This window comes from Pseudomonas sp. TWR1-1-3, assembly GCF_049896805.1.
Lineage (GTDB): Bacteria > Pseudomonadota > Gammaproteobacteria > Pseudomonadales > Pseudomonadaceae > Aquipseudomonas > Aquipseudomonas bubulae.
In genome coordinates this window covers 565717-681059 of sequence record NZ_JAFCUZ010000002.1, presented here as the reverse complement: position 1 = coordinate 681059, position 115343 = coordinate 565717, and the positions used below count along the sequence as shown (strand labels likewise).

Sequence of the window (115343 nt, the reverse complement as noted above, 5' to 3'; positions counted from 1 at the left end):
CATCGATCAAGGAGAAGCCCATGACCACGATTCACCGGCGCCGACCTGCCAGCGAAGGCGGCTATACGTGTGGGGATGAAACCAGTGCGCGGATTATCGAAGCGGCCCTCAACCTGTTTGGCGAGCGTGGCTACGAGGGCGCTTCGACCCGCGATATCGCCGAATTGGCGGGGGTTAATGCACCGGCGCTCAATTACTACTTCAAGAACAAGGAAGGGGTGTATAGCGCCTGCACCGAGTACATGGTGGAGCGGATCTGGGATTACCTGGCGCCGACCATCGAAGCGGCCCAGGCGCTGCTGGGCACGCGGCCGGACACCGAACAACTGATCGACACCTTCTGCGCCATCCAGAGCAAGATTGCCGAATTCATGCTGGTGTCCAACCGTACCAACAGCTGGCGCAAGTTCTATGCGCGGGAGCAGGCGGGGCTGGGCCCCAGCGCCGGTGAAGAAATGATCAGCCAGCGTATAGGCCAGCGCATTATCGGCGTGACCAGTGGAATCATTTCGCGGCTGATGGGCCCGGATGCCAGTGATGAAGAATGCATCCTGCGCTCCATGACCCTGACCGGGCAGTTACTGCCGTTTCACCTGACCCGCACCAGCTCGCTGAAGTCACTGGGCTGGGACACACTGACGGCCGAGCGTTACGCCATGCTGATGGGCATTGTGCGCGAGCAGACCGTGACCCTGTTGCGCGGATTGGTGCGCTAAGACCTGCAACTGTGGGAGCGAGCCTGCTCGCGAACGCCCTTCGCGAGCAGGCTCGCTCCCACTGGGCCGGCTACGGGTTTTCATTTATCCCCGGCCCTTCCACGGCACCAGTTTGCGCTCCAGCCAGCGCATGCCCAGATCGAACAGCAGGGCCAGCGCTCCGATCACCAGAATGCCCATGATCACCACATCAGTGGCCATGAACTTGGACGCCGTCAGCACCATAAAGCCCAGCCCGGCCGTGGCCGCGACCATTTCGGCGGCCACCAGGGTGGTCCAGCCAAAGCCGATGGCGATGCGCATGCCGGTCAGAATTTCCGGCAGGGCTGCAGGCATGATCACCTGCCTGAGCACTTGCCCGCGGCTGGCGCCCATCGAATAGGCCGCGTGGATCTGCTCAATGGCCACCGACTTGACCCCGGCGCGGGCACTGAGTGCCAGCGGGGCAAACATCGCCAGGTAGATCAGGAGGATTTTTGAGCCTTCACCGATACCCATCCAGATCACCACCAACGGCAGATACGCCAGCGGCGGCAGCGGGCGGTAAAACTCCACCAGCGGGTCGAACACGCCTCGGGCCACCCGATTGACGCCCATCAAAATACCCACCGGGATTGCCGTCAGCACCGCCAGCGCAAACGCGCCAAACACCCGCAGGGCACTCCAGCCGATATGTGTCCACAAGCTGGCATCGGCAAACCCGTCGCGGCTGACATCCACGATCTGCGCCCATACCGCCTGGGGCGAGGGCAAAAACAGCGGCTTGATCCAACCGCCATTGGTGGCGAAAAACCACAAGGCGAACACGACACAAATCGTGCCCAGGCTCAGCCCCATACTGGAGCCGTTGCCCGGTGCGCCATATTGCTCGCCCGGCTTTGCCGGCGCGGCGCGGCGCAGTTCATGGAGGGTGCGCAGCACGGCATTGCGTTGTTTTTCGTCCAAAAGGCTCATTACGCTGCCTCCTCGTCACCGTGGATGATGCTCAGGATCTGCTCGCGCAGGGCGATGAAATCGGGACTGGATTTTACGGCGCGAGCGTCGCGGCACTTGAGAAAGCGCTGGCCGAAATCCACCGAAAACTCGTGGGTGATACGCCCCGGGCGTGGCGACATGATGATCAGTCGGGTGGCCATAAACAGCGCTTCTTCGACGTCATGGGTGATAAAAAACATCATCTTTTGCGTGCGCTGCCAGATCTCCAGGATCAGTTCCTGCAAGCGTTCGCGGGTCAGGGCGTCCAGTGCGCCGAGGGGCTCGTCGAGCAGCAGCATCTTCGGGTCATTGGTCAGGGCGCGGGCAATCCCGACACGTTGCTGCATGCCGCCCGACAGCTGATAAGTGGCGTGATCGCGAAACTCCGCTAACCCGGTCAACTGCAAAAAATGCAGGGCACGTTCTTCGCGTTCGACCTTGGGGATACCGCGCAACTTGAGACCGAAGGCCACGTTGTCGATCACATTCAGCCACGGCAGTAGCGCATGTTTCTGGAACACCACACCGCGTTCTGCGCCGGGGCCGGTGACCTGGTCACGCAGCTCGGCGCCGTCGATGCGCTCGGGCACCTGGCCGTGATAGTCGCCCAGGGTAATTACCCCGCTGCTGGGCTGGATAAACCCGGCCATCAGGTTGAGCAGTGTGGTCTTGCCGCACCCTGAAGCACCCAGGGCGACGACAAAATCACCGGCGGCAATGTCCAGATTGACCCCGGACAGAGCCCTTACCGGCTGACCCTTTTGCTGCCCGGGGTAGAGCACCGACACATCATGAATTTTTAGGCTGAGGGGCATGGCGTGTTCCTCGTCAATTAACTTGATGCCCTATGGGAGCGGGTTATTGGGCGTTTTGCACAAACGTCGGGTTGATCGCCGCGCTGTAGTCAGGCAGCAAGGCCGGGATTTTCTTTTGAGCTTTCAAGAACTCGGCGGTGGCGGCCAGTGCCTTGGCAGCGCCACCGCCCAGCCACGTCGGGCCGGCCTGTTCGCTGGCCAGCGGGAACTGGTACAGCGCCAGCACCGGTGGTACTTCTTCAGGTTTGGCCCCGGACTGCTTGGCCACGTTGATGACCTGCGGCGAGTCGGCGGTCCAGGATTTTGGCGCCTTGACGTAACCCGCGGTGCTGTCTTGCAGCACCTGGGTGAACGCCTGCATGCCGGGGCCGTTGGCGGCAGCGAATTGTTTATCTACCACCAGGCCGTCGAAGGTGGCCTTGCCCCAGTCGGTCAGTTGGCCTGAGGTCAACAGCACATGGCCGCTTTGCTTGAGACGGCCCAGGGCCGGATCCCAGATAAACGCCGCGTCGATATCACCGCGCTCCCAGGCTGCGGGGATATCCGAAGGTTGCAGGTTGATAACCTTGACCTTGCCGGTCAGGCCGAACTGCTCAAGGGCAAACAACGCGTGAAAGTGGGTGGTGGAGACAAAGGGTACGGCGAGGGTTTTGCCGGCCAGGTCCTGTGGCGCGACGATACCGCTGCCATTGCGTACCACCAGCGCCTCGGCATCGGCAATGTTGTCCAGAATCCAGAACAATTGCGCATCCACACCGCGGCTCACGGCGGCGGCAATCGGGCTGCTGCCGGCGACCCCGATCTGCACATCGCCCGAGGCCATGGCCATCATCACGTCGCCGCCGCTGTCGAAGTTGCGCCACTGGATATCCCAGCCGGTGGCTTGCTCGAACTGCTTTTGCGCGATGGCGTCTTTCCAGGGCGCAAACATGCTTTGCACGCCGATGGTCACGGTCTGAGCGTGGGCAGTGGCTACCAGGCTCAGAGCGATAAGGGGCAACAAGACGGTGCGACGGATCCATTTGTTCAGAGGCTTGAGCATGGTGAGACTCCGGGCTGGGGGATGTCTGTGTTTTTGTCAGCCCGATCTTAGGCGCTGGCTCGGCGCTTGCTTTAGATCCAGTTGCTGCAAGCTGTGGTGCCAGAGGTCGTTGCAGGCCTTGTGTGGCAAGGGCTGTAGCGCATCGGGTGCGCCATGACGGGGCGCCGGGCCAGGAGCTTGAACCATGTTGGAGCGTTATTTTCGACCCTTCGAAGCTGGCCGGGGCTTACAGGAGCAACTGCGCGAGAGCTTGCTCAGCGCGATTCTGGACGGTGCCATGCCGCCCGGTGAGCCGATGCCGTCATCGCGCAAGCTATGTGAGCTGCTCAACGTGTCGCGTAATACTGTGGTGCTGGTGTATGAGCAGTTGGTGCAGGATGGTTATCTGATCCCATCGGACCGGCGCGGTTTCTTTATCAACGAGAAGTACCTGCGCCAGCAGCTCAATGTCAGCCTCAAACCCGCCACGCAAAAAATCTTCGAGCGCCCCGACCATGCACCGGACTGGGAGGCGCGCCTGCAAAGCAGTTCGTCGCAGTTGCGGGCCATCGTCAAGCCGCGCAACTGGCGTGAGTATCGCTACCCGTTCATCTATGGTCAGGTCGAGGCGGATGAGCAAACCGCTGCCCGCTGGCGCGACTGTTCGCGCATCGCCAGCACTGGCGCACATATGCGCAGTTGGGTCGATGATCAAGTGATGCTCGACGATCCGTTGTTGGTCGAACAGATTGTCCAGCGTGTGTTGCCCAAACGCGGGATCAGCGTGTCGACGCAGGAAGTGATGATCACCATCGGCACGCAGAATTCGCTGTATATGCTCGCCAGGCTGCTGGGCCGCCCGGGGCTGGTGATGGGGCTGGAGGATCCGGGCTATGTGGACGCGCGCAATATTTTCAGTCTGAGTGGCTGCGCGTTGAAACCGCTGCGCATTGATCGCCAGGGGCTGGTGGTCAATGAGCAACTGGCCGACTGCGAGATGGTGTTTTGCACGCCCAGCCATCAGTCGCCCACTGGCGTGACCATGCCGCTGTACCGACGCCTGGAGCTGATGGCCAGTGCCCGTGAAAATGACTTGTTGATCATTGAGGACGATTACGAAAACGAACAGAATTTTTTGGGCAGCAACCATCCGGCTTTGAAGAGTTTTGATGACAGTGGACGGGTGATCTATCTGGGCAGCTTGACCAAAAGCCTGCTGCCGGGGGTACGGTTGGGATTTATTGCCGCGGATGCCGAGCTGATCCATGAACTGCGGGCGCTGCGCCGTTACATCTACCGGCATCCGCCGTCGAACAACCAGCGTACGTTGGCGCTGTTTTTATCGATGGGCCATTACGATGCCCATGCCCGGCGGTTGCGCGATCGGCTGGCGCGCAAGTGGCGAGTGATCAGCCGGGCCATGGCCGAGCATTTGCCGCAACTCAATGCCAGCGGCATGGCGGGGGGCTCGTCGCTGTGGGTCAGTTGCCCGCCGGATGTGGATGCCTGGGTGTTGCAGCGGCTGGTGGCCAGGCGTGGTGTGTTGATTGAACCGGGGGATATTCATTACTTGAGCGAGCAGCGGCCGCTCAACTGCTTTCGGCTGGGCTTCGGGGCGATTGCCGAAGATCTGATCGAGCCGGGGATTGCGGCGCTGGGTGAAGCGTGGCGCGAGCTGAAAGCCCCTCACCCCAGCCCTCTCCCAGAGGGAGAGGGCGCTTGATGGGGGGTGATCTCGCAGCCGCGTGCGGTCAGTTCTGCCTTTGCTTTTAGTCCCCTCTCCCTCTGGGAGAGGGCTAGGGTGAGGGACTTGCTTTAGCCTTACAAAACCTCCCGCCCCAACGTCTCTCTCAACACTTCAAACATCGCATCCAAATCCGCCCGGCCAGTCACCAGCGCCGGGGCAAAAATAATCGCATCCCCGGTCGTTTTAACATGCAGCCCGGCGTCATACAGCGCCCTCTGCACCCGCGCACCTTTGGCTCCCGGCGCATCCCCCGGCGTCAGCTGTATTCCGCTGAGCAACCCATACCCGCGCAAATCACTGACCTGTGCCAACCCCCTCAAACCGCTCAAGGACTCCAGAAAATACGGCGCCAGTTGCGCGCCCTTGGCAAACAAATCCTCATCCCGGTAAATATCCAGCGAAGCCAGCGCTGCCGCACAGGCCACCGGGTGCCCGGAGTAGGTATAACCGTGGAACAGCTCCGGGCCGCCACCTTTGCTGGCATTGATCACTGTGTCGTAAATCGCCTCGTCCACCGCCACGGCACCCATCGGGATTGCGCCATTGGTCAGGGCCTTGGCCAGGGTGATGAGGTCCGGCTTCACCTCAAAGCTCTGTGCTGCAAACGCCTGGCCGGTGCGGCCAAAACCTGTGATGACTTCATCGAACACCAGCAAAATCCCATGTTTGTCACAAATGTCGCGCAGGCGCTTGAGGTAGCCCACAGGCGGCACATACACGCCGATGGAGCCGGCAATCGGCTCCACAAAGCAGGCAGCAATGCTGTCGCCGCCATGCATGGCGATGATCCGCTCCAGGTCGCTGGCCAGGTCGGCGCCCTGCTGCGGTTCGCCCAACTGAAAGCGCTGGTCCTCTTGCCAGGTGTGACGCATATGGCTGACGTGGGGCAGGCCGCCGGTGGCGAAGGCCTGGCGGTTGCGCATCATCCCCGACAGGGCCACGCCGCCAAAGTTGACGCCGTGATAAGCCCACTCGCGGGACACAAACCGGGTGCGCTGGGCTTCGCCGCGGGCACGGTGATAGGCCAGGGCAATTTTCATCGCGCTGTCCACCGACTCGGAGCCGGAGTTGGTGAAAAACAGTTTGTTCAGGCCAGCAGGCAACAAGTCGCTCAAGCGTTCCGCCAGCTCGAAAGACAACGGCGAAGCCCGTTGAAAGTGCGGGGTGAAATCCAGGGTCAGCAATTGCTTGCACACCGCCTCGGCGATCTCGGTACGGCCATGGCCGGCAGCGCTGCAAAACAACCCGGAGCTGCCATCGAGCAGTTCGCGGCCCTCGGCATTCCAGTAACGAACGCCCTCGGCGCGGACGAACAACTGCGGTGCGCGGTGAAACTCACGGTTGTCGGTAAAAGGCATCCATTGGTGGTTCAGATTCGTCGCCATGCATGTCACTCCTGAGGGTCGGTCCGGTGCGGCCAGTTGCTCGCAGACTAGTCACGGCCGGGGGCAATCCTTAGATCCAGATGGGGTTTTCGATAGGGCCAGTTCTGGCCCCATCGAAAGCCCCGACTGGATCTAAGCCCCGGGGCGCGCGGCTGACTACAGTGGCGCCATTGAGCACCCTGGAGCAGCGTATGAACCCTGAAGCAAGTTGGGCCCTGAGTGCGCTGTGCGTACTGGTGGCGGCTGTGGTGCGCGGGCTCACGGGGTTTGGTTTTGCGGCCATTGCCGTGGTCGGGCTGGCGATGCTCGGGTCGCTGCAACAGGCGGTGCCGCTGGTGCTGATTCTGGAAGTGGCGTCCAGCGTGATGCTGTTGCGCAGTGCCTGGCGCGAGGCGCATTACCCGCTGCTCAAACGCCTGCTGCTGGCGGCCGCGTGTGGAGTGCCGTGCGGTATCTGGTTGCTGACGGGTATCGACAGCGGTGGGCTGACAGTGGGGGTCTACCTGTTGGTGGGGCTACTGGCGATTCTGGGTCTGGCGCGTATTCGCCTGCCGATGGGCGAGGGTCGCGTCGGTGCCTGGCTGGTGGGGGGCAGCAGCGGGGCGTTGATCGCCGCATTCAGTATTGGCGGGCCGCTGGTAGTGGCGTGGCTCAGCCATTGCGGGCTGCGGGCCCGGGCGTTGCGAGCGACGCTGATCATGTTCTTTTTTGCCGTCGATCTTGCCGCGCTGGCCGGGCTTGCGGTGGCTTTGGCCATCCCCCCCGGCACAGGCCGGCAGGCATTGCTGATGCTGCCTGCGCTGCTGTTGGGGCTGTGGCTGGGGCAACAATTGTTCGCGCGTATCCAGGCCGAACAGGCCGCCCGTTTTACCCAATGGCTATTGCTGGTGCTGGCAGGCGTTGGTCTGCTGGGCCGGTCGTGGTCCTGATCGATCCCAAGGAGCTGTCTATGATGCCGACTGTTTTTATTACGGGTGCCACGTCCGGTTTTGGCGAAGCCTGTGCCCGCCGTTTTGCTGCTGCAGGCTGGTCGCTGGTGCTTACCGGTCGCCGGGCCGAGCGCCTGCATGCACTGGCTGACGAGCTGTGTGCGCAAGCCAGAATCTTGCCGCTGGTGGTGGACGTGCGTGACCGTGTCGCGATGGAGCAGGCCATTGAACATCTGCCTGCGGAATTCAGCAGTTTACGCGGGCTGATCAATAATGCCGGGCTGGCATTAGGCACCGCGCCAGCCCCCGAGTGCTCGCTGGATGACTGGGAGACCATGGTCGACACCAATATCAAGGGCCTGCTGTACAGCACACGCTTGCTGCTGCCACGGTTGATCGCTCACGGTGCCGGGGCAGGCATCGTCAATCTGGGGTCTATTGCCGGTAACTGGCCGTACCCTGGCAGTCATGTGTATGGCGCGAGCAAAGCCTTTGTGCGGCAGTTCTCATTGAACCTGCGCTGTGACCTGCAGGGTACCGGCGTGCGCGTCACCAACCTTGAACCTGGCCTGTGCGAGAGCGAGTTTTCGCTGGTGCGCTTTGCCGGGGACAAGGCCAAATATGATTCGGTCTACGCCGGAGCCCAGGCGATTCAGCCTGCGGACATAGCCGAAACGATTTTCTGGATTCTCAACCAGCCGGCGCACATCAATATCAACAGCCTTGAGTTGATGCCTGTGAGCCAGTCGTGGAACAACTTTGCGATTGAGCGGGCTTGAGCCCGGCTTTCCAAGGCGTGTACTCGACGCGATAAAAAGCGCTGCTCATGCCCTGGGTGTTGGGCACAAAGCCCGGCATGGCGCTCAAGTCCAGTTGCTTGCAGCGCTGAACCAGTCCTGCAAGCAACCCATCGTCCTGCCTGAACTCAGAAGGGCGCATGGCGTGCGGATCAAGGCTGGCGGTACATTCGCGCACCTGGCCGGTGCTGTCAGTCATCATCATCAGCGTGGCGACACCAATGCTGTCGATGGGCATCGGCGCGAGCAGTTGCTTGAACAAAAAGTCGTTTTGCGCCTTGTCCTGCAAGGCCGCATCGCGCCGTGCCCGGGTCTCGGGGGAAAGCCCAACCAATGGATACACCAGAACCGGCGCCACGACACTTGCCGTCTTGCTCTTGGGGTCGATCAGTGACGAGGGCAGCTCGGGGAACACCGCTGTCCAGCAGATCGACCGCAGGTCCAGGGCCAGCTTGCGATTGTAGGGGTAAACCCTGGCATCCACTTTCTTGTTGGGTTGAGTGCCGCAGCCAATGATGCGGTTCTTGTCATCGAGGGTCAGCATCAGATTGAAACTGCCATCGCGCCCTTGGGCATTAGCCAGGTCGCCCTCACGGGCGAGCACACTGCTGATCAGTTTTTCATACACACCGCGTTGTACCGCCTGCTCCTTTTCCTGGGCTTGGGTGAGCTTGGGCGGGCTATCGGGGTCAATGGTCGCTGACTGGCAACCTGCAAGCAGCACCGCTGTCAGGGCGAGGGGGAAAGAGGGTTTGAACATGACGATCCTTGTGCGAGAGGCTAACCGGTGGAGTCCTTGCCGTTTTTTAAACGGCGGGCAGTTTATCGCATTCAAGGTGTTTATTGCAGTTGGGTTGTATTCGCGTTAACAAGATGGGGCTGTAATGCGTGCTGGGTTGATTTTGGGGTCAAGGAGTAGCCGATTCCCAAGGCGGAAGCGGCGCCCATTGGCCTTTCAGGAAATCAATGAATGTACGCGTTTTTACGGGCAAGTAGCGACCGGGCATATGGATCAAATACAAGGAATTGCCTGTCGAGCCAGTGATTGTGTAATCGGGCAAAACACGCTCCAGGGTTTTGCATGCAAGATCTTTTGCGACCGCAAAAGTTGGCAGCAAGGCAATGCCAGCTCCGCTCAAAACCAGGTCTCGCAAGGCCTCGCTATTGTTGACTGAAAATGAGTTGCAGACATCAACTGGGTAATGCACACCGTTTCTGATCAAGTTCCATGTCGTCTTCCTGTTATGGAAACCGTAAAAAAGACAATTGTAGCGCACCAAGTCTTCAGGGTGCCTGACGGGATGACCTGTATTCAATAAGTCAGCCGTTGCTACAAGCTCATAGGTAAGGCGGCAAATGAATTTTGCAGAGAGGTTGGCAGGAGGCTCATTACAAAGTCGGAGGAGCAGGTCGTAACCTTCCTCTATCAGGTTGACATGCCGATCCAGCAAACAGAGTTCGATTGAAATAAGAGGATGATTTTTCGTGAAATTAACCAGCATTGGCAGGACATACAACCTACCGAAAGCAACAGAGGTACTGATTTTCAATACGCCTGATGGCAGCCCTGTAAATAGTTCTGCATCTGCACGTAGACCCTCAAGTTCCTGAGCTATTTTTACTGCGCGCTCGTGAATTACTGCCCCCATGTCAGTCAGGCTGAGGTGTCGCGTATTACGATTCAATAGCCGAATGCCCATGCTGTCTTCCAGATCGCGTAATTGCCGGCTGGTGACAGCTTTATCTTGAGCCAGTGCTCGGGAGGCTTTCGAAATGCTTCCGCACTCAACAATCTTCGCAAACGTCAACATCCAACGAGCCGTATTAATACCTCTTGAAGAGGTCATCGTTGCACTCCTGTCAACTTACTGTTGATCTAATGAGGTCTATTGGCGGACTGGTATTCAAGTCACTATGTCCGCATGTTGTTTCTGAATAAAGCTGGCTATAGAAAGGAACCTGTACGATGACTAATGCAGTGCCTGCGACTGACAAAGCTTATCACCGTTTAGGGTGGCCGACTGTATTCATTTTAATGTGGAGTTCAGGTTATGTGGCAGGCAAAGTTGCATTGCCATTTGCGGGTCCTTTTGCATTGATTTTTATGAGGTTTTCAAGTGCAGCTGTGGTGCTTTTTATCGTGGCTCTTGTTGCGCGTGCTGCATGGCCGAAATCTCCTGCAATATATATGCATCTGTGTATTGTGGGAATACTCGTACAAGCACTTCAATTTTCAGGGCTCTATGTTGGCTTGAGTCTTGGCGTTTCAGCGGGTATCTCTGCGCTAATTGTTGGCTTGATGCCAATACTGACCGCGCTGGGAGCTGTAGTTCTGTTTGGCGAGCGAGTCACTAAAAAACAGGTCTCAGGGCTTATTGTGGGATTCTCCGGTGTTGTTGTAGTTATGCTCGACAAGATAGGCCTCGGGCAGTTTAGCTGGGAAGGATGTCTGGCTGTAGTGTTTGCACTTTTTGGGATCAGTGCAGGCGCTATCTATCAGAAGAAATTTGTCACGCATGTTGATTTGCGTACGGGAGGATGCATCCAGCTTGCTGTCGCGAGTGTGGTTGTTGCTCCGTTGGCGTTTTTTTATGAACACTTTGAGGTCTCTTGGAATGCAACGGTGCTAATTGCAACTGGCTGGCTGAGTCTGGTTAATTCAATTGGTGCTGTGAGTGTTCTTTTTTTGATGATGCGCCGTGGTGAGGCGTCAAAGGTGGCCAGCTTGTTTTATTTGATTCCTTCGACGACCGCTGTCATGGGCTTTCTGGTGCTTGGAGAGGGACTTAGCGGGTTGCAGTTGTCAGGTTTTATCCTGTCTGCGGTCGGTGTTTATCTTGCGGCGCAATCTTCAGGTAAATGAAGGTTGTTGTAGGGGTGTGTTTGATAAATGGCAGTTTAATGCTTGGAGATTTTATATGGTTGTCAATAAGGGTCGTGTTGGGTCCGTTATTTATCGGCTGTTTGACAAGCGGTGGCGCGATCAGAACTTGCGGTGGGAGCCTTACTCATATGACGGGCGTAAGCACGTGGAAATTTCTCGGCTCTATGACGATAGAGATAATGGTGTTGGGCCTTGTGCAGCTATATTGCGTTACGCTCCAGGGGCGTTTGCTCCGGCCCACCTTCATACGGGGACAGAGTTGATTCTGGTGTTAGAAGGCGAACTGAGTAATGACTCGGGATGTCACTCTGCAGGTACATTGGAAATCTGTCCAGCGGGTAGCATCCACGCACTGTCCTCAAAGCTGGGTTGTGTCTTTCTTGTCATTTGGGAGCAACCAGTGCAGTTGCTGAGTGACCTTATATGAACATTGCAACTGCAGATCAAGTGGCCGGATTGATAAGAGATGGTTGGGTTCTAACCATTGGAGGTTTTGGGCATTGCGGGGCTCCCGAGGCACTAATTTGTGCACTTGAACGGCGATTCATCAATCACGGAAGCCCAATGTCACTTAGTGTGATTTTCTCATCTGGCGTTGGGGATCAAGAAAAAAGAGGTCTCAATCGTCTTGCACACAAAGGACTGATTTCCAACCTCATCGGTGGTTTTTGGGCTCTTGCGCCACGCATTGGTGAGATGGTCAGGAGAAACGAAATTGAGGCCTATAACTGGCCGCAAGGTGTCATCAGCCATCTGTATAGAGCAATAGCCGGTGGGCTGCCGGGTGTAATAACTACGGTAGGGTTGAGCACTTTCGTGGAACCTCGGTTTGGAGGTGGGCGGTTAAATAGTATCTCCAATCGTAAACTGATTGATGTGCTCGATATTAATGGAAAAGAATACTTGTTGTATAAAGCGATGCCTATTCATTGTGCCCTGCTGAGGGGGACAAAATCGGACGCTGCAGGTAATATAACTATGGAAAAGGAAGCAGGAAAATATGACGTTCTTGCGCAAGCTCAGGCGGCCAAGAAATCATGTGGTATTGTCATCTTTCAGGTGGAAAGGATTGTTGATGACAGTGAGGTGGATTCGCGATTAGTTGTTATTCCCGGTATTTTTGTCGATTTTGTTGTTGTGTCTGAAAGTGCTCAGCATTGGCAGACGTATGGTGAGTTTTTTAATGTGGCTTACTGTTGTCGCCAATCTGAAATTAAGGGATTTAAAGCTGAGCTTGAAAATAAAGCCAAAAACATTATTGTTCGGCGTGCGTTTTTTGAGCTGTTGATGTATGCGGAATCACTCAAACGCTCGACGCCACTCGTTATTAATCTCGGTATCGGTGTTCCTGAAGGTATTGCACAAGAAGTCAGGCGTGGAAAGTGCGAGAGTAATGGGGTTGTCCTAACTGTTGAGTCTGGTGCCATTGGCGGTTATCCCGCTGGAGGGCGATCATTTGGTGCAACTGAGTCACCGCAGGCTTTTTTAAATCAAGCGCAGCTGTTTGACTTTTACAATGGCGGCGGCATTGATATTGCTTTTCTTGGTTTCGGGAAAATAGACCGGCAGGGCAGAGTTGATGTGTGTGGATTTGGCGAAAGGATCAACGGGGTAGGTGGGTTTATAAATATATCAAAAGCGGCGCAGAATTTGGTGTTTTGTGGAACGTTTACAGCGTCTGGGCTGAAGGTCTCTTACGATGATGATAGAGGGTTTGAGGTTGTAAGAGAAGGAAGGGCGAGGAAGTTTGTTACTGCGGTGAGTCATGTGTGTTATGACCCAGGAGGGGCTGTTCGTTGTCGTACACCCTTGTTGATTACAGAGCGCGCCGTATTTAAAATTCGTAAGTGCTATTTTGAAATGATTGAACTTGCGCCCGGCTGTATTTTTTTTAGGGATATAATGCCGTACATGGATGTCCCCGTCGTTGTCAGTCGCACACTCAGGGTGATGCCAGAGATTGTTTTTGGCCCCGGACCGATTACGCGATCTTCCGTTATGAACGTGGTTTGAAATATTTTAAGCGAGTGGGCGTTACCGTGTGGCTGATCTTTATCGTCTGTGCGAATGGGTAGATAAAGTGAGTGAGTTATGTTTGTTAATGATGATAAAAAAATATTGGCAATCGTTGGTGGTGGGTCTGTTAGTGTCTCTGTCGTGTGTCAGTTGGTTGATGAGATCATTGGCGCGGGAGGTTGCGATATTGGCTGCGTTCACATATTTGAACCTTGTTCGAGAATCGGCGCTGGGCTTGCCTATCAGCTTGATGGCCCGTCCAACTTATTGAATACAAGGGCGGCTGCTATGTCCCCCATTCACTCAAAGCCTGACCATTTCATAAAATGGTTAAGGGCCAATGAGGATAAATGGGAAGCATTTTTTCCTCAGGTTGTTATTTCTGATGAGGTTTTTTTACCGAGAGGGCTATTTGGTCTCTATTTGGAGAATATTTTTCAGGACGCAAAGCAAGCTCTGCACGCTCTTGGGATACCTGTGCATCATGTTCGGTCAATGGTGACTGGCATGGTGGTTATGAACTCGGGCTATTTGCTGCGGACATGTGATGAGCGTTTTTTTGCCGATAATGTTGTATTGGCACTGGGTAATCTTCAGTCTTCAGATTGGAAACATCTGCTTCTGGAACCCGGTTTTTTCACCTCGCCTTATCCATGCTCTACGTTGGTGAAGAATGTTCATGATTTACAGTCTGTTTGTGTTTTGGGCTCTGGTTTGAGTGCTATTGATGCCGTGGTAGCTCTTGCAGACGCTGGGCATCAAGGGAAGCTTATAATGGCGTCCAGAGGCGGGAGGTTGCCGAGTGTCCGCGGTAACCAAAGTGCACGATGTTCTTCCAGAACGTTTACACGTGAAAATATAAGGGCGCTGATTAAGCGCAGTCACTATCATTTGTCCTTGGCGCAGGTTTATCAATTACTTGTTGATGAGGTTTTTCAGCTTCAGGGTTTTAAAGTAGATATAGACAGTATTTTGCATAAGGACGCCGGTCCGCATCACTATTTGGATATTGAAGTTCGTGATGCCAAAGGCCAGGAGCGCGTGTGGCAATCGGTACTGTATAGCCTCAATGAAAGTATCGATTTAATCTGGCATTACCTTGATGATGTTGATAAGGCGCGCTTCGAAGCTGAGTTCAAGAGTCAGTGGTTAGCGTATCGAGTTTCATTTCCCATGCAAAATGCAATAAAGCTTCAAACGCTTATTCACAATGATCAGCTTACAGTTTTTGGTGGCGTAAGACGTACATGGCGTGACAGGTCTTCCTCACAATTTGCAACCTGCATCAACGACCCTAGGCGAAGTTTCAGGGCCACTATTTACAGTGATGTACTTATTAACAGTGCTGTGTTTACGACCGATGTAACCCGTTGTTCATCAGCCCTCGTCAGGCAGATGCTCGATTCTGGTCTTGCTGCTGCTCATCCTTTTGGTGGGATAGATGTAAATTTCCATACCAATGAGCTTCGTACGTGCACGGGGGCGCTGCTACCAGGTGTTTATGCCTTGGGAGCTCTAACGTCAGGTACGCATTTTTGGACCAATGCGATGAATGTAAACGCAAGGCTGGCGAGTAATATTGTTCGACTGCTTGTGCAGCCAGCGAGAGTGGAATCACATGGTTTGTTATTGTTGCCAAACACAGCCTCAACACAAGTGTCTAGTAAGTTGACCGTGCAAGCGGCTAGGCCTGATAAAGGCGATCAGGCCTGACAGCACTCTAATTTGAGCTTGCTTTGAATGCTCAAGTTGATAATTCGTTCTTGAGGCTCAAGTTACAGCCGTGTGGCTGAGGTGGCTTGCGCCATAGCAATCCTCTCCTATGAATGCCAGCCCAACTGACTTGAAACCTGCTGCGAGGCTTCCATCAGTTGTTTGACGTAGTCCTGTTTCAGTTCCTCACGAAAGCGAAAGCACGGGAAGGATACGCTCATGCCGCCAATCACATGGCCGAAACGGTCGCGGATGGGGGCTGATAAACAACGCATGTTGTCTTCAAATTCTTCATGGTCTTCGCCATAACCCTGCTGGCGTACCACAGCCAGTTCCTGCAGGTATTCGTCGATGCTGGTGAGGGTGTTGGCGGTACGCCGCTCGAAGCTCTCTTCGCGCAAATGTGCCAGCAACTCATCCTCTTTCAGCCAGGCCATCAGCACCTTTCCGATGCCGGTGCAGTACAGCGGCGCCCGACGGCCGATACGCGAATACATGCGCAGGTTGTATTTGGAGTCGATCTTGTGCACGTAGACGATGCTGCCTTCGTCGAGGATGCCCAGGTGCACGGTTTCCCCGGTCAGTTCGTTGATCCGGCGCATCCCCGGCTCGGCTTCGCGCACGATATCCAGATGGGGCAGGGCCTGGGCACCCAGTTCGAACAACCGCACGCTCAGGCGGTAGCGGTCTTCAGCATCCTGAACCACATAACCACGGGCCTTGAGCGACTGCAAAAAGCGATAGACCGTACTTTTTGACATATCCAGTTTTTGCGCGATTTCGGACACGCCACTCTCTTCCGGGTGCTCGGCCAGCGCTTCAAGCACGGCCATGGTGCGGCCGACTGCAGAGACCAGTTCATTGTTCTGGGTGGTGCTGTTGTCCATGAAGGCTCCAACGCAAATGAAAAAAACAAGGATATACCGTAGGGAAACGAAACGCTGTTTCATTTTTCTTGACGGTGCGGGGATTTTGATTAAACTCGCCCTCAAGCAATGAAATGAAACGCCGTTCCGAAAATAATAATCAGCTCGATGCAAGGACACGATCCGTGCCTGTATCGACGCCAAGCGACCCATAAAAACAAGGCGCGAAGTGATGACGGTAACCCTCGGGCATTGCCCACAGGCCGATTTGCCCCACCCTCGACGAGTCGCTCTGGTGGGCGAGTGCATGATTGAGATGCGCGGTCTGCCAGGAGCGCTTTTCAGCCAGACCTTTGGCGGCGATACGCTCAATGCAGCGGTCTATCTGTCACGTCTGGGTGCTGGCAACGGTATTGTTGCCGACTATGTAACCGCCATCGGCGCAGACGCTTTCAGCGTTGCCATGCGCCAGCTCTGGCGTGATGAGGGTGTCGGCGATCAGCATGTGCGAGTGATCAAGGACGCGCTGCCCGGTTTGTATTTCATCCAGACCGATGACCAGGGTGAACGCCGCTTTGCCTACTGGCGCGGAGAAGCCGCCGCCCGACGGGTTTTCGACGGTCCAGAAGCCGACGACGTACTGCGCGCCCTGGCCGACTACGACTATGTGTACCTGAGCGGCATCAGCCTGGCGATCCTCACCGCCGGCGGCCGCGAGCGCCTGATGCAGGCCCTGGGCCAAGCGCGCCAGAGCGGCACGCGCATTGTCTTTGACAACAACTACCGCCCACACCTGTGGCCAGATGCGTCTTCTGCACGCAAGGCGTACAGCGACATGCTGCGCCTGACCGATCTGGCGCTGATCACCTGGGAAGACGATGCTGCGTTGTTCGGCTATGCCGATCCCGAAGCCCTGTTTGGCGCCTATGCCCGGTTTGGTGTGGGCGAAGTGGCTCTCAAGCGTGGCCCGGCTTCGTGCCTTATCCAGTGCCCGACCGGGCGTTTCGAGGTGCCCGCCGAACAGGTACGGCAGATCGTCGATACCACGGCGGCAGGCGACTCTTTCAGTGCTGCGTACCTTGCCTGCCGCTTGCAAGGCGGTGAGCCGCAACAGGCTGCGCGCTGGGGGCACACGCTGGCCGCAGAAGTGGTGCAGCATCCCGGCGCGCTGATTCCCGCAGCGGCCATGCCAAGCCTGAACATGCCTGTATTTTCTTCTGTCGCCGAGGCCTGAACCGATGAAAATTGTTGAAGCACGCGTGATTGTCACCTGTCCGGGTCGCAACCTGATCACCCTGAAAATCGTCACTGACGAGGGGGTCTACGGCATTGGCGATGCGACTTTGAACGGCCGCGAAATGGCGGTTGTCGCCTATCTCGAAGAACACGTGCTGCCCGCGTTGATCGGACGTGATGCCCGACGTATCGAAGACATCTGGCAGTACCTTTACCGCGGTGCCTACTGGCGTCGAGGCCCTGTGACCATGACCGCCATTGCCGCCGTTGACGTGGCACTGTGGGACATCAAGGCCAAGGCAGCCAACATGCCCCTGTACCAGCTGCTCGGCGGCAAAAGCCGCGAGCGGGTAATGGTGTACGGGCATGCCACGGGCAAGGACATCGAAGGCTGCCTGGCCGAAGTGGCCCGTCATGTGGAACTGGGCTACAAGGCGGTGCGTGTGCAATGCGGCATTCCGGGCATTGCCACCACCTATGGCGTGGCCAAGCGCAGTGGCGAACGCTATGAACCGGCCGACAGCGACCTGCCAGCAGAGCATGTCTGGGACACCGCCAAGTACCTCAATCATGTACCCAAGCTGTTTGCCGCCGTGCGCGAGCGCTTTGGCGATGACCTGCACATCCTGCATGACGTTCACCACCGCCTGACACCGATCGAAGCAGGGCGCCTGGGCAAGGCTGTGGAGCCTTTCAACCTGTTCTGGCTGGAAGACTGCACCCCGGCAGAAAACCAGGAGGCATTTCGACTTATCCGCCAGCACACCACAACCCCGCTGGCGGTGGGTGAAGTGTTCAACTCGATTCACGACTGCCGCGAGCTGATTCAGGAACAACTGATCGACTATATCCGCGCCACCCTGGTTCACGCGGGCGGTATTACCCATGTACGGCGGATCGCCGACTTTGCCGCGTTGTACCAGGTGCGCACCGGCTTTCATGGCGCCACCGACCTGTCGCCGGTGACCATGGGCGCGGCGCTGCATTTCGATACCTGGGTGCCCAACTTCGGCATTCAGGAGCACATGCCCCACGACCCGCTGACTGATGACGTCTTCCCCCATGCCTATCGCTTTGAGGACGGCCATTTCACCCCGGGTGAAACCCCGGGCCATGGCGTCGACATCAACGAAGAACTGGCTGCCAGGTACCCCTACAAGCGCGCCAGCCTGCCGGTCAACCGCCTGGAAGATGGCACGCTCTGGCACTGGTAATACCGCTTAAAGCTGATTGCTCGACTGTTTAATAACTATAAAAAACGGGGCGTCATGTCCTGGCAGGAGTTACCCGATGAAAGCGTTTCAAGTAAGAGCTCCCTTTGAATTCGGCCTGGCCCAGGTCGATGTCCCGCAACTGTCTCGCAGTGAAGTCAGGGTCGACGTCGCCTATGCCGGAATCTGCGGTTCGGACCTGCACATCATTCACGGGCAAAACGCCTTTGTGCGCTTCCCTCGGATTACCGGCCATGAGTTTTCCGGAGTGGTCAGCGAAGTGGGTGCAGACGTTGCGCAGATCAAGGTCGGCGACCGTGTGTGCATCGACCCGGTGATCAGCTGCGGTACCTGCTACCCGTGCCGCATCAATCGGCCCAATGTGTGCACCCAACTGCAAGTGATCGGTGTGCACCGTGACGGTGGTTTCAGTGAGCAAGTCTGCGTGCCTGCGAGCAATGTTTATCGCCTGCCGGACACTATTTCGCTGAGCCATGCCGCGCTGGTGGAACCGTACTCCATTGCCCTTAACGTGCTGGATCGCATGCAGCCGCACCCCGGCGACAGCCTGCTGATCTACGGCGCCGGGGTGATCGGCCTGACCCTGGTGCAAATGGCCCGGGCATTGGGGCTGACCGACATTACCGTGACTGACGTGATTGACGAGCGCCTGCAAACCGCCCGCGCCCTGGGCGCCAGCCGCACCCTCAACGGCAAGGAGGTGGATGTCGAGGCGACGATGCGCGAGTTGACCCATGGCGAAGGCGTGCCACTGATTGTCGATGCTGCCTGCATCCCGGCGCTGATGCCGCAAATGGTGCGTATTGCCTCACCGGCCGGCCGTATCGGCCTGCTGGGTTTCAGCACCACGCCCACCGATCTGGTGCAGCTGGAAATGATCAAGAAAGAACTGACCCTGGTGGGATCGCGGCTCAACAACCGCAAGTTCGCGCGGGTGATTGAACTGATTGCCAGCGGCAAGTTGCAGGTTCAGGAAATGATCAGCCACCGCATCCAGTTCGATGAAATGCCGGAAGCGATTGCCCTGATCGAAAACCACCCCGAGCAGACCCGCAAGGTGCTGGTGCAACTCAACAGCGCCCTGTAGCCGTTCAGAAGCGCAGCCGCGCTGCGCTTCCGGCGGCTACAGGTCAGGCGTTACGGCTTTCGGCGTCAAGGATTCAACCGATACACGTGCCCCCAGCGGGCACCCTCACCGAATACAAAAACAAGCGGGAGGTTCCAATGTTTGGTCAAGGTCGTACCTTAGTCATCATCATGCTGTTCCTGGCAGGCGTTATTAACTACCTGGATCGCTCGGCATTGTCTGTGGCCGCCCCCTTCATCCAGAAAGACTACGGTCTGACCACGGGTGAGATGGGCATGATTTTCAGCAGTTTTTTCGTCGGCTATGCGGCATTCAACTTTATCGGCGGCTGGGCCGCTGACCGCTACGGGGCGAAAACCACACTGCTGCTGGCCATGGTGCTGTGGTCGTTGTTCAGCGGTCTGACGGTATTGACCGTCGGCTTTATGTCGCTGGTGTTTATCCGCATCCTGTTCGGCATGGGTGAAGGCCCGTTGAGCGTGACCACCAGCAAGATGGTCAACAACTGGTACACCCCCAAGCAACGGGCGCGGGCGCTGGGTTCCTCCATGTCCGGCACCCCGTTGGGGGGGGCGATTTCCGGGCCGGTAGTGGGCTTTATCGCCATCAGCTACGGCTGGAAGGTGTCGTTCATCATCATCATGCTGATTGGCCTGGTGTGGGCGGCGGTCTGGTACAAATTCGTCAAGGACAAGCCCACCGGCAAGGTTGCCGAAGAGATTGCGCAAGGCGAAGGCCAGAGCGAGATGGCGGCGCAGCCGGTGCACCCGCTGCGTTACTACCTCAAGCAGCCGACCGTGCTGTTCACCTCGCTGGCGTTCTTTTCGTACAACTACACACTGTTCTTCTTTCTGACCTGGTTCCCCAGCTACCTGACGATGGCCCACGGCCTCAACGTTAAAGAGATGAGTATCGCCACGGTCATTCCATGGTTGCTGGGCTTCCTCGGTTTGGCACTGGGCGGTTTCATTTCCGACTTCGTGTTCAAGAAAACCGGGCGGATGATGTTTTCACGCAAAGTGGTACTGGTGACCTGTCTGCTGGCCTGTGCCGTGTGCATCGGCCTTGCCGGGCTCGTCACCACCCTGTACCCGGCCGTGATTCTGGTGGCCCTGGCGGTGTTCTTTCTGTACCTCACCGGTGCCATTTACTGGGCAATCATCCAGGACACGGTACCTGCTGCCCGCGTCGGCGGAGTCAGTGGCTTCATGCATTTTCTGGCCAACACCTCGGGCATTATCGGTCCGACCCTGACCGGCTTCCTGGTGCAGTTCACTGGTTCGTTCACCAGCGCCTTCCTGTTGGCCGGTGTGCTGACCATCATCGGTGCAGTATGTGTAGCGCGCTATGTCAAACCACTGCCGGTGATCGATGAAGCCGTACCACCAGCAGGCAGCGTCTTGCCGGCTGCCGCCCTGAGCCATCCTTGAGGAGCCTGTCGATGCCTGTGATTCAACCAGTACCCGCAGTGGCCGCAGCAGCTGAAATCGGGATCGTGCATCTGGGCCTGGGGGCGTTTCATCGTGCTCACCAGGCGGTCTATCTGCAACGCCATCACAACCGTCACGGTGAGGGTCCGTGGGGGTTGTGCAGCGCCAACCTGCGTTCCAACCGGACCCTGGTAGAGCAGTTGCGCGAGCAGCAATGCCGTTACTCGGTGGCCGAGTATCGTGACCGCGAGCAGGTGACGTTGCGCGAGATCACGGTATTGCGTGAGGCCCTGTACGCCGGTGATGGCGGCGCGGAACTGGAGCAGCTGTTGCAGCGCATGGCCGATCCGCAGACACGGATTGTGACCCTGACGGTTACCGAAAAAGGTTATTGCCTGAGTCCGGCCACTGGCCAGTTACGCCTGCAAGACCCGGGCGTTATCCACGACCTTGCCCACCCGCAAGCACCACGTACGGCACCGGGGATTGTGCTGGAGGCCCTGCGCCGCCGGTTCCAGGCGGGTGTCCCGGCCTTTACCGTGCTGTGCTGCGACAACATGCCGGACAACGGCCAGCGCACCCGTCAGGCGGTCATGGGGTTGGCGGTTAAAGGCAGTGAGCTGGCGCTTTGGATCGGGCAGCACGTGGCATTCCCCGGTTGCATGGTCGACCGCATTGTTCCGGCCATGGATGCGCAGGCGTTCAGCGACCTGCAGCAGCTTGGCTGCCAGGACCCCGCGGCAGTGGTGTGTGAAAGCTTCAGCCAGTGGGTGATCGAGGATCACTTCCCCCAGGGGCGCCCGGACTGGGAGCTGGACGGCGTGCAGATGGTCGCGGATGTACGGCCGTTCGAGACCATGAAGCTGCGCATGCTCAACGGCAGCCATTCGCTGCTGGCCTATATCGGTTTGCTGGCGGGCCACGAGACAGTATTCGAGGCCATCAGCGATCCTGATTTGCTGTTGTTTATCCAGCGCTATATGGCCCAAGAGGCCGCACCGACGCTGGATATGCCGGCGCAGATCGACGTAACGAGTTATGGCCGTGACCTGTGCGCGCGGTTTGCCAATGACAGCCTGCAACACCGGTTGCGCCAGATCGCCATGGATGGTTCGCAAAAACTGCCGCAGCGCTGGCTCCAGGGTGCACAGGCACTGCTTGAAGCGGGGCGCGACGTTGACTGTATCGCGCTGGGGGTTGCAGCCTGGATTCACTACTGCACCCGGCCTTTGCCGGGCCGTGAAGCCCATGTGGTCGATGATCCGCTAAGCGCCACGTTTGCCGATCTGGCGGGCAGCCTTGACGGGGCACAGCGCGTCGATGCCTTTCTCGATCTGGAGCAGGTATTCCCGCTCACGCTGTCGGCGCGGCCGGCCTTTCGCGATGCGGTGCAGCGCGCTTACAGCGCCATTGAGCAGGCCGGTATGACGGCTCAGCTAAAAACTTTTGCAGCACATAACTAACAAGAAGGGAGATAGACATGGAACAGACTTGGCGCTGGTTTGGCCCCCAGGATCCGATTTCACTGGCAGATGTGCGCCAGACCGGAGCCACCGGGATTGTCACTGCCTTGCACGACATCCCCAATGGCCAGGTATGGCCGGTGGCAGCGATTGCGGCACGCAAGCAGATGATCGAAGACGCTGGCCTGACCTGGTCGGTGGTGGAAAGCATCCCGGTGCACGAAGACATCAAGCGCGGCTGTGGTCGCCGTGACGAGTACATCGCCAACTATCAGCAAAGCGTGCGCAATCTGGCGAGTTGCGGCATCGATATCGTCTGCTACAACTTTATGCCGGTGCTGGACTGGACCCGCACCGACCTGGCTTGGGAGATGGATGACGGTGGCTGGGCCCTGCGTTTTGACCAGACCGCCTTTGCCGCATTTGACCTGTTTATCCTCCAGCGCCCGGAGGCGCAGGCCGAGTACAGTGCCGAGGATATCGCGCAAGCCAGGGCCTACTTTGAAAAGCTGACCCCCGAGCAAAATACCAGCCTGGTCAACACGCTGATTGCCGGTCTGCCTGGCGCAGAAGAGCACTACAGCCTGGAAGATTTCCGCGCCTTGCTGCGCACCTACGCCGAGATCGACGAGGCGAAGTTGCGTGAGCACCTGGGGCATTTCTTGCGTGAAGTGATTCCGGTCGCAGAGGAAGTGGGTGTGCGCATGGCCATCCACCCGGACGATCCGCCGCGGGCGTTGCTGGGCCTGCCGCGTATCCTGTCGACTGCCGCAGATGCGCAATGGTTGCTGGATGCCGCGCCAAGCCCGGCCAATGGCCTGACTTTTTGCACCGGGTCTTATGGCGTGCGTGAAGACAATGATCTGGTGGCGATGGCCAAACAGTTTGCGCCCTTCATCTACTTCACCCACCTGCGCTCGACCCGCCGCGAGGCCGATCCGCGCAGCTTCCACGAAGCCCATCACCTGGGAGGTGATGTGGACATGGTCGGGGTGATCGGTGCACTGGTGGCCGAGGATCTGCGCCGTGAACGTGAGGGCGGCCCGCGCTTGCCGCTGCGCCCGGACCACGGTCACCAGTTGCTCGATGACCAGCACCGCAAGAGCAACCCGGGTTATTCGCTGATCGGTCGCCTCAAAGGCCTGGCCGAGATTCGCGGGGTGGAAATGGCGATGCGCGAGCAACTGGCGTGACACCGTTTGCCTTGCACAGCTGACCTGTAGCCGCTGCCGCAGGCTGCGCGCCCCATCGCAGCCTGTGGCAGCGGCGACAGGGATGAATCAATAGGCAAACACCTTGCGGTGCTTTTGCACGAAGTCTTCCCAGCGCACCGGCTGGCGCCCGGTGATCTGGCTGAAATTGTCGAAGGTTTCTTCAACCCCGGGAATTTGCCCGGCGGCCATGCGCGTGAAATTGTCCTGTACGCAGGTCATATAAGCCATTTCTGCACCTGCCGCGCGCATGTTCTGCACAAATACGTCCGGTGACTGTGCGTCATAACGAAATGGCTGGCCCAGCAGGCGGGTCATGATCGCGGCGATATCGCCATAGGACTGTACGTCGTAGCCCAGTCGATAGGTCTGACCTGCATGCTTTTGCGGGTGCAACAAAGCTTGTGCGGCCACCCGGGCCACATCTTCGCCGTCAACCCAGCTGAACCGCGTATCACCGGTGTACTGCTCGATCACTCCGTTGATGACTGCGCGGGTGCCATCGTAGCTGAGCAGGTTTTGCATAAAGCACTCGGGACGCAAATGGGTAAACGAGAAACCGGACCACTCGATATAACGTTCTACAAACTGGTGCCAGGCCCAGTGGCCGATGGTGGTGTCGTCCCGCCCGCAGGCACCCAGATGCACCAAATGCTGCACGCCGGATTTTTTCGCCTGGTCGATGAATGCCTTGCTCTGGCGCAGCATGTCCACGGTGTAGCCGGTGACCAGTAGGGCGCGGTCGATACCCTCCAGCGCCGGGGCCAGGGTGTGTTCCTGGTCGAAATCCATGATCACGGTGCGAATGCCCTGTGCAGTAAATGGCTGGGCCTTGGCGTGGGAGCGCACGGCCGCGACCAGGGTAATGGTCTTGTCAGCCAGCAGGTTGCGCAGGGTGTCGCCGCCGATCTGGCCGGTGGCGCCGGTGATTAAAACGGTGGGTTTGTGCGAAGTCATAAATACGCCTGATGCTTGAGTAAGTTCGTGGTGTAAAAGCTTACTGGGGAACTGCTGGCGTATTTAGGATGCCTTTTATCTAATAAGATGAACTGAATTCACTAATGAGGGCCGTGCATGTTTGCTTCCGAGCGCCTGAAAGGTATCGATGTATTTGTCTGTGTCGCCGACTCGGGCAGCTTCAGGGCTGCTGCCGAGCGTTTGAACCTGACGGCCTCGGCGATCAGCAAGGGCATAGCCCGGCTGGAAGGCAGGCTTGGGGTGCGCTTGTTCCAGCGCACCACGCGGCGCTTGGCATTGACCGATGCCGGAGCGGCTTTTTACCGGACCTGTACCGGGGTTCTGGCCGAACTGGAGGAGGCCGAACTGGCCATGCAGGCCGACAATGCCGAGCCGCAGGGCAGGATCCGCATTGACTTGCCGGCGGCCTTCGGGCGTTTGCAGGCGTTGCCGGTGATTTTGCAGTTTGTGCAAAAACACGCACTGCTGCTGCCGCATATTTCGTTCTCCGACCGCTTTATCGACCCGGTCGAAGAGGGCGTGGATATTGTCGTGCGGGTCGGTGGGGCAGATATCTGGCCAGCGGCGCTGGAGCATCGTTTTCTGGGGCGTGAGCGGCATGTGTTCTGTGCTGCGCCGGCTTATCTGAACATTCACGGCACGCCTGTGACCGACCGCGATCTGGAGCATCACCAGTGTGTGGCCTATGGGCGGGCCGACGGCACGGTCAGCCCCTGGAACTTCGCAGGCAGCCGCCCCGGAGAGATAGAGCGCCGGGTGATGCCCGCCAGGTACATCGTAGGAGATGGTGAAGGGCAAGTGATGACGGTGCTGGCGGGATGCGGCATCGCCCAACTGCCTACCTGGCTGATCAAGCAGCATCTGGCTGATGGTTCACTGGTGCAGGTGCTGCCGCATCTGGCGAGCGAGGGGCTGGCGATCAACCTGGTGTGGCCAAAAAGCCGCAAGGCCCTGCCCAAGATCAGTGCTTTGCTTGATGCCCTGACCGTCGGGCTGATGCCGTTGGCGGATTAATTGGCGGGTTGCACTCGTCCTGTGGGAGCGGGCTTGCTCGCGATTGGATCACTGCGGTTTTACAGTGACAGCGCATCGCCTGCATCGCAGGCAAGCCAGCTCCCATCTGTTTTTATGCCGCCTCACAACGGCAGCATCCGGTCCTGAATAACCCGCTTCATTACCAGCGTGGACGTCAGGCGTTGCACGTTGGGTAGTGAGGTCAGGCGCTCATCGTAGAGCTGCTGGAACGCCGGCAGGTCGGCGGCGACCACATGCAGCAGGTAGTCCGGGTCACCAAACAGCCTTTGTGCGTCGACGATCTGCGAGGTCTCGATCACTGCCGCTTCAAAATCGGCAATCGCCTGACGGGTCACTTCGCGCAGGGTGACAAACACCATGGCGGAAAAGTTAAGTCCCAGCTCACTCGGCGCCAGCAGGGCGCGATAACCAAGGATCACGCCTGAGTCTTCCAGCGCCCGAACCCGCCGATGGCAAGGGGAGAGGCTCAAACCCACCCGATCTGCCAGTTCAGTGAGGGAAAGTCGGCCATCGGCTTGCAGTTGCGCAAGAATATTTCTGTCAATGCGATCCATATGGAAGAACCTTCCTGGGTTTTGGCTTTTTATTAGGATAAACGAAAGATAATCCTGGCGGCATTTGCTTATTCTTCTTTTGCCCGCTGACACATTTTCAGGTGGCGGCGGCGAGGGGGCTTGTGGCCCATCTCTCATCATCAAAGTTCCAGTGTAGAAAGGAAATGTCCCGTGACTCTCAGCGTCCTGGCCGCGTTTTGGGCGGTATCGTTCTTGTTTATCATCACCCCCGGCGCAGACTGGGCCTATGCGATTTCAGCGGGCATGCGCGGGCGGCTGGTGACGCCAGCGGTGGCGGGTATGCTCTCGGGGCATTTGCTGGCAACGGTGATTGTGGCGGCGGGCGTGGGCGGGCTGGTGGCGCGCAATCCGATGATCCTCAGCGTGCTGACGGTTGCGGGGGCGCTGTATTTGCTCTGGCTGGGTGTGTGCATGCTCAGGGATCCCGCAACCCCCCAGTCCGGGCAGGGGCAGGCGTCTGATTCATGGTCGCGCTGGGCGTGGAAGGGGTTGTGTGTCAGCGGCCTCAACCCCAAGGTGCTGCTGTTGTTTCTGGCGCTTTTGCCGCAGTTCACCGACCCGCTGTCGAATTGGTCGATACCGACACAGATCATTGCCCTGGGCGGGCTGCATGCGGTCAGTTGTGCGCTGGTGTATCTGGCGGTGGGTTTCAGTGCCCACGCCGTGTTGCGCACCCGGCCAGGTGCTGCAAAGAATGTCAGCCGGGTATCGGGGGCGATAATGATCCTGATTGCGGTGGTGCTGCTGGCGGAGCAGGCCTACAGTTGAGGCTTGGCCAACAACCTGAGGAATAAACTGTGGCAGCGACCGGGAAGGATCAGCAAATAACACCGCAGGCGGTAATCGAGTTCTGGAAACAGGCTGGCCCCAGGCACTGGTTTGCCAAGGATGAAGCCTTCGATACCTTGTTTCGCGACACTTTCTACAGCGCCCACTTCCTGGCGGCCAGTCGCAAGTTGGAGCACTGGCTGGCGCAACCTGAAGGCGCCCTGGCGTTGCTGTTGCTGCTGGACCAGTACCCGCGCAATGCCTTTCGTGGAACCGCACATATGTTTGCCACCGACTCGCTGGCGCGCTTTTATGCCCGGGAGATGATCAATGGCGGTATGGACAAGGCGTTCGAGGCCGACTTGCGAGTGTTCTGTTATTTGCCGTTCGAGCATTCCGAAGACAGTGCCGACCAACAGCTGTCCCTGCAACTGCACCACAGTCTTGGGCCGCAAGCCAGCGTCTGGGCTGAAGAACACGCCGTGATCATCCAGCGTTTTGGGCGTTTCCCCCATCGCAATCATGTGCTGGGGCGCGATACCAGCGTGGAGGAACGTACGTTTCTGGATGAAGGCGGGTTTGCCGGGTAAGCCCTGTCTTGACCACCAGCAAGGTGTAACCGCTGGCGGGCAGGCATAATTGCCGCCTGAGCCTGAACACCCTTACCTGATGGAGTGACCGATGAAGTACCCAGCCTTGTTGATCCTTAGCCTTTGTGCCGCGCTGTTGAGTCACGGCGCGATAGCTGCAGGGGATGCCGAAGCGGGGGGCAGGCTGTTCACCAAAACCTGTGGCGGCTGCCACAGCATCGGCGAAAACGCCCGCAATGGTTTTGGTCCGCAACTCAATGGTGTGATCGGACGGCTGGCCGGCACCAGCGAGGGCTACCAGTATTCCGACGCCATGAAAAACTCAGGTGTTGTATGGACGCGGGAAAAACTGGCGGCCTATATAGAAGCACCGAAAAAAGTGGTGAGCGGCACGCGGATGATCTTTTGGGGCATCAGCGATCAAGAGAAGATCGACAATCTGCTGGCCTATATCGAGTCCGTCCAGGGGCAGTGATTACTGCACGTCCTTGAGGTAATCCTTGAGCGTCAGCAGCGCCGGGTGCATTTGCTCCGGGGTCTGCGCACTGCTGAAACCGGCGGCCAGCTTTTGCAGTTCGCGGCCCATGACCGTTTGCGCGCCGCCCAGGGCGTCCAGCGCCAGTGCCACACAGCGCTCGATTTTATCCTGGATGGCGTCGATATCGCCCTTGCGCAGGTCAAAGGCAAAGACATCGCGTTGATAGTCGCTCATGGCCGGGTCGTCGCGCAAAATCGGGCTCGAACCTTCGGACTCGTACGCCAGCTTGAGTGCATAAAGGGCGACTGATTCCAGTGGCAATTCCATCGACAAGATCCTCTACGTTGATGCCGGGCGGCGATCATCGCTTTTCTGCTGGCGAAAAAAAAGGCCAAGGGGCAGCACAAGAGGCTTGCGGTGATACCCTCCGGTTTTTTCAGGGAAGGAAGATGAACATGCGCAAGACAGCGTCAGCCCTGGTAGCTGCAATGGGCTTGCTCGCAGCGGGCGGAGCCGGGGCCTGGACCATGAAGGACGGCGTTATCCAGTTCAGTAACGGCGAAGTGTCTTATTGCGACGGCTGGGCACTTGATGCGGCCTCAATCATGTTGAGTCGACAGGAGGGCAGGCCCGTAGATTATGTCTACGATGCCTACCATGAGCCTTCAGACATCACCAGGAAGATGCGCGTGCTGTTTGTGCGCGATGCCCAGGCATACCCGATAGAAGATACAAAAGAAAAAAAATGGGCTGCTGCAGAAAAGTTCAGCAACAAGGTGAAGGGGCAGTGCTTCAAATCCTATATCGAGCGCGTTCCGCAATCTTGAGCGCCATAACCTGTGGGTGATGGGGGTACGGGCTGAGGGCAAGCAGGTCAGCCCGGGCGGGACAAATCGCAGGCACAAAAAAACCGGCGCGGTGGCCGGTTTCTCTGTGTATCCAGGGTGCATTGAGCGGCACCTTGAATCTATGTTTGGTGCCCCGAGGGAGAATCGAACTCCCACTTCTTTCGAAAACGGATTTTGAATCCGCCGCGTCTACCAATTCCGCCATCAGGGCTCAATGGCGGCGAAGTATAGAGATGAGGTTTAGGTCGGTCAACAACTTATTGGTCTATTTTTGCCAAGTCCGTTAAACTCCCCGGCCCTGCTAGACGAAACCTATCATGCGCGTTGCTGACTTTACTTTCGAACTCCCTGATTCGCTCATCGCACGCCATCCTTTGGCGGAGCGCCGCAACAGTCGCCTGCTGACCCTGGACGGGGAGAGCGGCGTACTGGCACATCGTCAATTCACTGATTTGCTTGAACATTTGCGTCCAGGCGATTTGATGGTGTTTAACAATACCCGGGTGATTCCGGCCCGTCTGTTTGGCCAGAAGGCCTCGGGCGGCAAGCTGGAAATTCTGGTTGAGCGGGTGCTCGACAGCCACCGCGTGCTGGCCCATGTGCGTTCCAGCAAGTCGCCAAAACCCGGGTCGAAGATCCTGATTGATGGCGGTGGCGAAGCCGAGATGCTGGCGCGTCACGATGCGCTGTTCGAGCTGGGCTTTGCCGAAGAGGTATTGCCGCTGCTGGATCGTGTCGGGCATATGCCATTGCCGCCCTATATCGACCGCCCGGACGAAGGTTCAGACCGCGAGCGCTATCAAACGGTCTACGCCCAGCGCCTGGGTGCCGTCGCGGCGCCAACGGCAGGGCTGCACTTTGATGAGCCGCTGATGCAGGCCATCGCCGCCAAAGGCGTCGAGACGGCATTCGTGACCTTGCACGTGGGCGCGGGTACATTCCAGCCGGTGCGGGTCGAGCGTCTTGAAGATCACCATATGCACACCGAATGGCTCGAAGTGGGCCAGGATGTGGTCGATGCCGTGGCTGCATGCCGTGCGCGCGGCGGACGGGTGATCGCCGTGGGTACCACCAGCGTGCGTTCGCTGGAAAGTGCCGCGCGTGATGGCGTGCTCAAGCCGTTCAGTGGCGATACCGATATCTTTATCTTCCCCGGTCGACCCTTTCATGTGGTTGACGCGCTGGTGACCAATTTCCATCTGCCGGAATCCACGCTGCTGATGCTGGTTTCGGCATTCGCCGGTTATCCCGAAACCATGGCGGCCTACAAGGCTGCGGTTGAGCATGGGTACCGCTTCTTTAGTTACGGTGATGCAATGTTCATCACCCGCAATCCTGCGCCGACGGCTCCAGCCCCGGCCCCAGAGGATCAAGCATGAGCAACTGTCGTATGTCCTTCGAGCTGCTGGCCACTGATGGCAAGGCTCGTCGCGGTCGTTTGACCTTCCCCCGTGGTGTGGTTGAAACCCCAGCGTTCATGCCGGTCGGTACTTACGGTACGGTCAAGGGCATGCTGCCCCGCGATATCGAAGCGATCGGCGCGCAGATGATTTTGGGCAATACCTTCCACCTGTGGCTGCGCCCAGGCACTGAAGTCATCAAAAAACACGGCGACCTGCACGATTTCATGAAGTGGCAGGGCCCGATCCTGACCGACTCCGGCGGTTTCCAGGTGTTCAGCCTGGGCGCCATGCGCAAGATCAAGGAAGAAGGTGTGACCTTCGCTTCGCCGGTAGATGGTGCCAAGGTGTTCATGGGCCCCGAAGAGTCGATGCAGGTCCAGCGCGATCTGGGCTCTGACGTGGTGATGATTTTCGACGAATGCACCCCGTACCCGGCCGATGAAGACACTGCCCGTGTCTCCATGGAGCTGTCGTTGCGCTGGGCGCAGCGCTCCAAGAATGCCCATGGCGACAACACGGCGGCACTGTTCGGTATCGTTCAGGGCGGCATGCACCAGAACCTGCGCGAGCGCTCGCTCGAAGGCCTGAACAAGATCGGCTTCGACGGCCTGGCCATCGGCGGTTTGTCGGTAGGCGAGCCCAAGCACGAAATGATCAAGGTGCTGGATTACCTGCCGGCGATGATGCCTGCTGACAAACCTCGTTACCTTATGGGGGTTGGCAAGCCGGAAGATCTCGTTGAGGGTGTGCGCCGCGGTGTGGACATGTTCGATTGCGTGATGCCAACCCGCAATGCCCGCAATGGGCATCTGTTTATCGACACGGGTGTCATCAAGATCCGCAACGCGTTCCATCGCCATGATGATTCGCCGCTGGATCCGACCTGCGATTGCTACACCTGCCAGAACTTCTCCCGCGCTTATCTGCATCACCTGGACAAGTGCGGCGAAATGCTGGGTAGCATGCTCAATACCATCCATAATTTGCGCCACTATCAGGTGCTCATGGCTGGTTTGCGCGAGGCTATTCAACAGGGTACATTGGCCACCTTTGTCGACGCCTTCTATGCCAAGCGCGGGCTGCCTGTGCCGCCCTTGGACTGAGTTTCGGACCTTTAAGAAACAACATTGCAACTGGAGTGCTTAATGAGCTTTTTCATCTCTTCCGCTTTCGCGGACGCTGCTGCACCTGCTGCTGCCCCAATGGGTGGCGGTTTTGAATGGATCTTCCTGGTCGGCTTCCTGGTCATCTTCTACCTGATGATCTGGCGTCCACAGGCCAAGCGCGCTAAAGAGCAGAAAGCCCTGTTGGGTAACCTGCAAAAAGGCGACGAAATCGTGACCACTGGCGGCATCGCCGGCAAAATCGTCAAGGTTTCCGATGCTTTTGTTGTCATCGAAGTGTCTGACACTGTCGAGCTGAAAATTCAGAAAGGCTCGGTTGCAGCCACGTTGCCTAAAGGCACGCTGAAAGCGATCTAAGTTTCAACTTTCAACAATCGACGGGGCGCGCAAGGCGCCCCGCGTTTTAAGCGGGCGGCGTGATTGATGCTGAACAAATACCCTCTGTGGAAATACATACTGATCCTGGCAGTGCTGGCGATCGGTTTTATTTATTCCGCTCCCAATCTGTACCCTGATGATCCGGCCATTCAAGTGTCGGGTGCGAGCACGGCCCTGCAGGTCACTCAAGCTGATCTGGATCGCGCAAGCAAGGCGCTGAAGGATGCAGGCATTGAAGTCAAGGGTGCTTCCCTGGCCCAGAACGGCAAAGGTGGTTTGCTGCGCCTGGTCAAGAAAGACGACCAGTTGCCAGCCAAGGATGTTGTACGCAAGGCTCTGGGTGACGATTATGTCGTAGCGCTCAACCTGGCACAGACCACGCCACAATGGTTGCGCAGTCTGGGTGCTCACCCGATGAAACTGGGTCTGGACTTGTCGGGCGGTGTGCACTTCCTGCTGGAAGTGGACATGGACAAAGCTGTCGATGCACGCATGAAAGTGTACGAGAGCGATGTCAAAAGCCTGTTGCGTAAAGAAAAAGTGCGTTATCGCAGCCTGCCGCAACTCAACGGTGCCATTCAGTTGGGCTTCACTGATGAAGCTGTCCGTGAGCAAGCGCGTAGCCTGATCCGTAAAAGCTTCAATGATTTCGACATTACCGCTGCAGACCTGAACGGTCAGCCGGTTCTGCGTCTGGCGATGACCCCGGCCAAGCTGGCGGAAATCCGTGAATATTCCATCAAGCAAAACCTGACAACCGTCCGTAACCGGGTCAACGAGTTGGGTGTTGCCGAGCCTCTGGTTCAGCGTCAGGGTGCCAACCGCATCGTGGTTGAGCTGCCGGGCGTGCAAGACACCGCCGAAGCCAAGCGTATCCTGGGCAAGACGGCCAACCTTGAGTTCCGTCTGGCGGCCGAGCCGGGCGCTTCCAAAGCGACGTCCGAAACTTTCGAGTTCCGTGAAGGTAACCGTCCTGGCGCGCAAATCGAGCGTGGTCTGATCATCACCGGTGACCAGGTGACCGATGCTCAGGCAGGCTTTGATGAGCACGGCCGTCCACAGGTGAACATCAAGCTAGATGGTCACGGTGGCGAGCTGATGAGTCGTTCGACGCGCAGCAACGTTGGTCGCAGCATGGCGGTAATCTTCATCGAGCAGAAGCCGGTGACGACTTACACCAAGCAAGTGGTTGACGGTGTCGAGAAGGACGTACCGGTTCAGTCGTTCAAAGAAGAGAAGAAGATCATCAGCCTGGCGACCATCCAGTCGCCGCTGGGCAGTCAGTTCCGGATTACCGGTCTGAATGGCCAGGGTGAGGCTTCCGAGCTGGCACTGCTGTTGCGTGCCGGTGGTCTGGCCGCGCCAATGTACTTCGCTGAAGAGCGCACCATTGGCCCGAGCCTGGGTGCTGACAACATTACCAAGGGTGTCGATGCATCGCTGTGGGGCATGTTGTTCGTGTCGATCTTCATTATCGCCATCTACCGTTTCTTCGGTGTGATCGCGACGGTGGCACTGGCGGGCAACATGGTCTTGCTGCTGGCGCTGATGTCGGTGCTGGGTGCAACCCTGACCCTGCCGGGCATTGCCGGTATCGTGTTGACGATGGGTATGGCGGTCGATGCCAACGTACTGATCTTCTCGCGTATACGTGAAGAGCTGGCCAATGGCATGACACCGCAGCGGGCGATCAACGAAGGTTTCAACCGTGCCTTTACCGCCATCGTTGACTCCAACCTGACAACCCTGCTGGTCGGCGGGATCCTCTTCGCCATGGGTACCGGGCCGGTTAAAGGCTTCGCGGTGACCATGTCGCTGGGTATCTTTACCTCGATGTTCACGGCCATTATGGTCACCCGCGCACTGGTCAACCTGGTGTATGGCGGTCGGGACTTCAAGAAGTTGTGGATTTAAGGGGCTGCCATGTTACGTACAATCAACTTCATGGGCGTTCGCAACGTAGCGTTCGGCGTCACTGTACTGCTTACCGTGCTGGCCTTGTTCAGCATGTTCCACAAGGGCATGAACTACGGCCTGGACTTCACCGGCGGTACGCTTATCGAGCTGACCTACGAGAAGCCGGCTGATCTGACCAAGGTGCGTAACGAGCTGGTTTCGGCCGGCTTCCACGATGCCGTGGTGCAGAGCTTTGGTGCCACCACCGACTTGCTGGTGCGTATGCCCGGCGATGATCCGTTGCTGGGCAACAAGGTAGCGGCTGCGCTGGGTCAGGCAGATACCAGCAATCCGGCGGTGATCAAGCGCGTCGAGTTCGTTGGCCCGCAGGTGGGTGAAGAGCTGCGCGACCAGGGTGGCCTCGGCATGCTGATGGCGCTGGGCGGCATCATGCTTTACCTGGCCTTCCGCTTTCAGTGGAAGTTCGCTGTCGGCGCGATCGTGTCCCTGGTTCACGACGTGATCGTGACCATGGGCGTGCTGTCGTGGTTCCAGATCACCTTCGACCTGACGGTATTGGCGGCGGTGCTGGCGATCATCGGTTACTCGCTCAACGACACCATTGTGGTATTTGACCGGGTGCGCGAGAACTTCCGGGTTCTGCGCAAGGCCAGCCTGATCGACAACATCAATATCTCGACCACGCAAACCTTGCTGCGCACCATGGCGACATCGATCTCCACCTTGCTGGCCATTGCCGCATTGCTGATTTTCGGTGGCGACAACCTGTGGGGCTTCTCGATTGCCCTGTTCGTGGGTGTTCTGGCGGGTACTTATTCGTCGATCTACATCGCCAACGTGGTGCTGATCTGGCTGAATCTCAGTGCAGAGGATCTGATCCCGCCTGCGGCGAGTGAGAAGGAAGTCGATGATCGTCCATAACCAATAGTTATCGACGACTGTCACCTAAAAGGCGCGAGTTATTGAACTCGCGCCTTTTTTTGTGCTCCAACTCCAGGATTGGTGTGGGACTGTTCCCACTTAAGATGGTCTGGAGGTTCACGTGAACAAGTCATTGCTGGTGGGTGCTGTACTGGGTGCTGTCGGTGTTACAGCCGGTGGTGCTTTTGCCACTTACAGCTTGGTGAAAGGCCCTGAGTCTGCGCAGGTGCTGGCCGTTGTGCCGGTCAACCAGCAGATCAAAACGCCGCGTGAGGTGTGCAAGGATGTGACTGTGACGCGTCAGGCGCCGGTCAAGGATCAGCATCAGATTGTCGGCAGCGTGATTGGTGCTGTCGCCGGCGGCTTGCTGGGTAATCAGGTGGGCGGCGGTAACGGCAAAAAGATCGCGACGGTTGCCGGTGCGGTGGGTGGCGGTTATGCCGGTAACAAGGTGCAGGAAGGCATGCAGGAGCGTGATACCTACACCACGACCCAGACGCGTTGCAACACGGTCAATGACATCAGCAGCAAGGTCGTCGGCTATGACGTGCGCTATTCGCTCAATGGCAAGGAAGGCAAGGTGCGTATGGATCACGAACCGGGCAATGAAATTGCCGTGGACAAGGAAGGCAAGCTGATCCTGAATTAAATTCTTGTGGGAGCGGGCTTGCTCGCGATGCAGGCAGCTCGGTCTGTCAGGCAAATCGCGGTGATGCTATCGCGGGCAAGCCCGCTCCCACAGGGTGGGGTAATTGCAAGGCCAAAAAAAAGCACCCCGAAGGGTGCTTTTTTTGTCTGCGGTATTCGCTTAGCGTTTCAGCGAGGTTGGCAGGTGAGGCTGGATTGCAGTCAGGACAGCTTTGAAGCACTTGGTGTTACCGGCAACGATATGACCTTTTTCAAGGAAATCGTGGCTACCGGTAAAGTCGCTGACCAGGCCGCCTGCTTCTTGAATCAGCAGTGCGCCTGCAGCCATGTCCCACTCGGACAGGCCCGACTCCCAGAATGCATCGAAACGACCTGCAGCCACGTAGGCCAGATCCAGGCTGGCAGCGCCTGCGCGACGGATGCCGGCAGTCTGGCCAACCAGGCTGCGGAACATGCCCAGGTAGTTGTCCAGGTTGTCCATCTGGTTGTCACGGAACGGGAACCCGGTACCCAGCAGGGCGCCTTCCAGGCTGGTACGACCGCTAACACGCAGGCGGCGACCGTTCAGTTGGGCGCCACGGCCACGGCTGGCGGTGAATTCTTCCTGGCGAACCGGGTCAAGAACCACTGCGTGCTCAAGGCGGCCGCGGTATTTGCAGGCGATGCTGACGGCGAAGTGTGGAACGCCGCGCAGGAAGTTGGTGGTGCCATCCAGTGGGTCAATGATCCACAGGTAGTCTTCACCTTCACCGCTGCCTGGGTGCATGCCGGTTTCTTCACCGAGGATGCCGTGCGTCGGGTAAGCCTTGCGCAGGGCGTCGATGATTTTCTGTTCAGCAGCACGATCGACTTCAGAGACGTAATCCTTGGCGTCTTTTTCGTCAACCTTGATGGTATCCAGGCGCTCGATGGAGCGGAAAATCAATTCACTGGCGCTGCGGGCGGCGCGCAGCGCGATATTCAGCATGGGCTGCATGGACGTTTCACCTAAGGTTGTTAAAGAAAGCCGAATATTCTATCAGAAAACTTTGGTAGATGAAGGTTTGCGTTAGCTTTCGTAGCTTATGACGTTTTGCTTAGGTAAGATTTGCTCCCTTTTGCTGGTCTGTGAGCGCTTCCTTTGCTGCCTAATATTCGTGTCGTTCTGGTCAATACCAGCCATCCCGGGAACATCGGCGGTGCTGCGCGTGCCATGAAAAACATGGGGTTGTCGCGGCTGGTTCTGGTTGAGCCGAGGGTGTTCCCGCACCATGAGGCCGATGCGCGCGCCTCGGGCGCCGGTGACATTCTGGAAAATGCACAGGTTGTCGCGACCCTTGAAGATGCCCTGGTGGGCTGCAATCTGGTGCTGGGTACCAGTGCCCGCGACCGTCGTATCCCCTGGCCGCTGCTGGATCCGCGCGAGTGCGGGCAGAAAGTGGTTGCAGAGGCGGCCCAGGGTGCGGAAATCGCGCTGGTGTTCGGTCGTGAAGACTCCGGTCTGACCAATGACGAGTTGCAGCGTTGTCACTTCCATGTGCATATCCCCTCTGATCCCGAATTCAGTTCCCTGAACCTCGGCGCGGCCGTGCAGGTGCTCAGCTACGAGATCCGCATGGCCTGGCTGGCGGCCCAGGGGCAGCCGAGCAAGATCGAGAAAGAAGAGGTGGCGTCCACCAAGAGTGGCGAGCTGGCCACCATGGATGAGCTGGAGCGCTTTTATGAGCATCTGGAGCAAACCCTGGTAGCTATCGAGTTCATGGATCCGGAAAAGCCGCGCCACCTCATGGCGCGTCTGCGTCGGCTCTACGGTCGCAGTGCTGTCAGTCGTGCCGAGATGAATATTTTGCGTGGCATTCTCACCGAAACCCAAAAAGCAGCCCGTGGCGAGCTGCTCAAGCGCAAGGATTAATGATGTTCGAGCGTCTGCGTGAAGATATCCAAAGTGTGTTTCACCGTGATCCTGCAGCCCGTAATGCTTTTGAAGTGCTGACGTGCTACCCGGGGATGCATGCGATCTGGATTCACCGCTTGTCGGCGCTGTTGTGGCAGGCTGGCTGGAAGTGGCTGGCTCGTCTGGTGTCCAACTTCGGGCGCTGGCTGACCGGGATTGAAATTCACCCGGGGGCCAAGGTCGGGCGTCGTTTCTTTATTGATCACGGGATGGGTATCGTGATTGGTGAAACCGCCGAAATCGGGGATGACGTGACCCTGTATCAGGGTGTGACCCTGGGGGGTACGAGCTGGAACAAGGGCAAGCGCCACCCCACTCTGGAAAATGGTGTCGTGGTAGGGGCGGGCGCCAAGGTGTTGGGGCCGTTCACTGTCGGGGCGGGGGCCAAGGTCGGTTCCAATGCGGTTGTGACCAAGGCTGTGCCGCCGGGCGCGACCGTAGTGGGTATTCCGGGGCGCATCATTATCAAGAATGACGATGAAACCGAGGCCAAGCGCAAGGCAATGGCTGAGAAAATCGGTTTTGACGCATACGGTGTCAGTGAAGATATGCCGGATCCGGTGGCGCGGGCCATTGGCCAGTTGCTGGATCATCTGCAGGCGGTCGATGGCAAGCTGGATGGTATGTGTGGCGCGCTCAAGGATTTGGGCAGCCCTTACTGTGCGAAAGAACTACCTGAGCTGCGCGAAGAAGACTTCGCCTGCGTCAAGGGCAAGGATGAAAGCGCGGCGGTGTGAGGCTCGTGGTCTGAATTAACTGTGGGAGCGGGCTTGCTCGCGATGGCGCCATCGCGAGCAAACCCGCTCCCACAAGATGTGTGTCATGTGCCATTACGCCGCAGACCCTGCTACAATGCGCGCGCTCTTTTGCGGGTAATCCCGACTAAAGTACTAGGTCTAATAGTTGACTTAAATAGTCGGGAATAGCATACTCGCTTCCATTCCGAATTCCGTGGTACCTGTCCATGAGACTGACTACAAAAGGCCGTTACGCCGTAACTGCAATGCTCGATTTGGCGTTGCACGCACAGCACGGGCCGGTGTCCCTGGCCGATATTTCCGAGCGCCAAGGCATCTCGCTTTCCTACCTTGAGCAACTGTTTGCCAAATTGCGCCGCAGCAGTCTGGTTTCCAGTGTGCGTGGCCCGGGTGGCGGCTATCAGCTGTCACGCGACATGCAGGGCATCCAGGTAGCTCAGGTGATCGATGCCGTGAACGAGTCCGTCGATGCCACGCGTTGCCAGGGCCTTGGCGACTGCCATGCCGGCGACACCTGCCTGACCCACCACCTGTGGTGCGACCTCAGCCTGCAAATACACGATTTTCTCAGCGGTATCAGCTTGGCTGACCTTGTCACTCGCCGTGAGGTACAAGAAGTAGCCCAGCGTCAGGATCAGCGCCGCTGTAATGGCAAGGCGCCGCACCTGGATAAGATCGAAGCGTCCGCCGTCGAGTGATTGCATAAAAACGACGGTGCGCCAGCCAGCCTGATTTAGGAGATAGTCCATGAAGTTGCCAATTTACCTCGATTACTCAGCCACTACCCCGGTTGATCCGCGTGTTGCTCAAAAAATGAGCGACTGCTTGCTGGTTGACGGGAACTTCGGTAACCCGGCTTCGCGCTCTCACGTGTTCGGCTGGAAAGCTGAAGAAGCGGTTGAGAACGGGCGTCGTCAGGTTGCTGACCTGGTTAACGCTGACCCCCGTGAAATTGTCTGGACCTCCGGTGCGACCGAGGCCAACAACCTGGCAATCAAAGGTGCAGCGCACTTCTATGCCACCAAGGGCAAGCACCTGATCACCGACAAGATCGAGCACAAGGCCGTTCTCGACACCATGCGTCAGCTTGAGCGTGAAGGCTTTGAAGTGACCTATATCGAGCCGGGCACCGATGGCCTGGTAACGCCGGCCATGGTTGAGGCCGCGATGCGCGACGACACCATCCTGGTTTCGATCATGCACGTGAACAACGAAATCGGCACCATCAACGATATCGCTGCCATTGGTGAGCTGACTCGCTCGCGCGGCGTGTTGTTCCATGTCGATGCGGCACAGTCCACCGGCAAGGTTGAAATCGACCTGGCCAAGCTGAAGGTCGACATGATGTCGTTCTCGGCGCACAAAACCTACGGCCCTAAAGGCATCGGCGCACTGTACGTAAGCCGCAAGCCTCGGGTGCGTATTGAAGCAGCCATGCACGGCGGCGGTCACGAGCGCGGCATGCGTTCGGGTACCCTGGCCACCCACCAGATCGTGGGCATGGGCGAAGCGTTCCAGATCGCCAAAGAAGAAATGGCTGCAGAGAACATCCGTATCAAGGCGTTGAGCGACCGTTTCTTCAAGCAGGTTGAACACCTTGAAGAACTGTACGTCAACGGCAGCATGGTCCACCGCGTTCCGCACAACCTGAACCTGAGCTTCAACTACGTTGAAGGCGAGTCGCTGATCATGGCGCTCAAGGATCTGGCTGTGTCGTCCGGTTCGGCCTGTACTTCTGCTTCCCTCGAGCCGTCCTACGTATTGCGCGCCCTGGGCCGCAATGACGAGCTGGCTCACAGCTCCATCCGCTTTACCTTCGGCCGTTTCACCACCGAAGAAGAAATCGATTACGCCGCGCAGAAGGTTTGCGAGGCTGTTACCAAGCTGCGCGCCCTGTCGCCGCTGTGGGACATGTACAAAGACGGCATCGACATCTCGAAAATCGAATGGGCGGCGCACTAACAATTTAAGTCGCCGTAAGTAGACGCTGTAAGCGCAGCGAACAGCAGCTTTTACAGCGTCTCAAGAGCGACTCTCTGATGAGTGAGGATTAGTACCATGGCTTACAGCGAAAAGGTCATCGACCACTACGAAAACCCGCGCAACGTCGGCAAGATGAACGCGGAAGACCCGGATGTCGGCACCGGCATGGTCGGCGCCCCTGCGTGCGGCGACGTAATGCGCCTGCAAATCAAGGTCAACGAACAGGGCATCATTGAAGATGCCAAGTTCAAGACCTATGGTTGCGGTTCGGCAATCGCTTCCAGCTCCCTGGCGACCGAGTGGATGAAAGGCAAGACTCTGGATGAAGCAGAGACCATCAAGAACACTCAGCTGGCTGAAGAACTGGCTTTGCCGCCGGTAAAAATTCACTGCTCGGTACTCGCTGAAGACGCCATCAAGGCTGCTGTTCGCGATTACAAGCAGAAGAAAGGTTTGATCTGATCCGTACTGCTTGCGCCCGCAAGTGGCGCAGGCAAGGTGAAGAAACTGGCAAAAGGTAAGGAGTCACGATGGCTATCAGCATGACAGAAGCGGCTGCGCGACACATTCGCCGCTCCCTTGATGGGCGCGGCAAAGGTGAGGGGATTCGTCTGGGTGTTCGCACCACGGGCTGTTCCGGTCTTGCCTATGTGCTGGAGTTTGTCGATGAAGTAGGTGAAGAAGACCAGGTCTTCGAAACCCATGGCGAAAAAGTGATCATTGATCCGAAAAGCCTGACCTATCTTGACGGCACCGAACTGGATTTCGTCAAGGAAGGCCTCAATGAGGGCTTCAAGTTCAATAACCCTAACGTGCGCGGTGAATGTGGCTGCGGCGAAAGCTTCAATATCTGAGGCTGATCGTGGGTACTCCTTGTCATTTTGCTTTGTTTGAGCTGCAACCGGGTTTCAATCTGGACCTCGATCAGCTGGCTGTGCGCTATCGAGAGCTGGCGCGTGGTGTTCACCCGGATCGGTTTGCCGATGCTTCCGAGCGCGAGCAGCGCCTGGCGCTGGAGCAGTCCGCCAGCCTCAATGAGGCCTACCAGACGCTCAAAAGCCCTGCCAAGCGTGCGCGTTACCTGCTTGCGCTGAAGGGGAGCGAGTTGCCGCTGGAAGTCACGGTGCACGATCCCGAGTTCCTGATGCAGCAGATGCAGTGGCGCGAAGAACTTGAAGATTTGCATGACAGCGCCGATATGGCCGGTATTGCAGCATTCAAGCGTCGACTGAAAGTCGCTCAGGAACACCTGAACGACAGCTTCGCAGCGTGTTGGGATGATGCTGCGCAGCGTGAGCAGGCTGAACGCCTGATGCGCCGCATGCAGTTCCTCGACAAGCTAACTTACGAAGTGCGCCAGCTAGAAGAGCGCCTCGACGATTAACTCCGTGCTTCCCTGATGGCACGCCTGATTACAGATAAGTCCTGATTACGATGGCCCTACTGCAGATCGCCGAACCCGGCCAAAGTCCTCAACCGCACCAGCGACGTCTGGCTGTGGGGATCGACTTGGGCACTACCAATTCGCTGGTCGCTGCTTTACGCAGCGGCCTTTCCGAGCCTCTGGCCGACGCCAATGGCAATGTCATTTTGCCGTCTGCCGTGCGCTATCACGCTGATCGCGTCGAGGTAGGCGAGTCGGCACGTCTGGCAGCCTCCAGCGACCCGTTCAATACCGTGCTGTCGGTCAAACGCTTGATGGGACGTGGTCTGTCCGACGTCAAGCAGTTGGGCGAGCAGTTGCCTTACCGCTTTGTCGGCGGTGAGTCGCACATGCCGTTTATTGACACGGTGCAAGGCCCTAAAAGCCCGGTTGAAGTGTCTGCCGAAATCTTGAAGGTGCTGCGTGAGCGCGCCGAAAAGACCCTGGGTGGTGAATTGGTGGGGGCGGTGATTACGGTCCCGGCCTATTTCGATGACGCTCAGCGCCAGGCCACTAAAGACGCGGCCAAACTGGCTGGTCTGAATGTGCTGCGCCTGCTCAATGAGCCGACAGCGGCCGCCGTGGCCTATGGCCTGGACCAGTCGGCTGAAGGCGTGGTGGCTATCTATGATCTGGGTGGGGGTACGTTCGATATCTCGATCCTGCGCCTGACCGGCGGTGTGTTTGAAGTCTTGGCTACCGGCGGCGACAGCGCGCTGGGTGGCGATGACTTCGATCATGCGATTGCCAGCTGGATGGTCGAGCAGGCCGGATTGTCTGCCGACCTTGATCCAGGCACGCAGCGCACCTTGCTGCAGGCTGCCTGCGCTGCAAAAGAAGCGCTGACCGATGCGTCCTCGGTGACGGTTGCCTTTGGTGGCTGGCAGTCCGAGCTGACCCGTGAAGCCTTCGACGCCATGATCGAGCCAATGGTTGCGCGCAGCCTCAAGGCTTGTCGCCGTGCTGTGCGCGACGCCAATATCGAGATTGAAGACGTCCAGGCCGTCGTCATGGTGGGTGGTTCGACCCGTGTACCTCGTGTGCGTGAAGCGGTGGCTCAGATGTTTGGTCGCGAGCCCCTGACCGATATCGACCCGGATCAAGTGGTTGCCATTGGTGCTGCGATCCAGGCCGATACCCTGGCCGGCAACAAGCGCGATGGCGGCGAACTGCTCCTGCTTGATGTGATTCCGTTGTCCCTTGGTCTGGAGACCATGGGTGGCTTGATGGAAAAGGTTATTCCGCGCAACACCACGATTCCGGTGGCGCGAGCGCAGGACTTCACCACCTATAAAGATGGTCAGACGGCCATGATGATTCATGTGCTGCAGGGTGAGCGCGAGCTGATCAGCGATTGCCGCTCCCTGGCGCGCTTTGAATTGCGTGGCATCCCGCCGATGGTGGCCGGTGCCGCAAAAATTCGCGTGACCTTCCAGGTCGATGCCGACGGTTTGCTCAGCGTGTCGGCCCGCGAGCTGGGTTCAGGTGTTGAAGCCAATATCCAGGTCAAGCCTTCCTACGGCCTGACCGACGGCGAAATCGCCAAAATGCTCAAGGATTCGTTCCAGTACGCCAGCGACGACAAGGTCGCCCGCGTATTGCGTGAACAGCAGGTGGATGCCCAGCGTCTGATCGAGGCCGTGCAAGCAGCCCTTGAAGTCGATGGCGAGCGTTTGCTGGATGCCGAAGAGCGCATGGTGATCGAGCTGCAGATGCAGGAACTGTCCGAATTGTTGAAAGGCACCGATGGTTACGCCATCGAGCAGCAGACCAAGCGTCTGTCGCAAGTGACCGATGCCTTTGCAGCCCGTCGCATGGACTTGACCGTCAAGGCCGCTTTGTCGGGTCGCAACCTGAATGAAATCGAGGAATAACTGATGCCGCAGATCATTTTTCTGCCACACGCCGAGCACTGCCCGGACGGTATGGTTGTAGAGGCTGAGACCGGCAAGACCATTCTCGAAGTGGCCCACGACAACCACATTGAAATCGAAAGTGCCTGCGGTGGTGTTTGTGCCTGCACCACTTGTCATTGCGTGATTCGCGAGGGTTTCGACTCGTTGAACGAAGCTGACGAGCTGGAAGAGGACTATCTTGATAGAGCATGGGGTCTGGAAGCGACTTCGCGCCTGAGCTGTCAGGCCCGCGTTGGCACTGAAGACATCACCGTCGAGATTCCGAAATACTCGCTCAACCATGCTGCCGAAGCGCCGCACTGATAAGGAATTGGCATGAGCCTTAAATGGGTTGATGTACAGGAAATCGCGATCCAGCTGGCTGAAGCTCACCCGGATGTCGATCCGCTCTCGGTGAATTTCGTCACGCTGCGCAATCTGGTCATGGCGCTGCCGGAGTTCGACGATATCCCTGATCGCGGCGGAGAGAAGGTGCTCGAAGCCATTCAGGGTTTGTGGATCGAAGAAGCCGACTAAGCTTGCAACGCACGTAATTATGCAATACCCAAGAACCCGCGTATAATTCGCGGGTTTAATTTTTCGCTTAAATCACTGTTTCTGGAGTTACACCATGGCTGTTCAACGTACTTTCTCCATCATCAAGCCTGACGCCGTTGCTAAAAACGTTATCGGCAAGATCGTTACCCGTTTCGAAGACGCTGGCCTGAAGGTTGTAGCTTCCAAACTGAAGCAACTGTCCAAAGCTGAAGCTGAAGGCTTCTACGCTGAGCACAGCGAGCGCGGCTTCTTCGGCGACCTGGTTGCTTTCATGATCTCCGGTCCTGTTGTTGTTCAGGTTCTGGAAGGCGAAAACGCTATCGCTCTGAACCGCGAGCTGATGGGCGCTACCAACCCTAAAGAAGCAGCTGCCGGCACTATCCGTGCTGATTTCGCTGAATCCATCGACGCAAACGCTGTTCACGGTTCCGACTCTGAAGCCGCTGCTGCTCGTGAAATCTCGTACTTTTTCGCAGCTACTGAAGTAACCACTCGCTAAGTATTGGCTTGTGAGTGAGGGTGAAGACATGATTGCAACGACTGGCAAAACCAACCTGTTGGGTTTGACTCAACCGGAAATGGAGAAATTCTTCGACTCAATCGGGGAGAAGCGTTTCCGTGCCGGTCAGGTCATGAAGTGGATTCACCACTTTGGCGTCGATGATTTCGACGCCATGACTAACGTCAGCAAGGCCTTGCGCGACAAGCTCAAGGCCATTGCTGAGGTTCGTGGACCCGAAGTCGTCAGCGAGGACATCTCCAGCGATGGCACCCGTAAGTGGGTGGTACGCGTAGAGTCCGGCAGCTGCGTCGAGACCGTTTATATTCCCTCGGGCAAACGTGGCACCCTGTGCGTTTCGTCCCAGGCTGGCTGTGCCCTGGACTGCAGTTTCTGCTCCACCGGCAAGCAAGGCTTCAACAGCAACCTCACCGCCGCCGAAGTGATCGGCCAGGTGTGGATTGCCAACAAATCCTTTGGCAGCGTTCCGGCAACCATCGACCGCGCCATCACCAACGTGGTGATGATGGGCATGGGCGAACCGCTGCTGAACTTCGACAATGTCATTTCTGCCATGCACCTGATGATGGATGACCTGGGCTACGGCATCTCCAAGCGCCGTGTCACCCTGTCTACCTCCGGCGTGGTGCCGATGATCGATGAGCTGGCCAAGCACATTGACGTTTCGCTGGCATTGTCGCTGCACGCACCTAACGACGAACTGCGTAGTCAATTGGTGCCGATCAACAAGAAGTACCCGCTGGCCATGCTGCTTGATTCCTGCCGTCGCTATATGGCGACCCTGGGCGAAAAGCGCGTGCTGACCGTTGAGTACACCTTGCTCAAGGATGTGAACGACCATGTCGATCACGCCCGCGAAATGATCGAGCTGCTTAAAGACACACCGTGCAAGATCAACCTGATCCCGTTCAATCCGTTCCCGCATTCTGGCTATGAGCGCCCGAGCAACAATGCCATTCGCCGTTTCCAGGAGCTGTTGCAGCAGGCTGGCTACAACGTGACCGTGCGCACCACCCGTGGTGAAGACATCGATGCGGCGTGCGGGCAGCTGGTAGGTCAGGTCAATGACCGTACCCGCCGCAGTTCGCGCCTGATCGCGGCGCGTGAGCTGAGTGCTGACGCCGATACAGCGCAAAACGCTGCCTCTGCGCCCTGAGAGAGGACATCCATGATCCTGCGCGCTGCGCTCCCGGTCGTTTTGGTCAGCTTTTTGGCTGGCTGCGTGTCATCGGGCGATTCAAGCCCGATGGCTGGCGACAAAGGGCGTAACGAGGCGCGTCAGGCGTATGTTCAGCTGGGTCTGGGCTATTTGCAGCAAGGGATGACCGAGCAGGCCAAAGTCCCTTTGCGCAAGGCCCTTGAGCTCGACAAGACCGACCCGGACACCAACGCCGCACTGGCCTTGGTGTTTCAGGCCGAAATGGAGTTTGCCCTGGCCGAGCAGGCATTCCGTACCGCGTTGAACGGTCGGCCTGCTGATGCCCGGATCCTCAATAATTACGGCAGTTTCCTGTTTGAGCGTCAGCGCTATCAGGAGGCCAGCATGCAGTTTCAAAAGGCGGCAGCAGACAACCTTTATCCGGAACGCTCCCGCATCTACGAAAATCTGGGTATAACGTCACTTGAGTTGGGGCAACCTGAAGCGGGGCGCCAGCAGCTTGAAAAAGCACTGCGCCTGAACCCTCGACAACCCCGTGCGTTGCTTGAAATGGCCGAGATGGCTTATCAGGACAAACAATATGTAACGGCGCGTGACTTTTACGATCGTTTTAGCCTGCTTAGCGGGCAAAATGCACGTAGTCTATTGCTCGGTGCGCGACTGGCGAGTGTTTTCGATGACCGCACCCCAACTGCCAACCATGGCCAGCAACTAAAACGACTCTATCCCGGCACGCCGGAATATCAGCAATACCTGTCGGAGCAATGATGAAAGCGGCGCAACCCGAAGTTCTAGCAGCGACTCGTGTCAATCCCGGTGAGACTCTGCGTCAGGCCCGTGAAAACAATGGCTGGACGCTGGCTGAAGTCGCCTTGAAACTCAACCTCACGGCCAGCTCCCTGAGCAACCTTGAAACGGGCGCGTTCGACAAACTGCCTGGGCATACCTTTGCCCGGGGCTATATCCGGGCCTATGCCAAATTGCTGGGTATGGACCAGGCCGCCCTTGTGCGTGAATTTGACCTGTACACCGGCACTGATGCCAACGGCAGCAACGTGCACAGCCTGGGTCGCATAGAAGAGCCGGTGCGCGTGTCGCATACCATTTTGCGTATCGTCAGCCTGTTGCTGTTGATCGCCGTGGTCGGAGGCGGTTTTATCTGGTGGCAAGACCAGACGTCCATGCGCGCCAAGGACCTGATTGGTCTTGCTCCGGAACACGTCGAAGTCGAAGGGGCTGACGGCACAACCCGCATCCACCCGCTGGACGAACCTGAAGATCAGGCAGTAGCCGAGGCCAAGGCCGAAGGCGAAACACCTCTGGCGGCCGAATCGGCGCCGGAGCAGGGCGCGACCACGGCACTGGCACTGCCGGGTGCTCCCGCTGCCGAGCCCCAGGCACCCGTTGCCGTTCCGGTACAGCCAGTACCTGCTGCTGTTGCGCCAGTTGCGCCAGTAGTGGCACCTGTTACGTCCACCGCGCCTGCGCCCGACACTGCCGCCCCGGTTGCCGGTGCTGGCAAAGTGAGCGTGCAATACACCGCTGATTGCTGGACTCAAGTGACCGACGGCACGGGCAAAGTGCTGTTTGGTGGCTTGAAGCGCAAGGGCGAAAATCTAGAAGTGAGCGGCAAGCCACCCCTGAGCTTGCGCCTGGGCTATGCCCGCGGTGCCCAGGTCAGCTATAACGGCCAGCCTGTGGATGTCGCTCCTTTCACCAGTGGCGAGACTGCTCGTCTGAAGTTGGGTCAATAAGTCATGCACGGCGAATCACCAATCAAACGTCGCGAATCGCGCAAAATCTGGGTCGGTAATGTACCTGTAGGTGGCGATGCCCCTATTGCTGTGCAGAGCATGACCAACAGTGACACCAATGACGTCGCTGCAACCGTTGCGCAAATCAACCGCCTGGAAGCCGCGGGTGTCGATATCGTGCGGGTTTCCGTGCCGGATATGGACGCAGCCGAGGCTTTTGGCCGGATCAAGCAACTGGTCAAGGTGCCATTGGTCGCCGACATTCACTTCGATTACCGCATCGCCCTGCGCGTTGCAGAGTTGGGTGTGGACTGCCTGCGCATCAACCCGGGCAACATCGGTCGCGAAGACCGTGTGCGGGCGGTGGTTGATGCAGCCCGCGATCGCGGTATTCCGATCCGAATCGGCGTCAACGCCGGTTCCCTGGAAAAAGACCTGCAAAAAAAATACGGCGAACCGACGCCTGCCGCCCTGGTCGAATCGGCACTGCGCCACGTTGAGCACCTTGAACGCCTGAATTTCAAGGACTTCAAGGTCAGCGTAAAGGCCTCCGACGTGTTTATGGCGGTTGAAGCCTACCGTCTGCTGGCCAAGGAAATCGTCCAGCCGCTGCATCTGGGCATTACCGAAGCCGGTGGTTTGCGTTCAGGCACAGTGAAATCTGCCGTGGGCCTAGGTATGCTGCTCGCCGAAGGAATTGGCGATACCATCCGCATCTCCCTGGCAGCAGACCCGGTTGAGGAAGTAAAAGTCGGTTACGACATCCTCAAGTCCTTGCACCTGCGCTCGCGCGGCATCAACTTTATCGCGTGCCCGAGCTGCTCGCGGCAGAACTTCGACGTGGTGAAAACCATGAACGAACTTGAAGTTCGCCTCGAAGACCTGCTGGTGCCGCTGGATGTTGCCGTGATCGGTTGTGTGGTCAATGGCCCTGGCGAAGCCAAGGAAGCCCATGTGGGGCTCACCGGTGGTACACCCAACCTGATCTACATCGACGGCAAGCCGTCGCAGAAACTGACGAATGACAATCTGGTGGATGAGCTCGAAAGACTGATCCGGCAGAAGGCGGCCGAAAAGGTCGAAGCTGACGCAGCCGTTATCGCGCGCGGCTAACCAGACGAATAAAGGATTTATTGTGAGCAAGTCTTTGCAAGCCATTCGTGGCATGAACGACATCCTGCCGGAGCAGACGCCTCTGTGGCGCTACTTCGAGAGCAAGGTTTCGCGTTTGCTGGATAACTACGGTTACAAGCAGATCCGCATGCCAATCGTCGAATTCACCGAGCTGTTCAAACGCTCGATCGGTGAAGTGACCGATATCGTCGAAAAAGAGATGTACACCTTCGAGGACCGCAACGGCGATTCGCTGACGCTGCGTCCTGAGGGAACTGCGGCGTGCGTGCGTGCGGTGCTTGAGCACGGCATCACCGGTGGTGGCCAGGTGCAAAAACTCTGGTACATCGGCCCGATGTTCCGTCACGAGCGCCCGCAAAAAGGCCGTTATCGCCAGTTCCACCAGATTGGCGTCGAGGTGTTCAACCTCGATGGTCCGGACATCGATGCCGAACTGATCGTGCTGACCTGGCGCCTGTGGGGCGAGCTGGGTATCCGCGATGCGGTCAAGCTCGAACTCAACAGCCTGGGCACCAGCGAAGCCCGTGCGCGCTATCGTGCGGCCCTGGTCGAGTATTTGTCCTCGCGTCTGAGCGAACTTGACGAAGACAGCCAGCGTCGCCTCAAGTCCAACCCGTTGCGTGTGCTCGACACCAAGAACGCCGATACCCAGGCGGTTCTGGTGGATGCACCGAAACTGGTGGACTACCTGGACGAAGAGTCCCGCGTGCATTTCGAGGGCCTCAAGGCTCGCCTCGATGCCGCCGGCATCCCGTACACGATAAACCCGAAGCTGGTTCGTGGCCTGGATTATTACAGCAAGACCGTATTTGAATGGGTAACCGACAAACTGGGCGCCCAGGGCACCGTGTGTGCGGGCGGTCGTTATGATGGCCTGGTCGAGCAGATGGGCGGCAAGCCTACTGCCGGTGTCGGTTTTGCCATGGGCATCGAGCGCCTGATCCTGCTGCTCGAAACCCTTGAGCAGATCCCCGAAGAAATCGCACGTCAGGTCGATGTTTACCTGTGTGCTTTCGGCGAAGCCGCCGAACTGGCAGCCCTGGCTTTGAGCGAACGCGTTCGTGATCAACTGCCAAACCTGCGCCTGCAGATCAATGCCGGTGCGGGCAGCTTCAAAAGCCAGTTCAAAAAGGCTGACAAGAGCGGTGCACTGTTTGCGCTGATCCTGGGTGACGACGAATTGGCCCAGCAAGTGGTAGGTGTAAAACCCCTGCGTGGCCAGGGCGAACAACAAACGATTGCCTGGGATGCTCTAGCCGAGCACTTGGCCACCTGCATCGTGCAGGGTTGAAGCTGCAAAACAGCCGATTTAGCGAATAAGGAGTGTTGGGGTGTCGAGTAACGAAGATGATCAGCTGGGCGAGTTGAAAGACTGGTGGCAGCGCAACGGCAAACCCCTGCTGACTGGCGGCTTGCTTGCGCTGGTAGTGGTGTCCGGCTGGCAGCTCTGGCACAAATATCAGGCGAATCAGTCGCAAGGTGCGTCGGTTCTCTACCAACAATTGCTTGAAACCACGCTAACCCCTGACGGCAAGCCGGATGTGGCCCGCGTGGCGGATCTGGCCAACAAGCTGAAAAGTGAATACGCAGGCACTGCCTATTCGCAATTTGGCGGCCTGTTTGTGGCCAAGGTGGCGGTGGACAACGGCAAGCTTGATGACGCGGCTACCGAGCTGAAAGTCATTGTCGACAAGCCGGCCAATGCCACTCTGGGCGAAGTGGCGCGTCAGCGTCTGGCTCAGGTACTGGCCGCACAGGGCAAGGTTGACGATGCCCTGAAGCTGCTGGAAGGCGACTCGGACAAGGCATTCCTGGCCAGCCGTGAAGAACTCAAGGGCGACCTGCTGGTGCAGCAGGGCCGTACTGACGATGCGCGTGCAGCCTACGAGAAGGCCAAGGCCGGATTGTCGGATGAAGCAGCAGTAGGCGGCTTGCAAATCAAGCTCGATGACCTGGCCAAAGGGGATGCGTGACGTGATGCGATGGAAACATGCAGCATTGCTGGCTCTGGTCGTTTTGGCCGCGGGTTGCAGCAGCAACAGCAAAAAAGAATTGCCACCGGCGGAGCTGACCGACTTCAAAGAAGAAGTCGTGCTGCAAAAGCAGTGGAGCCGCTCGATCGGTGACGGTCAGGGCAAAACCTACAACATGCTGGTTCCGGCTGTTGAAGGCAATAATATCTACGCTGCTGACGTAACGGGCGTGGTGATGTCTCTGGACCGCATGAACGGCGACGTTGAGTGGAAAAAAGACCTCGATCTGCCTGTTTCCGGCGCAGTTGGCCTGGGCTATGGCCTGGTCATGCTTGGCACCTTGCAAGGTGACGTGATTGCCCTGGATTCCAGCACAGGCGAAGAAAAATGGCGCTCTCGCGTTAACAGCGAAGTGCTTGCACCTCCTGCGACCAACGGTGATGTGGTGGTGGTACAGACTCAGGACGATCGTCTGATCGGTCTGGATGCTGACACCGGCAATCAGCGCTGGACGTATGACAGCACGCCGGGCGTGCTGACCCTGCGTGGTACGGGGGCGCCACTGGTGACCAATCACCTGGCCATCGGCGGTTTGTCGACCGGTAAAGTGGTCGCCCTGGATACCCGCAACGGCGTGCCTGTGTGGGAGCAACGTGTTGCCATCCCGCAGGGTCGCTCCGAGCTTGAACGCATTGTCGATATCGACGGTGGCCTGCTGTTGTCTGGCGGTACACTGTACGTCGCCAGCTACCAGGGCCGCATGGCGGCACTGGACATGGAATCGGGTCGCGTGCTCTGGCAGCGTGATGCTTCCAGCTATGCAGGTGTCGCCCAAGGTTTCGGCAGCGTCTACGTCAGCCTGGCGTCGGGCACTGTAGAAGGCGTTGACGAGCGTTCGACCACCTCGCTGTGGAGCAATGATGCTCTGGCACGCCGCCAATTGTCGGCTCCAGAGGTCTTCTCCAGCTATGTGGCAGTCGGTGACATGGAAGGCTATCTGCACCTGCTCAGCCAGGTCGATGGTCGTTTCGTGGGCCGTACCCGCGTTGACAGTGATGGCCTTCGGGCACGTCCGCTGGTGGTCGGTGACATGATTTACGTGTTTGGTAACAGCGGCAAACTGGAAGCCCTGACCATTCGCTAAGGCGTCTATGCTTGAGGCTCTAGGGCCTCGGGCAGCCTTGCTCTGGCAAGGTTTGCGGCACATTTGTGCTGTTCCGAACTCTGGCCGCTGCCTTGCAGCGGCTTTTGTATTTTCTGAAATAACGAAGTGGAGAGCCGCATGGTTCCCGTAATCGCCCTGGTGGGCCGACCAAACGTCGGCAAGTCCACCTTGTTCAACCGCCTGACCAGGACTCGTGACGCCATCGTCGGCGACTTGTCCGGTCTGACCCGTGATCGCCAATACGGTGAGGCCAAGTGGCAAGGGCGTTCCTACATTCTGGTCGACACCGGCGGTATCTCCGGTGACGAGCACGGTATGGACGAAAAAATGGCCGAGCAGTCGCTGCTGGCCATCGAAGAAGCTGACGTCGTTCTGTTCCTGGTAGATGCAAAGGCGGGTTTCACTGCCGCTGACCAGATGATCGGCGAACACCTTCGCAAACGTAACAAGCGCTCCTACGTGGTGGCCAACAAGGTCGACAACATCGACCCGGACATGGCTCGCGCCGAGTTCGCGCCGCTGGGTATGGGCGATGCAATCCCGATCGCCGGTGCCCATGGCCGTGGTATCACGCAGATGCTGGAAATTGCCCTGAGCAACTTCCCGCGTGACGAAGAAGAGCCGGAAGACGGCGAAGAAGAAGTTGTTCTCGAAGGTGAGGAAGCCAAGCGCATTCCGGGCCCTAGCGAAAAAGACGGCATCAAGATCGCAATCATCGGTCGCCCGAACGTCGGTAAATCGACCCTGGTTAACCGCATGCTTGGTGAAGACCGGGTAATCGTCTATGACCAACCGGGTACCACTCGCGACAGTATCTACATCCCGTTCGAGCGTAACGACGAGAAGTACACGCTGATCGACACCGCCGGTGTGCGCAAGCGCGGCAAGATCCACGAAGAAGTTGAAAAATTCTCCGTGGTCAAAACCCTGCAAGCGATCAAAGACGCCAACGTGGTGATCTTTGTGATGGACGCCCGTGAAGGCGTGGTTGACCACGACCTAAACCTGTTGGGCTTTGCCCTGGAGGCCGGTCGGGCTCTGGTTATCGCGATCAACAAGTGGGACGGCATGACCCCTAGCGAGCGCGAGTTCGTCAAGGTCGAGTTGACCCGTCGCCTGTTCTTCGTCGACTTCGCCGATATCCACTTTATCTCGGCGCTGCACGGCACTGGCGTGGGTAACCTGTACCAATCGGTGCAAAACTCATTCAAGTCGGCGGTTACCCGCTGGCCGACCAACCGCCTGACCCAGATTCTGGAAGATGCGGTTAGCGAGCACGCGCCACCGATGGTCAACAGCCGCCGGATCAAGCTGCGTTATGCCCACTTGGGTGGTGCCAACCCGCCGATTATCGTGATTCACGGTAACCAGGTTGAGAAGGTGCCGAAGTCTTACGTCCGTTATCTCGAAAACACCTACCGTCGCGTCTTGAAGCTGGTCGGTACGCCGATCCGCATCGAGTTCAAAGGTGGCGAGAACCCGTACGAAGGCAACAAGAACTCGCTGACCGACCGTCAGGTCAACAAGAAACGTCGCATGATGTCGCACCACAAGAAAGCCGAGAAAAATCGCAAAGACAAGCGCTAACCGCGCAAGCTCAAAGCGTAATGAGAAAGGGTCCGAAAGGACCCTTTTTCGTGTCAGGCGTTTGGGCTATCCTCGGTGGGTCCTGTGCCGCAGTCAGTGCCGGGAACTCAACAGGGAACGGCCATGATCACCAGCAAGTTGCCGAACGTCGGCACCACCATCTTCACGCGCATGTCGCAGCTCGCGGCAGAAACCGGCGCACTCAACCTGTCTCAGGGGTTCCCTGACTTCGATGGCCCGCAGGCGTTGCGTGATGCAGTTGGCCAGCACATTGCCAGTGGCCATAACCAGTACTCCCCAATGACCGGCCTGCCTGCGTTGCGTCAGCAAGTGGCGGCCAAGATCGCCCGTAGCTATGGCGCACAGGTGGATGCTGACACTGAAGTGACCATCACCCCCGGCGCTACCCAGGCTATTTTCTGCGCCATTCAGGCCGTGATTCATGCTGGTGATGAAGTCATTGTGTTTGATCCGTGCTACGACAGCTACGAGCCTTCGGTCGAACTGGCGGGTGGCCGTTGTGTGCATGTGCAGTTGGGGCTGGATGACTTTTCGATAGACTGGCAAAAGCTTGAAGATGCGCTGAGCCCGCGCACGCGCATGATCATTCTCAACAGCCCGCACAACCCCAGTGGTGCCTTGATCAGCCGTGCCGAGCTTGACCAGTTGGCCCGCCTGATTGCTGATCGGGATATCTACCTCATCAGCGATGAGGTGTACGAACACCTGGTGTTCGATGGCGTGCCCCATGTCAGTGTTTTGTCCCATCCTGAACTGTACGATCGTGCATTCGTGGTCAGCTCTTTCGGCAAGACGTATCACGTTACGGGCTGGAAAACCGGTTATGTCGTGGCACCGCCGGCTCTGACCGCCGAATTGCGCAAGGTTCACCAGTACGTCAGTTTTTGCGGGGTCACTCCCCTGCAATATGCATTGGCTGACTTTATGAGTGCCCACCCCGAGCACGTTGAAGAGTTGCCCGGGTTTTATCAGGCCAAGCGAGACCTGTTTTGTGATTTGCTGAACCCATCGCGTTTTACTTTCAAACCGGTGGCAGGGACGTATTTCCAGTTGGTGGATTACTCCCGAATTCGTCCGGACCTCAATGATGTCGACATGGCGGTGTGGCTGACCCGTGAGCATGGTGTAGCCACCATTCCGGTGTCGGTGTTCTACCAGGCCCCGCCCGCAGGGCAACGGCTGGTTCGACTGTGTTTTGCCAAACGCGAAGAGACGCTGCGTGAAGCAGCAGAGAAACTATGCGTGATCTAAAGGGATTACCCGATTTAAACGTAGCGCTGGTGCAAACCACGCTGGCCTGGCATGACCGTCAGGCCAACTTCGATCATTTCGACGAGCTGCTCGAGCAGGCTGTTGGCGCTGACCTGGTGGTCTTGCCTGAGATGTTCACCACCGGCTTCAGCATGGAGTCCAGTACCCTTGCTGAGCCCGAAAGCGGCCCGACCACCGAGTGGCTGCGCAAGCAGGCACAAAGGCTCAATGCCGTGGTGACGGGCAGCGTGATTGTGCTCGCGGCGGATGGCAGCCACCGTAACCGCCTGTTGTGGGCGCGTCCGGATGGCGAAGTGCTGCATTATGACAAACGCCACCTGTTCCGAATGGCCGGTGAGCATGAGCATTTCACTCCGGGTGAGCGTCAGGTCCAGTTTGAGGTCAAGGGCTGGCGTGTTCGCCCGCTGATTTGCTATGACCTGCGCTTCCCGGTGTGGAGCTGCGACCCCCATGATACCGACCTGTTGCTGTACACCGCCAACTGGCCGGGTGCGCGGCGGTTGCACTGGAACCGTTTGCTGCCGGCGCGGGCCATCGAAAACCTGTGTTATGTCGCGGCGGTGAACCGGGTGGGCACGGACGGCAAAGGTCTGGTGTATACCGGGGACAGTCATATCCTCGATTTTCAGGGCGAGTCGCTGCTCAGTGCAGGGGAGGCGGATGGCGTATTTACCATGAGCCTGAATGCGGGCGAATTGGGTGCTTACCGCGAGCGCTTCCCGGCCAACCTGGATGCGGACAGTTTTGATCTGCGCTGATTTGTAGAAGCAGTTATCAGCTTGTGTGTACGACGTAAACCTGTGGGAGCGTGGCTTGCCCGCGATGGCATCACCGCGGCCTGCCTGCCAAATCGCGCCGCCTGAATCGCGAGCAAGCCCGCTCCCACAGGGGCTGGTGAATGCCGGTCATGATGCAATAAAAAGCCCCCAGGGTTCTCACCTTGGGGGCTTTTGCGTTTCATAACAACGTTTACGCGGCTTTCGCCTCGGCTTCGCTCAGGGAACGGTTCAGAGCGCTGAACAATGCCTTGAAGCTTGCCGTGGTGATGTTTTCATCAATGCCCACGCCATGCACGGCTCGGCCGCCATTGACCCGCAACTCTATATAAGCCGCAGCCTTGGCGTTGGTACCAGCGCCAATCGCATGTTCGTTGTAGTCCATTATTTCCGCATTGACCGGCAGGCCGGCTACCAGTGCTTCCAGCGCGCCGTTGCCTTTGCCGCTCCAGCGCAGATTGGTCTCGCCGTCACCTTTGGCCGAGACTTCGACTTCGACCGCACTGTGACCGTTCTCTTCCTGCAAGCGATGGCTGACCAGCGCGTAAGGAGTGTTGGCCTGCAAGTACTCGGTGCGCAGCAAGCTGTGAATCTGCTGAGCAGTCATTTCCAGGCCCAGACGGTCAGTTTCGCGTTGTACCACCTGGCTGAACTCGATCTGCATCCGACGTGGCAGGCTGATGCCATATTCCTGTTCCAGCAGGTAAGCGATCCCGCCTTTGCCCGACTGGCTGTTAACCCGAATCACGGCTTCGTAGCTGCGACCGATATCCGCCGGGTCGATCGGCAAGTACGGCACTTCCCACAGGGCGTCCGGTTTCTGCTGGGCGAAGCCTTTGCGAATGGCGTCCTGGTGCGAACCGGAGAACGCGGTGTGCACCAGGTCGCCCACATACGGGTGACGCGGGTGCACCGGGATCTGGTTGCACTCTTCGACAACCTTGCGCACGCCATCGATATCGGAGAAGTCCAGCTGCGGATCCAGGCCCTGGGTGTACATGTTCAGGGCCACGGTCACCAGGTCGACGTTACCGGTCCGTTCGCCGTTACCGAACAGGCAGCCTTCGACACGATCGGCGCCAGCCATCAGGCCCAGCTCGGTGGCGGCTACACCGGTGCCACGGTCGTTGTGGGTGTGCAGGCTGATCAGCACGCTGTCACGGCGATTGATATTGCGGCCGAACCATTCGATCTGGTCGGCGTAGATATTCGGCGTCGCGCACTCAACGGTGGCAGGCAAGTTGAGGATCATCTTGTGCTCAGGCGTCGGGTTCCACACTTCGATTACCGCGTCACACACTTCCTTGGCGAACTCCAGTTCGGTGGCGCTGAAGGTCTCTGGCGAGTATTCGAACGTCCAGTGGGTTTCGGGCTGCTGAGCGGCGTATTTGACGAACAGCTTCGCCGCGCTGACCGCGATTTCCTTGATGCCGTCCTTGTCCTGGTTGAACACGATGCGGCGGAAAGCAGGGCAAGTGGCGTTGTACAGGTGGACGATGGCCTTTTTCGCGCCGCGCAGCGATTCGAAGGTGCGGGCGATCAAGTCTTCGCGGCCCTGGGTCAGCACCTGGATAGTGGTGTCGTCCGGTATATGGCCGTCTTCGATCAGGGTGCGGACAAAGTCAAAGTCGGTTTGCGATGCCGCCGGGAACGATGCCTCGATTTCTTTAACGCCTACGCTGACCAGGGTTTTCCAGAATCGCAGCTTCTTTACCGCATCCATCGGCTCGATCAGCGACTGGTTACCGTCGCGCAAATCGGAACTGCACCAGATCGGCGCCTGGGTGATGGTTTTCGACGGCCAGGTACGGTCGGGCAAGTCAATGACCGGGAAGGCGCGGTACTTGGAAGATGGGTTCTTGAGCATGGTCATCAGGCTATCCTTAATATGCAGGCCTGCGATTCAGACGCGGCGAGCCGGAAAAAAACAAAGCAGAAGGCGAGGCACCGCAACTAGCTTTGCAGTCGTGCACTGACGAGGCAAAGGCTGCGATGTTGGCGAAGCAGAATGAGGACGTGAGGTGTGTTCATAGGCTCAACCCTAACCATTGGCGGGAAAGATGGCAAGCCTATAAAAAATATTGAGATAAATGCTCAATAAGACGAGAGATGCGCGTTTTTATAGCGCATATTGATAAATGTCTTGCTCGATATTGCGTGATTTAAAGGGAGGGCTTGCCTCGCGTGCCGCGAGGCATTTTCCCTTTTTGAGCGCTTCTCAGGGAGTGAAGGCACCAATGAAAATCGCCGGATCAACCCGCGCATCATTGAGGCTGACGTTCCAGTGCATATGCGGGCCCGTGGCCCGACCTGTCGCGCCAACCTTGCCCACCACATCGCCACGGGCCAGTTGCTGGCCGACCTTGGTGTCGATCTTCGACATATGGCAGAACATGCTGATAAAGCCCTGGCCGTGATCCACAAACACCGTATTGCCATTGAAGAAGTAATTGCCGATCAGGATTACCTTGCCCGCTGCCGGGGTCTTGATCGGTGTACCAGCAGGTACGGCGAAGTCGAGCCCGGCGTGAGGGTTGCGCTCTTCGCCATTGAAGAAGCGGCGCACGCCGAACTTGCTCGACAGCGGACCATTGACCGGTTTGTCCAGCAACAGGTTGCTCGGCGTGTTGGGGCTGAAGGTGCGGTAGGCCTTGATCTGGATCGCCAGCTCGTTGTCGATGCGCTTGATATCGGCCGGGTCGGGATTGACCTGACGCTTGTTTTTCAAGGTGATGTGTTGCTCGGGGTATTTTTTGCTGCCCACCGCAAAGCTCAGGTTGCGCCCGCCGGAGGTGATCTGCTGGCTACCGGGTTTGACCGTCAACGGGATGCCGACAATCGCCCGCCAGGTGTCCTGTTCCTTGATCACCATGACCGGCTTGCCGTCATAGCTGGCCTTGGGCGCCTGGGCGCCGCTGCCCAGCTCAATCACGGCCACCCCTCCGGGCACCGGTTTGTTCAGCAGGCGGGTGATATAGCTGTCAGCCGCCTGAGCATTGAAAGTCAGGCACAGCAACAGCACGACAGAGAAAAAACGTGGCATTGGTTAATCCAGTAAAGAAAGGGTGACAGGCGTGAGGTGATTGTCCTCAACGCGCACTTGCAGTTCGCCTTCGCCCAGCCTGGCGGTCAAGCGCTGACCGTTTTGCGTTTGCGCGGCCCGGCGAACGGCATTGCCCTTTTCATCGAGCAGGATACTGTAGCCACGGCCCAGGGTCGCCAGCGGACTGACCACATGCAGGGTTTGCATCTGGTTTTGCAGCTGCATGCGGCGCGCCTTGAGGCCTTCGCGCATGGCCCGGGGCAAGCGCTCGGCCAGGCTGTCCAGACGCTGGCGCAACATGGCCAGCTGACGCCCCGGATGTTGTGCGGCCAGACGGGTTTCGAGGCGGATCAGGCGTTCGCGGCGAGTATTCAGGCTGCGCTCGAAAGCCCGGCGCATGCGCATGTCCAGATCATCCAGGCGTTGGGCTTGCTGACGCAGACGTTCGCCGGGGTGACGCAGGCGTCGCGCCAGGCCGTCGAGGCGCAAGCGGTCGCGCATCAGGCGATCACGAATGCGCATCACCAGGCGCCGATGCAGGCTGTCGATGCGCCGTTGCAGGTCGCTTGAGTCCGGTGCCAGCAGCTCGGCCGCGGCCGAAGGCGTGGGCGCGCGCACGTCTGCCACGAAGTCGGCGATCGAGACATCGGTTTCGTGACCCACGGCACTGACGACAGGGGTAACGCAGGCATCGATGGCGCGAGCCACGGCTTCTTCGTTGAAACACCACAGGTCTTCCAGCGAGCCGCCGCCGCGGGCCAGGATCAGTGCGTCAAAGCCCCGTGCATCGGCCAGCTTGAGGGCCCGGACGATTTGCGCCGTGGCTTCGCGGCCTTGAACGGCGGTGGGGATCAGGGTCAGTTCGACTTGTGGCGCACGGCGGCGGAACACGCTGATGATGTCGCGAATCACCGCGCCGGTGGGCGAGCTGACAATACCGATGCGCTGCGGGTGAGCGGGCAGGGCGACCTTGCGTTCGGGGCTGAACAGGCCTTCGGCGCCGAGCTTTTCTTTGAGTGCATCGAAGGCCAGGCGCAGTGCGCCGTCGCCGGCAGGTTCTACGGTGTCGAGGATCAACTGGTAATCGCCACGGCCTTCAAACAGCGAGACCTTGCCGCGCACCTTGACCGCCAGGCCATCCTTGAGCGCCTGACGAACCCGCGCAGCGTTGTTGCGAAAGAGTGCACAGCGCACTTGGGCGCCGCTGTCCTTGAGGGTGAAATATACGTGGCCAGAGGCCGGGCGGGCGAGGTTGGAGATTTCGCCTTCTACCCAGATATTGCTGAACACGTCTTCGAGCAGCACCCGCGCCCGGCCATTGAGCTGGCTGACGGTCAGGACTTCCCGGTCGAGATTGAGTCTTGCAAAGGGGTCTTTAATCATGCGGGTCATCATAAGGGCGGATTGTTATCACTGCACCTGTCTGATAGAAGTCTGCGCACTAAAAACAAGGAAGCAGAGCAATGGATTTGCCGTTTAGTGGTGGTGAGTGGGTGCTGCTGGAGCTGGCCATTGCCCTGGCCTATATCGTCTTTGGTGTAGCCGGGTTCGGCACGGCGCTGGTGGCCGGGCCGATCCTGATTCTGTGCCTGCCGCTATCGAAAATCATCCCGCTGCTGGTGCTGCTGGATTTTGTGGCGGCCTTTGGTAACTGGCTGCCGTCGCGCCGGGACGTGGTGCGATCCGAGTTGCTGCGCTTGCTGCCGTGCATGGCGATCGGCTGTGTGGTGGGCGTGGTGTTTTTGCTGAACCTTAAATCCGACCTGTTGTTGCTGTTGATGGGGGTTTTTATCACCGCTTACGCCTTGTACAGTTTGGCGGTGAAGGTGAAGCCGGCACGGCTCGCTGCCGGTTGGGCCATCCCCACGGGTATCACCGGCGGGTTGTTTGGTGCGCTGTTTGGCAGTGGCGGTTTTTTGTATGCGCTTTATCTGAATGCCCGCTTGCCCAAAGACGCTGCCCGCGCCACCCAGAGTGCGTTGATCAGTTGCAGCACCGTGGTGCGTCTTACGTTGTTCGTACTTGCCGGTGTGTATGCCGATGGCGAGCTGTTGTTGCTTGGCGCCTGCCTGTTGCCGGCGATGGCAATGGGACTGTGGGTTGGCCGCCGGCTGACGCGCAAATTGTCCCGCGAGGCGTTTGTGCGGCTGGTAACGTGGCTGGTGCTGGCCAGCGGCATTGCGCTGATTGCGCGTTACCTGAGTTAAACTGCGTGGCTGAACCCTGTAGTCGCTCTTATCCATATGTGCCGTACCCCATGAACTCGCAAAGCATCATCGTTCCAAAAATCTCCACCTTGCCGGTGCATGAGCCGCGTGCCCGGGCCATCGTGCGCTGGCTGGTGCGCAAGAACATCATCGAAGAAGAGCTCACCACCTGCGGCCGTACTGGCAATGGCATGGCCTACGCCATCGCCCCCGGTGCCCGTGAAGTGGTGCTGCACCCCGAGGCGCTGCCTTTCGGGCAGCCGGTCAATGGCCTGGAGATCATCACCAAGCGCTGCATCTACACACCGGCCAAAGGTTTTCTTGAAGAAGCCGGTTGCGCCGAGTGCCGCAAGGAAGTGGGCGAGGCACTGTTTGAAAGCCTCGAAGACTGGATGCCGGGGCGTACCGACAACTTCATCTGTCCGCTGTGCGCCCACGAAGACGACATCAACGGTTTTCTGTTTTTACAGCCGTGTGCGTTTTCCAACCTTGGGTTTATTTTCAACAACTGGGCCGAGGCTGGATTCAAGCAAAGCTTTCTCGACGAGTTCGCCGACTGGCTCGACCAGCCGGTGGCGTGGGTGAAAGTCGAACTCTGAGGTGAAAATTCCGTAGCAGCTGCCGAAGGAACGAGGCTGCGTTCGATTGCGAAGCGATCGTAAGTCCGGGGCACGCGGTTCAGCTGAAAAAACGCGTGCTATGGATTTACGACGGCTACGCCGCCGGACGCAGCTGCTACGGTTCAATTTCTGCCTTCAAAGTCAGCTAATCATTGGCCCTTAGCGCAAAACTCTCTAAAGGTTTCCGTTGAGAGATCCAGGGGTTTTGAGTACAATGGCGCGCTTCCATTTTCCCGCTCGGGAGCCCCAGCGATGCTGCGTATCAGCCAAGAAGCACTCACATTCGATGACATCCTTCTCGTCCCCGGTTATTCCGAGGTTCTCCCGAACGAAGTCAATTTAAAGACTCGTTTGACCCGTGGCATTGAACTGAATATTCCGCTGGTTTCCGCTGCAATGGACACCGTAACTGAAGCCCGTCTGGCAATCGCCATGGCTCAGGAAGGCGGTATCGGTATCATCCACAAGAACATGACCATCGAGCAGCAAGCTCACGAAGTTCGCAAGGTCAAGCGTTTCGAAGCCGGCGTGGTTAAAGAGCCGATCACTATCGAGGCTGATGCCACGGTACGTGAGCTGCTTGAGCTGACCCGCCAGCACAATATCTCCGGCGTTCCGGTACTGCACAATGGCGACCTGGTCGGCATCGTGACATCCCGTGACGTACGCTTTGAAAACCGTCTGGAAGCTACCGTTCGTGACGTGATGACGCCTAAAGAGCGTCTGGTTACGGTCAAGGAAGGCGCCGACAAGGAAGAAGCCCGCGAGCTGTTGCACAAGCACCGTATCGAGCGCGTGCTGATCGTCGACGACAACTTTGCCCTCAAGGGCATGATGACCGTTAACGACATCGAAAAAGCCAAGGCTTACCCGTTGGCCAGCAAGGACGACCAAGGTCGTCTGCGCGTAGGCGCTGCGGTCGGTACCGGCAAGGACACCGCTGATCGCGTGGCCGCCCTCGTGGCTGCCGGCGTTGACGTGGTGGTAGTCGACACCGCCCACGGTCACTCCAAAGGCGTGATCGACCGCGTTCGCTGGGTCAAGCAGAACTTCCCTGAAGTTCAGGTCATTGGCGGCAACATCGCCACTGGCGCTGCTGCCCTGGCCCTGGCTGAAGCCGGCGCTGACGCAGTTAAAGTCGGTATAGGCCCGGGCTCGATCTGCACCACCCGTATCGTTGCCGGTGTTGGCGTTCCGCAAATCAGCGCGATTGCCAATGTGGCCGCTGCCCTTGAAGGCACTGGCGTACCTCTGATCGCCGACGGCGGCATCCGTTTTTCGGGTGACCTGTCCAAGGCCATCGTTGCCGGTGCTTCCTGCGTGATGATGGGTTCGATGTTTGCCGGTACTGAAGAAGCACCAGGCGAAATCGAGCTGTACCAGGGCCGTTCGTACAAGGCTTACCGCGGCATGGGTTCGCTGGGTGCGATGTCGCAATCCCAGGGCTCCTCTGACCGTTACTTCCAGGACTCCTCCGCGGGTGCCGAGAAGCTGGTACCGGAAGGTATCGAAGGTCGCGTGGCGTACAAAGGCTCGCTGACGGCGATCATTCACCAACTGATGGGCGGTCTGCGTTCCTCGATGGGTTACACCGGCTGTGCCGACATCGAACAAATGCGTACCAAGCCCGAGTTCGTGCGTATCACCGGCGCTGGCATGGCTGAATCCCACGTCCACGACGTGCAGATCACCAAGGAAGCACCCAACTATCGCGTAGGTTGATAGTGGTCGCACCCGGGTTCACACCCGGGTGCGATACGAATTAAGTCACCGGGGCTGTTTGATTCAGCCCCGTGTCGTTTCTGAAATTAATCGAGATTTTGTCATGGCCCTCGACATTCACGCTCACCGCATCCTGATCCTGGACTTCGGTTCCCAGTACACCCAGCTGATCGCCCGCCGCGTGCGCGAAATCGGCGTTTACTGCGAACTGCACCCGTTCGACATGGACGACGCAGCGATCCGCGAATTCGCCCCTAAAGGCATCATCCTGGCCGGTGGCCCGGAGTCGGTACACGAAGCCGGCAGCCCGCGCGCCCCACAAGCTGTATTTGACCTGGGCGTACCGGTTTTCGGTATCTGCTACGGCATGCAGACCATGGCCGAGCAACTGGGCGGCAAGGTTGAAGGTTCCGAGCTGCGCGAGTTTGGTTATGCCCGTGTAGACGTGGTCGGCAAAAGCCGCCTGCTGGACGGCATCGAAGACCATATCGACGCCGACGGCCTGTTCGGTCTGGACGTGTGGATGAGCCACGGTGACAAGGTCACCAAAATGCCGTCCGACTTCCACATTCTGGCCAGCACTCCAAGCTGCCCGATTGCCGGCATGTTCAGCGACGAGCGCGGCTACTACGGCGTGCAGTTCCACCCGGAAGTGACCCACACCAAACAGGGTGGCCGCATCCTGTCGCGCTTTATCCTCGACATCTGCGGCTGCGAAGCCCTGTGGACGCCGTCGAAAATCGCCGAAGACGCGATTGCCAACATCCGTGCCCAGGTCGGTACCGACAACGTATTGCTGGGCTTGTCCGGCGGCGTTGACTCCTCGGTAGTAGCAGCTTTGCTGCACAAGGCCATCGGCGACCAGTTGACCTGCGTATTCGTGGACAACGGCCTGCTGCGCCTGCACGAAGGTGAGCAAGTGATGGCCATGTTCGCCGAGAACATGGGCGTCAAGGTGATCCGCGCCAACGCTGCCGACCAGTTCCTGAACAACCTGGCTGGCGAAAGCGACCCGGAGAAAAAGCGCAAGATCATCGGCCGTACCTTTATCGACGTGTTCGATGCCGAATCCTGCAAGCTGGAAAACATCAAGTACCTGGCCCAGGGCACCATCTACCCGGACGTGATCGAGTCGGCTGGCGCCAAGAGCGGCAAGGCTCACGTCATCAAGTCGCACCACAACGTGGGTGGCCTGCCGGACGAAATGAACCTCAAGCTGGTTGAACCGCTGCGTGAGCTGTTCAAGGACGAAGTCCGTCGTCTGGGTCTGGAGCTGGGCCTGCCGTACGACATGGTCTACCGTCACCCGTTCCCGGGCCCGGGTCTGGGCGTGCGCATCCTGGGTGAAGTGAAAAAGGAATACGCCGACATCCTGCGTCGTGCTGACCACATCTTTATCGAAGAGCTGCGCAAGGCTGACTGGTACCACAAAGTGAGCCAGGCATTTGTAGTGTTCCAGCCGGTTAAATCGGTTGGTGTTGTAGGCGATGGCCGTCGTTACGCCTGGGTAGTTGCCCTGCGTGCCGTAGAAACCATCGACTTCATGACCGCGCGTTGGGCTCACCTGCCTTACGAACTGCTGGAAACCGTCAGCGGCCGGATCATCAACGAAATCGAAGGCATCTCCCGCGTAACTTATGACGTGTCGAGCAAGCCGCCGGCAACGATTGAGTGGGAATAATCGGTAGGCCGGCATAGTCCGGCACCCGTGAGCAAGAACACCCTGAAGCCCGCTTAATTGCGGGCTTTTGGCTTTTTGGGTCTGGCAAATTCTGGCAGCTTTGTGCATCGCCAGGCGCCGTGTTTAGGTGGCTTGGTATGGAGTCGCGCTGATTACGGGCTAGAAGTTATCCATCGCGTGACACATCGACACCTTGCCATCAGGCTTCGGCTCGACAGCTACCCATTGCTTGCCGTCAGCTGAAAGCTCATCCAGCAGGAATGAACAGTCTGCCGACATCGATGCCTGCACCCGGTAATCCACCCCGGGCCGAGGTACGAAGGTCATGGTCCTGGCACACTGCCGGGCATATTGCAGGCGCCCCAGGTAATGGAACGCGATCGGCTTGTTCGCCGGCACTACCAGCTCTGACGAGACCGAACCTGCCAACGAATAGATCGGCCCGGCAATGCCGAGGTTTTCACCGTTATGGTCGGGGAAGCCGGATTTCGCCGACGCCATCACCCCCGCGCCGGGCACATTCCAGTCGAGGCAGTCACGCCCCGGCACGGCGCGCACCAGGCCGTCGGTGAGCAGGCGAATACGGGCAGTCTCGCCGCTCTGTGGCGGGATGTAGCCGGTGGACAGCGAACGCACGTTTGCCACCTGGCCGCAGCCGCTGAGCGCTAGCAGAACGGCGGGGATTACAGTGAACAGTCTCATCAGGCAATCGACTCGCAGGGGCAGGTTAAGGCTGGCGGCAGTTCTGGCTGACTGACAGATGCGGCGCAGGTTCATAGGTCACGCGCTGCAAACCATCGCCGTCCTGGAACAGGAAGTACTTGGTGCGACAGTCCTTGAACATCGCTGAGTAACCCTCGGCCCGGAAGCCTTGGCCATCGACCTGTTTGGTCACGGTATTGTTGCGGCTGACCACTTCAAGCACCTTTTGATAGCTGTCGCCCATGTTTACCCCAGGCTCGCCAGTGATGGCGGCCGAGGAGGCGCAACCACCCATTGCTGCTGCCGCCAACACCAGTACGGTGCCGTACAGTCCGTTGCGTAGATCGTTCATTCCCTGTTTTCCTTTTGGTAATGGTTTACCGGCGGCCTTCGCATACGGGTGATTCGCCAATACGGCCTTGCTTGCACAGATCGAGTTTATCCCTGCGCTTGAACCCGGCGTCCTTCATGCAGTAGAACCGCGTCAGCACAACATCGATCGGCGAGGTGTCTCCCACGCCATCAAGATTGGTATACCCGCAAGCACGCATGGCGTTGTCGACGCCTGATTGGGTGACCCCCTTTTTGTACCACTGTGTGTAGTCCCCGGGTGGTGGTTGAAAAGGGGTACAGCCCCCAACTGCTAGCAGAAGGGTCAGGCCCAACAACTGATTTCGAGTCAGCAACATCACATTCTCCATGTTCATGAGCGCCCGGACTGTGCCCGATTATAGGCGTCCGTCACACACTGCAGACTCACCAGTGCGCCCGAGCTGTATATGCCCAGATTATCTTTGTGCTGAAGCCTGCGTCTTTCGCGCAACAGACATTCGTCAGTATCACATTGATTGGGGACCTGTCTCTCGTGGTTTCTGAGAATTAAAACTGTCGCTATGGACTGCCCCGGCACTGACCGGCACCCACTAGGTGTACGGTTCCGGAATGAGGTGGTGCGTTTTAATTCCTCGACAAGTTCTGCATTTATAGACATTGGTTGGCTGTGGGTAACCCTCGTGTCTGTTTTTGCAGTCTCTCGCGTTTTTGGCTAATTGGGATACAGGGTTAAAAAGCGCGCCGGTAGTGGCGCGTTTTATCATTCTGCTATCCATGTTGGCCGTATTTTAGATCTGTGCGGCAGCAGTGTTCAGCCTTCGCGGGTGTCAGTTGTGCCCTATAGAGCGTTCGAATGATAGTGCAGGGGTGTAAAAGGCTGGAGGTGTGATGGGTAGGTGGGAGTGATGTTTTTTTTCTGTGAGATGGCTTTTTAGGTTGTCTGTGGGATGAGTGTTTTGTAATGCTGGATGACATGCAAATAGATAGAGTTAGTTGCTGGTTTAGAGTATGACTGTAATTAAATGTGTTTGATGCTGGTTCGGTGTTGGGTATATAGTCAAAAGATATAACAATTAACAAATCACTAACTACCGTTAAATGTAGGCACCGGCCTATTCTCTTCGAAGTTGTTTTTGTTTTGTACAAGGCTTCAGCGATCTTGCGGGTGTAGTTGTTTATGGCGGTGTTCTGCGCTTTGCACTCTCTTCAGTGGTGTGCCGGATGCGTGGCAGGCTTGTACTATTAACACAGGGGGGCTGGGGGCGGATTGTGGGTAGGTGTTAATGACCCCCCTTATGGTTAGTCCGATGTTTTGCATGTCAAGTAGTTCTGGATGGCGCCTGTTATAGGTGTGGCACCTCTTTGCGTAAGTTTTTTATAACGACTAATAAGATTCAACTTGGTGGCTTTATGTTTTTTCTAAGGGCTCTGCTCTGGCAGGCCTATCTATGTCCTGTACCAAGCGTTTGTGACAAGGCTGGCGACTTTTTAAGTGTTTTCGATATGGAAAAATATCGAGTGCAGAAAGTTAAGCGTGGAGCAAAGGGAGTTGTTCGTTGTTCACGATTCGGGCGCGTGCGGTGGATTTATGCTGCTCTTATATTGATAAATAGCTATAGGGGTTGAATCAAAGTGAACAAGATTTTATATCCTGAAGTTTTTAACTCATTAGCGGCCCACGCTCCGGGCAAAAAAAATAAAGGTTCGAAAGAGTGCCTGTTGCGAACATCATGTTTGACGACTGTTTCTGCTCTCGCTTTGATGGTGGCAGGCGGTTTTCAAGTGGCCAGTGCCACTACTTACCCTCCCCCCGGATCTTGTCTTACAGGCGGGGCAGCCGTGTTAATAGGTCAAGTAGTGGCTGCTCCGCCCACAATGGGGCCTACGGATGGCTCAGGTACTTTTTCATCTGTCCTGGGCTGTAACGCCAGCGGCGGCGGTCAGCATGCTGTTTCGGTGTTTGGCACTTATGCGAGTGCAGTTGGCGAGGCTGGTTCTGCGTTTGGTTTTTACTCGTTGGCGGGCAAGTGGGCATCAGGCTTTGGCCTTTCAAGCACGGCGACAGGTATTGGTAGCACCGCATTGGGGTTCGGAGCCCGGGCAATAAGTACCAATGCTGTCGCAATTGGTGGAGCCGGTGGTAATGGAGTTACTGCGTTAACCGTAGCAAATTCTACTACCGCTTCGGGCGCTGGATCGATTGCAATCGGTAGTAATACTTTACGAGGGGCTCAGGCTGCTGGCACCGATGCCATCGCAATAGGAGGGCAGTCCACAGCATCATTCAGCTCAGGCATTGCCATTGGGCGTGGCAGTACTTCAGCCGGGGCCTTTGGGCTGGCTGCGGGTGATGGTGCCAGTGCCAGCACCAACGGCATAGCTATCGGCACAGGGGCTATCGCAACGGGCACCTCCAGTATCAGTATTGGCCTCGGGAATAATGTTTCTGGCAATAACTCCGGTGCAATTGGTGACCCCAGCACCGTAACCGGTGCAAACTCCTACTCTCTGGGTAATAACAACTCGGTTGCATCTAACAACGCTTTTGCATTGGGCAACAACATTACAATACCTACAGGTCTTGATGGTTCTGTTGTATTGGGCAACGACTCTACAGTGTCTGCCTCGGTACCTACGGCGGGTGACACAATCAATGGTGTAACGTATAACTATGCTGGCGCTACACCAGTCGTTGGAGGGGTCGTCAGTGTAGGTTCGGCGGGCGGTGAGCGGCAGATCACTAACGTAGCCGCGGGGCAGGTTTCAAGTGCCAGCACCGATGCGGTCAACGGCAGCCAGTTGTTTGCCACCAACACGTCCGTCAATAGCCTGGGCACTACGGTTAACAACATTGTTAACAACGGGGCGGGGATCAAGTATTTCCATTCCAGTTCGATCCTGGCTGACAGCCTGGCATCGGGCACCGACAGCGTGGCCGTAGGCCCTGCTGCGACTGCATCGGCAAGCAATGCCATGGCGCTGGGTAACGGTGCCACGGCAACCATCGCCGACTCGGTGGCTCTGGGCAGCGGCGCGACGACTGCGGCAGCGGTTGCCAGCACCGGTGACACCATCAACGGCACGGCTTACACCTATGCCGGTGGTGCGCCGATTGGTGTCCTCAGTTTAGGTTCGGCGGGCAGTGAACGGCAGATCACCAATGTGGCCGCGGGGCAGGTTTCAAGTGCCAGCACCGATGCGGTCAATGGAAGCCAGTTGTTTGCCACCAACACGTCCGTCAATGGCCTGGGCACTACGGTTAACAACATTGTTAACAACGGGGCGGGGATCAAGTATTTCCATACCAGTTCGATCCTGGCTGACAGCCTGGCATCGGGCACCGACAGCGTAGCCGTAGGCCCTGCTGCGACTGCATCGGCAAGCAATGCCATGGCGCTGGGTAACGGTGCCACGGCAACCATCGCCGACTCGGTGGCTCTGGGCAGCGGCGCGACGACTGCGGCAGCGGTTGCCAGCACCGGCGACACCATCAACGGCACGGCTTACACCTATGCCGGTGGTGCGCCGATTGGTGTCCTCAGTTTAGGTTCGGTGGGCAGTGAACGGCAGATCACCAATGTGGCAGCAGGGCAGGTTTCAAGTGCCAGCACCGATGCGGTCAATGGAAGCCAGTTGTTTGCCACCAACACGTCCGTCAATGGCCTGGGCACTACGGTTAACAACATTGTTAACAACGGGACGGGGATCAAGTATTTCCATACCAGTTCGATCCTGGCTGACAGCCTGGCATCGGGCACCGACAGCGTAGCCGTAGGCCCTGCTGCGACTGCATCGGCAAGCAATGCCATGGCGCTGGGTAACGGTGCCACGGCAACCATCGCCGACTCGGTGGCTCTAGGCAGCGGCGCGACGACTACAGCTGCAATTGCCAACCTCGGTAACACCATCAACGGCACGGTTTACACCTATGCCGGTGGTGCGCCGATTGGTGTCCTCAGTGTAGGTTCGGTGGGCAGTGAACGGCAGATCACCAACGTAGCAGCAGGGCAAGTCTCGAGCACAAGCACTGATGCGGTTAATGGCAGTCAGCTATTTGCCACTAACACGGCCGTCGATGTGCTTGGTGTGTCTGTCAATAACATCGTCAACAACGGAGCGGGGATCAAATATTTCCACTCTAACTCATCCTTGGCCGATAGCACTGCGACGGGTATCGATAGCGTGGCCATTGGCCCTCAAGCGGTGGCAGTTGGTGCGCAATCTGTAGCCTTAGGTACCGGGGCGGCAGCCAATCACGATGGCAGCGTCGCGCTGGGTTCGAGCGCGGTAACCACAGTTGGTGCTCAGAGCGGTTATACAGCTTATGGCCTCAGTGCTGCGCAGAACTCGGTGGGGGAAGTGGGTGTTGGTACTGCGTTGGGTGATCGCAAGATTACCGGGGTGGCAGCAGGCTCGGCACTTAATGATGCGGTCAACGTGGAGCAACTGACAGCAGTGGGTAATCAGGTGGCGCAAAACACCACCAATATCAGCAATCTTGACGGCCGGGTCACTAATCTGGAAGGGGATATCCTAAATGTATCTGGCGGCATTACGTCCGTGGTCAACCGTGTCACTCAAGTGGAAAGCAATGTAACCAATCTGCAGAGTGGTAAGGACGGCATGTTTCAGGTGAATAATACCAGTGCTGCTTCGAAACCTTCGGTGACGGGTACCAATGCGATCGCAGCCGGTCCTGGTGCTGTGGCTTCCGGCAACAACAGCGCCGCTATAGGCACCAATGCCAAAGCCTCCGGTACCAATTCGGTAGCCGTGGGTCATGATGCCAGTGCTACAGGAAACAACAGCGTCGCACTCGGTGCCAACTCGGTCGGGACTCGTGACAACAGCGTCTCGGTTGGTGCAGTAGGCAGTGAACGACAAATCACCAATGTGGCCGCTGCCACAGAGGGCACTGATGCCGTCAACTTCGATCAGCTCAACAAGAGTGTTACGAATATCACCAATAATACGACTGCCTATACAGATCAGCGTTTTTCCGAACTCAAGCGCGACCTGAAAAAGCAGGACAACACCTTGAGCGCGGGTATTGCTGGTGCGATGGCTATGGCCAGTCTGCCACAGCCGTACTCACCTGGAGCTAGCATGACGTCGATCGCTGTAGCTAACTATCGTGGGCAATCAGCACTGTCGTTTGGCATATCGAGAATCTCCGATAATGGTCGCTGGGTTGGCAAACTTCAGGCCTCTACCAGTACACAGGGTGATACTGGTGTGGGGCTTGGTATCGGCTACCAGTGGTAAGTGAGCGGAGCGCCCACGTGACGGTGGGGGGTTGTTGAGTACCTTACAGCCAGGCAGCGTTAGCGCCGCCTGGCTTTTTTCGGTCAACACAAGGCTAATACCTATGTCAGTGTCCACTCTATCCAGCTGGATCCTTGCCCTGATGTTGCTGGTTGCCTGTGATAACAGCACTCGTGCCAATGTCGCCAATGTCGCCAAGGACTCCCAGGTCGTATCACTGCCGGCTCTTCCGGTGATTCAGAGCGCTGTCATGGTGCTCGTGCCGATGCATGACGGTCAGCGCAATGAATTGTTGATGTCCGAGGTGTGCGCCTTGGCGCGGGGTGAGAGTACCCCGCTGCAAGTGGCTCAAAAGCTCATGCACCAAGGCATTGACCTAAGTACGGTGCCTCCACAAGGGCACCCGCTTTCATTACTGGTTGACCCGGATAAATCCCGACGTATCACCGCGTGTGCTGCTTACATTGCCAGCTCAGTGATGATGTTGCCAAAAACTGATGTGTTCATGGTGCAAGTCCCTGCTGGATCCTCTACCAGAAAACGAAAACTGCAGATTGACCCGAAGAAGCTTTCTTCTTTCATGCGCATACAATTGGCGGTCGCCAATACGAATGCTGATGTCTTTGCGTTGATTGCGACGCGACTGGAGAAAACCCACGGGCTGACACTTGAGCAATATCACCAGCAGGCCAAAACCCTCTTCGTAGAGCTCGCCCCTTTGTATTTGCAGCGGATCAAAAGCCTTTTTGTGCTGGGGCAGAGTGCCCAATATGCGCTGCTTGAGTATTCCGATAGCAGTTTCAAATTTACGAGCAGCAGCGGGTATCTTTTTGAATACGGCTACGATGGCCTGAACTTGAGCTTCAACCGAACGCCTTGGTATGGGGGGGGCAAGTTGTTGGGTAAAACCTATATGCTGGACGTTGACTACCTTGCCAACCTGCGGGGTCAATAAACAACGCAGTACCCTGCGTGACAGCCGACAGATTCACCCTGGGTCTTTCAGGTCGCCGAGCTTCAAAAATAAGCCCCCCACCCCAGCCCTCGGGGGGGAGGGCCAGGGTGAGAGGCTTTTTTACTTGGCCGCAAACTTCGACCCACGCCCCCCATCAAGCTGCGCCTGCAACATCCCCCATTCGCGGGCAACAATCGAATACGGGATAAAAATGCTCACTCTCTGCGCGCTCTTCAACTCGGGCAACGTAATTGCACTGTTCAGGCTGGTCGAATAAAAACCGGCATTGATCCCCACCACGCAACCGTCACTGGCGATCACCGGCCCACCCGACATGCCCTTGACCAGCGGGGCATCGTGAATGGCATACAGGTCACCGCTGTGATCTTCTGTATTGCTGAAGGGGGTTTTATACACTTTGCCCTTACCCGTAGTGGTCACAAGGTAAGGGCTCACGCCCACGGCCGTGATGCTCTCTCCCACCTGCGGCGCTCGCCATGCCGGGAAGTGACCATTGGCTTTATGCTTGATAAAGACCAGGTCGCAGCGTGTGCTGCAACGGTATGCAACGTTGGGGATAAACGGGGTATGCCCAGTGGTGACGGCGTAGTCCTCATTCCATTGCACGGCCGAGGCCATGTACATATACGGCATGGGAAAGCCTGAAAAGACGGGAAAGTAAGCTTCATTGACCGGCCCCGACAAGTCGGGCTTCACGAATCCGTTGCATCCTGCAGTGACAACTCCTATTAACAAGAAGGCCATGATTTTGATCATGATAAATCACCGACTTATAGGGAGGATGCGACTGGCTTTGATTGTCAGTATTTTGACTACAGCAAAAACAGCACGCCTAACCAATTGTTTTGGTTGAGGCATGTATTATTTATGGATGAGGTTTTAATAACGCGTATGAATCAATCGAACTAAGCTCAATTGCCATTTCGAGCAATTGCCACGTTCAAATAATTGGCGTCGGAAGTTTGATGGTTCAGAGCGCCGGCCACAAAAAAAGCGATCAACAGCAAAGGTTGATCGCTTTTTTTATATCAAGCCGGGCTCAAGGCCTTTCATGCACTATCAGTCTGCGGCGCCATCATTTTTTTGAGCGCCAACGGTCTTGCGTTCACCGGTTGGAGAAACTTCATACACGTTCATCACCCAAGTGTCGGCGATCACGGTTTCAACCACGTAATTCTTCTTGGCTTGCGGGGTGAATTGCTGCGCAACAGGCTGCTCTTTGTCGAACGGCGTAGGCATGGGAATACCGTTGAAGGTGAACTGCTTGGCTTTGACCGTCCCTTCCACGTGCACCACTTTGTCTGCATCGACCAGCTTGCTGATGCTGTCAGTGCCACCGCCAATTCGCTTCAGATAGGCCGGTATGCGCTTGAAGTAAGCCGTGTCATAAACACGATCACCCGCGTCATCCATTCGACCGTCGGAATACCCGTACATGTAACTGACAGGGTGATCACCCTCCCCGCCGATGGTACGGAAGGTCACGCTGGCTTGATGGTCATTCATGACCAGTGGCACGACCGGCGCTGAAGTGAGATCACCCGCCTGACGGCTGCTACAGCCGGTCATGACAAGCGCAAAAGTGACTGCCAACGGAAACGCCAGATAAGTTTTCATTCGATCCTTGAACTGCCTGTGAAAAGGACTGTGTAGAGCCATTTGCAGAGTGAAAGTTCCCTTACGCTGTTGGTGCTGCGATGGAGTTGACTCGTGTGTTGATGCAAGCCCTGCGGAGTAACACCCTGTACACGAGGAGTCTTTTGCATTTCGGGCAGCGCTGCGTGTGATTATCGCCGCGCCACATCCGAAAAGTAGAACTTGTCCAGCGTATGCCGCGACTCGGTGTACTCGAACTGGCGCCCATCCTGTAGAAACGTCTGGTTGCTCACCACGATCACATGGCTCTGACCCTCCAGGTCCAGATGCTGCTGGTCGTCCTTGCTGCGCGGCACCGCTTCGATGGTGCGCTGGGCATAGCTGATCTGCAGGTTCAGGGTCTGCTCGATATAGGCATAGATCGAGTGCTCGGCAATGGCCTGATCCAGCCCCGGAATCAGGTCGCTGACAAAATGGTTGATGTCCAGAATCACCCGCTTGCCATCAATATGGCGCACGCGTTTGATGCGGGTTATCAGGCTGCCCGCTGCAACATCGAACTTCTCGCACAGTGCGCCTTCGAGCGGGAACCGGGTGAACTCCACCACTTCGGTACTGACGTTACCGCCCAGGCGCGGGTAGGTCTCTTGAAAGCTGACGATACCGCCCAGCTGGAACTCGATCGGGCTGGATGACAATACAAAAGTGCCCTTACCGTGGATCTTCTGGGCAAATCCACGCTCCTGCAGTTGTTCAATCGCCTTGCGCACGGTTCCGCGGCTGGCCCCATAGCTGGCCATCAACTCGGTTTCGGACGGCAGGCGCGCGCCGCGGGCCAGGCGTTCAGTGGTGATACTGGCAAGCAGATCCGTGTAGATCTGATTGTATTTGGTCATGGCGAGGGCTCTATGCCGGTTGGGCTCGGGGCCCGGAACCTTAAGGGGTGGAGGGAAGGCAGCGCAAGTACGCGGCAGAAAAATCACTAACTCGTCTGTACCAGTTGTTGCTTTAACTCGTACAGACGAGTATTTTTTTGCTACGGCGTGCTGCCACAGCGACGCTCCATAATAAAAATTCAAGCGAGACCACGCATGAGCCACGACTATTCCCAGATCGCCCGCGAGCTGCTGCACAGCCTCGGTGGTGCCGCCAACGTTGAGCAGGCCGCGCATTGCGTCACACGCTTGCGCCTGGCCCTCAAGGACCCAAGCCTGGTCGACAGCACCACCCTCAACCAGATCGATCTGGTCAAAGGCTCCTTCTTCACGGGCGGCCTGTACCAGGTGGTGATCGGCCCCGGTGAAGTCGAGAAGGTCTATGCCGCCCTGCGTGAGCAGACCGGCCTGGCAGCCGCCACTATCGCCGACGTGAAGCAGCAGGGCGCCGACAAGGCCAACGCCATGCAGCGTCTGGTGCGTGTGTTCTCAGATGTGTTTATGCCCATCCTGCCCGCCCTGATCATTGCCGGCTTGCTGATGGGGGTTAACAACCTGCTCGGCGCCAAGGGCATGTTTATCGACGGCAAAACCCTGCTCGACGCTTATCCGCAACTGGACGGGGTGTGGAGCCTGATCAACCTCATGGCCAATACCTCTTTTGTATTCCTGCCCGCGCTGGTGGGCTGGTCGGCGGCCAAGCGATTTGGCGGCAGCGAAATCCTCGGCATTGTGCTGGGCCTGATGCTGGTTCACCCCGACCTGCTCAATGCCTGGAACTACGGCAAGGCCGTGGCCGGGCTGGAGGGCCAGAGCCTGCCGTACTTCAACATCCTGGGCCTGTTCCAGATCGAGAAAGTGGGCTACCAGGGGCAGATCCTGCCGATCCTGATGGCCGCCTATGTGATGAGCGTGATAGAGAAATGGCTACGGGCGCGAGTGCCCAATGCCATTCAATTGCTGGTGGTACCCATTACCACCATCGTCATCACCGGGGTGCTGGCGCTGGCGATCATTGGCCCGGTGACCCGTCACCTCGGCATCCTCATTACCGAAGGCGTAGTGCTGTTGTTCGACGTGGCCCCGGTGCTCGGCGGAATGATTTTCGGCCTGCTGTATGCACCGCTGGTGATTACCGGCATGCACCATATGTTTCTCGCCGTGGACCTGCAATTGATTGCCAACCACGGCGGCACCTTTATCTGGCCGATGATCGTCATGTCCAACCTGGCCCAGGGCAGCGCCGCGCTCGGGGTGTTCTACATGAGCCGCAATGTGCGTGAGCGCAGCATGGCCTCTACCTCTGCAGTCTCGGCGTACTTTGGCATCACGGAACCGGCGATGTTCGGGATCAACCTGCGCTACAAGTTCCCGTTCTATGCGGCGCTGATCGGCTCGGCGCTGGGCAGCATTTTCCTGTCGCTGAACAAGGTGCTGGCTTCGGCCATCGGTGTTGGCGGCTTGCCCGGCTTTATTTCGATCATTCCGCAGTACATCCCGATGTTTGTCATCGGCATGTTGATGGCCATTGTCGTGCCGTTTGTCCTGACCTGCGGCCTGAGCCTGAAAATCATTCGTCCGGGTTATCGCGTCGCGTAGCACATCCACTTTCCTGTAGCCGCTGCCGAAGGCTGCGATGGGCTGCGAAGCTGCCCGTCTTGATAGACGGTCCAGCGGCCCTTATCGCAGCCTGCACCAGCAGCTACAACGTCCAAGCAAGGAAAACACCCCATGCAAGACTGGCAGCGTTCAGTGATCTATCAGATCTACCCAAAAAGCTTTTACAGCCACGCGGGCAACGCGACCGGTGACTTGCGGGGGGTGGTCGACAAGCTCGATTACCTGCAGTGGCTGGGCGTCGATTACCTGTGGCTGACGCCGTTCCTGCGCTCGCCCCAGCGCGACAACGGCTATGACATCAGCGATTACTACGCCATAGACTCGAGTTACGGCAGCATGGCCGATTGCGAACTGCTGATCCGCGAAGCCGGTGCCCGTGGCCTCAAGCTGATGCTTGATATCGTGGTCAATCACACGTCCATCGAACACGAGTGGTTCCTGCAGGCGCGCAGCAGCCTCGACAACCCGTATCGCGACTTCTATATCTGGCGCGACCAGCCAAACAACTGGGAGTCCAAATTCGGCGGCTCGGCCTGGGAATACGAGGCGCAAACCGGCCAGTACTATCTGCACCTGTTTGACCACACTCAGGCCGACCTCAATTGGGACAACCCCAAGGTACGCGCCGAGGTCTACAAGCTGATGTGCTTCTGGCGGGACAAGGGCGTGGGTGGCTTTCGCCTGGATGTGATCAACCTGATCTCGAAATCGGCGCATTTCCCCCAGGACGACAGCGACGGCCGCCGTTTCTATACCGATGGCCCCAACGTGCATGAGTACCTGCAGGAGATGCACCGCGAAGTGTTTGCCGGCCACGATCTGGTCAGCGTCGGCGAGATGTCGTCCACCAGCCTTGAGCACTGCATCCGCTACTCGCGCCCTGACAGCCAGGAGCTGTCGATGACCTTCAATTTTCATCACCTGAAAGTCGATTACCCGAACATGCAGAAGTGGGTGCGGGCTGATTTCGATTTCCTGCAGCTCAAGGGCATTCTTTCGGAGTGGCAGGTTGGTATGCAGGCCGGTGGCGGCTGGAACGCGCTGTTCTGGTGTAACCATGACCAGCCGCGTGTGGTTTCGCGTTTTGGCGATGACGGTGAACACCGCGTGGTCTCGGCCAAAATGCTCGCCACGGCACTGCATTTTTTGCAAGGCACACCCTATGTGTATCAGGGTGAAGAAATCGGCATGACCAACCCCGGGTTCGAGCATATCGAGCAGTATCGCGATGTCGAAACCCTGAATATCTATCGCCTCAAGCGCGAAGCCGGGGTGCCTCACGACGAATGCATGGCTGCGATCAAGCAAAAGTCACGGGACAACGGCCGCACGCCAATGCAATGGGATCATCAGGCCAATGACGGTTTCAGCAGTGTCGAACCGTGGATTGGCATCCCCGCCAACGCGGCGTTTATCAACGTTGAAGACCAGCGCAATGACCCGGCTTCGGTGCTGCATCACTACCGCGAATTGATTGCCTTGCGCCGCGCAGAGCCCTTGCTGCAACACGGTGTATATCGTCTGTTGTTGCCCGAGCATAAGCAGGTATGGGTCTATGTGCGTCAGGGCGATGGCGAGAGTCTGCTGGTGATCAACAACTTCTATGGCACACCCTGCGATATCGAACTGCCTGAAGGTGTGGTTGACGCGGGGATGAGCCAGCGGCTGCTGATCAGCAACTACGACGACTGCCCGGTGCGCAGCAGTCGGATTTCACTGCGTCCGTATGAGTCATTTGCCCTGCATCTGCAGTGATTACCGGTTTTACCCATAACAATAAAAAAGGTCGTTCCATGAAATCTTCACTCAACTACAGCATCTGTATCGCCAGCCTGTGCCTGCTGGCACCGTTGTCGGCCAGCGCTTTGGAGTTCGCCGGGTATTTGCGCAGTGGCGTGGGCAACTCGCTCAATGGCGGCAAGCAATCCTGCTTCAAGCTGCCCGGTGCCGAGGCCAAGTACCGGCTGGGCAACGAGTGCGAACAATACGCCGAACTGGAACTGCGCCAGGACGTGTACAGCTTTGACGATGGCTCGGTACTGAGCGTCGATGGCATGGCCTCGCTGTACAACCAGTACGACCGCCAGTTGACCTTCCAGGGCGACAACGGTTCGGCGCGTCTGCCGCAACTGTACGCGCAGTGGTCGAACCTGCCGGGCCTCAATGGCGGCTCACTGTGGGCCGGGCGCCGTTACTACAAGCGTAACGACATCCATATTTCCGACTTCTACTACTGGAACCAGAGCGCCACCGGTGCCGGTATCGAGGATGTACTGATCGGTGGCCTGAAATACAGCTACGCCCTGTCGCGCAAAGACAACCTGTACCAGGAAAACTATGTGACTCGCCACGACTTCAACGTGGCCGGTTTCAACACCAACCCCGGCGGTGAGCTGGAGTTGGGCCTCAGTTATCTGGACAAGCCCGAGCGCACTGACGCCCACAGTGGCTGGGCCATTACCGCGCAGCATGTGCAGAGCGAGTTTCTGGGGGGCAAGAACAAGTTTGCCGTGCAGTACGGCGAAGGCTCGGGCACCGGCCTGGGCTATACCGGCGACTTTCGCCTGGATAACAGCAGCAAGCGTTATCGCATCGTCGAGTTTTTCGACTGGCAAGTGACGCCGCGTTTCGGCGGGCAGGTGGAGGCGGTGTACCAGAAGGATTTTCGCCCCGACGGCGGCAATCAGGAGTGGCTGTCTTTGGGCGTGCGCCCGACTTACGCGATCAGTGAGCAGTTCAAGCTGGTCACCGAGCTGGGGCACGATCAGGTCAAGGCCGCGGACGGTACGCGCAAGTTGAGCAAGTTCACTTTCGCGCCCACCTGGTCACCCAAGGGCCCAGGTTTCTGGACGCGCCCGGAAGTGCGTTTGTATTACACCTATGCCAGCTGGAACGCTGCGGCACAGCGCGCCGCCAATGAGTTTGATGCAGGCTCGGCGCTCTCCGACAGCGGTGCATTCGGTTCGGCCCGTCACGGTTCCAACGCAGGTTTGCAAGTCGAGTACTGGTGGAAGTAAGCGAGCTGTCGGGGCTCGCGCTCCATCGGCATTTAACCGAATCAACTGCAGGTGAAGTTATGGTCACATCCCAACAAGTGGAATTGCTGGCACCGCTGTCCGGTGTGCTGATGGCGCTGGATAACGTGCCCGATCCGGTGTTTGCCAGTCGCCTGATAGGCGACGGCCTGTGTATCGATCCGACGTCGCAGGTGCTTTGTGCGCCGCTGGCCGGGGTGATCAGTAACTTGCAACACACCGGCCACGCCATCAGCATCACCCATGCCAATGGCGTGCAGGTGTTGCTGCATATTGGTCTGGATACCGTCAACCTGGGCGGCAAAGGCTTTACGGCGCTGGTCGAGGAGGGCCAGCAGGTGACAGCGGGGCAGGCGCTGATCGAGTTCGATGCAGACTACATCGCCCTGCATGCCCGCAGCCTGTTGACGCTGATGCTGGTGGTCAGCGGCGAACCTTTTGAGGCCCCGTCACCAGGTGGCGTTCTGGTCGAAACGGGCCAGCCGCTGCTGCGTCTGCAACTGGGGCAGGCCGAGACAGTGGCCGAGGTGCAAGCCGGCGATACCCAGCGTTCCCAGCCGCAGCGTCTGCCCAACCCCAACGGCTTGCACGCCCGTCCTGCAGCGGTGCTCGCCCAGGCGGCGAAAGGCTTTGCGGCAACCCTTCATTTGCACAAACAGGGTGAGAGCGCCAATGCCAAGTCGCTGGTAGCGATCATGGCCCTGCAGACGGTTTGCGGCGACAGCGTTTACCTCAGTGCCTGCGGCTCAGATGCCGAGCAAGCGCTCAAGGTGCTGAGTGAACTGCTGGCTGAGGGTTGCGGCGAATCGGTCGTGGCTAAGGCGCCCGAAGCGCAGCCAGTAGCAGTGCCGGAGCCTGTGGCCAGCAACGAATTGCGCGGGGTCTGTGCGTCACCGGGTTCGGCCTTCGGTCATGTTGTGCAACTGACAGAAAGCGTGTTGCAGATCAGCGAACTGGCAACCGACCAGCGCCACGAGCGCGAGCAGTTGCAACAGGCCCTGGCAGGAGCCACCGCGCAGCTGCAAACGCTGTGCGACACCACACAGGGCAAGGCTCAGGCCGAGATTTTCAACGCTCACCAGGAGCTGCTGGAAGACCCCGGTTTGCTGGAGCAGGCTTTCGGGCTGATCGAGCAGGGCAAGAGCGCAGCATTCGCCTGGCAGAGTGCCACACACGAAACCGCGACCCTGTTCAAAGGCCTGGGCAATCGCTTGCTGGCCGAGCGCGCGCTGGATCTGGACGATGTCGGCCAGCGCGTACTCAAACTGATACTCGGGGTTCAGGACTGCGCACTGGAGTTGCCGGATCTGGCCATCCTGATTGCCGAGCAACTGACCCCGTCGCAGACCGCAACCCTGGATACCCGCAAGGTTGCAGGCTTTGCCACGGTCGGTGGCGGTGCCAGCAGTCATGTGGCGATTCTGGCCCGGGCGCTGGGCTTGCCGGCACTTTGCGGTATGTCGCCACAGGTGCTGGCGCTGGCTAACGGAACCGAGGTGTTGCTCGATGCGGATCAGGGGCAGCTGCACCTGGAGCCGGATCCGCAGCGGATCCGCCAGCTCACCCTCCAGCGTGCCCTTCAGCACAAGCGTCAGCAGCAGGATTTGCAGCAGGCGGCACAGCCAGCCAGTACCCGTGACGGGGTACGTATCGAAGTCAGCGCCAATATCGCGTCCCTGGCCGAGGCAGAGCAAGCGGTGAGCCTGGGGGCAGAAGGGGTCGGCTTACTGCGCTCCGAGTTCCTTTATCTGGAACGCAGCAGCCCCCCCAGCCATGCCGAGCAGGTTGCCACTTACAGCGCCATCGCCGGTGTCGTGGGTACCGGGCACAATCTGGTGGTGCGCACGCTGGATGTGGGCGGCGACAAACCACTGGCCTATGTACCGATGGCACACGAGGCCAATCCATTTTTGGGCATGCGCGGAATCCGCTTGTGCCTTGAGCGTCCACACCTGTTGCGTGAGCAGTTCAGCGCGATTCTGGCCAGTGCCGACCTGACCCGTCTGCACATTATGTTGCCGATGGTCACGCAGCTGTCCGAGCTGCGCATGGCCCGCCAGTTGCTCGAGGAGCAGGCGCTGGCGCTGGGGATCAAGACCCTGCCAAAACTGGGCATCATGATCGAAGTGCCGGCAGCAGCGTTGATGGCGGATCTGTTTGCCCCCGAGGTGGATTTTTTCTCCATTGGTACCAATGACCTGACCCAGTACACCCTGGCGATGGACCGGGACCATCCGCGTCTGGCCAGCCAGGCCGACAGCTTGCACCCGGCGGTGCTGCGCCTGATCGCCACCACTGTCAAGGCCGCCCATGCCCACGGCAAATGGGTCGGGGTGTGCGGCGCACTGGCCTCCGAGACGCTGGCGGTACCATTGCTGCTGGGGCTGGGTGTCGATGAGTTGTCAGTCAGCGTGCCGTTGATCCCGAGTATCAAGGCGCGGGTTCGAGAGCTGGATTTCGTCGCGTGCCAGGCCCTGGCGCAGCGCGTGCTGGGCCTGGAGAGTGCCGGGCAGGTGCGGGCTGCATTGCAGCCATTGGTGCAACCCATGACCGAGTTGGAGTCCTGAACATGTTCGATAAAGCACTTAAAGCATTCTGGAAGGCCCTGACACCCGATCTGGTGGCGGATGAGCCCGCTAAACCGGTGTCGACACTGGATAAAACGGTGCTGGCTGCGCTGGGCGGGAGCGGCAATATCAAGACCGAGCAGCGGGTGGCCTTGACCCGGATCCGTGTGGAGCTGGCCGATATCACCCGCCTGGATCCGCAAGCCCTGCGTGTGGCGGGTGTGCCCGGGATCCTGAGCCTGCCGGGTGGGGTGGTGCATCTGGTGGAGGGGTTGTAAACCCAGTCCTGCGGCCCTTAGGTGGGTGCGGGCTTGCTCGCGATGACAGCACTGTGGTGTACCTGCAACACCGCAGCGATCCAATCACGAGCAAGCCCGCTCCCACAGGCTGTGTTTGCCTGCCAGCTGTGACCCTTCGCCACCCCGCCCTTACTGTTTCGCAATTGCAGGTGTATCGTATTCGCCTTTTGCGGGCCCAACGCCCGCGCCGGATACGAGAGGTAGTTGAATCCATGTCCTTTACCCGTCGACAAATACTCGGTGGTCTGGCCGGCCTGGTAGTGGTGGGTGTTGGCGCAGGAGGCGCTTCGCGTTACTGGCTGGGCAAGGTGGCTGCCGAGAACGCCGGCCACGATTACGAACTGATCAGCGCGCCACTGGACGTCGAGCTGGTGCCCGGCCATATCACCCAGGCCTGGGCGTTCGGTCCATCGGCTCCAGGTACCGAGCTGCGCGTGCGTCAGGGTGAGTGGCTGCGGGTGCGCTTTATCAACCATCTGCCAGTCGCAACCACCATCCACTGGCACGGTATCCGCCTGCCCCTGGAAATGGACGGCGTCCCCTACGTCTCGCAACTACCGGTATTGCCCGGAGAATACTTCGACTACAAGTTCCGCGTGCCCGATGCCGGCAGCTACTGGTATCACCCCCACGTCAACAGCAGCGAAGAGCTGGGTCGTGGCCTGGTCGGCCCGCTGATCGTCGAAGAGCGCGAGCCTACCGGCTTCAAGCACGAGCGCACCCTGAGCATCAAGAACTGGCACGTCGATGAAGAGGGCGGCTTCCTGCCGTTCAGCATCACCCGCGAAGCGGCCCGTGGCGGTACGGCGGGGCGCCTGTCGACCATCAATGGCAGCCATGTGCCGACCATCGACCTGCCTGCAGGGCAGATCACCCGCGTGCGTATTCTCAACCTCGACAACACCCTTACCTATCGCCTGAATATCCCCGGCGTGGAAGCGATGATCTACGCGCTGGACGGCAACCCCATCGAGCCAAGGCCGTTGGGCAAGGATTACTGGCTGGGCCCGGGCATGCGTATTTGCCTGGCAATCAAGGCCCCGCCCGCCGGTGAAGAACTGTCGTTGCGTGACGGCCCGGTACGGCTGGGCACTTTGCGTTCGGTCGCCAGCACCGATGCACCGGGCGAGTGGCCACCGGCGTTGCCCGCCAACCCGATTGCCGAGCCCGACGTGGCCAATGCCGAGAAGATCAACTTCAACTTTGAATGGGTCGGTTCGATGTCCGAGAACCTGGGCCCGGATCAGCCTCCGAGCCTTTGGCAGATCAACGGTGTGGCCTGGGATATCAAGGACAAGACCTGCGCTGACCGACCGATTGCCAAACTCAAGCTGGGTCAGAGCTATATCTTTGAATTGAAGAACATGACCCAGTACCAGCACCCCATCCATTTGCATGGCATGAGTTTCAAGGTGCTGGCCTCCAATCGCAAAAAAATCATTCCGTATTTCACTGACACCTATCTGCTGGGCAAAAACGAACGTGCCCGCGTGGCGCTGGTGGCGGATAATCCTGGCGTGTGGATGTTCCACTGCCATGTGATTGATCACATGGAAACCGGCCTGATGGCCGCTATTGAGGTTTCCTGATGCGACAAGGGCGTCAACCCCTGATTATCGACCGCAGCCGCGATCAAGACTTTATGCGCGAAGCGCTGGCGCTGGCCGCTCAAGGCGCAGCGCTGGGTGAAGTGCCGGTGGGTGCGGTGCTGGTGCAGGACGGTGAAGTCATCGGCCGTGGCTTTAATTGCCCGATCAGCGGCAGCGACCCCAGTGCTCATGCCGAAATGATGGCCATCCGTGATGCAGCGACGGCTGTCAGCAACTACCGGCTGCCGGGCAGCACGCTGTACGTGACGCTGGAGCCATGCAGCATGTGTGCGGGGCTGATCGTGCACGCCCGGGTGGCACGGGTGGTGTATGGCGCGCTGGAGCCCAAGGCCGGGATTGTGCAAAGCCAGGGGCAGTTTTTCACCCAGGGCTTTTTGAATCACCGGGTGCTGTATGAAGGCGGGGTATTGGCTGAAGAGTGCGGGGCGATCCTCAGCGAGTTCTTCAAGGCCAGAAGGGCTCGCTGAGCCCGCTCCCACAGGGGTGAAGGGCGTGTGTTACTTCCTGGCCATAATCACCGCCCGCATTGGCGCCGGCAGGCCTTCGATGGTTTTGCTGTGGTCGTTCGGGTCCAGGTAGTCGCTCAACGACTGGTACTTCATCCACTCGGTGGCACGTTGTTCTTCAACGGTGGTGACGCTCACGTCGACGCAGCGCACATCGCTGAAACCGGCACGGCGCAACCAGCGCTCCAGTGCCGGGATCGAGGGCAGGAACCACACGTTGCGCATCTGCGCGTAGCGGTCTTCCGGCACCAGCACCTGGTTCACGTCACCTTCGATCACCAGGGTTTCCAGCACCAGTTCGCCGCCTTTGACCAGGCAGTCTTTCAATGCCAGCAAATGCTCGATGGGCGAACGGCGGTGGTAGAACACACCCATGGAAAATACAGTGTCGAAACCTTCCAGGTTCGGCGGCAGGTCTTCGAAAGGAAACGGCAGGTGCCACGCCGCTTCCTGCTGCAAAAAGCGTTGCACGGCCTGGAACTGGCAGAAGAACAGCCAGTTGGGGTCGACGCCGATTACGCTGTGGGCGCCTGCGCCGAGCATGCGCCACATGTAGTAGCCGTTGCCGCAGCCCACATCGAGGATGCGCTTGCCCTTGAGGTCGACATGCGGCGCGACCCGCGACCATTTCCAGTCCGAGTGCCACTCGGTATCGACGTGAACGCCAAACAGGTCGAACGGGCCTTTGCGCCAAGGTGACAGGCCCATCAGGGCTTCGCGCATCTGTGCACGGGTGGCGTCGTCGCAGTCGGTGTCCAGGGTCAGGCCGTTCAACAGGTCGATTTCGCTCGGTTTGACGTCGGGCAAGGCATCCAGCGCGCTTTGCCAGCGCTCCAGGTCGCCGTGGCCTTTCTCCATCTTGACGTCGAGCTGGGCTTGCAGGGTGTTGGCCCATTCAGCCAATGGAGTGCCGGCCAGACGCCGGGCAAGTGGGGACAGATCAATCATGGCAAGGCAATCAACGAGGCAAAGTTAAGACACTGGAACCACGGCACGACTTTCGAGAACCCGGCCGCCAGCAGGCGTTCGCGGTGTTCTTCGAGGCTGTCGGGCTTCATGACGTTTTCGATGGCGCTGCGCTTTTGTGCAATCTCCAGATCGCTGTAGCCGTTGGCGCGCTTGAACGCCACATGCAGATCAGTCAGCAGCCCGTGCTCTTCGGGGTCGCTGAAACGCAGCTTTTCCGAGAGGATCAGGGCGCCACCCGGCAGCAGCGACTGACGGATACGGCCCAGCAGCGCCAGGCGCTCCTGGGGGGCGATGAATTGCAGGGTGAAGTTCAGCGCCACCACCGAGGCCGGCTCGAACGCCAGGGCCAGGATGTCGCCTTCGATGACTTCAACCGGCAGCAGCTCCTGAAACATCGAGTTCTGCCCATTGAGGTACTCGCGGCAGCGCTCGACCATTGCCGCCGAATTGTCCACCGCAATCACCTTGCAGCCTTCAGTGCGCACATGGCGGCGCAGGGCCTGGGTGACGGCGCCCAGTGAGCAACCCAGGTCGTACAGTACGCTGTCGGGCCGGGCGAACTGGGCGGCGAGCACGCCAAGGTTCTCGACAATGGTCGGGTAGCCGGGCACCGAGCGTTTGATCATGTCCGGGAACACCCGCACAACGTCTTCGTTGAAGGCGAAGTCCGGCACCTGGGTCAGGGGCTGGGCGAAAATACGGTCGGGTTCTTTGCTCACGGCGGTTCCGGCGGTGGAATTTTCAAAAGGGGCGGCATTTTAGCCAAGTTGGCGCCGGGATGCGCGGTCTGTCTGATAAAGCGTTCAGCGTTTGCCCTGGGAAAACACCGAGGCGGCAATGCCCCACTGGCCCAGCCAGTAACTGAGGATGATCAGGTAGGGCGCGGCGCTGAACGGTTGCACAAAGCGATCGATGCCGATCAGGCTGTCCGAGACCACAAACGCCAGCGCCCCGGCGGCTGCCAGCCAGGCCGAGTGTTTCGGTACGCCGCTGCCGAGGCGGGCGAGGGCGCGCCAGAGCATGACGCTGATGGCCAGGGCGTAGACGCCCACGGGCACCAGCAAATCGCCCAGGCCCTGGCTGGCCATGACACTCAACAAGCTGCCACCGGCAAGCAGTGCCAGGATCAAGGCCGGCACAGCTGCGCGGCGGCAGTCCACCAGGTAGGCCTTGAGATAGGCCAGGTGGGCAAACAAAAACGCCCCAAGGCCAAATACAAACAGGTCCTGTGGCCAGGCCAGCAGAATGTCGCCCAGCAGGGAAAACCCCAGGCCTATGCTGATCCAGTGTCGATAGGGGCTGACAGGCCCGCTGTGCAGCCAGCCGAGCAATGCCAGTACCGGTACGGGCTTGGTCAGCAGGCACAGCACCATGGCGTGCGTGCTGACGCCATAGAGGTAGGTGACAGCTCCCATGATCGCAAGGATCAGCCACGCCATATCAGTTCACCGTAATCGGGCAGTCGAACACCTGCGCGGGTTCGGCTTCGGGTTCCCACGGTTGCTGAGAGGTCAGGCGCAGGCGCCCGCTGCCAGGGGCAAATACCTGAAAGCGCCATGTCGATTGACCACCGCTGCCCAGCAACTGGCCATTATCGCTACTGGTGTAGACCTCCGGGCCCAGGCTGCGCAGCACACCGCCTGCGGAGTCCTGGATGGCCCAGCGGTAGCCGGTGGTGGGGTTGCTCGGCAACGACAGGATCAGTTGCTGGCCCACATGCAGTTGCTGGGGGCAGTCGCTTTGATCTTCGAGCGTAACGTTGTGTGCAGGCTGTTGGGCACAGGCCGTCAGCAGGCTGAGGCCAAGCAGGGGGATAAGGCGTACAGGGGGCATTGAAGGCTCCGGTCAGGCAAACACAAGGGCGCAGCATAACCCATGAAGGGAGCTGCGCCATTCGTCGCCTGCCGATCAGAAAGAGGCGTGGGGCGGGCTGATGCTGAATTCGCCGCACATCTCCATGCTGTTGCTGTTGTGGTCCAGGCCTTCCATGGTGAACAGCCGGGCGCTGTAGCAACTTTCGACCACGCTCAGGTGCAGGGTGCCGACATCGGCCTGATTCAAGTGATACACCTGGCGGCCATCGATTTCAACGCACTCGATGTAGGACATGGACAGGATGGGGCCGTGTTCGTCTTTTTGGAACCGGTAGATACCCGACTGGATATTGATATCCAGGGTGAACGCAACCGCGCGATAAGCGGTTGAGCCAAAGTCATCGAACTCGCCGGTAATGACGATTTTTTTCTGGCTGCTGGCAAAGGTCATTTCCTGCGCGGTAAACGCGGGACGATCCAGCAGTTCGGCCTTGAGTTCTCCCCGGGTTCTGGGGTTGAAGATTTTTTGTCCTGACTCCTTGAGCCTCAGGACATCCGGGTTCTCATATACAGGATGATGAAGTGCCATATTCTTTTCCTGCATTATTTTTGTGGGAATTGGCTCTATTAAGGATGGGAAATGAACAACCGTCTACTGTCATAAATGACAGTAGACGTGTCTAGTACGCGACTTGCGAGGAATTTTGGATCCAATGTTCGAACTGTGTTGCTTTAAGCCCGACTTGCCTGATTGGCCGCAGTGAGGCAATCGCAGGCAAGTCAGGGCCTACAAACGGTTTTAAAACAGCACCTTGGCTACATCGGTAAAGCGCTTGGCAAAGTGTACGGTGATGCCTTCCTTCAGATAATCGGGCAGCTCTTCGAAATGCCCGCGGTTCGGTTCGGGCAGAATCAGTTCGTTGATTTTTTGCCTGCGCGCCGCAATTACTTTTTCGCGCACGCCGCCAATCGGCAACACATGCCCGGTCAGGGTCAATTCGCCGGTCATGGCGATGCCTTTTTTCGGCGGCTGATTGCGAGCCAGCGACAGCAGGGCACTGGCCATGGTCACGCCTGCGCTGGGGCCATCTTTGGGCGTGGCCCCTTCAGGCACATGCAGGTGGACAAAAGCTTCATCGAAGAACTTCGGATCGCCGCCAAATTGCTTCAGGTTTGAGCTGATGTAGCTGTAGGCGATTTCAGCCGACTCTTTCATCACTTCACCCAGTTGCCCGGTCAGCTTGAAGCCGCGATTGAGGGTGTGAATACGTGTTGCCTCGATCGGCAGCGTCGCTCCGCCCATGCTGGTCCAGGCCAGGCCGGTAATCACCCCGGTACCGCTGATGACCTGTTCGTTACGGAACACCGGCATGCCCAGTGAAGCTTCAAGGTCTTTGGGGCCGATCTTGATCACGGCTTTGGGGTCTGCCAGCAGCTTGACCACGGCCTTGCGTACCAGTTTGCCCAGTTGTTTTTCCAGCTGGCGCACCCCGGCTTCGCGGGCATAACCGTCAATCACCGCGCGCAGGGCGCTGTCGCTGATGCTCAGTTTGTCTTTGGCCACGCCTGCTTTTTCGAGCTGTTTTGGCCATAGGTGACGCTTGGCGATCGCGACTTTTTCTTCCGTGATGTAACCCGAGAGGCGAATCACTTCCATACGATCGAGCAACGGGCCGGGGATCGAGTCCAGGGTGTTGGCGGTACATACAAACAGCACTTTGGACAGATCAAGGCGCAGGTCGAGGTAATGGTCGAGGAAGTCGACGTTCTGTTCCGGGTCGAGGGTTTCCAGCAAGGCCGAAGCGGGGTCGCCCTGGAAGCTCTGGCCCATCTTGTCGATTTCGTCGAGCATGATCACCGGGTTCATTACTTCAACATCTTTCAGTGCCTGCACCAGTTTGCCCGGCTGGGCGCCGATGTAGGTGCGGCGATGGCCCTTGATCTCGGCCTCGTCGCGCATGCCGCCGACGCTGAAACGGTAGAACGGGCGGCCCAGGGACTCGGCGATCGACTTGCCGATACTGGTTTTGCCCACGCCCGGCGGGCCGACCAGCAGTACGATCGAACCGCTGACCGAGCCTTTGTAGGCCCCGACGGCGAGGAATTCGAGGATGCGATCCTTGATGTCATCAAGGCCGGCATGATGGGCGTCGAGCACCTTGCGGGCGTGTTTGAGGTCGAGCTTGTCTTCACCCAGCACGCCCCAGGGCACCGACGACGCCCAGTCCAGGTAGTTACGGGTCACGGCGTATTCCGGCGACCCGGTTTCCAGGATCGACAGTTTGTTGATCTCGTCATCAATGCGCTTTTGCGCCTGGGTCGGCAGGGTCTTGCCTTCAAGGCGCTGCTTGAACTGTTCGATATCGGCGCTGCGATCATCCTTGGTCAGCCCGAGCTCCTGCTGGATGACCTTGAGCTGTTCCTTGAGGAAGAATTCGCGCTGATGTTCGCCGATCTTAAGGTTAACTTCGGCTGAAATCTCTTTTTGCAGCCGCGCTACCTCGACCTCCTTGCGCAGCATGGGCAGCACTTTTTCCATGCGTTTGAGCATCGGCACGCAATCGAGCACCTGTTGCAGCTCGTTGCCGGTGGCAGACGTCAGGGCCGCTGCGAAATCGGTCAGCGGCGACGGATCATTCGGGCTAAAACGATTGAGGTAGTTTTTCAGCTCTTCGCTGTACAGCGGGTTGAGCGGCAGCAGCTCCTTGATCGCATTGATCAGCGCCATGCCGTAGGCCTTCACCTCGTCGGTGGGCTCCTTGGGCTGCTGCGGGTACTCGACCTCAACCAGATACGGCGGACGGTGATGCTTGAGCCACATGCTGATACGCACGCGGCTCAGGCCCTGGGCCACAAACTGCAACTTGCCGTTTTCGCGGCTGGCGTGATGCACCTTCACCAGGGTGCCGTATTCCGGCAGGCTTTTGGTGTCGAAGTGGCGAGGGTCATCAGGGGGCGTGTCGACAAAAAACAGCGCCAGGGAGTGATGGGGGGATTTGCTGACCAGTTCCAGGGTCTCGGCCCAGGGTTCTTCATTGACGATGACCGGCAGCACTTGTGCCGGGAAGAACGGCCGATTGTGAATCGGAATGATGTAAACCTTGTCCGGCAGATTCTGCTCCGGCAATGCCAATTCAGTCCCTCCAGAATGTGGATGGTGTTCGGATTCAGTGTGTTCTACATCGGTGTACTCAGTGGTGTTGTCCGGAAACTCTTGCTGGTCGCTCATGGGGCACCTGCGCAATTGGGTATGGATGTTAGATGGGGCGCGGTGCCAGTGGTTTCAATGGTGAACAGATTTTCATGTGTAAGGAGAAGAAACCCCGTAGACGGATAGGCGGGTACAGGGAATATTCAACTGTGGGAGCTTGACCGACGATCAGGTCATTCTCGTGCCCGTATTTCATGGTCGCTTCGCAATCAAACCCAGCCTCACGCCTTCCTCGGCGGCAGAACAACTGCTTGCACGTCGATTGAAGAAATAATCCGTCAAACCCCCGTGCGATAGGCCTTTGTCGCCAACAACTTGACAGTAGACGGCCCGAAATTAATGGGTGATCTTCTGTCTGCAGCAGTTGGATCCATAACAACAAAGATGGATTGGAAGGCCACCGGTATGGCTTTTTCAAGGAAGTCGCGGGAGCGCTTATGTGGCCATTGGCATTCACTCAATGGATTGAGGGCGCAGCATGAAGTTGCGCAACAGTTTTCAGGCGCGTATCAGCCTGTTTCTTGCCTTGCTCCTGCTGTTGGTGATCGGTGCGGTGTACTTCGCCGTTAAAGCCGTGACCATTACCGTGGCCAGCGATCAGGCGCAAGAGCAGCTCAAGACCGGAACCCGGGTGTTCGAGCGCTTTATGGATCTGCGCTGGCGGCGTATCCAGTACGGCCTCAACTGGCTGACCAATGACTCGGATTTCCGTGAGGCGACGATCAAAGGCAGCCCCTCGCTGATAGAGCACGCCCTGCAGGAGTTCGAGGCGAGCCTGCATGGCAGTGAGCTGTTTGTGCTGGATCTGGACGGCAATATCATCACCAGCACCCTCAAGGGCCTGCCAGCGGGGCAGGCATTTCCTTATGCCAAGGCTCTGCGGCTGGCCCGTCGCAACACCCAGACCATGGTCATCGGCATCCTGGCAGGGCGCCCGTACATGCTGGTGCAAGGGGTGGTGCTGGGCCCTTTGCCTGTGGTGCGCGTGGTCTCGGGGATGCCGATGGACGACGTGTTTGCCCATGAATTGAGCTCCCTGAGCAACCTTGAAGTGTCGTTTATGACGGTCAAGCCAGGCGAAAGCGGAATACTGAGCAGCACGCAGCCGGACTTCATGAGCGCCAGCATTATTGAATTCGTGCAGGAGCATACGCCGGGCTCGACAATCCATTTCAGCGAATTCCACGGCCGGCGCTTTCTTGGCCAGATGCTGCAACTCGCCAACTCCGGTGACCCGGGCAACGGCCAAGTCATGGCGGTGCTGCAAAGCCCGCTGGATCAGACGATGCAGGCATTCGACTCGCTGGATCGCAAGTTTCTGTGGATATCCCTGGGGGCTTTGCTGGCTTCATTGCTCGGTGCCTTGTGGCTGGCGCGGGCGGTTTCGCGGCCGGTCAGCCTGTTGGCGGAGGCTGCGCAGCGCATTGGCCGGGGCAACTACGAAACGCCGGTGGAGCTTACACGCAGGGACGAACTGGGGTTTCTGGCCAAGGCGATCAATGCCATGCAAAGCGGGATTGCCGTGCGCGAGCAGCAATTGGCACATAACGCCCTGCACGACCCGCTTACCGGTTTGCCCAACCGCGCCCTGGCCATGGAACGCCTGGGCAGTGCCATCAGCGCAAGGCGCGGCGTGGTGCTGATTTACCTGGGGATCGATAATTATCGTGTGATCAATGAGAGCTTCGGCCCCGAGGGTGGGGAGCGGATCATGCGTGAGTCCGCCCGCGTGATGCTCGACGCTCTGCGTGAACGCGATACGGCGGCACGCATCACCGGCAACGAGTTCTTGTTACTGCTTGAAAGCACCCAGGTCGATGTGGGTGTTGCGCTGGCTGACAGGTTGTACGCATTGCTCAAGCGTCCGCTGAGCATTGATGGGCACGAGGTGTTGCTGGAAGTCTGCATGGGCATTGCGATCTACCCGCTCAATGGGCAGAGCGCTGAAGAACTGATCAGCCGTGCTGCGATTGCATGCCGGGATGCCGCCGCCTTGCCGGGTTATTTGCAGGTGTATCAGCAGGACCGTGACCTCGCCCACCAACGGCAAATCCAGCTGATCCGGGACTTGCGCAGTGCCGCCAGCGATGGCCAGCTGCAGCTGTATTATCAGCCCAAAATGGATATCCGCAGTGGCCATGTACGCCAGGCTGAAGCGCTGTTGCGCTGGCAACACCCTGAACTGGGCATGGTCTCGCCGGCGGAATTTATTCCACTGGCTGAGCGCACGGGCAGCATGTTCCTGCTGACGGGCTGGGTCATCGAGGAAGGCATCCGTCAGTTGGCCGAGTGGAACCGCAAGGGCCTGCATATGCAGCTGTCGCTGAATATCTCGGCGGAGGATTTGCACGGTGAAAATCTGTTGATGACCGTCGAGCGCCTGCTCAAGCGTTATCAGTTGTCGGCTGAGCAACTGATATTCGAAATCACCGAAAGCACGGCCATGCGCGACCCCGAACACTCGCTCAACGTGCTGGAAAAGTTGCGTGATGGCGGGATCAGCTTGTCGGTGGATGACTTTGGCACCGGTTACTCGTCGCTGGCGCATCTCAAGCGCTTGCCGGTGCAAGAGCTGAAAATCGATCAATCGTTTATCCGCAACCTGGACGAAACCAGCGAGGACGCGGTGATCGTGCGTTCGACCATCGAAATGAGCCACAACCTGGGGCTCAAGGTGGTGGCTGAAGGCGTGGAGTATCAGCATACCCTTGAACTGCTCGAGCGCTGGCACTGTGATACGGCCCAGGGCTTTCTGATCAGTCGGCCAATGGAGGCCGTGGCGTTCGAGGCCTGGGTGTGGAAATTGCGGGCAACGGTTTAAAACCGGGCTCACAAAAAAGGCGGCTATCTCTCGATAGCCGCCTTTTTCAATACCAGCTGTAAATCTTACTCAGCCAGTTTGAACGCCATTACATAGTCACCTTTTTTGGTGCCCAGGCCGCCGTGACCGCCCGCCATGACCAGCACATATTGAGTGCCGTCCTTGCCGGTGTAGGTCATCGGGGTGGTCTGGCCGCCAGCAGGCAGGCGACCTTCCCACAGTACTTTACCATTGCTTACGTCGTAAGCACGCAGGTACTGGTCAAGGGTACCGCTCAGGAAGGCCACACCACCTGCGGTGGTGAAGGTCCCGCCCAGGCTTGGAACACCCATGGACAACGGGATCGGTACCGGCGAGCTATCACGCACGGTGCCGTTTTTGTGTTTCCAGATCACTTCGTTGTTGGTCAGGTCGACTGCAGCAACATAACCCCACGCCGGTGCCTGGCAAGGCAGGCCCAGTGGCGACAACAGTGGCTCCAGGATCACGCCGTAAGGTGCGCCTTTGTTCGGTTGAACGCCGGAGGTTTCGCCTTTGCGCGGGCCCATTGCAGCCACGTCGGCCTGCGGAACCAGCTTGGAGGTGAACGCCATGTAGCTCGGGTTCAGGAAGGCAATCTGGCGAACCGGGTCAACCGAAATGCCACCCCAGTCAAACACGCCGAAGTTGCCTGGATACACGATCGAGCCTTGCAGCGATGGCGGGGTGTACATGCCGTCATAGCGCAGGGACTTGAAGTTGATCCGGCACAGCATCTGGTCGAATGGGGTTACGCCCCACATGTCGCGTTCGGTCAAGACCGGAGGAATCATGTTCAGGTCAGAACGTGGCTGTGTCGGTGCAGTGTGGTCACCTTCAACAGCGCCGCCCGGGGCCGGAACCTCGGTGATCGGCACAATGGCTTCGCCAGTGCGACGGTCCATCACGTAGATGCTGCCTTGTTTGGTGGAAGCCAGCAGGGCCGGTTTCACGCCATCGGCGGTTTTCAGGTCCATCAGGGTTGGTTGACCACCTACGTCCATGTCCCACAGGTCATGGTGAGTAAGCGGACGGTACCAGCGGACTTTACCGGTGTTGATGTCCAGGGCGGTGATGCCAGCGGCATAACGCTCGGAATCTTCGGTACGGTCGCCACCATATTGGTCAGGCGTCTGGTTGCCCATCGGCAGGTACAGCATGCCGAGGTCTTCGTCGACAGCGAACATCGACCACATGTTTGGCGAGTTACGGGTGTAGGTTTCGCCTTCAGCAATCGGAGTGGTTTTCTCCGGGTTGCCGCTGTCCCAGTTCCATACCAGCTTGCCGGTACGTACGTCGTACGCACGGATCACGCCCGATGGCTCGTCGTTGGAAATGTTGTCGGTCACGTGGCCGCCAATCACGACCAGATCTTTGGTCACGGCAGGTGGCGAGGTGGAGTAGTAACCACCCGGAGCAAAGGTACCGATGTTGTGACGCAGGTCTACCGCGCCATTGGTGCCGAAGTCTTCGCACACTTTACCGGTGTCGGCGTTCAGGGCGATCAGACGGGTGTCGGCAGTCGGCAGGAACAGGCGGCGCGGGCACGAGTTGCTGGATGTAGCAGCAGCAGGCTCGGCAGCGCTTTGTTCAGTGCTGACTTTGGCGTAGGCGTTTTCGTCGTGATAAGTCACGCCGCGGCAGGTCATGTGTGCCCAGCCTTTGAAGTTTTCAGCGTTCTGAGTGCTGATCTTCGGATCGTAACGCCAGATTTCCTTACCGGTATCCGGGTCAAGGGCTATGACCTGGCTGTGCGGGGTACACACATACAGCATGCCGTTGACTTTCAGCGGGGTGTTCTCGGCGGTTGTTTCGCCGGGATCGCCTTCACCAGGGATGTCACCGGTGCGGAATGTCCAGGCTGGTACCAGCTTGTGGGCATTTTGCGGGGTGATTTCTTTCAGCGGCGAGTAACGGTCACCAAAGGCGGTACGACCGTAGGACTGCCAGTCACCATCGGGCATGGCCGGTGCAGCGTTGGTCATGCCAGGTACGGCATCACGGTCCAGTTGGCCTTTGATTTCACCCGGGCTGGTGAACTGGCTGGCCAGTGCAGCCAGACCGGCCAGCACTACGGCAACGCTCAGTGCGCCGGTGGCAACCGGTGCCGACTGACCGCGCAGGACAGGGCGACGGAACCATGGCAGCAGCAGGACGATACCGATGGCGAACCACATGGCCAGGCGTGGCACCAGTTGCCACCAGTCCAGACCGACTTCCATCAGTGCCCATACGGTGCTGGCGAACAGTACCAGTGCGTACAGGGTCAGTGCTGCGCGGCGCCCGGCAATCAGCAGTGCGCCCGACAAGCCAAAACCGATCCCGGCCAGCAGGTAGTACCACGACCCGCCCAGCGTGACCAGTTTGATACCCCCGACCAACATGGCCAGGCCCATTAGCAGCAGCAAGATACCGAGAAGGCTCGGTAGCAGGCGGCTTCGACTGAAAGCACCTTCAGTGCTCATAGTGTGGTTCTCCGTTGCGTTTGAGGTGTTCCCGCGAGGGTGGGGTCTTTAAGGGACGAACCGACGCGGGAGTGAATCAGCTAAATAGGTGTTCGATCACAACCTTCAAGGTTGTTGTTGCAGTCCGTTTGTCAGAACGCACTTTGAATTTTCAGACCGCCAATCAGTGCGTCATCCAGCTGGCTGACGCCGCCCGGGTGGCGGATGTACTGCAGGTTCGGTCGAACGGTCAGCCAGTTGGTGACGTGGATGCCGTAGTACAGCTCGGCGCTGTATTCAGTGTCCTGGGGAGGCAGGTAGTCCGGGTTGTCGAAATCGTAGATGGCGCGGGCCTGGTTAGTGGCCTGGGCGTTCTTGCGATAAGCCGGGTTGACGTGAACGCGCGCCATGGCAAAGCCGATATCGTCCTTGGGACGGGCATCGAACACGCCTTTGTAGACGACGCCAGCCTGGACGTAGTTATCCACGGCATTGGTTTTCTTGTCGTGCATAGTGGCATTGGCAAACACACTCAAGCCCCTCGACTGGTCGCTGGCGCGGGTAGTGAGCTGTTGTTGCACGCCCAGCCACATCCCGTGTTTGCTTGAACTGCTGCGATACGCTTCACCGGTCAAGGCTGCTGGCTGGCCGTTGGCATCTTTGTAAGCATCTGTTGCCTTGGCATTACTGTAGTAGTAACCCGCGCGGTATTCCCCTGGCAGGCCATTAATTTTTGGCGTCCACACCAGTTCGATCGGCAGTACTGCGCCCTGGGTGCCGCTGCCGCTGAGCTTGAAGCCGTTGCCGCGATCCAGGTTGGACGGGTTTTGCTCATAGGCACCGACCTGTGCGTACAACTCGGGGGTCAGGTGATACTTGACCCGCAGGGCCCACTGGCTGACGGGCCAGTTGTACCAGATGCTGCCGGCCCAGTTGCCCACCTGTGAGCCGCAGAACGCCAGGTTCTGGAAATCGCAAGGGAACGAGTTGAAATCTTCGCCCTGACCAAAGCGGCCGACTTTGATGTCGAGCTTCTGGTCAAAGAATTTCTGCTGGTACCACATTTGCGTCAGGCGCGTGGTCTGGCCACGGCCCCAGACTTCCTGGGCCGAAGTGAAACCGCCCACCCGTGGATCGTTGATGCGGTCATTGCTGATGTTGTTGCCGCTGCGATGGGTGATGGTCAGCTGAAATTCAGCGTCGTCCCAGCCGAGGATCTTTTGCAGGTCCAGGTGCGTGCCCAGGCCGAACTGGTCGCTGTAGCGCGCCGTGCGGTCATGGTCATAGCCGCCGTGCAGGTTGGAGCCGACTTCGCCTACATAGTCGAGGGAAAAGGAGTAACCCTGCTTTTCCAGTTCGCTACGGGTACCACCCCAATCGCCGAGCATCCACTTGGAGTCAGCGTCAAAGGCGGGGGCCGCCTGCACGCAAGTAGCCAGGCCCAGAGCGGTAATGCCGCCGATCAAAGCCAGAGCTTTTTGCCCGGCAACAGGAAGCAGCGCGCTGTGTTTGCGCATATTCAGGAATGTGGACATAGGTCGAGATGCGAGTCTTTATAGGTATGGCTGTGGCAGTGGGTAGCGCTGTCTTTGAGGGCAGGGCTGACACTTCAGAGTTAAGGGCGGAATGAATCGTTTCAGCCCTTTATGCGGAAATGATAAAGCCCCGAAACGTTTAGAAACAGCACTTTAAGTGACATGGATCATTTCTGATTCAGTAACAGTGTGCTGCGACGGTTCGTCCCAGGGCTCTTTTGTCGCGCCCCGACTTGATTGGAGGCCGCGTATTTACTGCTGTGCAGCTTAGAACGTGGTGCGCAGGCCTACCTCGATACCGCGCCCCGGTGCGGGGGCGATGTCACGTAAAATAGAACTGGCATAACGCACGGTCTGGTTGGTCAGGTTGTCGCCTTTGACAAACGCCAGCCACTGGCTGCTGCCCACATCGAAGTGATAACCGGCACTGGCGCCCAGAGTGGTGTAGCCATCAGTGCCCGATTCGTTGGCCGGCACACGGCCCTGATTGCTGGCATGTTCGACGTCAACCCGCGCTTGCCAGCGGTCCATTTCCCACAGCAAGCCGCTGCTCAGGCGCAGCGGGGCAATCCGCGGCAAGGCTTCGCCGGTGTCGAGGTTGGTGGCGCGGGTGTAGTCGCCCGACAGTTCCAGTGCAAACTTGCCATAGGCACTTTCTCCGAGCTTCCAGTGATCCTTGGCCTCAAAGCCGGTGAAACGCGCCCTAACCCCGGAATAGGTGTATTCCGGAATGCCGTCGGCGTCTGGCTCGCCTTCGTCGTTCAGTGTACGACCTGTACCCAGCAGACCGATGTAATTGGAGAAGTGGCTGTAGAACACCCCGATGCTGCCATTGTGGGTGCCATTGTCGAAGCGCAGGGCCAGGTCGCTGGATACGGCTTTTTCCTTCGACAGATTGGCGTTACCTACTTCATAGGTGCCGGTAGCGACGTGGGCGCCATTGGCGTACAGCTCGTAGAACGTTGGTGCGCGTTCGGTGTAGCCCAGGGTGGCCGCCAGCGACCAGATCGGGGTGAGGGTGAACACGGCGCCTGAAGACAGGCTGCCCGCCGTGAAGCTCCTTGAACGGTCCGCCGCGGCAAAGCGCTCATTGCCCTTGGCGTCCGGGTCGACCACGGTGCGCTCAAGGCGCCCGCCGAGGCTCAGTTTGAGGCGCTCGGTGGCCTGCAGTTCTTCAAGCACAAACAGGGCGCCGCTGTTGGTGTCGGTTTGCGGTACGAAAGCTTCTTCACCAAGGGCCGAAAATTCGTTGCGATTGACCTGTGCGCCAATGACACCCTCAACCGGGCCGATCGGTACATGGCGGGCTTCAACGCGGGCTTCGTAGCCCTTGTTCTTGAACGTGGTGCCGACTTCGCCGCCCTCGATTTCGCGGTGCTCGTAATCGGTGTAGCCGGCATCTATTTTCAGCGAGCTGAACGGGCCTTGCAGGTTGCGGATTTCGGAGGCAAAGGCGTAGTGATCCTGCTTCATGCGGATGCGTACGTCCTGCTCGGCCGGTGAGCCGTAGTTGGCGTCGTAAGTGCTGTACGACAAGCCTGCGTAACCATCTTCCCAGGTGTAGGAACCGCCCACGGCACCGCCGTCCTGCCGGCCATTGCTGTTACCCAGACGGCCTTTTTTCTCGTCACCGTCTTCGCTTTCGGGGGCATGACGGCTGCGGGCATAGCCGGGGATTTTCAGGTCGTTGAACTCGCGGGCGTTGGCATCCAGATGCAGGGCGAAGGTGCCATCACCGGCTTCCAGCTTGCCCGCGCTGCTGCGGGTGGTGTCGGCACCGCCGTAGCGCAGTTCGCCTGCCCCGTGAATGCCGTCGATGGCGGTGGTGGGGATACGGTTGTCGAAGGTGTTGACCACGCCGCCGATGGCGTTGCCGCCGTACAACAGGGCGGCAGGGCCGCGAACAATTTCGATTCGTTCAACGTTGACCGGGTCCAGCGGTACCGCGTGGTCATAAGACAGCGATGAGGCATCCAGAGCGCCGACGCCGTTGCGCAAGATGCGAATACGGTCGCCATCCAGGCCGCGAATGATCGGTCGGCTAGCGCCCGGGCCGAAGTAGGACGAAGACACGCCGGGTTGTTTGTTGAGGGTTTCGCCCAGGCTGCCTTGCTGATTAAGGGTCAGGTCGTCGCCTTCCAGTACCGTTGTGGGTGAGGCCAGCTGGGTGTTGCCCAAGGGGTTGCCGGTAATGACTTGCTGGGGCAGATCGAGGGCGTAGGCCGGGGAGGCGAGCAGCAGTGCGGTGGCGAGCGGCGTTAGACGAAGGCGACGCAAGTGACGCGGGAGTGCAGGGGAGGACATTACAAGTTCCTTGGCAGGGTGACGAAAGAAAGCGGCGCTGAGCGCTCTTTGACTGGACAGGTATAGTTACAATATAACATCACTTTAATCTGTCAAAGCGGAACTTTCATTTCTGCCCCGGGACACGGCTAGACTGGTTGCTTGGCGAATGCACTTCCCCCTGAGCAGGTGCTCGGCTAAGGTGCGCGGCTTTCTCTCTTTTGCTTTAAAGGCCCGGCATGACTGAACCCAACAACAACCCATTGCACGGCGTGACGCTGGAACAGATCCTCACTGCGCTGGTGGCGCATTACCAGTGGCAGGGGCTGGCCGAGCGCATTGATATTCGCTGCTTCAAGAGCGACCCGAGTATCAAGTCGAGTTTGACGTTCCTGCGCAAAACCCCTTGGGCGCGGGAAAAGGTCGAAAAGCTCTATGTGAAATACGCCCGTACCAAGCGCGAGCTTTGACCGGCACATGAGTGCGTTGTCCAGGCACAGGCTCTGCCTGCTGCTGGCGATCCTGGGCTGGAGCGGCCTGGCGATTCAGCTTGAGCTGGTACTGTTCGCCCGCTGGCAGAGCGGTGCAAGTGTGGTGGGTGGGCTGGTGAGCTATTTCAGTTTTTTCACCATTTTGACCAACACCCTGGCCGCCAGCGTACTGACCTGTGCAGCCGATACCCCCCCGTCAAAAGCCAGGGCGTTTTTCTTGCAACCGTGGGTTAGCAGCGGCATTGCTGTCAGCATTATCGTGGTGGGAGCGGCGTATAGCCTGTTGCTGCGCCAACTCTGGCAGCCTGAAGGTCTGCAATGGCTAGCCAATGAAATATTGCATGACGTGATGCCGGTGCTGTTTACGCTGTACTGGTGGTTTTACGTGCCCAAGGGGTTATTGCGCGTGAGCCATATCGGACTCTGGATGCTGTATCCGCTGCTGTATTTCGCCTACATCCTGTTGCGTGGGCACCTGCTGGGTGTGTACCCGTATCCGTTTGTCGATGTCGAAAAACTGGGCTATTGGCAGACGTTTATCAATGCTGGCGGAATTCTGGCGGGGTTTGTGGCGGTGGCATTGGGGGTGGTGGCGGTGGATCGTCTCAGGGGGCGCAAGTACTTGTAGCAGTTGCCGAAGGAACGAGGCTGCGTTCGGCTGCGAAGCAGTCGTATACACTGAGAACCGGGGTTAACTGGCTCAGCGTGGTGTCTGATATTGCGACGACTACGTCGCCGAACCCAGCCACGTTCCTTCGGCAGCTGCTACGGGGTGTAGGAGCAATTACTCTTCGGTACTGCCATCCAGGCGCCAGTAGCCCACAGCCTTGACGAATTCTTCGTTCAGGCCATGGGTGTCCAGCAGCACTCGGCGCACTTTGCGCGACAGCGCGCTTTCGGTGGCCACCCAGGTGTACAGCGCACCTTCGGGGATGCTCAGTGCTTCGACGGTTTTAAGCAGGTCCTCGCCCGGTACATCACGGTGTACCCAGATCACTTCGACCGCTGCGGCGCTGTGCAGGGGTTGTTCTTCAAGCGCGTTTTCGACCTCGATCACCACCAGGGCACGGCGGTTGGCAGGCAGCTCTTCAAGGCGCCGGGCAATGGCCGGCAGCGCGGTTTCGTCACCGATCAGCAGGTAGCTGTCAAAGATGTCCGGTACTACCATCGAACCGCGCGGCCCGCCGATATGCAGATACTGCCCTGGCGTGGCGTGGGCGGCCCAAGTGGCTGCCGGGCCGTCACCGTGCAGGACAAAATCGATGTCCAGCTCAAAGGTGTTCAAGTCAAAACGGCGTGGGGTGTAGTCGCGCATCGGCGGCATGCCACCTTTTTGCCCGGCGCTCAGTTCCAGGGTTTCCAGCGCTGCCTGTTCTTCGGCGGTCTGCGGAAAAAACAGCTTTACATGGTCATCGCTGCCCAGGCTGACAAACCCCGCCAGCTGTGGGCCGCCAACGGTAATTCGGCGCATGCGCGGGGTCAGGTCGACCACGCGCAGCACTTCGAGTTTACGACGTTTGATTTCATGCATGACCCGGTGAATGGTCTGGGGTGTGGCAGCATTCATTCAGCGTTCTCCTGCGCAGGCTGGGCAGATACAGGGCCATCGACGATGGCTTTGGCGGTGTTGTTGAGCAAGTCGCGTACCCGCAGGATTTCTGCCGGGCTCCAGCGACCGTGGTGCATTTGCAGGGCATGGCGCAGGTTGTGCACCGCCTCGTGAATCTCGGCCGGGCGATCATGGCCGCGCAGTGAGCGCTTGCTGACGTCGATGCGCATCCGCACGCCATCGAGTGCTACCGCCTGATCGGTCAGGTACTGGCGACCGGCATCGGTCACGGTATAGCGTTTTTTTCCGCCTTCGGCGTCGCCCTGAATCAGCTCGCTCTCTTCAAGGAAGGTCAGCGTGGGGTAGATCACGCCAGGGCTGGGGCTGTAGGCACCGTCGAACAAACCTTCGATCTGGCGGATCAGGTCGTAGCCGTGGCAGGGCTGCTCGGCGATCAGCGCCAACAGCAATAATTTCAGATCGCCCGGGGCAAAAACCCGGGGGCCGCGGCCACCGCGTTCGCGACCGGGGCGTTTCTCGAAGCCGTCTTGACCCGCGCCATGTTCGCGGTGATGGGGATGATGGTCTCTCATTGTTTTTTCGCTCTCTCATTAAGTTAGACATAACTTAAGATATATCTTAAGAAATGTAAAAACCCAGTCGACGAACGGTAATGATTCTCAATGGGAGCGCTCCCACAGCTTGGCTATTTCGCTGCGGTGTGTACTGGCGCAGGTGCCAGGCACAAGGTGTTGGTGCCTGGTTGCAGATACGGCGTAAGGATCGGTGCCATGCCCTTGAGCACTTGCACCGGCAGTGCCGAGGTGAATTTGAAAGCCTCGGCCGAGCGTCCGGGAACGAACGCAGTCAAGGTGCCGAAGTGATGCTCGCCGATATAAAACACGAAGGTCGCCGTGCGATTGATCGACTTGGAGCTAAGGATACGTCCGCCAGCACCCATGCTTTCGATGCGGTTGTCGCCGGTGCCGGTCTTGCCGCCCATGGCCAGGGGTGTGCCGTCGTCGAGCTTGAAACTGCCCGATACCCGTCGCGCCGTACCGGCATCCACCACTTGCGACAGGGCTTCGCGCAGTGCCGTGGCTACTTCGCTGGGCATGACCCTTACGCCTGCGTCAGGGTCGTTGACCAGGCGGGTTTCATAGGGAGTATCTGCGGCGAAATGCAGGGTATCAATGCGTAATACCGGCAAACGTACGCCATCGTTAAGGATAATGCCCATCAGCTCGGAAAGTGCCGCCGGGCGATCCCCCGAACTGCCCAGTGCGGTGGCAAGAGACGGCACCAGGTGGTCGAAGGGGTAGCCGACTTTTTGCCAGCGCTGATGGATATCAAGGAAGGCTTCGATCTCCAGCATGGTGCGGATGCGGCTGTCGCGGGCGCTCTTGTGCCGGCTTTTAAACAGCCAGCTGTAAACTTCCTGACGCTCATGTTCGCTGGCGTCGACAGCTTGCTGGAAGGTGGCCTGCGGGTCATTGAGCAAATACCCCAGTAACCACAGATCCAGCGGGTGGACTTTGGCGATATAGCCCTGGTCAGGCAGGTTGTAAGCGCCGGGGCCATAGCCTTGGTACAACTTGTCCAGACGCTCGTCGGTGATCTTGTCGTTAGTCAGATGCGAGCGCACGAAGCGGTTGAAGGTAGCCTGATCGGCATGGGGGAACAGGTAACGATGCACTGCCGACATGCGAATGGCGGTGGGGTGCATGCTGTCCAGGAAGGTATCAAGGCGGGCCTTTGAGTCTTTCCCGCGGTATTTTTTCCAGAACTTGAGCATGAAGGTGGTGCCTTCGCGGTCGGCGAAACGACTGAGGTATTCCTGGCGCATCGGGTTGCTGTCGTCACTGAGCAGGTCCGCGTTATTGCTCGGCGACTGATAGCTGGTGTAGCGCACCACGTCGCGCATCAGGCGCACAAAGGGGAGGTTGATCGATTCACGGATCGAATCGCGCAGCGTCGCGATGCGGTTGTTGTCCTGGCTGCGAAAGTTGTGGAAGTGATGCATGCCGCCACCGGTAAAAAAGCCTTCGCCGGGGTTGGCCGAGTACTGACGGTTGAGTGCGGCATCCAGCATGGGTGTCAGTTGTGCTCCGGGGTTTTCGATCAGGTACGCCAGTGCCCAGCGGGTCAGCGGATCCTGGTGGGTGATGGGGATTTTTTTCAGCGTCGTGCCAGGCTGGCCGCCGTAACGGTCATGCAGCTCGGCAATGATCTGCAGATAGGTGGTCAACACCCGCAGTTTGGCGGTGGAGCCCAGTTCCAGTTTGCTGCCTTCATTTATATCGAAGGGCTGGTCGGTGCTGTCGGTCTGCACCCGGGCGCGGGCGCCGTCCGGCGTAAGTTCAAACAGGGTGAAGCTGTAGCGCACTTGCGCGGTACTGGTGGGCGTTAGCAGGTAGGGGCCGAGCAGGCCGATTTTGCCGGCAAATGCCGGGTTTGCCAGCTGGCGCAGGTAGTCACTGACCTGGCCCTGCAAGTCGCCCTGCAAGGTGCTGGTGGCAGACAGGTCCAGGCGGTCGAGGTCATACAGCGGGCGTTTGAGCAGCACCGAAAGGCGGCTGCGGGCTACGCTGATGCCCTTGTTGGTTTCATTGGGTTGCAGGGTTGGCGCCTGCGCCCAGTCGCGGTAAGTCACGCGGCTGGCCAGCGCGGCGGCGGTCAGGGCCGGGTCGATCACATTGTTCTGCGCCAGCAGGCGGATATGGCTGTCGGTCAGTTGCGCGAGCTCATCACGGCCCTTGGCCAGGTAGTGTGAGGGCCGACGTTGGGCGATCATCAGCGACAGCACTTCACGCAGGGCCAGGCCTCTTGATGCGAGGCTTTTTGGGTCAGTGGCGGTACTGCTCAGTTGCTGGTTGATCTGATTGAAATCGGCGCCGTACCACACCCGCAACCCTTCGGCCATGCCGTGAACCTCGCCGTGGCCAGGCACCGCCGACAGTGGCACGCTGTTGAGGTAATCACGCACCACCTTTTGCCGGGCTGGCAGGGTTTGCGGGCCGTTCTGATAGGCACGCACGCTGGCAGAAACCATCTGGCGCAATTTTTCGCCGCCTGAGAGCGTCAGCCCATCGGGAGAGTGCCGATACTTTTCCAGTTGCGTCGCCAGGGTACTGCCGCCCGCCGATTGCCCCGGCAAGTGCAGCAGTTTTGCAGCCTGGGAGTAGGCCGCCATGGCAAAGCGCGGCCAGTCCACGGCAGGGTTGGCCTGGGGTTCATCAGGGTTGAGCAGGTTGCGGTTTTCGATAAACAGCAAACTGTGAACCACCAGCGGGGGGATGCTTGCAAAGCTGGGATACAACTGCTGCGGGTACTTGTACTGATAAAGCGAACTGCCAGCGCAGTCGGTGATCGAGAGTCCGGTCTGAATTTTTTCTGAATAGGGTACGAAAAACCCTTTCTCGCTATAGCTCAAGAGCGCTGGTGAAAAGCGGCTTTGTTGAGTAATGACGTAATCACGTTTTTGAAGGCGTGCCAGAAAGTCGCCCAGTGCGCTGTAACCCAAGCGTTTATCGAAAGGGCCTGCGCCGGGATAAAGCATCGCGTTGCTGGGCCCTTCGTGCATCGAATAGCTGAGCGACGCAGCAAAACGGCTGAACTCGCGGGCTTGCAACTTGGAACTGCGCACCTCCTGGGCCATCACAAACCACAGCACAACCAGGACGGCCAGGACCCCAAGCCCGAGCACAAACCATCCATAACGCCTGGGCTCAGGAGGTTGTGGCGCAGGTGCGGCATCGTCCGTTACAGCTGATGACACCCTCGTCTTGCTGGAGTTGGAGTTCCACAGTACGCCCATAGTCGACAGATCCAGGTACGCATATTGGTTGCGCTTGATAGAAGCGTAGACGCTGGCAGATTCAGGTGAAAAATTTGTGAGGCTTATCTGGTGTTTCTATAGGCACGGTCTGCTGAATGGCTCTCATAAATCCAGGGTCGGGATGCATCCACAACGTGGCTTACCCATGTAAGTGCAGGAATAGAGCCTTTGCGGCAGGTAAATAGGTCCTAGGTAGGGGCATGACTGTGCACCAACGCTGTGCAATACTCGCCGCCGATCTCAGCAGGGCATTTCTCTTTTGACCTACCGACCTACAAGGTCCAGGCCGGTCAGGGGGGCAAGACAGGTAACCCGCCCGTCTTTTCGAAGGCTCTGTTGATGGATACCCAATAACAATACGAGGTTGTACTTTTATGCCAGTCGGCAACCACCAGCCCCACGTAGATAGCGTGCAGGGCGGTCCACTCAAACGCGAACTGGGCGAGCGCCACATTCGCCTGATGGCGCTTGGTGCCTGTATCGGCGTAGGCCTGTTCCTGGGCTCGGCCAAAGCAATCGAAATGGCCGGCCCGGCCATCATGCTGTCCTACATCATCGGCGGCCTGGCCATTTTGGTGATCATGCGTGCACTGGGCGAAATGGCCGTGCACAACCCGGTAGCCGGTTCGTTCAGCCGCTACGCGCAGGACTACCTCGGCCCGTTGGCCGGGTTTCTGACCGGCTGGAACTACTGGTTCCTGTGGCTGGTGACCTGTGTCGCGGAAATCACCGCCGTGGCGGTGTACATGGGCATCTGGTTCCCCGATGTACCGCGCTGGATCTGGGCCCTGGCGGCGCTGATCAGCATGGGCTCGATCAACCTGATCGCGGTCAAGGCGTTTGGCGAGTTCGAGTTCTGGTTTGCCCTGATCAAGATCGTCACCATCATTGCGATGGTCTTCGGCGGTATCGGCATTATCGCGTTCGGCTTCGGCAATAACGGAGTCGCTCTGGGTATTTCCAACCTCTGGGCTCACGGTGGTTTTTTGCCCAACGGGATCCAGGGCGTATTGATGTCCTTGCAGATGGTGATGTTCGCCTACCTGGGCGTCGAGATGATCGGCCTGACTGCCGGCGAAGCCAAGAACCCGCAAAAGACCATTCCGAGTGCGATTGGCTCGGTGTTCTGGCGCATTCTGCTGTTCTACGTCGGCGCACTGTTCGTGATTCTGTCCATCTACCCATGGAACGAAATCGGCACCTCGGGCAGCCCGTTTGTAATGACCTTTGAACGTCTGGGCATCAAGACGGCAGCAGGCATTATCAACTTTGTGGTGATTACTGCGGCATTGTCGTCGTGCAACGGCGGCATTTTCAGCACCGGTCGCATGCTCTACAGCCTGGCGCAAAACGGCCAGGCCCCGGCCAACTTCGCCACCACTGCGAAAAACGGTGTGCCGCGTCAGGCGTTGCTGCTGTCGATTGCCGTGCTGCTGCTGGGGGTTGTGCTCAACTATATGGCGCCGGAGAAGGTGTTTGTCTGGGTGACGGCCATTGCCACCTTTGGCGCAATCTGGACCTGGTTGATGATCCTGCTGGCGCAACTGCGCTTCCGCAAGAGCCTGAGCCCGCAGGAAGCGGCAGCCCTGAAGTACCGTATGTGGTTGTACCCGTACAGCTCTTACGCGGCATTGGGGTTCTTGTTTATGGTGGTCGGGTTGATGGCCTACTTCGAAGAAACCCGAATCGCACTGTTTGTAGGCCCAGCCTTCCTGATCCTGCTGACCGTGCTGTTCTATGTGTTCAAGCTGCAGCCTACGCAGCGCACGCAGACCCACTGACAATGGAGAAGCGGGCTTGCTCGCGATAAAAGCACCTCGGTTGGTCAGACCAACCGCGGCGTTCCCATCGCGAGCAAGCCCGCTCCCACAACAGCTTTCGCTACTTGCGGTTCAGACGCTTGTTCCAGTCCAGCCAGGCCGCCAGCACGGCCATGATCCCCACGCCCATCAGGGCGCTGAATACCTTTACGACAAACCCGTCACCGCCCAGCGCATTGAGCATGTCAGCCAACGGCGCCAGGATCACTCCCAGACAGAACACTTCCAGCGAATAGCGGCCCATGCGGCATGCCTGGCGGGCCAACCGGTTATTCAGCCAGTTGCCGTGGGGCACCACTTTGGCCGCCACATAAGCCAGGGCCAGAAAATGCAGCAGGCGTACCGGTGAAAGGTTGGTCTTGCTGATCGGGTACAGGTACTCGCCCAGCCAGAGCGGCATGAGCGCATCGTGAAACTGCGGCCATCGCCATGACAGTGCCAGCAGGCCGGTCACCAGCAGATAGAGTACTGCTCCCAAAAACACCGGTTGACGCGACAGGGGACGGTTTTGCGCAGCCTTGGGTTGCTGCCCGTGGATCGCCGCTGCACCGCCCAGAATAAACAGAAACTGCCAGGCCATAGGGTTGAAAAACCACACGCCGCCTTCCTGAGCCGCGAGGTTCCACACCGGCGCCAGCAAGTACAGGGCCAGGGACGCGGCAACCACATAGCCTGCCTTGCGCAGCAGCATCGGCAGCACCAGCGGCAAACCCAGCAACAGCACGATATACAGCGGCAGCGGGTCCATCAGGTTGGGTTTGAAGCGCAGCAGCAGTTCGTCGGTGAGGGCCTGTTGCGGATTGCTCAGGAAGTACTGCAGGCCCATTTCCTGCACCAGGTCACGGGTTTCGACATGGTTGTTGGCAAAAAACACGATGCCCATCAGCACCGCCAGCAGGAAGATATGCACCACATACAGCACCCAGGCGCGGCGCAGGATCTTCACGCTGGCGACCAACAAACCGTCACGTTGAGCGATTTTGCCGTAGGCCAGCACGGCGGCATAACCGGCCAGAAATACAAAAATCTCCGCAGCATCGCTGAAGCCGAAATTGCGCACCGTAAATTCGGCCAGCGGGTTGTGCGGGATGTGGTCCCAAAAAATAAAAATCAGCGCCAGCCCGCGAAAAAAATCGATGCGGTGGTCGCGTCCGTTCAGCGTCACGGCGAGTACTCAAACAAAGGGTTTAATTAAGACCGACGGGCGCAGCGGAGGTTGCGCGCCGCGTATCGGCGGCGCGCAGGGTGATGGTATTACGGGTTAAATGCAAAGGTTGGATATTACTGAATGTCTCGAGCTACTGCTCGAACACACCCGCCAGCGCCTTATTTCAGCGCGGCCTGCTGGTGGGCCGTCAGGCCGCCGCTATTTCGTTGGCCTCAAAGCTGTCCGAACGGGCCATTTGCCACATGCGCGAATAGAACTCGCCATTGACCTCGCCGGTGAGCAGTTCGCCGGGCTTGAGGAACACATGCAACTGTGAGAACAGTTTGATTTCGGTGGCGGACATGCGTCGTACCAGGTGCTTGGCCTTGAGCTGCGCCGGATGCTCCAGGCCAGCCGCAGCCAGCATTTCGGCCAGGGCCTTGAGGGTGTTCTGGTGGAACTGCACAACCCGTTGGGCCTTGTCCGGCACTACAAGCGCTCGCTGGCGCAAGGTGTCCTGGGTGGCCACGCCGGTGGGGCACTTGTTGGTATGGCAACTCTGCGACTGAATGCAGCCAATGGCAAACATGAAGCCTCGCGCCGAGTTGGCCCAGTCGGCACCGATGGCCAGCACGCTGGCAATATCGAATGCGCTGACAATCTTGCCGCTGGCGCCGAGCTTGATCTTGTCACGCAGGTTCAGGCCCACCAGGGTGTTGTGTACGAACAACAAGCCTTCGCGCAGCGGTGCGCCAATATGGTCGGTGAATTCTACGGGCGCCGCGCCGGTGCCGCCTTCCTTGCCATCAATCACGATAAAGTCCGGCAGGATACCGGTTTCCAGCATGGCCTTGGCAATGCCCATAAATTCCCACGGGTGACCCAGGCAAAACTTGAAGCCTACGGGCTTGCCGCCGGACAGCTCACGCAACTGCGCGATAAATTGCATCAGCTCGATAGGCGTTGAAAAGGCGCTGTGGCGCGAAGGCGAGATGCAGTCTTCACCCATGGGCACACCGCGGGTTTCGGCGATTTCCGCGGTCACTTTATGCTTGGGCAGGATACCGCCATGGCCTGGTTTGGCGCCCTGGCTCATTTTGATTTCGATCATCCGCACTTGTGGCGTGCGAGCCTGGGCGGCAAAACGCTCAGGGTCGAAACGCCCGTCCGAAGTGCGGCAACCGAAGTAGCCACTGCCCAGTTCCCAGGTCAGGTCACCACCATGCTCACGGTGATAGGAACTGATACTGCCTTCACCCGTGTCGTGGGCAAAGTTACCGAGCTTGGCACCTTGATTGAGGGCGCGGATGGCGTTGGCGCTCAGCGAGCCAAAGCTCATGGCTGAAATATTGAAGATCGACGCCGAGTACGGCTGGCTGCATTGCGGGCCGCCCACCACGATGCGAAAGCTGCTGGGGTCGGTCAACGGGGCCGGGCGCATGGAGTGGCCGATAAATTCAAAGCCGGGCTGGTAAACGTCAACCAGAGTGCCGAAAGGCTTGTCGGCACTCTCATTCTTGGCTCGTGAGTACACCAACGAACGTTGCGCCCGTGAGAAGGGCAGCGCATCGCTGTCAGATTCCAGCAGGTATTGGCGAATCTCTGGGCGGATGGCTTCCACCAGATAGCGAATATTGCCCAGGATCGGGTAGTTGCGACGCACGGCGTGGGGGCTTTGCAGCAAATCGAAAATCCCCAGCAGGCTCAAGGCCAGTGTCACGGCCGTGAAGGGCCACAGCCACTCATGGTGCATAAAGGGCAGGCTGGCGAGGGTGAAGATGACGCAGAATGCAAAAAACGCATAACGGCTTAACAGTGACAGGCTCATACGGTTTCCTGTTTCAGGCTGGTCTGTTCCGCCGGGCGGCGATGCCTGGCGTGGTCAAGAACAGAAAAAGGACAATAGAACCCTCTCTTTGAGTCGGAGGTTTGCTGGGGGGAGTGTTGGTCATCTATCAAGCAAATGCCAACTCCCTATCAGATTATTCATTGAACGGGATTTCATCTGTGGCAGCATCCCGACCAAAGTCGGGCACTTCATACAGAAGGCTCGGGTAAAAGTGACATCTATGTATTTTCAGAGGCGTTGGGTCGTGCAATCCTTCTTGACCTTACTGTTTTGTTGGCCGAATTCCGTGACCTCATTTGAACCCGCAACCTCCAGAATCATTCGTATTGCCGCTGCCGTAGTGATTGGCCTCGATGGGCGGACCCTGCTGGTGCGCAAGCGCGGCACCCAGGCCTTTATGCAACCCGGCGGCAAGATCGATGCCGGTGAGCAGCCGGTCGACGCCCTGGCCCGTGAGCTGGAAGAGGAGCTGGCTTTGGTGATCGACCCGGCCAGCGCGACCTGGCTGGGCCATTCTGCTGCCCCTGCGGTCAACGAACCGGGTTTTGAGGTACAGGCCGAGCTGTTCCTGGTGCATATCAGTCAGCCCGTGGTGGCAGCGGCAGAAATTGAAGAAGTGCAGTGGATCGACCCCGAGGGCGATGGCGGCCTGGTACTGGCGCCGTTGACCCGGGATCTGGTCCTGCCGTTTTATCGCAATGCCTTGCAGTCCCGGACGGCCTGATGATTCCAGCCCATGAATTGCTGATTTTTGCTGCGGCCTGCCTGCTGTTGGTGCTGACGCCAGGGCCGAACATGATCTACCTGATCTCGCGCTCCATCTGCCAGGGGCGCAAGGCAGGCGTCACATCGTTGCTCGGGGTGGTGGCGGGTTTTTTCGTGCACATGTTTGCCGCCGCTGCGGGTTTGACGGCGGTATTTATGGCTGTACCGATGGCCTATGAGGCACTCAAGTGGGCGGGCGCCCTGTATCTGCTGTGGATGGCCTGGCAAGCTGTACGCCCGGGTGCCAGCTCACCGTTCGAAGCCCGGGACCTGGCGCCGGATGCCATGCCGAAGCTACTGACGATGGGCTTTATGACCAGCGTACTCAACCCCAAGGTGGCGGTGTTCTATCTGTCGGTTTTCCCGCAATTCATCAACCCGGAACACGGTTCGATGTTCACTCAGAGTATTGTATTGGGCCTGACTCAAATCAGCGTCAGCTTCACGGTTAACCTGCTGATCGCGCTGTTTGCCAGCGGTATTGCCGTGTGGTTTGTACGCAACCCGCTATGGCTGGCCGTGCAGCGCTATGTGATGGGCGGTGTGCTGGCCGCACTGGCGGTGAGGCTGATGCTGGAACAACGTAAAACCGTATGACCTGGACCCGTAATGGCTATAGAACTGCTTGAACCCGCAAACGCCAAGGCTTATCGCCAACTGATGCTTGAGGCTTATGCGCAGCACCCCGAGGCTTTTGTATCCTCCATAACCCAACGTGAGAAGTTACCGCTGAGCTGGTGGGAAGCAAAACTGGACGATGAACTGAGCGCCCTGTTCGGTGCTTTTGTCGATTCCCGACTGGTGGGCATTGTCGGCCTGGCATTCGAACCCTGGGAAGATGCCCGGCACAAGACCACGTTGTTTGGTTTGTATGTGTCGCAGGCTTTTCGTGGGCAAGGGCTGGGGGAGCATCTGGTGCAGGCGGTGGTTTCACTGGCTGAGCAAGAGCCCGAAACCAAGGTGATCGAACTGACGGTCAGCGCTAACAGCGATGCTGCACTGGCGTTGTACCAGCGCTGCGGTTTTGCACAGTCTGGGCTGGAAGACTGCGCAATTCGGGTGGGGGAGGCCTATTACGACCGGGTGCATATGCGCCGGTTGGTCAATATAGAAGAGAGCTGACCGGGCTCTGGGTGGGAGCGGGCAAGCCCGCTCCCAAACTGCCTTGCCGTTGTCAGCGAACCGCACTCACTCCATCCAGCGTCGAAAATGACGTGTCCTTGGCTGTCAGCAAAAAGTCGCGCATATAAGGTGCATCCAGCATGTCGGCGCGAATCGCGGCGTAGAGTGTCGCAAACAGGCCTTTCTCGCCCAGGCGTTTGGCCTTCACATAACCCCGTGAGCTGTATTCATGCAGCGCCCAGTGCGGCATCCCGCAGACTCCCCGGCCGCTGGCTACCAGCTGCATCATCATCACTGTCAGCTCCGAGGTGCGAACCTGCGCAGGTTCTACATCGGCCGGCTCCAGGAAGCGGGTAAAGATGTCGAGGCGATCGCGCTCCACCGGGTAAGTGATCAGAATTTCGCTGCTCAAATCCTCAGGCACGATAAATGGCTTGCTGGCCAATGGATGCTGATTGGCCACTGCTAGCATGGCTTCATAGGTAAATAGCGGCACATAGGTCAGCCCGGCGATTTCCTGCGGGTCGGACGTGACTACCAGATCCAGATCGCCCCGGGCCAGTGCCGGCAATGGTGCGAAGGCAAAACCCGATGCCAGATCCAGCTCGACCTCGGGCCAGGCATCGCGGAACTGGTCAATGGTCGGCATCAACCACTGGAAGCAGCTGTGGCATTCAATCGCCATATGCAGACGACCGGCCGTTCCGCCAACCAGACGTGCGATATCGCGCTCGGCACCGCGCAGCAGGGGCAGCATGGCATCGGCCAGTTGCAGCAGGCGCAAGCCGCCGCTGGTGAAGCGAACCGGTTTGGTTTTGCGCACAAAGAGGGGCATGCCCATGCGCTCTTCAAGCTCTTTGAACTGGTGGGATAAAGCGGACTGGGTCAGGTGCAGGCGTTCGGCTGCTTCGACCAGACTGTCTGACTCGCGCAACGCGTGCAGGGTTTTGAGGTGACGAATTTCCAGCACAGTGGCTCCATGAGTAACTTTGATGATCAACACGAAAACGTTGAGTTTGTCTCATGTTGTGGCGGGTGTCGATAATAGTGCCATTACTTACACGAAGGAATGTTGTTATGGCCCTGGCACACAATCTTGGTTTCCCCCGCATCGGCGCAGACCGCGAGCTGAAAAAAGCACTCGAAGCCTACTGGAAGGGTGATATTGACCAGGCCGCGCTGAAAGACGTTGGCCGCCAATTGCGTGCCACCCACTGGCAGTTGCAAAAAGACGCAGGCATCGATTTGTTGCCGGTCGGTGACTTTGCCTGGTACGACCAGGTGCTGACCCACTCATTGACGTTCGGCGTGATCCCCCCGCGTTTTTCCAGCACCCTGGACGAGCAGCGCCAGCCAACCCTGGATACCCTGTTTGGCATGGCTCGCGGTGCCAGTCAGAGCTGCTGCGGTGCTGAGCACGGCAAAGGCCAGTATGCCCAGGAACTGACCAAATGGTTCGATACCAACTACCACTATCTGGTACCAGAATTCAGTCAGGACCAGCGCTTTGATCTGAGCTGGAACGAGCTGTTTGAAGAAACGGCAGAAGCACAGGCGCTGGGCCATAAGGTCAAACCCGTGATCATTGGCCCGTTGACCTACTTGTGGCTGGGCAAGGCCAAAGGCAACGAATTCAACAAGCTCGACCTGCTGGAAAACCTGCTGCCGGTTTACGCTCAAATCCTGTCCCGCCTGGCTGAGCAGGGCGTGGAATGGGTACAGATCGACGAGCCGATCCTGTCGCTCGACCTGCCACAGGAATGGAAAAACGCCTTTGAACGCGCGTATCACATTCTTCAATACTCGCCACTCAAGAAGCTGGTTGCCACCTACTTCAGCGGCCTGGAAGACAACCTCGGCCTGGCGGTTGGCCTGCCGGTGGATGGCCTGCACGTGGATCTGGTGCGTGCTCCCGACCAGTTGCATGCCATTCTGGACCGCCTGCCGACTTACAAAGTGTTGTCCCTGGGCCTGGTCAATGGCCGCAACGTGTGGCGCTGCGATCTGGAAAACGCCCTGGCGCAACTGCAGGAAGCCGAAGAGCGTTTTGGCGATAACCTGTGGGTAGCCGGTTCCTGCTCGCTGTTGCACAGCCCGGTGGATCTGGACCGCGAAACCAAACTGGATGCCGAGCTGAAAAGCTGGTTAGCCTTCGCCAAGCAAAAGTGCGCTGAAATTGCAGTGCTGCGTGATGCGCTGAATATCCCGCAAGACCCCAAGGTACAAGAAGCCCTGGCCCAAAGTCGCGCCGTACACCAAAGCCGGGCCAGCTCGCCACGTATTCACAAGGCCGCCGTACAAGCCCGTATTGCAGCGATCACCGACGCCGACAGCCAGCGCCAGTCACCCTTTGCTGCACGGATCGAAGTGCAGCGTGCCCGCTTGAATCTGCCGGCATTCCCGACCACCACCATCGGCTCGTTCCCGCAGACTGCTTCGATTCGTCTGGCGCGTCAGTCTTACAAACAAGGCAAGTTGTCGACCAGCGAATACACCGACGCGATGCACAGCGAAATCCGCAACGCTGTACTGGTCCAGGAACGTTTGGGTCTGGACGTACTGGTACACGGCGAGGCCGAGCGCAATGACATGGTCGAGTATTTCGCCGAGCAACTGGACGGCTATGTGTTCACCCAATACGGCTGGGTACAGAGCTACGGTTCACGTTGCGTAAAACCGGCCATCATCTTCGGCGACCTGAGCCGCCCGCAGGCCATGACCGTTGAGTGGATCAAATACGCTCAGGGCCTGACCGACAAGGTGATGAAAGGCATGCTGACAGGCCCGGTGACCATGCTGATGTGGTCCTTCCCCCGCGAAGACGTATCGCGCAAAGTACAGGCGCAACAACTGGCTCTGGCGATCCGCGATGAAGTGGTGGATCTGGAACAGGCAGGGATCAAAATCGTGCAGATCGACGAAGCCGCGTTCCGTGAAGGTTTGCCGTTGCGCCGTGCACAGTGGCAGGAATACCTGGACTGGGCGGTGGAAGCCTTCCGTCTGTGTGCCTCGGGTGTGGGGGATGAAACCCAGATCCACACCCATATGTGCTACAGCGAGTTCAATGATGTGATCAAGTCGATTGCCGCGATGGACGCGGACGTGATCACCATCGAAACCTCGCGCTCGGACATGGAACTGCTTGATGCATTTGAAGCGTTCGACTATCCGAACGACATCGGCCCGGGTGTGTATGACATCCACTCGCCACGGGTGCCGGAAACGGCCGAGATGATCAAGTTACTGAGCAAGGCAGCGCAGCGTATTCCCGCTGAGCGGCTATGGGTCAACCCCGACTGCGGCCTTAAAACCCGGGCCTGGGCCGAGACTGAGGCGGCACTGATCAACATGGTCGCGGCAGCACGGCAACTACGCTTGCAAGCCGCTTGAGATCAATAGCCCCTCTCCCTCCGGGTGAGGGGCTTTGAGGTGTTACCTGACAATTTTATCGACATGAATATCCAGCTTTTTCAGGCGGTACCAGAAACTGCGCTCGGATATGCCGATTAACTGCGCCGCCGCAGCCTGTACGCCATTGGCCTGTTGCAGGGCACTTAGAATGTAGGCTTTTTCGACTTCGGCCAAGGCGGCTTCCAGGTCGGGGGGCACGCTTGGTCCGGGGGCAAGCAAGGCACTGCTCTGGCCGGGTTGGGCACTGAACAGGTAGGGCGGCAGGTCACTGTCCTGGATAGTGCTGCTATTGGCCACAATGGTGGCGCGCTCCACGCAGTTTTGCAGTTCGCGAATATTGCCCGGCCAACTGTACTGGGCCATCGCCTGCAAGGCGCTGGGGCTGAAACCGGTGATGCGTTTGCCTGCGGTAGCACCCAGGTTATGGGCAAAGTGCCGCGCC

Annotated in this window: 103 protein-coding genes and 1 tRNA gene (1 of these 104 running past the window's edge); 67 read left to right on the top strand and 37 right to left on the bottom strand. The window is 58.3% G+C overall.

Annotated features, from left to right (window positions below):
* The first annotated feature begins 20 nt into the window (after window positions 1–20).
* Complete coding sequence (locus ACP7BE_RS10640; RefSeq protein ID WP_095001503.1) at window positions 21–716, top strand: CerR family C-terminal domain-containing protein; 696 nt, start codon at window positions 21–23, stop codon at window positions 714–716.
* Window positions 717–800: 84 nt separating this feature from the next.
* On the opposite strand, the gene ACP7BE_RS10635 is transcribed toward ACP7BE_RS10640, so the two are convergent.
* Genes ACP7BE_RS10635 through tauA form a run of 3 tightly spaced genes read right to left on the bottom strand, consistent with a single transcriptional unit; the run spans window position 801 to window position 3548 of the window.
* Window positions 801–1670 carry an ABC transporter permease subunit gene (locus ACP7BE_RS10635; protein WP_095020356.1) on the bottom strand — a complete coding sequence of 290 codons (870 nt, stop codon included), beginning with the start codon at window positions 1668–1670 and terminating at the stop codon, window positions 801–803.
* Complete coding sequence (locus tag ACP7BE_RS10630; RefSeq protein ID WP_095001501.1) at window positions 1670–2506, bottom strand: taurine ABC transporter ATP-binding protein; 837 nt, start codon at window positions 2504–2506, stop codon at window positions 1670–1672. The genes ACP7BE_RS10635 and ACP7BE_RS10630 overlap by 1 nt, the downstream gene beginning before the upstream one ends.
* Before the next feature lie 43 nt (window positions 2507–2549).
* Window positions 2550–3548: a taurine ABC transporter substrate-binding protein gene (gene tauA, locus ACP7BE_RS10625; protein ID WP_426105789.1), complete on the bottom strand. Its 999-nt coding sequence runs from the start codon at window positions 3546–3548 to the stop codon at window positions 2550–2552.
* A gap of 184 nt (window positions 3549–3732) precedes the next feature.
* On the opposite strand from tauA, the gene ACP7BE_RS10620 reads away from it, so the two are divergent.
* Window positions 3733–5250 (top strand): PLP-dependent aminotransferase family protein, encoded by a 1518-nt coding sequence (locus ACP7BE_RS10620; RefSeq protein ID WP_426105787.1) that lies wholly within the window; start codon window positions 3733–3735, stop codon window positions 5248–5250.
* A gap of 98 nt (window positions 5251–5348) precedes the next feature.
* On the opposite strand, the gene ACP7BE_RS10615 is transcribed toward ACP7BE_RS10620, so the two are convergent.
* Window positions 5349–6659: an aminotransferase class III-fold pyridoxal phosphate-dependent enzyme gene (locus ACP7BE_RS10615; protein ID WP_426105785.1), complete on the bottom strand. Its 1311-nt coding sequence runs from the start codon at window positions 6657–6659 to the stop codon at window positions 5349–5351.
* Between the two features lie 191 nt (window positions 6660–6850).
* Here ACP7BE_RS10615 and ACP7BE_RS10610 point away from each other — a divergent pair, with 191 nt between their 5' ends.
* Window positions 6851–7588, top strand: coding sequence for a sulfite exporter TauE/SafE family protein (locus ACP7BE_RS10610; RefSeq protein WP_095001497.1), 738 nt, complete (start codon window positions 6851–6853; stop codon window positions 7586–7588).
* Window positions 7589–7608: 20 nt separating this feature from the next.
* Window positions 7609–8367: an SDR family oxidoreductase gene (locus ACP7BE_RS10605; RefSeq protein ID WP_095001496.1), complete on the top strand. Its 759-nt coding sequence runs from the start codon at window positions 7609–7611 to the stop codon at window positions 8365–8367.
* On the opposite strand, the gene ACP7BE_RS10600 is transcribed toward ACP7BE_RS10605, so the two are convergent.
* Both ACP7BE_RS10600 and ACP7BE_RS10595 read right to left on the bottom strand, forming a co-directional pair.
* A complete protein-coding gene (locus tag ACP7BE_RS10600) occupies window positions 8303–9145 on the bottom strand; it encodes a hypothetical protein (RefSeq protein WP_426105782.1) in 843 nt (280 codons plus the stop codon). The two genes, ACP7BE_RS10605 and ACP7BE_RS10600, sit on opposite strands and share 65 nt — an antisense overlap.
* A 148-nt stretch (window positions 9146–9293) precedes the next feature.
* Complete coding sequence (locus ACP7BE_RS10595; protein WP_426105780.1) at window positions 9294–10232, bottom strand: LysR family transcriptional regulator; 939 nt, start codon at window positions 10230–10232, stop codon at window positions 9294–9296.
* A gap of 119 nt (window positions 10233–10351) precedes the next feature.
* Between ACP7BE_RS10595 and ACP7BE_RS10590 the strand changes: the two genes are divergently transcribed.
* The 4 genes from ACP7BE_RS10590 (at window position 10352) to ACP7BE_RS10575 (ending at window position 14998) form a co-directional block, all read left to right on the top strand.
* Complete coding sequence (locus ACP7BE_RS10590; RefSeq protein WP_426105778.1) at window positions 10352–11248, top strand: DMT family transporter; 897 nt, start codon at window positions 10352–10354, stop codon at window positions 11246–11248.
* A 55-nt stretch (window positions 11249–11303) separates the two neighbouring features.
* Window positions 11304–11696: a cupin domain-containing protein gene (locus tag ACP7BE_RS10585; protein WP_426106069.1), complete on the top strand. Its 393-nt coding sequence runs from the start codon at window positions 11304–11306 to the stop codon at window positions 11694–11696.
* Window positions 11693–13282: a CoA-transferase gene (locus ACP7BE_RS10580; RefSeq protein ID WP_426105776.1), complete on the top strand. Its 1590-nt coding sequence runs from the start codon at window positions 11693–11695 to the stop codon at window positions 13280–13282. The genes ACP7BE_RS10585 and ACP7BE_RS10580 overlap by 4 nt, the downstream gene beginning before the upstream one ends.
* 78 nt (window positions 13283–13360) lie before the next feature.
* Entirely contained in the window at window positions 13361–14998 is a 1638-nt protein-coding gene (locus ACP7BE_RS10575) for an FAD/NAD(P)-binding protein (protein ID WP_095001490.1), read from the top strand.
* Between the two features lie 107 nt (window positions 14999–15105).
* Here the strand turns inward: ACP7BE_RS10575 and kdgR are convergent, their stop codons facing one another.
* A complete protein-coding gene (gene kdgR, locus ACP7BE_RS10570; RefSeq protein ID WP_095001489.1) occupies window positions 15106–15885 on the bottom strand; it encodes a DNA-binding transcriptional regulator KdgR in 780 nt (259 codons plus the stop codon).
* Between the two features lie 211 nt (window positions 15886–16096).
* Here kdgR and ACP7BE_RS10565 point away from each other — a divergent pair, with 211 nt between their 5' ends.
* From ACP7BE_RS10565 to uxuA, 6 genes are all read left to right on the top strand, one after another.
* Entirely contained in the window at window positions 16097–17098 is a 1002-nt protein-coding gene (locus ACP7BE_RS10565; RefSeq protein ID WP_095001488.1) for a sugar kinase, read from the top strand.
* Between the two features lie 4 nt (window positions 17099–17102).
* Complete coding sequence (gene manD, locus ACP7BE_RS10560; RefSeq protein ID WP_095001487.1) at window positions 17103–18314, top strand: D-mannonate dehydratase ManD; 1212 nt, start codon at window positions 17103–17105, stop codon at window positions 18312–18314.
* A gap of 76 nt (window positions 18315–18390) precedes the next feature.
* A complete protein-coding gene (locus ACP7BE_RS10555; protein WP_426105773.1) occupies window positions 18391–19419 on the top strand; it encodes a Zn-dependent oxidoreductase in 1029 nt (342 codons plus the stop codon).
* 137 nt (window positions 19420–19556) lie between these two features.
* The gene (locus ACP7BE_RS10550; protein WP_095001485.1) at window positions 19557–20849 is read left to right on the top strand and encodes an MFS transporter; all 1293 of its coding nucleotides are present in this window, start codon (window positions 19557–19559) and stop codon (window positions 20847–20849) included.
* Window positions 20850–20860: 11 nt separating this feature from the next.
* A complete protein-coding gene (locus ACP7BE_RS10545; protein ID WP_095001484.1) occupies window positions 20861–22312 on the top strand; it encodes a mannitol dehydrogenase family protein in 1452 nt (483 codons plus the stop codon).
* Between the two features lie 17 nt (window positions 22313–22329).
* A complete protein-coding gene (uxuA, locus tag ACP7BE_RS10540) occupies window positions 22330–23505 on the top strand; it encodes a mannonate dehydratase (RefSeq protein ID WP_095001483.1) in 1176 nt (391 codons plus the stop codon).
* 87 nt (window positions 23506–23592) lie between these two features.
* On the opposite strand, the gene ACP7BE_RS10535 is transcribed toward uxuA, so the two are convergent.
* Window positions 23593–24480 (bottom strand): SDR family oxidoreductase, encoded by an 888-nt coding sequence (locus ACP7BE_RS10535; protein WP_095001482.1) that lies wholly within the window; start codon window positions 24478–24480, stop codon window positions 23593–23595.
* A 117-nt stretch (window positions 24481–24597) separates the two neighbouring features.
* On the opposite strand from ACP7BE_RS10535, the gene ACP7BE_RS10530 reads away from it, so the two are divergent.
* On the top strand, window positions 24598–25515 hold the full coding sequence (locus tag ACP7BE_RS10530) for a LysR family transcriptional regulator (protein ID WP_426105769.1): 918 nt from the start codon (window positions 24598–24600) through the stop codon (window positions 25513–25515).
* A 122-nt stretch (window positions 25516–25637) separates the two neighbouring features.
* On the opposite strand, the gene ACP7BE_RS10525 is transcribed toward ACP7BE_RS10530, so the two are convergent.
* Complete coding sequence (locus ACP7BE_RS10525) at window positions 25638–26090, bottom strand: Lrp/AsnC family transcriptional regulator (RefSeq protein WP_016779588.1); 453 nt, start codon at window positions 26088–26090, stop codon at window positions 25638–25640.
* 171 nt (window positions 26091–26261) lie between these two features.
* Here ACP7BE_RS10525 and ACP7BE_RS10520 point away from each other — a divergent pair, with 171 nt between their 5' ends.
* The 3 genes from ACP7BE_RS10520 (at window position 26262) to ACP7BE_RS10510 (ending at window position 27944) form a co-directional block, all read left to right on the top strand.
* The gene (locus ACP7BE_RS10520) at window positions 26262–26879 is read left to right on the top strand and encodes a LysE family translocator (protein WP_016779589.1); all 618 of its coding nucleotides are present in this window, start codon (window positions 26262–26264) and stop codon (window positions 26877–26879) included.
* Between the two features lie 29 nt (window positions 26880–26908).
* Window positions 26909–27469 (top strand): DUF924 family protein, encoded by a 561-nt coding sequence (locus ACP7BE_RS10515; RefSeq protein ID WP_130871879.1) that lies wholly within the window; start codon window positions 26909–26911, stop codon window positions 27467–27469.
* Window positions 27470–27560: 91 nt separating this feature from the next.
* Complete coding sequence (locus ACP7BE_RS10510; RefSeq protein ID WP_095020368.1) at window positions 27561–27944, top strand: c-type cytochrome; 384 nt, start codon at window positions 27561–27563, stop codon at window positions 27942–27944.
* On the opposite strand, the gene ACP7BE_RS10505 is transcribed toward ACP7BE_RS10510, so the two are convergent.
* Window positions 27945–28274 carry a hypothetical protein gene (locus ACP7BE_RS10505; RefSeq protein ID WP_095020369.1) on the bottom strand — a complete coding sequence of 110 codons (330 nt, stop codon included), beginning with the start codon at window positions 28272–28274 and terminating at the stop codon, window positions 27945–27947.
* 20 nt (window positions 28275–28294) lie between these two features.
* On the opposite strand from ACP7BE_RS10505, the gene ACP7BE_RS10500 reads away from it, so the two are divergent.
* Window positions 28295–28774, top strand: a complete 480-nt coding sequence (locus ACP7BE_RS10500) for a hypothetical protein (protein WP_426105765.1) — start codon at window positions 28295–28297, stop codon at window positions 28772–28774.
* A 147-nt stretch (window positions 28775–28921) separates the two neighbouring features.
* Here the strand turns inward: ACP7BE_RS10500 and ACP7BE_RS10495 are convergent.
* Window positions 28922–29006, bottom strand: a tRNA-Leu gene (locus tag ACP7BE_RS10495).
* A 106-nt stretch (window positions 29007–29112) separates the two neighbouring features.
* Between ACP7BE_RS10495 and queA the strand changes: the two genes are divergently transcribed.
* The 6 genes from queA to ACP7BE_RS10465 all read left to right on the top strand — a co-directional run bounded on the left by queA (window position 29113) and on the right by ACP7BE_RS10465 (window position 35187).
* Entirely contained in the window at window positions 29113–30174 is a 1062-nt protein-coding gene (gene queA, locus ACP7BE_RS10490) for a tRNA preQ1(34) S-adenosylmethionine ribosyltransferase-isomerase QueA (protein WP_095025428.1), read from the top strand.
* A gap of 11 nt (window positions 30175–30185) precedes the next feature.
* Complete coding sequence (gene tgt, locus ACP7BE_RS10485) at window positions 30186–31301, top strand: tRNA guanosine(34) transglycosylase Tgt (protein WP_083369874.1); 1116 nt, start codon at window positions 30186–30188, stop codon at window positions 31299–31301.
* Between the two features lie 42 nt (window positions 31302–31343).
* The gene (gene yajC / locus ACP7BE_RS10480; protein ID WP_095001475.1) at window positions 31344–31679 is read left to right on the top strand and encodes a preprotein translocase subunit YajC; all 336 of its coding nucleotides are present in this window, start codon (window positions 31344–31346) and stop codon (window positions 31677–31679) included.
* A gap of 66 nt (window positions 31680–31745) precedes the next feature.
* On the top strand, window positions 31746–33614 hold the full coding sequence (gene secD, locus ACP7BE_RS10475; protein ID WP_426105762.1) for a protein translocase subunit SecD: 1869 nt from the start codon (window positions 31746–31748) through the stop codon (window positions 33612–33614).
* Window positions 33615–33623: 9 nt separating this feature from the next.
* Window positions 33624–34538 carry a protein translocase subunit SecF gene (gene secF, locus ACP7BE_RS10470; RefSeq protein WP_095001473.1) on the top strand — a complete coding sequence of 305 codons (915 nt, stop codon included), beginning with the start codon at window positions 33624–33626 and terminating at the stop codon, window positions 34536–34538.
* Between the two features lie 121 nt (window positions 34539–34659).
* Window positions 34660–35187: a glycine zipper 2TM domain-containing protein gene (locus ACP7BE_RS10465; protein WP_095001472.1), complete on the top strand. Its 528-nt coding sequence runs from the start codon at window positions 34660–34662 to the stop codon at window positions 35185–35187.
* Between the two features lie 159 nt (window positions 35188–35346).
* Here the strand turns inward: ACP7BE_RS10465 and suhB are convergent, their stop codons facing one another.
* Complete coding sequence (gene suhB, locus ACP7BE_RS10460) at window positions 35347–36162, bottom strand: inositol-phosphate phosphatase (RefSeq protein WP_016779599.1); 816 nt, start codon at window positions 36160–36162, stop codon at window positions 35347–35349.
* 144 nt (window positions 36163–36306) lie between these two features.
* Here suhB and trmJ point away from each other — a divergent pair, with 144 nt between their 5' ends.
* From trmJ to ACP7BE_RS10355, 21 genes are all read left to right on the top strand, one after another.
* Entirely contained in the window at window positions 36307–37077 is a 771-nt protein-coding gene (gene trmJ, locus ACP7BE_RS10455) for a tRNA (cytosine(32)/uridine(32)-2'-O)-methyltransferase TrmJ (protein ID WP_095018331.1), read from the top strand.
* A gap of 2 nt (window positions 37078–37079) precedes the next feature.
* Window positions 37080–37856, top strand: coding sequence for a serine O-acetyltransferase (cysE, locus tag ACP7BE_RS10450; RefSeq protein WP_426105759.1), 777 nt, complete (start codon window positions 37080–37082; stop codon window positions 37854–37856).
* A 227-nt stretch (window positions 37857–38083) separates the two neighbouring features.
* Window positions 38084–38575 (top strand): Fe-S cluster assembly transcriptional regulator IscR, encoded by a 492-nt coding sequence (gene iscR / locus ACP7BE_RS10445; protein WP_003443378.1) that lies wholly within the window; start codon window positions 38084–38086, stop codon window positions 38573–38575.
* Between the two features lie 49 nt (window positions 38576–38624).
* Window positions 38625–39839 (top strand): IscS subfamily cysteine desulfurase, encoded by a 1215-nt coding sequence (locus tag ACP7BE_RS10440; protein ID WP_019823684.1) that lies wholly within the window; start codon window positions 38625–38627, stop codon window positions 39837–39839.
* A 96-nt stretch (window positions 39840–39935) separates the two neighbouring features.
* Window positions 39936–40322, top strand: a complete 387-nt coding sequence (iscU, locus tag ACP7BE_RS10435) for a Fe-S cluster assembly scaffold IscU (RefSeq protein ID WP_007929523.1) — start codon at window positions 39936–39938, stop codon at window positions 40320–40322.
* A 68-nt stretch (window positions 40323–40390) separates the two neighbouring features.
* Entirely contained in the window at window positions 40391–40714 is a 324-nt protein-coding gene (gene iscA, locus ACP7BE_RS10430; RefSeq protein ID WP_016779604.1) for an iron-sulfur cluster assembly protein IscA, read from the top strand.
* Window positions 40715–40722: 8 nt separating this feature from the next.
* Window positions 40723–41244 (top strand): co-chaperone HscB, encoded by a 522-nt coding sequence (hscB, locus tag ACP7BE_RS10425; RefSeq protein ID WP_150629358.1) that lies wholly within the window; start codon window positions 40723–40725, stop codon window positions 41242–41244.
* 50 nt (window positions 41245–41294) lie between these two features.
* Entirely contained in the window at window positions 41295–43157 is a 1863-nt protein-coding gene (gene hscA, locus ACP7BE_RS10420; RefSeq protein ID WP_095018332.1) for a Fe-S protein assembly chaperone HscA, read from the top strand.
* A 3-nt stretch (window positions 43158–43160) separates the two neighbouring features.
* Window positions 43161–43502, top strand: a complete 342-nt coding sequence (gene fdx, locus ACP7BE_RS10415; RefSeq protein ID WP_003443365.1) for an ISC system 2Fe-2S type ferredoxin — start codon at window positions 43161–43163, stop codon at window positions 43500–43502.
* 12 nt (window positions 43503–43514) lie between these two features.
* Window positions 43515–43715 (top strand): Fe-S cluster assembly protein IscX, encoded by a 201-nt coding sequence (gene iscX, locus ACP7BE_RS10410; RefSeq protein ID WP_016779607.1) that lies wholly within the window; start codon window positions 43515–43517, stop codon window positions 43713–43715.
* Window positions 43716–43809: 94 nt separating this feature from the next.
* The gene (gene ndk / locus ACP7BE_RS10405; protein ID WP_016779608.1) at window positions 43810–44235 is read left to right on the top strand and encodes a nucleoside-diphosphate kinase; all 426 of its coding nucleotides are present in this window, start codon (window positions 43810–43812) and stop codon (window positions 44233–44235) included.
* 28 nt (window positions 44236–44263) lie between these two features.
* The gene (rlmN, locus tag ACP7BE_RS10400; protein WP_095001468.1) at window positions 44264–45412 is read left to right on the top strand and encodes a 23S rRNA (adenine(2503)-C(2))-methyltransferase RlmN; all 1149 of its coding nucleotides are present in this window, start codon (window positions 44264–44266) and stop codon (window positions 45410–45412) included.
* A 12-nt stretch (window positions 45413–45424) separates the two neighbouring features.
* Window positions 45425–46183, top strand: a complete 759-nt coding sequence (gene pilW / locus ACP7BE_RS10395) for a type IV pilus biogenesis/stability protein PilW (RefSeq protein WP_130871882.1) — start codon at window positions 45425–45427, stop codon at window positions 46181–46183.
* Window positions 46183–47169, top strand: coding sequence for a RodZ domain-containing protein (locus ACP7BE_RS10390; protein ID WP_095020374.1), 987 nt, complete (start codon window positions 46183–46185; stop codon window positions 47167–47169). Before pilW ends, ACP7BE_RS10390 begins: the two co-directional genes overlap by 1 nt.
* Before the next feature lie 3 nt (window positions 47170–47172).
* Window positions 47173–48282, top strand: a complete 1110-nt coding sequence (gene ispG, locus ACP7BE_RS10385) for a flavodoxin-dependent (E)-4-hydroxy-3-methylbut-2-enyl-diphosphate synthase (protein ID WP_086795918.1) — start codon at window positions 47173–47175, stop codon at window positions 48280–48282.
* A gap of 22 nt (window positions 48283–48304) precedes the next feature.
* Window positions 48305–49594 carry a histidine--tRNA ligase gene (hisS, locus tag ACP7BE_RS10380; protein WP_095001465.1) on the top strand — a complete coding sequence of 430 codons (1290 nt, stop codon included), beginning with the start codon at window positions 48305–48307 and terminating at the stop codon, window positions 49592–49594.
* A 40-nt stretch (window positions 49595–49634) separates the two neighbouring features.
* Entirely contained in the window at window positions 49635–50276 is a 642-nt protein-coding gene (locus tag ACP7BE_RS10375) for a tetratricopeptide repeat protein (RefSeq protein WP_095001464.1), read from the top strand.
* On the top strand, window positions 50269–51420 hold the full coding sequence (gene bamB / locus ACP7BE_RS10370; protein WP_095018336.1) for an outer membrane protein assembly factor BamB: 1152 nt from the start codon (window positions 50269–50271) through the stop codon (window positions 51418–51420). Before ACP7BE_RS10375 ends, bamB begins: the two co-directional genes overlap by 8 nt.
* Before the next feature lie 138 nt (window positions 51421–51558).
* Window positions 51559–53028: a ribosome biogenesis GTPase Der gene (der, locus tag ACP7BE_RS10365; RefSeq protein ID WP_016779615.1), complete on the top strand. Its 1470-nt coding sequence runs from the start codon at window positions 51559–51561 to the stop codon at window positions 53026–53028.
* A gap of 123 nt (window positions 53029–53151) precedes the next feature.
* Window positions 53152–54300, top strand: coding sequence for a pyridoxal phosphate-dependent aminotransferase (locus ACP7BE_RS10360; protein WP_095018337.1), 1149 nt, complete (start codon window positions 53152–53154; stop codon window positions 54298–54300).
* The gene (locus ACP7BE_RS10355; RefSeq protein ID WP_095018338.1) at window positions 54288–55079 is read left to right on the top strand and encodes an amidohydrolase; all 792 of its coding nucleotides are present in this window, start codon (window positions 54288–54290) and stop codon (window positions 55077–55079) included. Before ACP7BE_RS10360 ends, ACP7BE_RS10355 begins: the two co-directional genes overlap by 13 nt.
* Before the next feature lie 211 nt (window positions 55080–55290).
* Here ACP7BE_RS10355 and leuA read toward each other — a convergent pair whose 3' ends face one another.
* From leuA to xseA, 3 genes are all read right to left on the bottom strand, one after another.
* Window positions 55291–56970: a 2-isopropylmalate synthase gene (gene leuA / locus ACP7BE_RS10350; protein ID WP_095001460.1), complete on the bottom strand. Its 1680-nt coding sequence runs from the start codon at window positions 56968–56970 to the stop codon at window positions 55291–55293.
* A gap of 345 nt (window positions 56971–57315) precedes the next feature.
* Window positions 57316–58140 carry a peptidoglycan DD-metalloendopeptidase family protein gene (locus ACP7BE_RS10345; RefSeq protein ID WP_150629229.1) on the bottom strand — a complete coding sequence of 275 codons (825 nt, stop codon included), beginning with the start codon at window positions 58138–58140 and terminating at the stop codon, window positions 57316–57318.
* A 3-nt stretch (window positions 58141–58143) separates the two neighbouring features.
* Window positions 58144–59523 carry an exodeoxyribonuclease VII large subunit gene (gene xseA, locus ACP7BE_RS10340; protein ID WP_095001630.1) on the bottom strand — a complete coding sequence of 460 codons (1380 nt, stop codon included), beginning with the start codon at window positions 59521–59523 and terminating at the stop codon, window positions 58144–58146.
* Window positions 59524–59603: 80 nt separating this feature from the next.
* Between xseA and ACP7BE_RS10335 the strand changes: the two genes are divergently transcribed.
* From ACP7BE_RS10335 to guaA, 4 genes are all read left to right on the top strand, one after another.
* On the top strand, window positions 59604–60347 hold the full coding sequence (locus ACP7BE_RS10335; protein WP_133144813.1) for a sulfite exporter TauE/SafE family protein: 744 nt from the start codon (window positions 59604–59606) through the stop codon (window positions 60345–60347).
* Window positions 60348–60397: 50 nt separating this feature from the next.
* Entirely contained in the window at window positions 60398–60946 is a 549-nt protein-coding gene (locus ACP7BE_RS10330) for a sugar ABC transporter ATPase (RefSeq protein WP_095001456.1), read from the top strand.
* 273 nt (window positions 60947–61219) lie between these two features.
* Window positions 61220–62689 carry an IMP dehydrogenase gene (gene guaB / locus ACP7BE_RS10325; RefSeq protein ID WP_016779630.1) on the top strand — a complete coding sequence of 490 codons (1470 nt, stop codon included), beginning with the start codon at window positions 61220–61222 and terminating at the stop codon, window positions 62687–62689.
* 103 nt (window positions 62690–62792) lie between these two features.
* Window positions 62793–64370 (top strand): glutamine-hydrolyzing GMP synthase, encoded by a 1578-nt coding sequence (guaA, locus tag ACP7BE_RS10320; protein WP_095001455.1) that lies wholly within the window; start codon window positions 62793–62795, stop codon window positions 64368–64370.
* A 159-nt stretch (window positions 64371–64529) separates the two neighbouring features.
* Here guaA and ACP7BE_RS10315 read toward each other — a convergent pair whose 3' ends face one another.
* The 3 genes from ACP7BE_RS10315 to ACP7BE_RS10305 are packed head-to-tail and all read right to left on the bottom strand — an operon-like array spanning window position 64530 to window position 65761.
* The gene (locus ACP7BE_RS10315; RefSeq protein WP_426105747.1) at window positions 64530–65072 is read right to left on the bottom strand and encodes a hypothetical protein; all 543 of its coding nucleotides are present in this window, start codon (window positions 65070–65072) and stop codon (window positions 64530–64532) included.
* A gap of 25 nt (window positions 65073–65097) precedes the next feature.
* Window positions 65098–65424, bottom strand: a complete 327-nt coding sequence (locus ACP7BE_RS10310; protein ID WP_150629231.1) for a hypothetical protein — start codon at window positions 65422–65424, stop codon at window positions 65098–65100.
* Between the two features lie 25 nt (window positions 65425–65449).
* Window positions 65450–65761, bottom strand: coding sequence for a hypothetical protein (locus tag ACP7BE_RS10305; protein WP_370824287.1), 312 nt, complete (start codon window positions 65759–65761; stop codon window positions 65450–65452).
* A gap of 1276 nt (window positions 65762–67037) precedes the next feature.
* On the opposite strand from ACP7BE_RS10305, the gene ACP7BE_RS10300 reads away from it, so the two are divergent.
* Window positions 67038–70670, top strand: coding sequence for a YadA-like family protein (locus ACP7BE_RS10300; protein ID WP_150629232.1), 3633 nt, complete (start codon window positions 67038–67040; stop codon window positions 70668–70670).
* 103 nt (window positions 70671–70773) lie between these two features.
* Window positions 70774–71625 (top strand): hypothetical protein, encoded by an 852-nt coding sequence (locus ACP7BE_RS10295; protein WP_426105744.1) that lies wholly within the window; start codon window positions 70774–70776, stop codon window positions 71623–71625.
* Between the two features lie 120 nt (window positions 71626–71745).
* On the opposite strand, the gene ACP7BE_RS10290 is transcribed toward ACP7BE_RS10295, so the two are convergent.
* The 3 genes from ACP7BE_RS10290 to treR form a co-directional block, all read right to left on the bottom strand.
* Window positions 71746–72402, bottom strand: a complete 657-nt coding sequence (locus tag ACP7BE_RS10290) for a trypsin-like peptidase domain-containing protein (RefSeq protein ID WP_095001449.1) — start codon at window positions 72400–72402, stop codon at window positions 71746–71748.
* 303 nt (window positions 72403–72705) lie between these two features.
* Window positions 72706–73263 (bottom strand): hypothetical protein, encoded by a 558-nt coding sequence (locus ACP7BE_RS10285; RefSeq protein WP_150629234.1) that lies wholly within the window; start codon window positions 73261–73263, stop codon window positions 72706–72708.
* 170 nt (window positions 73264–73433) lie between these two features.
* The gene (treR, locus tag ACP7BE_RS10280) at window positions 73434–74138 is read right to left on the bottom strand and encodes a trehalose operon repressor (protein WP_095001448.1); all 705 of its coding nucleotides are present in this window, start codon (window positions 74136–74138) and stop codon (window positions 73434–73436) included.
* Between the two features lie 195 nt (window positions 74139–74333).
* Here treR and treP point away from each other — a divergent pair, with 195 nt between their 5' ends.
* From treP to tadA, 7 genes are all read left to right on the top strand, one after another.
* Window positions 74334–75776, top strand: a complete 1443-nt coding sequence (gene treP / locus ACP7BE_RS10275) for a PTS system trehalose-specific EIIBC component (RefSeq protein WP_095001447.1) — start codon at window positions 74334–74336, stop codon at window positions 75774–75776.
* 132 nt (window positions 75777–75908) lie between these two features.
* Window positions 75909–77552, top strand: coding sequence for an alpha,alpha-phosphotrehalase (gene treC, locus ACP7BE_RS10270; RefSeq protein ID WP_426105741.1), 1644 nt, complete (start codon window positions 75909–75911; stop codon window positions 77550–77552).
* 38 nt (window positions 77553–77590) lie between these two features.
* Window positions 77591–78814 (top strand): maltoporin, encoded by a 1224-nt coding sequence (locus tag ACP7BE_RS10265; protein WP_095001629.1) that lies wholly within the window; start codon window positions 77591–77593, stop codon window positions 78812–78814.
* A 59-nt stretch (window positions 78815–78873) separates the two neighbouring features.
* Window positions 78874–81399 (top strand): phosphoenolpyruvate--protein phosphotransferase, encoded by a 2526-nt coding sequence (gene ptsP / locus ACP7BE_RS10260; protein WP_426105738.1) that lies wholly within the window; start codon window positions 78874–78876, stop codon window positions 81397–81399.
* A 2-nt stretch (window positions 81400–81401) separates the two neighbouring features.
* On the top strand, window positions 81402–81677 hold the full coding sequence (locus ACP7BE_RS10255) for a PTS transporter subunit EIIB (RefSeq protein WP_150629374.1): 276 nt from the start codon (window positions 81402–81404) through the stop codon (window positions 81675–81677).
* A 233-nt stretch (window positions 81678–81910) separates the two neighbouring features.
* A complete protein-coding gene (locus ACP7BE_RS10250) occupies window positions 81911–83287 on the top strand; it encodes a multicopper oxidase family protein (protein ID WP_095001443.1) in 1377 nt (458 codons plus the stop codon).
* Window positions 83287–83775 carry a tRNA adenosine(34) deaminase TadA gene (tadA, locus tag ACP7BE_RS10245; RefSeq protein ID WP_095001442.1) on the top strand — a complete coding sequence of 163 codons (489 nt, stop codon included), beginning with the start codon at window positions 83287–83289 and terminating at the stop codon, window positions 83773–83775. The genes ACP7BE_RS10250 and tadA overlap by 1 nt, the downstream gene beginning before the upstream one ends.
* A 30-nt stretch (window positions 83776–83805) precedes the next feature.
* On the opposite strand, the gene cmoB is transcribed toward tadA, so the two are convergent.
* From cmoB to lon, 6 genes are all read right to left on the bottom strand, one after another.
* The gene (cmoB, locus tag ACP7BE_RS10240) at window positions 83806–84762 is read right to left on the bottom strand and encodes a tRNA 5-methoxyuridine(34)/uridine 5-oxyacetic acid(34) synthase CmoB (RefSeq protein WP_095018349.1); all 957 of its coding nucleotides are present in this window, start codon (window positions 84760–84762) and stop codon (window positions 83806–83808) included.
* The gene (gene cmoA, locus ACP7BE_RS10235; protein ID WP_095001440.1) at window positions 84759–85502 is read right to left on the bottom strand and encodes a carboxy-S-adenosyl-L-methionine synthase CmoA; all 744 of its coding nucleotides are present in this window, start codon (window positions 85500–85502) and stop codon (window positions 84759–84761) included. The genes cmoB and cmoA overlap by 4 nt, the downstream gene beginning before the upstream one ends.
* Before the next feature lie 84 nt (window positions 85503–85586).
* Window positions 85587–86222 carry a lysoplasmalogenase gene (locus ACP7BE_RS10230; protein WP_095025835.1) on the bottom strand — a complete coding sequence of 212 codons (636 nt, stop codon included), beginning with the start codon at window positions 86220–86222 and terminating at the stop codon, window positions 85587–85589.
* A 1-nt stretch (window position 86223) separates the two neighbouring features.
* Entirely contained in the window at window positions 86224–86616 is a 393-nt protein-coding gene (locus ACP7BE_RS10225) for a protease inhibitor I42 family protein (protein WP_088379088.1), read from the bottom strand.
* Window positions 86617–86691: 75 nt separating this feature from the next.
* Window positions 86692–87186, bottom strand: a complete 495-nt coding sequence (locus ACP7BE_RS10220) for a hypothetical protein (protein WP_095001438.1) — start codon at window positions 87184–87186, stop codon at window positions 86692–86694.
* A 210-nt stretch (window positions 87187–87396) separates the two neighbouring features.
* Window positions 87397–89826, bottom strand: coding sequence for an endopeptidase La (gene lon, locus ACP7BE_RS10215; RefSeq protein WP_095001437.1), 2430 nt, complete (start codon window positions 89824–89826; stop codon window positions 87397–87399).
* Between the two features lie 460 nt (window positions 89827–90286).
* On the opposite strand from lon, the gene ACP7BE_RS10210 reads away from it, so the two are divergent.
* Window positions 90287–92629: a putative bifunctional diguanylate cyclase/phosphodiesterase gene (locus tag ACP7BE_RS10210; protein WP_426105733.1), complete on the top strand. Its 2343-nt coding sequence runs from the start codon at window positions 90287–90289 to the stop codon at window positions 92627–92629.
* Window positions 92630–92694: 65 nt separating this feature from the next.
* On the opposite strand, the gene ACP7BE_RS10205 is transcribed toward ACP7BE_RS10210, so the two are convergent.
* The 3 genes from ACP7BE_RS10205 to ACP7BE_RS10195 all read right to left on the bottom strand — a co-directional run bounded on the left by ACP7BE_RS10205 (window position 92695) and on the right by ACP7BE_RS10195 (window position 98930).
* Complete coding sequence (locus ACP7BE_RS10205) at window positions 92695–95112, bottom strand: glucose/quinate/shikimate family membrane-bound PQQ-dependent dehydrogenase (protein ID WP_426105731.1); 2418 nt, start codon at window positions 95110–95112, stop codon at window positions 92695–92697.
* Window positions 95113–95243: 131 nt separating this feature from the next.
* Window positions 95244–96608, bottom strand: coding sequence for a carbohydrate porin (locus tag ACP7BE_RS10200; RefSeq protein WP_095001628.1), 1365 nt, complete (start codon window positions 96606–96608; stop codon window positions 95244–95246).
* A gap of 285 nt (window positions 96609–96893) precedes the next feature.
* On the bottom strand, window positions 96894–98930 hold the full coding sequence (locus ACP7BE_RS10195; protein ID WP_095001434.1) for a TonB-dependent receptor: 2037 nt from the start codon (window positions 98928–98930) through the stop codon (window positions 96894–96896).
* Between the two features lie 218 nt (window positions 98931–99148).
* Between ACP7BE_RS10195 and ACP7BE_RS10190 the strand changes: the two genes are divergently transcribed.
* Together ACP7BE_RS10190 and ACP7BE_RS10185 are read left to right on the top strand one after the other, a co-directional pair.
* Window positions 99149–99379 carry a VF530 family DNA-binding protein gene (locus ACP7BE_RS10190; protein WP_095001433.1) on the top strand — a complete coding sequence of 77 codons (231 nt, stop codon included), beginning with the start codon at window positions 99149–99151 and terminating at the stop codon, window positions 99377–99379.
* 7 nt (window positions 99380–99386) lie between these two features.
* Window positions 99387–100028: a Pr6Pr family membrane protein gene (locus ACP7BE_RS10185; RefSeq protein WP_095018356.1), complete on the top strand. Its 642-nt coding sequence runs from the start codon at window positions 99387–99389 to the stop codon at window positions 100026–100028.
* A gap of 156 nt (window positions 100029–100184) precedes the next feature.
* Here ACP7BE_RS10185 and ACP7BE_RS10180 read toward each other — a convergent pair whose 3' ends face one another.
* From ACP7BE_RS10180 to ACP7BE_RS10170, 3 genes are all read right to left on the bottom strand, one after another.
* Entirely contained in the window at window positions 100185–100967 is a 783-nt protein-coding gene (locus ACP7BE_RS10180) for a siderophore-interacting protein (protein WP_426105728.1), read from the bottom strand.
* Window positions 100964–101542 (bottom strand): PadR family transcriptional regulator, encoded by a 579-nt coding sequence (locus ACP7BE_RS10175; protein ID WP_095001430.1) that lies wholly within the window; start codon window positions 101540–101542, stop codon window positions 100964–100966. Before ACP7BE_RS10175 ends, ACP7BE_RS10180 begins: the two co-directional genes overlap by 4 nt.
* Before the next feature lie 113 nt (window positions 101543–101655).
* Window positions 101656–104766, bottom strand: coding sequence for a transglycosylase domain-containing protein (locus tag ACP7BE_RS10170; protein WP_426105726.1), 3111 nt, complete (start codon window positions 104764–104766; stop codon window positions 101656–101658).
* A gap of 395 nt (window positions 104767–105161) precedes the next feature.
* Here ACP7BE_RS10170 and ACP7BE_RS10165 point away from each other — a divergent pair, with 395 nt between their 5' ends.
* Window positions 105162–106568, top strand: coding sequence for an amino acid permease (locus ACP7BE_RS10165; RefSeq protein ID WP_095024189.1), 1407 nt, complete (start codon window positions 105162–105164; stop codon window positions 106566–106568).
* A 100-nt stretch (window positions 106569–106668) separates the two neighbouring features.
* Here ACP7BE_RS10165 and ACP7BE_RS10160 read toward each other — a convergent pair whose 3' ends face one another.
* Window positions 106669–107772, bottom strand: coding sequence for an OpgC domain-containing protein (locus ACP7BE_RS10160; RefSeq protein ID WP_133144827.1), 1104 nt, complete (start codon window positions 107770–107772; stop codon window positions 106669–106671).
* Between the two features lie 190 nt (window positions 107773–107962).
* Complete coding sequence (locus ACP7BE_RS10155; RefSeq protein ID WP_150629132.1) at window positions 107963–109582, bottom strand: FMN-binding glutamate synthase family protein; 1620 nt, start codon at window positions 109580–109582, stop codon at window positions 107963–107965.
* 307 nt (window positions 109583–109889) lie between these two features.
* Between ACP7BE_RS10155 and ACP7BE_RS10150 the strand changes: the two genes are divergently transcribed.
* The 3 genes from ACP7BE_RS10150 to ACP7BE_RS10140 are packed head-to-tail and all read left to right on the top strand — an operon-like array spanning window position 109890 to window position 111490.
* Entirely contained in the window at window positions 109890–110327 is a 438-nt protein-coding gene (locus ACP7BE_RS10150) for an NUDIX hydrolase (protein WP_426105723.1), read from the top strand.
* Window positions 110327–110965 (top strand): LysE family translocator, encoded by a 639-nt coding sequence (locus tag ACP7BE_RS10145; protein WP_095001425.1) that lies wholly within the window; start codon window positions 110327–110329, stop codon window positions 110963–110965. The genes ACP7BE_RS10150 and ACP7BE_RS10145 overlap by 1 nt, the downstream gene beginning before the upstream one ends.
* Before the next feature lie 12 nt (window positions 110966–110977).
* Complete coding sequence (locus ACP7BE_RS10140) at window positions 110978–111490, top strand: GNAT family N-acetyltransferase (protein ID WP_095019472.1); 513 nt, start codon at window positions 110978–110980, stop codon at window positions 111488–111490.
* Between the two features lie 52 nt (window positions 111491–111542).
* Here ACP7BE_RS10140 and metR read toward each other — a convergent pair whose 3' ends face one another.
* On the bottom strand, window positions 111543–112460 hold the full coding sequence (gene metR / locus ACP7BE_RS10135; protein ID WP_095001423.1) for a transcriptional regulator MetR: 918 nt from the start codon (window positions 112458–112460) through the stop codon (window positions 111543–111545).
* A 107-nt stretch (window positions 112461–112567) separates the two neighbouring features.
* Between metR and metE the strand changes: the two genes are divergently transcribed.
* Entirely contained in the window at window positions 112568–114880 is a 2313-nt protein-coding gene (metE, locus tag ACP7BE_RS10130; RefSeq protein WP_426105720.1) for a 5-methyltetrahydropteroyltriglutamate--homocysteine S-methyltransferase, read from the top strand.
* 42 nt (window positions 114881–114922) lie between these two features.
* On the opposite strand, the gene ACP7BE_RS10125 is transcribed toward metE, so the two are convergent.
* Window positions 114923–115343: the end of a sigma-54-dependent transcriptional regulator gene (locus tag ACP7BE_RS10125; protein WP_338660614.1), read on the bottom strand. It continues 971 nt past the right edge of the window; only the last 421 of its 1392 coding nucleotides appear in the window; the start codon falls outside the window, past its right edge; the stop codon is at window positions 114923–114925.

Bases quoted from the DNA above. Each gene is read 5' to 3' on its own strand.
- ACP7BE_RS10505 (WP_095020369.1), bottom strand. From the start codon at position 28,274: ATGGAATTGCCACTGGAATCAGTCGCCCTTTATGCACTCAAGCTGGCG.
- ACP7BE_RS10510 (WP_095020368.1), top strand. From the start codon at position 27,561: ATGAAGTACCCAGCCTTGTTGATCCTTAGCCTTTGTGCCGCGCTGTTG.
- iscX (WP_016779607.1), top strand. From the start codon at position 43,515: ATGAGCCTTAAATGGGTTGATGTACAGGAAATCGCGATCCAGCTGGCT.
- ACP7BE_RS10360 (WP_095018337.1), top strand. From the start codon at position 53,152: ATGATCACCAGCAAGTTGCCGAACGTCGGCACCACCATCTTCACGCGC.
- ACP7BE_RS10565 (WP_095001488.1), top strand. From the start codon at position 16,097: ATGACGGTAACCCTCGGGCATTGCCCACAGGCCGATTTGCCCCACCCT.
- ACP7BE_RS10440 (WP_019823684.1), top strand. From the start codon at position 38,625: ATGAAGTTGCCAATTTACCTCGATTACTCAGCCACTACCCCGGTTGAT.
- der (WP_016779615.1), top strand. From the start codon at position 51,559: ATGGTTCCCGTAATCGCCCTGGTGGGCCGACCAAACGTCGGCAAGTCC.
- rlmN (WP_095001468.1), top strand. From the start codon at position 44,264: ATGATTGCAACGACTGGCAAAACCAACCTGTTGGGTTTGACTCAACCG.
- ACP7BE_RS10230 (WP_095025835.1), bottom strand. From the start codon at position 86,222: ATGGCGTGGCTGATCCTTGCGATCATGGGAGCTGTCACCTACCTCTAT.
- ACP7BE_RS10145 (WP_095001425.1), top strand. From the start codon at position 110,327: ATGATTCCAGCCCATGAATTGCTGATTTTTGCTGCGGCCTGCCTGCTG.
- ACP7BE_RS10315 (WP_426105747.1), bottom strand. From the start codon at position 65,072: ATGAGACTGTTCACTGTAATCCCCGCCGTTCTGCTAGCGCTCAGCGGC.
- xseA (WP_095001630.1), bottom strand. From the start codon at position 59,523: ATGATTAAAGACCCCTTTGCAAGACTCAATCTCGACCGGGAAGTCCTG.
- ACP7BE_RS10250 (WP_095001443.1), top strand. From the start codon at position 81,911: ATGTCCTTTACCCGTCGACAAATACTCGGTGGTCTGGCCGGCCTGGTA.
- ACP7BE_RS10155 (WP_150629132.1), bottom strand. From the start codon at position 109,582: ATGAGCCTGTCACTGTTAAGCCGTTATGCGTTTTTTGCATTCTGCGTC.
- ACP7BE_RS10165 (WP_095024189.1), top strand. From the start codon at position 105,162: ATGCCAGTCGGCAACCACCAGCCCCACGTAGATAGCGTGCAGGGCGGT.
- iscA (WP_016779604.1), top strand. From the start codon at position 40,391: ATGGCTATCAGCATGACAGAAGCGGCTGCGCGACACATTCGCCGCTCC.
- ACP7BE_RS10265 (WP_095001629.1), top strand. From the start codon at position 77,591: ATGAAATCTTCACTCAACTACAGCATCTGTATCGCCAGCCTGTGCCTG.
- ACP7BE_RS10525 (WP_016779588.1), bottom strand. From the start codon at position 26,090: ATGGATCGCATTGACAGAAATATTCTTGCGCAACTGCAAGCCGATGGC.
- ACP7BE_RS10555 (WP_426105773.1), top strand. From the start codon at position 18,391: ATGAAAGCGTTTCAAGTAAGAGCTCCCTTTGAATTCGGCCTGGCCCAG.
- pilW (WP_130871882.1), top strand. From the start codon at position 45,425: ATGATCCTGCGCGCTGCGCTCCCGGTCGTTTTGGTCAGCTTTTTGGCT.
- suhB (WP_016779599.1), bottom strand. From the start codon at position 36,162: ATGCAGCCCATGCTGAATATCGCGCTGCGCGCCGCCCGCAGCGCCAGT.
- ACP7BE_RS10200 (WP_095001628.1), bottom strand. From the start codon at position 96,608: ATGCGCAAACACAGCGCGCTGCTTCCTGTTGCCGGGCAAAAAGCTCTG.
- ACP7BE_RS10610 (WP_095001497.1), top strand. From the start codon at position 6,851: ATGAACCCTGAAGCAAGTTGGGCCCTGAGTGCGCTGTGCGTACTGGTG.
- ACP7BE_RS10575 (WP_095001490.1), top strand. From the start codon at position 13,361: ATGTTTGTTAATGATGATAAAAAAATATTGGCAATCGTTGGTGGTGGG.
- uxuA (WP_095001483.1), top strand. From the start codon at position 22,330: ATGGAACAGACTTGGCGCTGGTTTGGCCCCCAGGATCCGATTTCACTG.
- secD (WP_426105762.1), top strand. From the start codon at position 31,746: ATGCTGAACAAATACCCTCTGTGGAAATACATACTGATCCTGGCAGTG.
- ACP7BE_RS10595 (WP_426105780.1), bottom strand. From the start codon at position 10,232: ATGACCTCTTCAAGAGGTATTAATACGGCTCGTTGGATGTTGACGTTT.
- ACP7BE_RS10185 (WP_095018356.1), top strand. From the start codon at position 99,387: ATGAGTGCGTTGTCCAGGCACAGGCTCTGCCTGCTGCTGGCGATCCTG.
- bamB (WP_095018336.1), top strand. From the start codon at position 50,269: ATGCGTGACGTGATGCGATGGAAACATGCAGCATTGCTGGCTCTGGTC.
- ACP7BE_RS10290 (WP_095001449.1), bottom strand. From the start codon at position 72,402: ATGATCAAAATCATGGCCTTCTTGTTAATAGGAGTTGTCACTGCAGGA.
- ACP7BE_RS10545 (WP_095001484.1), top strand. From the start codon at position 20,861: ATGCCTGTGATTCAACCAGTACCCGCAGTGGCCGCAGCAGCTGAAATC.
- manD (WP_095001487.1), top strand. From the start codon at position 17,103: ATGAAAATTGTTGAAGCACGCGTGATTGTCACCTGTCCGGGTCGCAAC.
- ACP7BE_RS10605 (WP_095001496.1), top strand. From the start codon at position 7,609: ATGATGCCGACTGTTTTTATTACGGGTGCCACGTCCGGTTTTGGCGAA.
- cysE (WP_426105759.1), top strand. From the start codon at position 37,080: ATGTTCGAGCGTCTGCGTGAAGATATCCAAAGTGTGTTTCACCGTGAT.
- ACP7BE_RS10205 (WP_426105731.1), bottom strand. From the start codon at position 95,112: ATGAGCACTGAAGGTGCTTTCAGTCGAAGCCGCCTGCTACCGAGCCTT.
- treC (WP_426105741.1), top strand. From the start codon at position 75,909: ATGCAAGACTGGCAGCGTTCAGTGATCTATCAGATCTACCCAAAAAGC.
- treP (WP_095001447.1), top strand. From the start codon at position 74,334: ATGAGCCACGACTATTCCCAGATCGCCCGCGAGCTGCTGCACAGCCTC.
- ACP7BE_RS10590 (WP_426105778.1), top strand. From the start codon at position 10,352: ATGACTAATGCAGTGCCTGCGACTGACAAAGCTTATCACCGTTTAGGG.
- ACP7BE_RS10220 (WP_095001438.1), bottom strand. From the start codon at position 87,186: ATGGCACTTCATCATCCTGTATATGAGAACCCGGATGTCCTGAGGCTC.
- yajC (WP_095001475.1), top strand. From the start codon at position 31,344: ATGAGCTTTTTCATCTCTTCCGCTTTCGCGGACGCTGCTGCACCTGCT.
- ACP7BE_RS10630 (WP_095001501.1), bottom strand. From the start codon at position 2,506: ATGCCCCTCAGCCTAAAAATTCATGATGTGTCGGTGCTCTACCCCGGG.
- ACP7BE_RS10355 (WP_095018338.1), top strand. From the start codon at position 54,288: ATGCGTGATCTAAAGGGATTACCCGATTTAAACGTAGCGCTGGTGCAA.
- ACP7BE_RS10255 (WP_150629374.1), top strand. From the start codon at position 81,402: ATGTTCGATAAAGCACTTAAAGCATTCTGGAAGGCCCTGACACCCGAT.
- ACP7BE_RS10620 (WP_426105787.1), top strand. From the start codon at position 3,733: ATGTTGGAGCGTTATTTTCGACCCTTCGAAGCTGGCCGGGGCTTACAG.
- ACP7BE_RS10550 (WP_095001485.1), top strand. From the start codon at position 19,557: ATGTTTGGTCAAGGTCGTACCTTAGTCATCATCATGCTGTTCCTGGCA.
- ACP7BE_RS10635 (WP_095020356.1), bottom strand. From the start codon at position 1,670: ATGAGCCTTTTGGACGAAAAACAACGCAATGCCGTGCTGCGCACCCTC.
- ACP7BE_RS10390 (WP_095020374.1), top strand. From the start codon at position 46,183: ATGAAAGCGGCGCAACCCGAAGTTCTAGCAGCGACTCGTGTCAATCCC.
- tadA (WP_095001442.1), top strand. From the start codon at position 83,287: ATGCGACAAGGGCGTCAACCCCTGATTATCGACCGCAGCCGCGATCAA.
- ACP7BE_RS10585 (WP_426106069.1), top strand. From the start codon at position 11,304: ATGGTTGTCAATAAGGGTCGTGTTGGGTCCGTTATTTATCGGCTGTTT.
- ACP7BE_RS10500 (WP_426105765.1), top strand. From the start codon at position 28,295: ATGCCGGGCGGCGATCATCGCTTTTCTGCTGGCGAAAAAAAAGGCCAA.
- tgt (WP_083369874.1), top strand. From the start codon at position 30,186: ATGTCCTTCGAGCTGCTGGCCACTGATGGCAAGGCTCGTCGCGGTCGT.
- fdx (WP_003443365.1), top strand. From the start codon at position 43,161: ATGCCGCAGATCATTTTTCTGCCACACGCCGAGCACTGCCCGGACGGT.
- ndk (WP_016779608.1), top strand. From the start codon at position 43,810: ATGGCTGTTCAACGTACTTTCTCCATCATCAAGCCTGACGCCGTTGCT.
- ptsP (WP_426105738.1), top strand. From the start codon at position 78,874: ATGGTCACATCCCAACAAGTGGAATTGCTGGCACCGCTGTCCGGTGTG.
- kdgR (WP_095001489.1), bottom strand. From the start codon at position 15,885: ATGGACAACAGCACCACCCAGAACAATGAACTGGTCTCTGCAGTCGGC.
- ACP7BE_RS10615 (WP_426105785.1), bottom strand. From the start codon at position 6,659: ATGGCGACGAATCTGAACCACCAATGGATGCCTTTTACCGACAACCGT.
- ACP7BE_RS10530 (WP_426105769.1), top strand. From the start codon at position 24,598: ATGTTTGCTTCCGAGCGCCTGAAAGGTATCGATGTATTTGTCTGTGTC.
- ACP7BE_RS10295 (WP_426105744.1), top strand. From the start codon at position 70,774: ATGTCAGTGTCCACTCTATCCAGCTGGATCCTTGCCCTGATGTTGCTG.
- treR (WP_095001448.1), bottom strand. From the start codon at position 74,138: ATGACCAAATACAATCAGATCTACACGGATCTGCTTGCCAGTATCACC.
- ACP7BE_RS10190 (WP_095001433.1), top strand. From the start codon at position 99,149: ATGACTGAACCCAACAACAACCCATTGCACGGCGTGACGCTGGAACAG.
- tauA (WP_426105789.1), bottom strand. From the start codon at position 3,548: ATGCTCAAGCCTCTGAACAAATGGATCCGTCGCACCGTCTTGTTGCCC.
- ACP7BE_RS10535 (WP_095001482.1), bottom strand. From the start codon at position 24,480: ATGACTTCGCACAAACCCACCGTTTTAATCACCGGCGCCACCGGCCAG.
- queA (WP_095025428.1), top strand. From the start codon at position 29,113: ATGCGCGTTGCTGACTTTACTTTCGAACTCCCTGATTCGCTCATCGCA.
- ACP7BE_RS10140 (WP_095019472.1), top strand. From the start codon at position 110,978: ATGGCTATAGAACTGCTTGAACCCGCAAACGCCAAGGCTTATCGCCAA.
- ACP7BE_RS10600 (WP_426105782.1), bottom strand. From the start codon at position 9,145: ATGTTCAAACCCTCTTTCCCCCTCGCCCTGACAGCGGTGCTGCTTGCA.
- ACP7BE_RS10180 (WP_426105728.1), bottom strand. From the start codon at position 100,967: ATGAATGCTGCCACACCCCAGACCATTCACCGGGTCATGCATGAAATC.
- ACP7BE_RS10285 (WP_150629234.1), bottom strand. From the start codon at position 73,263: ATGAAAACTTATCTGGCGTTTCCGTTGGCAGTCACTTTTGCGCTTGTC.
- guaB (WP_016779630.1), top strand. From the start codon at position 61,220: ATGCTGCGTATCAGCCAAGAAGCACTCACATTCGATGACATCCTTCTC.
- ACP7BE_RS10195 (WP_095001434.1), bottom strand. From the start codon at position 98,930: ATGTCCTCCCCTGCACTCCCGCGTCACTTGCGTCGCCTTCGTCTAACG.
- ACP7BE_RS10580 (WP_426105776.1), top strand. From the start codon at position 11,693: ATGAACATTGCAACTGCAGATCAAGTGGCCGGATTGATAAGAGATGGT.
- ACP7BE_RS10305 (WP_370824287.1), bottom strand. From the start codon at position 65,761: ATGTTGCTGACTCGAAATCAGTTGTTGGGCCTGACCCTTCTGCTAGCA.
- cmoB (WP_095018349.1), bottom strand. From the start codon at position 84,762: ATGATTGATCTGTCCCCACTTGCCCGGCGTCTGGCCGGCACTCCATTG.
- lon (WP_095001437.1), bottom strand. From the start codon at position 89,826: ATGAGCGACCAGCAAGAGTTTCCGGACAACACCACTGAGTACACCGAT.
- ACP7BE_RS10210 (WP_426105733.1), top strand. From the start codon at position 90,287: ATGAAGTTGCGCAACAGTTTTCAGGCGCGTATCAGCCTGTTTCTTGCC.
- ACP7BE_RS10335 (WP_133144813.1), top strand. From the start codon at position 59,604: ATGGATTTGCCGTTTAGTGGTGGTGAGTGGGTGCTGCTGGAGCTGGCC.
- ispG (WP_086795918.1), top strand. From the start codon at position 47,173: ATGCACGGCGAATCACCAATCAAACGTCGCGAATCGCGCAAAATCTGG.
- ACP7BE_RS10175 (WP_095001430.1), bottom strand. From the start codon at position 101,542: ATGAGAGACCATCATCCCCATCACCGCGAACATGGCGCGGGTCAAGAC.
- secF (WP_095001473.1), top strand. From the start codon at position 33,624: ATGTTACGTACAATCAACTTCATGGGCGTTCGCAACGTAGCGTTCGGC.
- iscU (WP_007929523.1), top strand. From the start codon at position 39,936: ATGGCTTACAGCGAAAAGGTCATCGACCACTACGAAAACCCGCGCAAC.
- guaA (WP_095001455.1), top strand. From the start codon at position 62,793: ATGGCCCTCGACATTCACGCTCACCGCATCCTGATCCTGGACTTCGGT.
- ACP7BE_RS10225 (WP_088379088.1), bottom strand. From the start codon at position 86,616: ATGCCCCCTGTACGCCTTATCCCCCTGCTTGGCCTCAGCCTGCTGACG.
- ACP7BE_RS10640 (WP_095001503.1), top strand. From the start codon at position 21: ATGACCACGATTCACCGGCGCCGACCTGCCAGCGAAGGCGGCTATACG.
- ACP7BE_RS10310 (WP_150629231.1), bottom strand. From the start codon at position 65,424: ATGAACGATCTACGCAACGGACTGTACGGCACCGTACTGGTGTTGGCG.
- ACP7BE_RS10330 (WP_095001456.1), top strand. From the start codon at position 60,398: ATGAACTCGCAAAGCATCATCGTTCCAAAAATCTCCACCTTGCCGGTG.
- ACP7BE_RS10345 (WP_150629229.1), bottom strand. From the start codon at position 58,140: ATGCCACGTTTTTTCTCTGTCGTGCTGTTGCTGTGCCTGACTTTCAAT.
- ACP7BE_RS10170 (WP_426105726.1), bottom strand. From the start codon at position 104,766: ATGGGCGTACTGTGGAACTCCAACTCCAGCAAGACGAGGGTGTCATCA.
- iscR (WP_003443378.1), top strand. From the start codon at position 38,084: ATGAGACTGACTACAAAAGGCCGTTACGCCGTAACTGCAATGCTCGAT.
- metE (WP_426105720.1), top strand. From the start codon at position 112,568: ATGGCCCTGGCACACAATCTTGGTTTCCCCCGCATCGGCGCAGACCGC.
- hscA (WP_095018332.1), top strand. From the start codon at position 41,295: ATGGCCCTACTGCAGATCGCCGAACCCGGCCAAAGTCCTCAACCGCAC.
- leuA (WP_095001460.1), bottom strand. From the start codon at position 56,970: ATGACCATGCTCAAGAACCCATCTTCCAAGTACCGCGCCTTCCCGGTC.